Here is a 115343-nt window from a genome sequence, read left to right on the forward strand (position 1 = left end):
CCTACGAAAAAACGTTGCCCGAGAAATGCTTCCACAAACCTGCCAACTGATGATATTGTCATTTTAGCCATGTCAGCCTCCTGCTAGTTTCACTTTTACTGGTATACTACCAGATTAAACAGGGGAGTGCTGACATGGTATTTCTTGTTGGGGGGCTAGCTCTCCCACTTTTTTAGGTTAAAGCTAGTGGCTGTTTCATCTGTAAGAGCTGCCTTTTACTTTCTTTATATTCGTCGCTTTCAGGCTTGTGTTTTTCTTGGCTTGCTGTTTTTAGTGCATATTTTCAAATATATAGTTTAATATTAACTGTTGATTTATTTATATGCGAAGCTGTGTGTATAGAATTGATGTGTTTTGCTGTTGTGCCAGCGGAACATGTTGGCTCCGAAATAGTTTTCTATCCGAACATGATGAAGTGCCCGGGCATGAGCATGTGGTGCGTGTCAGTGCTGTGGATCCATGGTGTACAGCGGTAGATGATTTCTACCCATGAGTGGGAACAGTTCCTTGATATATGAGGGGGCTATTATATTTCAGTCTCTGAAGGATATGTTTATCCTTGTAATCAGGTGCGGTATATATAGTTTGTCTGGCTACTAATTAGATGTCACATGCGTCACATAATTATGCTGTAGATAGACAAAGGGATAACTTTGGATTTGCTGAAACCCTGCGGTTTCAAGGGCAGCGGAAACGGCATTGGAAGGGAAAATATACCCCGGCATGTTGATCAGTACCTCTCTCAGTCTGAGTAGAGCGCAGTGCAGGGACTGAACAAGCGCGGACTGCTAAATGGCCAGTCCCAGCACAAGTAAACACAACCAAACACAAAATATTTACCCAAGTTCATTTGATATTGAATCTCAGCATCAGTTATGCTAAGACTACGATCCACCGTTTAAAACGGTTTTAAAATAACTTTTATCCTGAACTTTTTTAGATGGATTGGGTATTTGTAATGAATTTGATTCAATTTGAGAAATCTCCCGAAGCAAAGAATAAAAGCACCATGCACAATGTGGACGAGGATTTTATCCAGTTTACGCCGCTGCATTCCGGCATTACTCTGGTTACGATGGATTGCATGCTGGAAAATCCGGTATCCATAAGTTTCATCCCTCCACCCGAAACCATCGGCATCGGATTCAGCCTGTCGGGAAGTATGAACTCAAGCCCTGAAGGATGGGGTTCGAATATTTCCTTTGATTCGGGGCTGAGCCATTTCAGCTATTTTCCTTCTGCAGACGAACTTGATGAAACATTTTCAGAAGGCAGGCTTCGTAGGGTCTGCCTCATGATGCCTATGGATTTATTGCAGAAATACATGGCACATTACACAAAAAATCTATCCCCAAGTCTGGAAATACGACACACTGAGCCAACACACCTGACTTCGCCGATCACCCCCGGAATGAGGGCTGTAATCTCCCAGATTTTCGAATGCCCACATCAAGGGATAAGCCATGACTTTTTTATTGAAAGCAAAGTGATGGAATTGCTTGCCTACAAATTTAAGCAGTTGGGGTTGCACACCCGTAAGGACCGCATTTCGCTTTCCTCTAAGGATGTTGATGGGGTTGTCCATGCGGCAAGTCTCTTAACTGAAAATCTGGATACTCCTAAAGGTCTTGATCAAATTGCCCGCGCAGTGGGTATGTGCCGCTCGAAATTACATGAAACATTTCGAGAAATGTATGGCATGACCCCTTTTGAGTACCAACGTGATTACCGCCTCGATATTGCAAAGCAACACCTACTTGATAGCTCCATGAACATTACGGAAATCGCTTTTGCCGTGGGCTATTCCAGTTCCGGTCATTTCACCAAGGCATTTAAGAAACGTTATGGAGAGCTTCCGGGAAAATACCGTAGGCAATAATGTTCCTGAAATTTTTTTGGACGATTGTGCAAAAAAAATAGAAAAAAGTGCCAGCCACATTTCTCCAATCTTTCTAGAACCCTTCTCATGTTGGCCGCTCCGCAAGAATTATTTTCAAGAACTTGCGAAATACTCTTCGGCCGTCATGAGGAGGATTTATGCAACACAACGAGTATATAAAGTTGCCCGGAAGACTGAAGGGGGGCCTTCCTTTCGTGATCATGGCCCTGCTGCTGCTCTCGTCTCCGGCAATCGCACAGGATCAGCACAAAAATGCCACGGCAGACAAGGGCCAGCAGGATATGCTGCTTGCCCCGGTTACGGTCACCGCCAATAAGCAGAAAGAAGAGGTCCAAAAGATCCCCGTGGCCGTGACTGTGTTCAATGAGATGAGCATTGAGGACAAGAAATTGGACAGCCTTAGCGACCTCAGTGATTACGTGCCGAACCTGATGCTTTTCAGCGATGGCCCTCCGGGCGTCAATACTCCGAGTATGCGAGGAATTCATGCTGACGCCGAAAGCCAGTCAGTTTCTACGGGTCTTTTTGTTGATGGAATTCCGGTATCATCAACTCTTGGGTATTCCAATGGACTTTTGGATATCGAACGGGTCGAAGTTTTGCGTGGGCCTCAAGGAACGCTATACGGCAAAAATACCGAAGTTGGTGCCATCAATATCATTACACGTCTCCCGGGTAATGAATATCGCGGCAAAATCACGACGGATGTCGGTCTCAACAGTAAATCAGCCGCATTCAATTTAAGTGGTCCCATTATGCAGGATCAACTGTTTTTCGGTTTTGCAGGCGAGCTTTCTCAGAATGACGGATTTATCGAGCATACTGCGTCGGGCAATCCGGTGGACGAAGAGAAGTACCTGTACGGAAAGGGACAATTACGTTGGTTACCTAATGAAGATCTGGAGCTACGACTGATTGCTTCCCATACCCAGTACGACAACGGTGCTTTCAGGATGGGCCCTAACCCCGATTGGTGGAGCGAAATGCTTCAATCCATTCCCGGAGACCGCGAGGTTTCTTCTGACCACGAGGGTAAAGGTAAATCCTCGGAATCCAGTCAGGCTTTGAAAATATCTTACGACATCAATGATTATCTGTCTCTCACATCCACCACTACTCACAGATATTTCAACGATAACAGAAACGTAGATATCGACATGACTTCCGCCGACCTGCTTTGGAGAGATTTCGATAACGACTACCGGACCATTACTGAAGAATTACGGTTGAATTATGCCAACGAAGGATGGAAATGGCTCACCGGACTCTATGTTGACAGGGATACCATTGACATCCGGGAAACAGCAAGTGGCGGCCCACGCACTCAGGATGTTGAAAAACACTCATATGCTGCTTTCGGGCAACTTACTGTGCCTGTCACTTCAAAGTTAAGTGCTATTGGTGGATTGCGTTACGAGGTCCAAAAAACCGACTTTAAAGATAAAGTCACCAGCGAAGATATGGATGGCTCCTGGGATAACTTCGCCCCTAAGCTTTCTTTGGAGTACCAGTTCCAGCCCAAGCTTATGGGATATGCTTCTGTTGCCAAAGGCTTCCGTTCCGGGGGGATCAATTACAACTATGTTGATGCTGACAAAGCCAAATATGATTCCGAGGAACTGTGGTCCTATGAAATAGGAGCCAAATCCAAGTGGCTGGATGACAGACTTCTGCTGAACGGTGCCGCCTACTACATGGATATCCAGAACATGCAGGTTTATGAAGGCTACCCGCCCATGCGTCTCGACATATCCAACTCGGCAAAGGGTATCGGCTACGGATTGGAACTAGAAGCGCAGGCCCTTATTACCAAGGCTTTGAGCGTGGATGCCAGTTTCGGTTACTCTAATGTTGAATTCGATGATTTCACGGAAGACGGCGTGAGTTATGATGGCAAGAAAAGTCCCTTTGCACCGGAGTACACCTTCAATATCGGAGCACAATACCGCATGGAAAACGGTTTTTTCTCCAGAATGGATGTTGTCGGTTACGGAAAAATGTATCTGGACAAGGCTAACCGGTACTCTAGGGACGCTTACCAGCTCGTGAACGGCAAGATCGGATATGAGGGCGAGAATCTGGATGCATACCTTTATTGCAAAAACATCTTTGACACCAGATACGACACCACAGGTTATTACGGTGGGATGTATACTCTTTACAGCGATCCGCGTGAAGTCGGCCTGAACCTGTCACTACGCTTCTAAGGGCAATAATTAAACCAATTACGGAGAAATGTATGAAATTATTAAATATCCTATTCAGTGTATTCCTGTTAGTACAACCGACCAGTGCCTTTGCGCACACACTCTGGGTCAACTGCTTCGAATCACAAGCCCATGCTCCGGGACACGCTATAGTGTCTCTGGGTTGGGGGCACGCCTTACCCCTTGATGATATACTCAATTCACCCAATGGCCGTGTCAACGTGACGGCTTTCAACCTTACCGATCCAACAGGTAAAAAGGTTGAGTTGTACAATCCGACATTAAAGGAAAGTAAGCCTTTTGTTTCTAACGCTAACTATTCAGTCTTCCCCGGCGATATAGGGGTGCAGAGGATTTCCTTTGAAAAAGAATCCGCACCCGGTGTGTATCAGCTTGGCGCGAAATCCCGCCCGGCCTTCTACACGAAATATATCGACACAAAGGGCAGGCAGCGGATGAAGCTAAAGCCAAAGGACGAGCTCAAGGACATAAAAAAGGTGCTGATGTCGGTCAAATATGAGGCCTTCGCAAAGTCCTTTTTCACTGTCGGCAATTGGAAAACACCCGCACCGATCGGACATGGACTGGAAATCATACCGAAGACCGATCTCAGTAATATCCGGGTAGGCGACATGGTGGAAGTTGAAGTACTCTATCACGGTACCCCTTTAAATAATTCCCCCAAAAGTCCCGAGTTCATCACTGCTTCCAGCAGCACCTTCGGTCAGGACGATGGTTTTGCTCTGTTTTCAGCGATTCAGAAAGGTAAAGCGCAATTCCGGGTTCAAAGCCTGGGTCAATGGCGCGTTGTTGTGAAACACAAGGAAAACATCACAAAAGACGGTCCGCTCAAGGAGCTCATGGGTAAAGCCGAACAGGCCTACAATGCGGCGACCATGACTTTTTCCGTTAAATGATGATGCAGGATCTGTCAAAAATTAACATCAAAGTCTATTGATAGAAAGTTCATTATGGGTCATTTTTAATTCTTCTAAGAGTAGTAATCGAGGATGTTCGTGCATACTTAAGGGGGTGCCTGTACCTTTTCGGGTCAAGCACAGTTTCTGATATAAAATTCAGAGCTGAGCTTGTATGTCTTGACTTATATTGATAAAGACTTTCATACTCAAAATCATTTAACCCAAATTATGAGTTTTCCATGCTTAAATCAATAACGCTTGGGGCTCTTCTGATGATCGCGCTGGCTGCTAACGACTCCGGCGCGACATCACAGCCCACTTATGAAAAAGCAGTAAAAGCGCTGAAAACAGAAGCTGCTGCATCTGAAAAATATCAAAAATGGGATGACATCAAGAGAGACCTTGCCGCTGAAATCACCAACATGAAGATGCTTGATGATTGGATGAGTTTCCAGACCGCAAAGTATCAACGCTATGTAAAAAGGCAGCAGAGAACCATTGCGGAATTGAAACGCCGCAAAGCTGAAGCGCAAAAGATTCGCATGGAACTTGAGCCATTTTTAGAAACAATTGTCGATAAACTGGAAGAGCAGATCAAAGCTGATCTTCCTTTTCTTAATAAAGAAAGGACACAACGTATCGCTTTTCTGCGGGACTCCCTTGATGATTACCATTTGGAGCTCAGCGAAAAACTGCGCCGGGTCTTTGAAGCCTTGCAGGTTGAGACAGAATATGGACGTAATGTGGAAACCATTTCAGAGCAAATTGATCTGAACGGAATTCCGACTACGGTTTCCGTTTTTCGGCTTGGAAGGACGGCACTCTATTACCAGACCGAGGACGGTAGATCTTCCGGCTACTGGGATCGCCACGGCAGAACATGGGTGCCTGTGAAGACCGAATTTTCCAGAGACATCCAGAAAGCAAAAGATATGGCCTCGCGTAAGCGGGCAGTGGAACTTATCTCACTGCCTATTGCTCAGCCGGCCGACAAAATATGACAGGGAAAATCCAATGAAAAAAACTATCTTTGCACTGTTTGCCGTCCTGATTCTGGCCACTTCGGTTCAGGCTGTAAATACAAATACCGTGTCCCGGGTTGTTGCGGGCAATTTGAGCACGGTGAAACAGGAAGCCAGACAGACTGAGCTAACCATCGCTGAACAACAAAAAGAAATACAACAAGAATCTGCCACGCTGAAAAAATCCATTGCCGGAAAGAAGAAAGAATTTCAGACACTGAAAGCACAATATGAAGCTCTGCTGGCTGAAGAAAAGAAATTGAAGGATGAGTTGGCGGAGCAGGCTCATGAACTGAAAACCATTGATGGCGCAATCCGTACTTCTGCCAAACAGGCCGGTGATTATTTCAACGAAAGTCTGACCACCCCGGATCACCCTGAACGTCTGCCTGTGCTTGAGGCTATCCTTAAGCCGAACATATTTCCGGGAATGGAGAGTATCAAGCAACTCTTGAATCTCTATCTCGATGAAATGTATACAGGCGGGGAAATCGTCCATAAGAATTCGGAATTCATCGCAAAAGACGGACAGGCCAGAAACGGAGAAACCATCCGCATCGGTACATTTACCACTGTTTTCAGAACCCCTGACGGTGAACTTGGCTTTCTGCGCCCTGATTCCGGGGGGGGCGGACTGACCGCTGTTGCTGGAAAACCGGGCTGGATGCTCTCTCGCACCATTAATGATTTTTTTGATGGTAAGAGTAATCTTTTTCCTGTGGATATCTCCAACGGAGCCGCCCTGCAACGCCTTGCCCAGACTCAGAAAAGTTTTACGGAATGGCTGGCCGCAGGGGGGATACTGGTCTGGCCTATTCTCCTTGTGGGATTGATTGCCGCGCTGATCATTATTGAACGCTTCATTTCATTGAGTCGTATCCGGGCCAATTCCGGCAAAAACATGGGCCGGATTATAGAACTTGTTTCCGGTGGGAAATGGTCGGAATGCCGGGAATTCTGCCTACAGAAATCTAGTTTTCCTACCTGTCGAGTTATCAACCACACATTGAAATATGCAGGAACGAGCAAGGAAATTCTCGAAAACGCGTTTCAGGAAGGGCTGCTCAAAGAGCTTCCTCTGCTTGAACGGTTTCTGCCGACTCTGAATGTTCTGGCCGCAGTGGCCCCGCTGTTAGGTCTGCTTGGAACGGTTACAGGTATGATCAACACTTTTCAGATTATCACCATATACGGAACCGGTGATCCGCGGATGATGTCCGGCGGTATATCTGAAGCTTTGGTCACAACCCAGTTGGGACTGGCTGTAGCTGTGCCGATCATGCTCCTGCATCACATTCTTGACCGCAGGGTGGATAAAATTGTGGGCGACATGGAAGAAAAAGGTGCCAGTATAGCTGTGGCTCTGATGAAAAAAGAACCCGCGACGGAAAAGGGTACGGTGTACGGAGATGCTGCATAATCTTCTGGAAAAATGGTTCTTCCACATTCAAAACGGCGGGGAAATTATTATCCCGATTTTCCTGCTGTCTATTATCATGTGGACATTGATTTTCATTAAAATCAGTTTTTTCCTGCGGGTAAAAAAGAGTGAAAACACAGCCAAATACGTTGGATGGCAACGGGAGATTCATAGCCAATACCAGCAACAGCGCAGCAGCAATGCGGAACTGAACAAGAAAACTCTGGATTCAATCCAATCTGCCCAGCAGGCCAAATCCATGCGGTATATACGCACCATCATGGTTCTTGCGGCCCTCGCTCCGCTGCTGGGGCTGCTTGGCACTGTTACAGGCATGATCTCGACATTTGATGTCATCGCCATCTCCGGTACCGGTAATGCCAGAGCACTTGCTTCCGGAATTTCCGAGGCCTTGATCACCACCCAGAGCGGGCTGATTGCAGCCGTACCCGGAATGCTTTTCGGGTCAATTCTTTACAGCAGAGCCAACAAGCTCAGCAAACGGATTGAAATTTTCTGCATCGGACTGCAACACGGAACAACTTCAGAGGAATAGCCGGATGGTAAATATACGCCAAAGAAGAAAATTACGTAGCGGCACATCTGAAATAAACATGACGCCGCTGATTGATATGGTCTTTATTCTTTTAATCTTTTTCATCGTAACCACCAGCTTTGTCCGCGAGGCCGGAGTGGAGGTGGAACGCCCCTCCGCCCAGTCCGCCGAGACTAAGGCAAAAGCGAGCGTGATTCTCGGGCTGACCGCTCAAGGGAGGGTCTTTGTTGAAGGCCGATCACTGGATATCCGCTCTGTGCGGGCCTACATGGAAAAGTTTCTCGCAGAAACACCCGAAGGTTCCGCCGTTGTTGTTGCAGATAAGTCCAGCCATACCGGAACACTGGTTCAGGTGCTGGATCAATGCCGTCTGGCCGGGGTGAAAAACGTCAGCGTTGCTGCGAGGAAACCGCAATGAGCCCCCGCACTGCCGGTGAATATTCTCTTTGTATGCTTCTCGCTCTATTCATGGCTGGAGGGGTAAGTTTGGCCATGGTCTGTCTAACTGAGATTGAGAGACCTGTAGCATCTCCGCTCATTGAGGGAGCCATCCGTCTGGCTGCCCCTGAACCGGATCAGGTCATTGAAGAGAAAAGGAAAAAACCACAGGATGAGCCGCCCCCCCCGAAAGATTTGGATTTGAAATTTACCGCAAATCCCACCCCTAAGCAGCAGGCTCCGGTCATGCAGATGAGGATTCCCGCATTTGATGCGGACATTCATCCGTCCCTCACCGGTGGCATCTCCATCCCGACAGCCTCTCTGGGCGGCATGGGCTTCAATATTAACGAAGTTGATGATGTTCCACAGGTGTTGCGCAGTATCCCTCCTGAGTATCCATTCGCTGCAAGGCGTTCAAGAACCGAAGGGGAAGTTTTGATTAGGCTGCTGGTTAGAAAGGACGGCAAGCCGGACAATCTTTCGGTACATTCCTCCTCGCCGGTGGGAATTTTTGATTCTGCCGCCTTAAGTGCAGCCAGAAGATGGCGTTTCAAGCCCGGACGTTATGCCGGGAATGACGTGGACACATGGGTCCTGATTCCATTTAACTTCGAGATGACACAATGATGCACTCAACCCGTATCATCCCTCTAGCGGGATTTCTCTGCGCCTGCTTGATTCTGCTTTGCGCGACTCTTGCCGGAGCGGATAACTTTCCGCCGCAGGCCAGACACGCTTTGATTAAGGCCCAGTCAGATTTGAAAGAAGAGAATATTCAAGGGGCTGAGAGTACCCTCAGTGAATATATCCGGACTACAAAAGAAAAAGTCCCGGCTGAAGTATTCATTATGCTGGGGGCTGCCAGACACGATTCTGGAAACAAAAAAGGTGCCTTAACCGCTTTTCTTGAGGGCTATAAACTATATCCCGGCAACAAATCGCTCTGCCATAACAGCGCGGTGCTTCTTTATGAACAGAGTAAATACGAGCAGGCGGCACGGATGTTTGAAAAAACATACGGACTGGCAAAGCCCAAGAATCCGCAAATGCTCTATCATGCCGGAGCTGCATATTATGAAGGGGAAAAGTATAAACAATCCGCTAGAATTCTGTCCCGGCTTTTAGCTGAAACAAAGAATCCCCAAAAAGACTGGATCAAGCTGGCTGTCCATTCCTATTTGCAGGCAGGGCAGCAGAAAAAGGCCCTCAGCTATCTGAGAGCTTTGCTGAAAAAATATCCGGAAAACCCAGAATACTGGAAGATGCTGGCAAAAGTGGAAATGGACCGTAAAAGATATATTGCTGCTGCTGCCGCTCTGGAAATGGGCTACACATTCACCTCTCCCACAAAGCAGGAATACAAACAACTTGCACAATTATATAAGTACATTAACGCTCCGCTCAAGGCTGCGGACATTCTGAATAAATTGTACGGGAAGAATCCAAAAAACAAACAGATTCAAGAGCTTGTTTCGTTATACAGCTGCGCCGGAAAATCGCAGGAAGCTTTAAAGTTAGTTGATCAGGTCCTGAAAAAAAATACGCAGCAGGAATATTCTCTGCAATTGTTAATGACAAAGGGCAAACTACTTTATCAGTTACGCGAATTCAACGCCGCAAGAAGAACCTTTTCACTTTGTCTGAAACAAAAGACGAATGCAGCTGAAGCACGCTTATACAGAGGACTTTGCTTTTGGGAACTGAAACAATGGCATCTTTCCAGAAAAGATTTTCAGAAACTGACCCACATAAAACAATACAAAGTCAGAGCCAAAAGGGCACTGGCTGCACTGGACGATCTCCAAGAGGCCAAAACGGAAGCATCAGAAGGATGAGTTTATGAAAAAAGTTCATCCGGTTAAAGCGTATTTGGCTTCATAAATACCCATGATTCTGAGTTTGAAAAAATCCAGATCCCGGTTCAGTCGGCCTGCTTTTCATGGTTTTGATCTTATTTTTAGTGCCTTCCATTGGTACAGATGAGATGGGGTGTTGGTGCCAAGCCAGCATTCCAAAGCTGTGCGTTACTATGGTCTTTGCTATGGTCATAATTGGAGCAAGGCCGGAGGCTTCTACGCGAACGATCCAGCGCACGCATATTTAATCGATTGCGATATACTTCAGTTTCGACAGAACTGGTGTGCTGAAACATCATTTTCGGCATTGCAAACGAGACACATCTACAATGATCCAGACAGGTTTTAATTCTAAAAAAAGGGTCAGCAAAAAATGCTGACCCTTTACTTTTATATCCTGAAATACTTCAAATCTACAAAGCTTCAAATTCCAGATTTTCAATATATTGGTGGTAGTTGTCTATGCCGACAAAATAGCTTGGATCTTCCAGAATGTTGACCACACAGATCTTTTCAGCACGTTTGATCAGGCTGACGCAATCCTGACTGAGGTGGACCAGATAAACCTTTTTTCCGGCCCGTTCGTACGTGGAGGCGATCTTGTTGACCGTTTCGATTGCGGACTGGTCCATGATTCTGGACTCCTTGAAATCAATGATCACTTTGTCCGGGTCACCCTGCACATCAAATTTGCTCAGGAAGAGAGTTGTGGAGGCAAAGAATAACGGGCCGTAAATTTGGTAGTGCTTGATTCCCTGCTCATCGACTATTTTGCGGGCGCGGATTCTCAGGGCGTTTTCCCATGCGAAGATCAATGCAGAGATGATCACGCCGCAGATAACCGCGATGGCGAGATCATATTTTACGGTCAGCACTGTCACCAGCACAATCACAATGACGTCCCATTTGGGAACCTTATTTATAATGTTGAAGGTGCTCCATGCAAATGTCTTGATGACCACGATGAACATGACCCCGACCAGAGCGGCAATGGGCACCTGTTCAATGTATTGCGAAGTGAACATGATAAAAAAGAGCAGTGCGCCAGCCGCAACTATTCCGGAAAGCCTTCCTCGTCCGCCGGAGGAAATGTTGATGATACTCTGGCCGATCATGGCACAGCCGCCCATGCCTCCGAACAAGCCGTTAATAAAGTTGGCTATTCCCTGGGCGAGGCATTCGCGGTTTCCGCTTCCGCGGGTTTCGGTCAATTCATCAACTAATGATAAGGTCATCAGGGATTCGATCAGGCCGATGGCAGCCAGAATCAAAGCGTACGGTGTGATGAAGATCAGTGTATCCCATGTCAGCGGCACTTGGGGAACGGCAAAGGAAGGCAGTCCGCCTTTAATGCCTGTTCCGCCGTTAGACTGGATGAATGAAAGCACGGTTTGTGTATCAATCTGCATGGCGGCGACAAGGATGGAAACTGAAATGATTGCGATGAGTGCGCCCGGTGCCTTGCTGTAAAGTTTGGGAACGACGGTGAGTATCACCATGGTTAAGGCAACTAGTCCGGCCATGATCCAGAGCGGTTGGCCCTGCATCCATGTTCCTTCTGATTTGAACATGTTCAGCTGGGAAAGAAAAATAACAATGGCCAGACCGTTGACGAATCCCATCATGACCGATCTGGGGACCATGCGGATGAATTTCCCAAGGCGGAAGAAACCGGCCAGTAGCTGAAAAATACCGACTAATAACAGTGTGACAAAGAGATATTGGAGACCTGCATGGGAATCGGGGCCGCCCAGTGCATTACCTTCCATGACGAGGCTTACCATTACAACAGCCATAGCCCCGGTTGCACCGGAGATCATACCGGGTCTGCCGCCTATAACTGAAGTGATAAGGCACATGAGAAACGCGCCGTACAGGCCGACCATGGGCGGAACGCCTGCGACAAAAGAAAAGGCTACTGCTTCAGGGACAAGAGCCAAGGCTACGGTAAGTCCGGAAAAGATATCAGCTCTGACACTGCCCTTGGAGGGGGGAACTATTGAGTGGTTCGAATTCACAAAAAATCCTTTTAAAACGGGTTGTAATTATCAAAAAACAAAAAAGTAGAGACCGCAGGAGGGCCCTACTGCAAATATAAAGTAAAAGCTGACTCGTGATTCAGCTTGCTGTGTGAAGTTTATATTCTTGGTGAGATATGGTGAGCGAAAATGGACACCAATACGGTGTGTATTTATTTTTCTAAAGCTGATTCTTATTTATGATAATTGGAGTTGAGTCAACACTTATTGTGGGTGGGGGATAAAATTTTGCCTTTAATTATATTTCTTATGTATTTTTTTTATCGACTGCTGTATGATTTTGACTATCAGTAAACTTGTTGGAGGAGTCAGTATGAAAAAAAAACTTAAATTTAATGTTTTATGGTTAGTTTCTGCACTTGTTTTGGCTTTGCAGGGGTGTGCCACTCATATGCACAATCCGGCCAATATGGAGCTTGCAGGCAACAGTGCTAAAGCAATGGATGAAATAATCAAAGAAACAAATATAGGTGTTGCCGCACAAAAGGCTAATCAAAAAGCATTACTGGAGAGCGAAATTGCGGCAATGGACAACTATATTCGTTTGGATATTGAAGCGGAAATTGAAGATGTTGTCGCATCAAAAGGTGCGTTTAAGTCAAAAGTAATAAAAGTAGTTACTGAACGGCTTGATGAAATCGGGGTGGTTGGAATTGAATCGGGTAAAATGGATATAGCAGACCTCGAAGGTATTGAAAATAAATTATCTAAAATTGAAGTTGTGGCAAGTGTTTACCGTAGATTTCAGGGGAAATTAAAAACAGCACAGCAGGATTTGAAAAAGACCGAGTACGATGCAAAGCTGGGTAGTTGCTCTTTGGAATCTGTGTTTGAGCCACTAGATGAAGACAAGGTTACAGTAATTTTGAATAAAATTACTGATCCAAAGGAAAGGCAAGACAAAGACGACACAATAAGATCATATTATAAAGTACTAACAGATTTGTGTCATGATTTCAGAGAGAAATCGAAGTCTGGGCTATTTAAAGCTGGAAAGATGATTGAAATTCAGAATGAGATTCATTGGGGAGAGGATAAGCTGGCAGGCGCAAAAGTTGAAGCCGAAGAGATAGCCAAAAAGTTTACAGAAAGTCAGAAGATGTTAAAAAAAGCTCTGAAAAGTAAAAATGAGAAATTGAATGCGGAAATCGCAAATAAAATGAAGGAAGCCCGAGAGCTTGTGAGTGTTTCCAGCGATATAGCGAAAGTCATCGGCGATTTAGCCCTTGTGGAGAATGCACTGGACACCCTCGATATTGTTCTGGCTCATGTTGAGACATTATACAATCCGATGAAAAAGGAAGGCCAGACAGGAGAAGAGGCCAAGCAGGAGCCTGAAGTCACTGATCCTGAAAAGGTTCGAATGGCCTACTACGGAATGATTCTCGTTCAATTTGCGGATCTGGCCAAGGAGTTGCACAAGCTTGACGAGCTACGTAACAGACCGCCCATGACAGCGCTTATTATGGTTCGCAATGAACTTGCTGCCCGCCGTGATGTTCTAAAAGCTAGGCTCAAATTTCAACAAAATATAATTGCGCTTCTTAAGGGTAAAAAAGATTCGTTGAGTAGTGAATTAAAACAATATCTTTGGGTGATAGCTTACTACGTAGAAGCCCATAAGACATATGCTGAGTACACGAAATTAATTAAAAAAGCTGAAGACAACATCAAAGTGTCCGCATTCGAGACATTGAGCTACTCCGATCTGGTCAGGAAGAAAGTTGATGTATCAAAAAAGAACGAAGTATATGATGAGGCTTCAAGATTACTGATGCAGTCCAGAAAAGCAATACAGTTGGCTTTTGTCCGTTATTTATATGGTCTCTATCTGGCTGGAACATCATCTTTCCATCATGAATACAAAGCAATATCTCTTGATTATGCTGCCAGTCTTGATGAAGCCAATGCTCGTATTGCCCAGTGGATAGCAATGTTGGGACCGTTGATTGACCAGCAGAAAGAGTATCATTCCGGTGGAATAAAGTCTGAAGAAATTACAGAGCTTGCAATGCAGGCACTTATTGCTGGCGGCGTAATCGGCATTGCAGTTAAATAGGGGGATATATGAGTAAAATTTACTTTGTCATAATGTGTTTAACAATTTTCATCGTTAGCGGATGCGCAGCCAACAAGACCGTGTGTGATAGTGCCCAGTTTTCAGCTGCACAACTGGTTGTTTTTCAGGGGGAATTGAATAAATATTACAATTCAATCAATGCAAACAACAAGGAGCGTATCGCTAATGTCGTCGGTTCTCTGAAAGAAGATAAGCTTTTCAAAGAAAAGTTATCTGAACTTTCCGAGATCGATCTTGCGGGATATTCTGCCATGAAAGACGAAAAGAAAGAGCTATGGGAGCGGCTTAATCTTTATATTCAAAAGGGGCAGCTACAGGAGGCAGTTACTACAGAAGATGTGTTTCCTGTAGGCAAAACCGTTGAAAAACTGGTTGTGCCGTCAGCACAGTTTAAAACAATCCAGAAGAATCTGGCAAGGCTGTCTGAAGATGGTTCAGGCAGTGATCGCGCGAAGTTCCGTCGTCAGGAAGTTAAGTTTTTTATCGCTTATGGAACTGAAGTCTTTGAAAAGTTTAAGCAGAAGAAAGAAGCGTTGGAAGGAACGGAATAACTCTTTAATTATGTAAACTTTTTACGGAGGCAGGCATGTCTGATGAAAAAGATTGGACCTCGCTTAACATGAAAGAGCAAACTGATTACGACTTAATGTATTACGAGGTTCTTGATATCATAGATGATGGGCTTTATGATTTGGAGTATGATAAATCTGATTGCCATGATCTGCATGAACGGATGAAATATGACAAAGCCATCTTGAGACTGAAAAAGAAACGTAGACTGGTTGTGGCTAAGCGAGTGAAGCGGGAGTTGTATTCGATCAATCCCCCGGATGGGACAAAGCTTCAAGAGGCAGAGCAAATCCATTTGAAAATGGAAATGGCTATCAATGAAGATAGGTCCATCAAAAGTATTGTTGGAATTGCCACAATGGCATTGAAGTTGTTTAACAGCGTACAGGCACTGCCTGCATAGTCTGTATAATTTATAAACTGTTTTTTGTTTATCTTTTACACGATTTTGAGGCCCTAGGCATTTTTGCAATGCCAAGGGCCTTTGGGTTTTATCCAGCAGCAACAAATGTCTAAATGTTTATAAAATGCAATAAATTAGAAAAATATATATGGAAATGCGCGATATGAAGGAGGTATATTTCGTAAATTGTAAAACATGAGTAATTCTCAGTTGACCCGCCCTCTCATCTGGACTATCAATTCACCCCCAAGGGCTATCAGCTCCCGTCATCCTGTCCCGAACATACCTTTCCCCCGTTGAATACGTTGAAACGTCTGTGCCGCAGTGTGCTTCTGTCCGGTAGGACAGGCTGAAAAGTTAATTTCTAATTCCCTAGCCCTTACTTCTATTGGAGGAACTGCCTGTCCGGGTGGTTCTGGTTACTTTATTTTTATTCATGCTGGTTCCACGTAGCTGTTGTTGAACCGGATTTTTTAAGGAGTTACAGCAAGATGCAGAAAAGAGAAACATGGGGCTCCCGTACCGGCTTTATTATGGCCGCAGTGGGGTCCGCAATCGGACTGGGAAACATCTGGCGTTTTCCGTACATGGTTTATGAAAACGGCGGTGGCGCATTCCTTATTCCTTATTTTGTGGCCATGCTTGCCGCAGGTATGCCTTTCATGATTCTTGAATTCGGTCTGGGCCAGAAATTTAAGGGTTCCGCTCCCAAGGTTTTTTCCTCCATTTCCAAGAAATGGGAATGGCTCGGCTGGTGGCAGGTTATGGTTTCCTTCATTATTACCACTTATTACGTGGTTGTAGTGGCTTGGTCCATTAACTATTTTCTACTCGCCTTCACACAAGGCTGGGGCGCTTCTCCCAAAGAGTTCTTTTTCGGTGAATTCCTCGGCCTGACCGATTCCCCCATGGACATGGGCGGAGTGCAGACCTCAATCTTCGCCGCAACAGCCGCAGCATGGTTGATGACTTTTGTGGCCGTGTTCACCGGAGTTAAAAGCGGTATTGAACGGGTCAGCAAAATTTTTATGCCCCTGCTTTTCCTGCTTGTATTTATATTTATCGGCAGGGGGCTGATGCTTCCCGGTGCTGTTGACGGTCTTCAGTGGCTGTTTAAGCCTGATTTCAACGCCCTCTTGGACGGTAAGGTTTGGGCTGATGCGTTCGGTCAGATTTTTTACAGTCTGTCCATCGGTTTTGCGATCATGATTTCCTATTCCAGTTATCTTTCCAAGGATTCCGACATCAATAATAATGCCTGCATGACCGTGTTCATTAACTGCGGCTTCAGCATTATTTCCGGGGTCATGATCTTTAGTGTGCTGGGTTACATGGCTCACCAGCAGGGTGTTCCTGTTAGTGATGTTGCCGGTTCCGGTGTGGGGCTTGCCTTCATAACCTTGCCCACTGCGGTCAACCTGATGCCTGCTCCAGCGTTCTTCGGAACATTGTTCTTTCTGGCGCTTACTGTTGCGGGCCTGTCTTCCATGATTTCCCTTGCTGAAGTAGTGGTTTCCGCACTTATCGATAAGATAAATATGTCCCGCAAAGTGGCGGCTTCTGTTTTTTGCGCATTAGGATTTCTGGTCAGCATCGCCTTTACCACTGGTAGTGGTTTGCTTTTGCTTGATATTGTGGACCACTTTATCAACAACTTCGGTATCTTGATCGGTGGATTCATCGAGATCATTTTTGTGGCTTGGTTCTGCAAACTCGATGACCTGCGCAATCATGTTAACCTGACTTCCGAAATTAAGGTCGGTGCGCTTTGGCTGAACAGCCTGCGCTTTGTGGTTCCCGCAATGCTCGGCTTCATGCTGGTGTCAAACTTCGTGGGCGATCTGTCCAAGAACTACGGCGGTTATTCCACTTCCGCGACTGTTGCATTCGGCTGGGCACCGCTTGTGCTCTGCCTCGTGTTCGGTCTTGCCTGCGCCCGCAGTGCCGGTGGATTTGTAAACGTTACCGGAATTAACAGAAACTTCCTGAAAAGGAGCTAGGTATGGAATTCTCAGCAATTATCATGATGCTCTTCGGACTCGGCATTACTTGGGGCGGGGCTTGTGTCTGCTTCCGTATTGCTTTCAATAAAAAGTAAGTTTAAAGATCCATATAATTGATTGAAGCCCTTCCGTGCTCTGCGCGGGAGGGCTTTTTTGATACAAAAATAGCCCAGCCCCGCTAAACCGGGGCTGGGCTTTACTAATGCACACCTTTGCCATGGTCCCAAACGATATTGTTTGGGTAAGAATCCATTAACTCTGTTTTTACTTTCAGCTTAAGAATTCGTTTGCCGCCAGAGTTAAGCGGCGTCTTTCCGGCAGCACAGCTCTGTCTAGCCATGGAGCTGACCGGAAATTTTTGGTTTCCGTGTAAATACTTTTGCCTTGATAAGTACCTCCGTTCCCCGTTGCCACGCATAGGATACATGGTTCCGGGCGGTCTCTTGGGTCATGTCCGGCAGAAATTTCTAGGCGAATCTTCTGCCGTCGGGCAATGTCCATTTTCATGAACTTCCATGGACTCTCGTGGTTCTTGGAGCGTGTTTCCATAATGCGGTTTGGAAATGCGCAGTAAGTCCGGAGAGTTGTTTCCTAAGTAAAACTTTTAGTTTCCGGCAGTTGTGTCCGGAAACGGTGCACACTGTCTTTGAGGGAATGCGCATTTAACAAGCTTTAATCAGAAATTTATGTTGAAATTATGTGTCCTTGTAGACTCTGGGGACTCTGGCCATGAGGGTGGAAACAATTTCGTAATTGATGGTTCCAAGCTCGCAGGCCATTCTTTCTGCTGAAAGTACTGCATTCTCTTGCCGCCCGATGATGACTACTTCGTCCCCAGCCTGCACATCCTTTATTTTACCAACGTCTATGACGCTCTGATCCATGCAGACCCGGCCCACTATCTGAGCTTGTTTACCGTGAACCAGCACCTTTCCGGCGGATGATAGCTGCCGTCTGTATCCGTCGGCATAACCGAGAGGGATTGTTGCCAATTTTGTTGCGAAGGGAGTTGTATACGTATGACCATAGCTGATTTTGAATCCTGCGGGAACTTCTTTGACCTGTGCGATGCGGGCCTTGAGCTGCATAGCCGGTTTCAGGTCGGCATTGATCTGGTGGACTCCGCTTGAGGGGTAAAGGCCGTAAAGCATTATGCCGGGGCGGACCATATCCAAATATGATTCCGGGAGATCGATAATAGCCGCACTGTTGGCAGCATGTTTGAGGGGGATATGGATTCCTTTTTGTTCAATATCTACAAGGATATTTTTGAACTGTCTCAGTTGGCTGAGTGCACTTGATTTGTCCGCTTCATCGCTGGCTGCGAAGTGGGTGAAAATTCCTTCTGTTTCCAGATGGGGGAGCTGGTGGATTACAGCTACTGATTCCGGAAGCATGCCGTTCATGGTCTCGTGTACAAGACCCAGGCGGCCCATACCGGTATCAATTTTAATGTGTATCTTTATTTTTCCGCAGGTCCGGGCCTGTTCATTGAGCCGCAGTCCGTAGTCAGTTGAAAATACGGCTTGGGTTATGTTGTACCTGCGCAGTTCTTTTGTTGCTTCCGGGGGAGTGTATCCGAGGATCAGGATCGGTTCTTCAATGCCATGATTGCGAAGTGTTATGGCTTCATCAAGTCTTGCCACTGCGAAGTAGTCTGTTCCGGCGGTGCTTAGGCATCTAGCCACATTTACAAGTCCGTGCCCGTATGCATCAGCTTTTACAACGGTCATTATTTTAGACTGCTGTTTCACAAGCCGTTGAACTTCCATGAAGTTGTGCCTGATGGATTTCAGGTCAATTTCAGCCCAGACCGGGGCGAAAGAGGTTGGATTCTTCATAGCTTACCTCGCTGCTTCTGTATGTCACTCATTTGTACAGATCAAATTTGGAATTGAAGAGGCTTATTTTGGCACCCTTCCGGACGGTGGTATTCGCCCGGAAGAGGTGCTGTGTGGGGTCCGTATGTTTTTTGCTTCTACTTAAACTACTTTTTAGTTTCAGTAGCAGCGGAGGGATCTAATTTTGGGGATTTTGCATCCTGTCTTTCGAAGTACTTCTTGGTTTCAGATACAACAACCGGAGTAAGCAGCAGGAGGCCTATAAGGTTGGGGATTGCCATGAGACCGTTGAAGGTATCGGAAAGGTTCCATACGAAGCTGAGCTTGGCGATGGCACCGACACCTACGAAGCATATGAATACGAGGCGGTAGGGCAGTACAGCCTTTACACCGAACAGGTATTCTATGGACTTTTCACCGTAGTAGCACCAGCCGAGGATGGTGGAGTAGGCGAAAAGGATCAGGCCGATGGTGACAACATGTTCGCCGCCGTTGAAACCTGCTCCGAAAGCGACTGTGGTCAGTTCCGCGCCGGTGGCACCGCTGGACCAAGTTCCGGTGAGGATTAGCACGAGGCCGGTCATGGTACAGACTATGATGGTATCGATGAAGGTCTGGGTCATGGAGACCAGAGCCTGAGTTACGGGCTGTTTGGTCTGAGCTGCGGCTGCAGCAATAGGAGCACTACCGAGACCTGATTCGTTGGAGAATACACCGCGGGCAACACCCATGCGGACAGCCAGCATGATGGTGGAACCTGCGAATCCGCCGACTGCGGCAGTGGGATTGAAAGCCTGTTCTACGATGAAAGCAAGGGCTGCGGGAACTTCAGCGATGTTGATCAGAATGATGTAAGCTGCGCCAGCCATGTAGAATACGATCATGACAGGGACGAGCAGTCCGGTAACTTTACCGATCTTTTTGATACCGCCGAGGATAACGGCAGCGGTCAGGATTGTCAGCAGGCCGCCGGTAATGTAGGGCGAAACGCCGTAGGTTGCTTCAACAGCGTCAGCAACTGAGTTGGACTGAACCATATTACCGATTCCGAAGGCGGCGATGGAAGCGAAGATTGCAAAGAGGGTTCCCAGCCAAGGCATTTTGAGGCCCTTGGATATGTAGTACATGGGACCACCGCTCATTTCGCCGTTTTCGTCTACTTCTCTGTATTTAACAGCCAGAACAGCTTCCGCGTACTTGGTCGCCATTCCTACGAGGCCGGTCATCCACATCCAGAACAGTGCTCCGGGGCCACCTACTGCGATAGCGGTTGCAACACCGGCGATGTTACCGGTACCGACTGTTGCGGAAAGGGCAGTCATCAGGGCCTGAAAGTGGGTGATGTCGCCGGGTTCGTCAGTATCTTCTTTGCGTTTAATAAGGGCAAGGTAAAGGGCGTACCACAGTTTTCTGAACTGTAGACCGCGCAGGGAAAAAGTCAGCCATACTCCGGTTCCTACGAGCAGGACCAGCATGGGCGGTCCCCAGGCAAAGGCTCCTACTTTCCCAACTATTCCGTCCAGCAAAGTCATAATTTCCATGTCATCCCCTTGTAAGTTTTACAGGTTACTCCCAGACTGCCGAGAAAGCTCCATCTGCGGTGTAAAGGTTGCCGGCGAGCAGGCCGCAATCTTTTTCCTGTGGGGTGTCTTGAAAATCACTGAAGCTGGCGTAGATGCAGCTACGCCCCGCTTCAGTGATTTCAAGCAATTATTTCTAACTCCTTCTCAACAGTCTTCCTGATGTGACTTAATAATCTGAATTGTCAGCAGATTTTAATATTTTAGTTGTCGTAAAGAACGCCTTCAACGGGTGTGAACTCAAGGTTAAAAGCATCAGCTACGCCTTTGTAGGTTACCTTGCCGCCGACCATGTTCAGACCGGTCTTGATTGCGTGGCTATCCTGTGCTGCTTTTTTCCAGCCCTTGTTGGCGATCTGGAGAGCGTAGGGCAGGGTGGCGTTGGTCAGGGCCATGGTGGAAGTCATGGGCACTGCACCGGGCATGTTGGCAACGCAGTAGTGGATAACGCCTTCAACATCATAAACGGGATCACCGTGGGTGGTGGGCTTGGAGGTTTCAAAGCAACCGCCCTGGTCAATGGCAACGTCAACGATTACGGAACCGTCTTTCATGGTTTTAAGCATTTCGCGGGTAACCAGTTTGGGGGCTTTAGCGCCAGCAACCAGAACTGCACCAACAACAACGTCAGCTTCCTGAACCAGCTCACGCAACAGAGCGGGGCTGCTCATCATGGGGAAGCAGTTCTTAGGCATGATTTCAGAGAGGTAACGCAGTCTTTCGAGGTTCATGTCGAGAATAGTTACTTTGGCGCCCAGACCGCAAGCCATCTGTGCTGCGTTGGTACCAACAACACCACCGCCGATAACAACAACGTTTGCGGGAGTAACACCGGTTACGCCGCCCATGAGCATGCCGCGTCCACCGTAATAGCGTTCGAGGTACTTGGCACCCTGCTGGATGGACATGCGGCCTGCAACTTCACTCATGGGTGTCAGCAGGGGCAGGTCACCTTTGGGGCCTTCAACTGTTTCATAGGCGATGGCGATGGATTTGTTTTTAACGAATGCGCGGGTCAGAGGCTCGTCAGGAGCAAAGTGGAAATAGGTGAAAACTATCTGGTCTTCACGGACCATGTCGTATTCAGAAGCTTGCGGTTCTTTAACGTGCATGACCATTTCACATTCCGCATAGATTTCAGCGGGGGTGCCAATCATCTTGGCACCGGCTGCAATGTAATCTTCATCGCTGAAGCCGCTGCCTACCCCGGCGGTTTTTTCTACCCACAGCTCGTGACCGTTTGCGATCATGACTTCAACACCTGCGGGTGTCATGGAAACTCTGTTCTCTTCAGATTTGATTTCTTTCAAGATACCAACTTTCATTTCCAACTCTCCTGATTTGTTTGTTTATGCCCTGCAATCACGACAGGGCATCTTGTTGAAAAATAAAGAGTCTGAACTCTCGGTTGGTTTTCCCTATGGCAATCTGTGTGCCAAAAAAGGCTGAGTCAGTTGCATTGAGCATTGAAGCAAAGTTAAAAATCCATGAAACCGGAAGTTTAAGAGAACAATATAAATATTGTGCGAATATTCACAAAATAACTCGACTTTAAGATTGAATTTTGAAGACGGGGTGTTGGTCCGATATGTTACCGGTTGGTGTGTGTTTTACCTTATAAAGTTCTTAAATTAAGGGAGTTTTTATTGTTGGTAGTAAAAGTTGCCATGAATGATGTTTTTCATGAAATCAGGATTGATCGGTTCAGACTCAAGGAATAATAAGTGGTAACTAAAGATTCCACAGAAAATCCCCGCGCTCGTTGGTGAGAGTCGCGGGGACGGTATAAGATTCTTTCTGAGTCGTGCGTTAATGTTGAAAAGGCTGATCGTTTGCTTGGGTTGAATTAATTGAGGGACGCTCCAGACTGCCAGGGAAGGATTTTGTTCTCACTGCGCAGCTTATGCTTTTCAATCTTTTTGAGCAGGGCAGTGTGTGATATACTTAATTTTTTAGCCGCCTTGCGTATGCTTGGAGTAGAGTTTAAGGCTTCAATAAGTATTCTTGTTTCATATTTGCCGATCATTTCTTTAAGAGAAATTCCTGTGTCCACAGTGGTGGGGATTGCTTTACACTGTTGCCCGCAATTGGATTGCTTGGAATTAAGGTAGATGGAGTCAGCAGAAATTTCATTGGAGTCGCTGAAGATGGAAGCCCGTTCAATTACATTTTGAAGTTCGCGAACATTGCCCGGCCAGCTGTAGGTGATCAGTTTTTTCAGTCCGGAAGTGTCGATGGTCTGTTCTTTCTTTTCCAACTTGCGGTTGAAACGGTTCAAGAATTTCCCGGCCATGAGTGTTATGTCTGTCTGTCTTTCCCGTAACGGGGGGATCTGGATGGTCAACACGTTGATTCGATAAAAAAGGTCTTCCCGGAAGTCCCCGGCGGCAACCATGTCGTTCAGGTTTTTATTGGTGGCGGTGATGACTCTGGCATTGACTGGAATTTCTTCGACCCCGCCGATGCGGCGTACACATCCTTCCTGCAACACTCGCAGGATTTTGGCCTGCGGTCCGGGGGGCATGTCGCCTATTTCGTCAAGGAAGATAGTTCCGTTATGGGCGGCTTCAAAAAGTCCGGGTTTGCCTTTCTTTTTTGCTCCGGTAAAGGCTCCGTCAACATATCCGAAAAGTTCGCTTTCAATTAGTTGTTCCGGCAAGGCCGCACAGTTGATGGGAATGAATGGACCGGGTCTGCCGCTTTCAAAATGAATGGCCCGGGCGAAAAGTTCCTTGCCTGTGCCGCTTTCCCCTGTGATGGAGACAATGGTGTCCAGTTCGGCAATGCGCTTGGCAAAGGTAATCAGGTTTTTAATAGCCGGGCTTTCACCAATGAAGTCGTCAAATTTGAAATCGATGGGGGTCATCACCGCATCAACCATGGCTTTTACTTCCTGTAAATCTTTCATGAGCAGGACCGCTCCTACGAATTTTCCCTGCGAATTATGGATAGGTTTGGCTGAGCCGTAGAAATCCACCCGCCCGGTGCTGGTCATAGCGGTTTTTCTTCTGTTAACCGGGATTCGTTTCTGCATGCATTCTATAAGCAGGTTGTCTTTTGGCGTAATTTCGCCAACATAAGTGTTGACTAGACTTTCGTATGGCGTGTTGAGAATGCGGCAGGCCACGCTGTTGGCTGTATTGATCATGCCTTTGGAATTGACGGAAACAATGCCCTCGCTCATGCCGTCAAAAAGGGTGCGAAACCATTTCTCCCTTTTTTCCTGCGGCAGCCGTTTTAGTTCGGTCTGACTGTCAATGGCGGGTAGGGTTGAAAAGAGATTCAGCATTTCTTCGGTCTCAAGGGAATGTCCTCCTTCGATCTCTACAGAAATCTGAGCAAACCCATCTTTTTGCTCAACTTCCATACTGACGATGTTCAGCTTGTGCTCCAGCATAAATTTTGTGATGTCGAAGACAATCCCGATGCGGTCCTTAAACAGAAGTTTATACTTTTTGTTTTCAACCATATGGCTTCCCTCTCTTTGGAAGTGAATGTATCTTTTTAGAAGTGGAAAGAAAAGGGGCGTGTGGTAACTTTTTGAACCGCAATGTCCTAAGTGCTTTTTATGATGCAAAATATCTATGTAATATTTTGTTTCCGGTGTTATGTTTCATTTCCATGTGCAGTCGTAATGGGTTTAGAAATGAAAGTTTGCGAGAAAACAAGCCTTCCTTGTTCATTGCCCCTAGTGATGCTACTTTGCTATTGTATTGCAAACCTTTATTTTATGAGGGGATAGTGAAATTGATTCTTCATCTTTTAGGCAAGGTGACTTCGTGTCGTTTACATATATTTTGCGTCCTTTTTTTTCTTTTGGGGTTTGTTCTTCCCGCCTATAGCGCAATTTCTGCGGATGTCCCGACTGAGACCGCAGAACAAGATATATCCTTACTTACCTTAAAGTTTACCCCGGAAGAAGAGGCTTTTGTCCGCAGCGGAGTGAGGCTTCGGATCAGTGAAGTAAATTGGGAGCCTTTGTCTATAGTTGGTGAGGATGGGCAGTTCAAAGGGATTATTGCCGATTATATGAGTATGGTCTCTGCACTTTCCGGTTTAAAGTTCGAGTTCGTTCCCAGTTCTTCATGGGCTGATGTGCTTCAGAGGTACACAAAAGGGGAATTGGACATTATCCCGGCCTTGAGTCGTGAGGAGATGGTCGGAAAAGATGTCCTTTTTTCAGATGTGTATGCCTCATTTCCATTGGTCATAGTTACCCGGGACAAGTACAGAACTATTCGTGATTTGTCGCAGTTGAATGGCAAAAGGGTGGCTGCCGGACATTCGTATACCAGTTATCACTATATAGAAGATAATTTTCCTAAGATTGAGCTGATTGGGACTTCCGATGTGAAGAACGGGCTGTTGCTTTTGACTAAAGGACAGGTCGACGCCTTTGTGGGCCACCTTGCTGTTGTGGTCGATAATATGAACAGGCTCGGAATGGAAAATCTTAAAATTGCAGGCACAACTAAGTATGATTTTGAACACCGTATAGGTGTGTCTCCGGATTATCCTCAGGCTCTTTCAATAATCAATAAAGCCCTAGCTGCCATCAGCGAAGATTCTCATCGTGAAATCCGAAAGAAATGGTTTGACGTGCGTTATGAACAAGACGCTGATTATAATGAAATTATATTGCTTTTCGTGTTTCTTGTCATGGCGCTTGCCACTATTATATTTTGGAATCGCAAGCTGTTCAGACTGAATGAATCTCTGAACAAGGAAGTTGCTCAGCGACGTCGCATGGAAGAGGTTCATAATATCCTATACGAGATAGCTCTGTCAGTGAGCCGGGTTTCTGGCATTGATGAATTTTATTCCATTGTGCAGGGACAGGTTAACAAGCTGATGCATGCCCGCAATTTTTACATTGCTGCCTATGACAGGGAAACTGAGATAATAAGTTTTCCATATTTTTCTGATGAAACAGAATCCGCACCGGCACCCAGGAAATTGGGGATCGGATTGACTGACTATGTTGTCAGGACTGGCGAGCCCCTGTTCGGAGATTTGGCTACCCGTATGCAACTTCGTGGAGAGGGCGAGTATGGACTTCTCGGATCTGAGTGTAAAATCTGGCTTGGCGTTCCCTTGAAGCTTCAAGGGGATGTTGTCGGGGTTATGGCCGTTCAGACCTACAGTGACAAAGAACCTCTTGATGAAAGGGATTTTGAAGTACTGCTTTTTCTTTCCACTTATGTGGGATTTGCTCTTGAACGTATCTATCTTCTGGAGCAGAGGCGGGAACAGAACAAGGCCTTGAAGGAAAGGGAAATCAAGTATAGGGCCGTTTTTGATAATGCCAGTGACGCCATTTTGCTGATGGATCTTAATTATAATTTTATAAGCGCTAACCCTGAAGCTGTAGCCATGTTTCGTTGCGGGTCCGAGGAAGAGTTGCTTTCACATCGCCCGGAGAGTCTTCTTTCTCCTAACCAGCTTGACGGGGAGCCGTCCGATATTCTGCTGGCTGAATGGGTCAGGACTACTGTTGATGCCGGGGGGCGTGACTTTGACATTGTTTGTCGACGGCTGGACGGGGAGGAGTTTTTTGCAAGTGTCCGTGCTCGAAAGATGGTTATAAGCGGCGATTCACTGATTCAGGCTACCTTGAGTGATGTTACTGAAAAACGTCGTACCAAGGAAGAAATTGAACGGTCGGTCTCGCTTTTGACCGCAACGATTGAATCCTCTGCGGACGGGATTCTTGCGGTGGACGGTTACGGACAGGTAGTGGCCTGGAATACTCGGTTTTCTACTATGTGGAATATTTCAGAGCATGTTCTTCGGTCGGGTGTGGTTTCGGATGTATTCGGATATATTGCTGATCAGATGAAGAAGGACAGTGCCGTTAGCGGATTGTGGGATTATTCCCTTGAATCCGAGTCCGGGCAGGTTGAGGAACTTATACTCAAGGACGGCAGGATCATTGAAAAATATTCCAATCCCCAGCGCATAGGTTCTGATGTTGTCGGCAGGGTTTGGAGTTTTCGTGATGTGACCCGCAAGCGATTGAGTGAAAAGGAATTGCAGGATTCCTATCAGCGTTTGAATGATATTGTTGAATTTTTACCTGACCCGACCATCGTTATTGACAGTGACGGGGTTGTGCTGGCCTGGAATAAAGCGGTTGAAGAGGTTAGCGGGGTCAGCAAGAAAGACATGATCGGCAGGGGAGATTATGAATATGCACTGCCTTTTTACGGTGAACGCAGGCCGATCCTTATCGATTTTGCCCTTAGAGATGACCTTGAGCCTTTGACCGACAGGTATGAGTCTTTGGAGCGTCATTCCGAGATGCTTTACGGAGAGGTTTATACTCCTAGGGCTTTCAAGGGATTGGGTGCATATTTTTGGGGGGTTGCCGGGCCGTTGCGTGATCATTCCGGGAAGATTGTCGGTGCTGTTGAGTGTATGCGTAATGTAACAGAGCGCAGGCGGGTGGAGAATGAGCTTAACCGGGCAAGGCTCGCTGCGGAGGCTGCTACTCATGCCAAGTCCGAGTTCCTCGCCAATATGAGTCATGAAATCCGTACGCCCATGAACAGTATTATCGGATTCGGTCATTTGATGCAGGGGGCCGATCTTGATCCAGCTCAACGCGAAAATCTGGATAAGATGATGTCCTCGGCTGACTCCTTACTCTCCATTATAGGCGATATTCTCGACTTTTCAAAGATTGAGGCCGGTAAATTTGTACTTGAAGATGTTGAATTCAAGTTGGATCATGTGCTTGAAAAAATATGCAACATGGTCGCGGTCAAAGCGGAACTCAAAGGGATTGACTTTGTCCTTTCCGTTGAACCGGAGGTTCCTTTTACGTTGCGCGGTGACCCGTTGCGTCTGGAGCAGGTGCTGACAAATCTTGTTAACAATGCGGTTAAGTTTACCGAGAAAGGAGAGGTCAACCTGATTGTCTCCTGTGAAGAAAATTGCACAGCTGAAGCCCGGATCAAATTTATTGTCCGGGACAGCGGCATCGGCTTGAGCAGCGAGGAAGTTTCCTTGCTTTTTAATTCTTTCACTCAGGCGGATGCGTCAACTACCCGTAAATATGGCGGAACCGGATTGGGGCTGGCTATTGCCCGTTCGCTTGTAGAATTGATGGGCGGAACTGTCAGTGTGGAGAGCCTGCCCGGAGTAGGAAGCTCTTTCTATTTTACCGTGCAGTTGTCTGCCGCGGATAAAGGTAGCGAAAGGGTTTTGCCTGCCGGGAAAGAGGGGCTTAAGGCACTTGTAATTGAGAGTAATGGACTGGCCCGGGAGTTTCTACGCTCTATACTGGAAAGATCAGGCTTTAGTGTTGCTGTGGATAGTTCTGCCTCAGCTGCCCTTGAAAGGCTTGCAGAGCATGCGGGTAGGGAAGGAATCGGATTGATCCTCCTGTCCGGGAAACTGCTGGATATGCCCGTTCTTGATACTGTGGATCGCATTAGAGGGATTCCTGAGTTGGGAGATGTCCCGGTTATGTTGATGATTCCTGTCAATGTGGATGAATCTTTTCGCAGGGAAGCCGCTCTTATGGGGGTTGACGGTTTTGTGTCTCGTCCGGTCTCCCGCGTATCATTGCATGCAGCTTTGTTTGGAGAGTTCAATGAAGGTGAGCGGACAGTCCTCCCAGTCGACGAAGCGTCGGTTGGTTTTGAACTTGATTTTGCAGAGAAGAAGCCGAAAATTTTACTTGTTGAAGACAATGAACTCAACCAGCAGGTTGCGCGGAGAATACTTGAAGGCATGGGGCTTGACGTTGACGTGGCTGGAAATGGGCGCAAAGCCCTGAATGCTTTGGAAGTGGAGGCATACAATCTTGTTCTCATGGATATTCAGATGCCGGAAATGGACGGACTTACTGCTGCTAAGATAATTCGTTCTGACGAACGCTACGCCAACCTGCCTATTCTGGCTATGACCGCCCATGCGATGCCGGAGGACAAGGAGAAAAGTTTTGAAGCCGGTATGAATGAGCATTTGACCAAGCCCATAGACCCGGATGAATTGAAGAGGGCTTTGTGTAGGTACCTTGACGCCGAAGAAACAACCTATGTGCCGAATTTATGTGTTGCCGTGGGCATGGAAGACAGCCTTCCTGATCTACCCGGAATAGACTGCGCAAAAGGATTGCGAAATATCGGAGGCAGGCGGGACAGCTACTTAAAAGTGTTGCAGGGGTTCAGGGAGCGTTATTCCGGTTTTTCCGAGGAATTGGCACATATACTTGCCGAATCCGGTAAGGAACAGGCCTTGCTGAGTATTCATTCCCTGAAAGGTGTCGCCGGGAACATCGGAGCTGCAAGACTTTATGAACTTTGCCGTATTCTGGAAGGTGACCTCCGTGATGAGAATTTCGGCGGTTACGAAGATGACTTTAAGCTTTTTGTTACTGAGCTTGAACTAGTGGCTTGCGGGTTGGAAAATGTTAATATTATCAGTGGAGATGATTCCCGTGAGTATGTGTATGATGAAGAAAAAAGTTTTAATCTGATTAACAAGCTGTATATAATGCTTGGTGAAGGCGATGCCGAGTCCGGTGATGTTCTTGACGAATTGCGTGGTCATTTTTATCTGGAACGTTTTGAAGATCGACTTGCTGAGCTTACACGTTATATTGATAATTTTGATTTTGATGACGGGCGGGCCATGCTTGAACGTATTGCGGATGAATTGAATATTACTTTGGATGAAGGGTAAGAGTAATGGAAGAGAGATCTAAAATTCTTATTGTTGATGATGAGCGTCTGAATCTCAATGTCCTTTCGGATCTGCTGCGGCAGGATTATAAAGTTGTGCTTGCTAAAAATGGAAATCAGGCTCTTGACCGGGTTAATTCGGATAATCCTCCGGATCTGGTTCTGTTGGATGTACTTATGCCTGAATTGGACGGATACGAAGTCCTGCGTAAGATCAAGTCTTCTGATGAAACCAAGGGGATTCCGGTCATATTCATCACTGCTCTTGATTCCGAACATGACGAGGCCAGAGGCCTTGAAATGGGGGCTGTTGACTATATCCGCAAGCCTTTTCATCCGACCATAGTCAAGGCAAGGGTCAAGAATCACCTGACCATTGCAAGGCAGCGCAAGCTTCTGGAAGGGCTTGCCAATCTGGATGGTCTTACCGAGATGCCCAACCGCAGGAGTTTTGAGCTTGCCCTTGACCGGGAGTGGCGACGGTGCAGCCGTTCCGGGGATAAAATGTCGTTAGCCATGCTTGATGTGGACTGTTTTAAGCAATACAACGACAATTACGGTCATACTGCCGGGGACGAGGTTCTGAAAAAGGTAGCCGATGTATTGCAAGCCGAGGTCCAGCGTCCTGCGGATATTGCGGCCCGTTACGGAGGAGAGGAGTTTGTGCTTCTGTTGCCTGAAACGGATTCTGACGGCGGCAGGTACATTGCGGAAAAGATCAGGGTCCTGATTTCAGAGCTGGACATCAAACACGAGCATTCTTCAGTTAGCAATGTGCTGACTGTTAGTCTGGGAGGGGTGACTGTGGTGCCGTCTTCTTTTTCAAAAGCGCAGGATTTAACTGTGGGTGCCGATTCCATGCTTTACGAAGCCAAGCGCAGAGGTCGGAATATGGTTATCTGGACTGATCTGACCTGATTTATTTTCCTTCCGGAAACCATATTTCATACGAAGTTCCTTCTCCGGGATTACTGCTACATTCAATTGTACCGTTCAGTGCTCTGGTAACAAGGTTGTAGACCAGATGCATGCCCAGTCCGGTATTTCCCGAACTTCTGGCTGTGGTGTAAAACGGCTCAAATACTTTCTGAACCTGTTCCGTTCCCATGCCGATACCATTATCGGCAAAGATCAGCTTTACCCCTTTACCGCTACGCTCGGCAGTGATGGAGATTTGCCCTGTCTCCATGTCCGGGAAGGCGTGGGTCAGAGAGTTGGTTATAATATTCGTTATGACCTGCATGAGTGAACCCGGCGAAATATTGACTTCCATTCCCTTGGGACAATCCACTGTCAATTCGTGTTTATATTCCTTGAATTTAGGTTTTAATGACAGCAGAATTCCTTGAATGTATTCGTGCAAGTTGACTTGCCTGATGTCGTCGGAAGCCTGATCCACTGCCAGCTGTTTGAAGTTACTGATCAGTGTTGCCGAACGTTTCAGGTTTTTCATTATGTTGTCGAGGGCTTCGCTGCCTGTGTTCAGAAACTTTTCAAGATCCGACTTTTTCATTGTGCCGGATTCAAAATTATTTTGAAGGTTTTCAGTCAGTTCTATTATGAAAGAAGCACTGGTTACGCTGATTCCAAGTGGAGTGTTGATTTCATGGGCAACCCCGGCAACCAGTTCCCCTAAAGAAGCCATTTTTTCCGTTTCAACCAGTTTGTCCTGAGTCTGGCGTAGTTCGTCCATGGATTTCAGCAGGGCGGTGTTGGCATTCTCTAGTTCTGTGGTTCTCATGGTAACCCTTTCCACCAGTTCTTTGTTCAGGGATTTTAGCTCCTGCTCGACTTCCTTAATGCGGGAGATATTCGAGGAGATGGTCAGAATGGCCGGGGTGTTGTTCTCGGCAGTAGTATAGGGCACACGGGTTGTTTCGATCCAGTGGGTTATGCGTTTTTCATCCCGGTAGCTTTCTTCAGTGAGCAATTTTTCATTCCTTTCAATGACCATGCGGTCATCTTCCAGAATGCGGGTTACTTCCACCGGATCTGAAATGATTTCAGGAAGGAATTTTCCGGTAATATTTCCAGCTGGAATGCCCATTTTTTCAGCTTTGATGCTGTTGACCAGCAGGAATTTTCCGTCAAGGTCATTGGCAAAAATCTCTTGTGGCAGCAGGTCGATGATCTGGCGCAACCTTGCTTCGCTTTCCTGGGCTTTTTGAGTCGCTTTTCTGCTTTCGGTGACATCAAGTCCCTGTAAGAGAATAAAGTCGGCCTCCTCTGCGGGGTCCATGCGGACTGGAGAAAAGGTCCAGATGAAATATTTTTTTTCTTCGCCGTCAGGGTGAACCGGTAATTCCAGAACCGGGGTGAATCCCTCTTTTACCGCCTGATGTAAAGCATGGCTTACTGTTTCATGAAAATCACTGGCGAAGAAAGAGTCCAATGATTTGTTCTGGGCCTGATTGTTTTCAAATCTGGCAAGATTGGCTGCCGCCGGGTTCATATCCAGAATGGTTCCGACTGTGTTGCAGTTTATGATGGGAGCTTTTGCAGATGAAAACAGTTTGGAAATGTATGCACTGTTTTCATCAAGCTTTGAAACCATATTTTCCAGCATCAGACCTAACTGATTGAATTCTTTGACCTGACCTTGAGTGAAATTTGTTTCTCGTTCTCCTGATGCTACGTTTAAGGAGTAATTGGTCAGCATTTTCAGGGCTTTAAGTATCCTTTTTTGCAGGCCCCAGGCGGTGAAGATGGCCAAAACTGTTGCCAGTGAGAGAAGTATTCCCAAATTTAGCATGTAGTTCTTTTTCAAGGACTGGAAGGACGGATTTGTTCTTGAAAAACTGAACAGCAGGGGACTGTCCACCTGTTGCGGAAGCAGCTGGATGGTAGAGTATATGACTTCCTCATCAATTTTAAATTCCCCCGGCGTGATGCCCAGAGTCCAATCGATAAGTTTCTTCATTTCGGTTTTGGACGGATTGGAGGTGCTGATGATGAGTCTATGCCTGCTGACAAGAGCTGCATTGATCGCGGTGGAAACTTTTTTAAGCCGGTCAATGAAAGATACATTAGAGTTCAGGTCTATTCCGCCGTATAGAATACCGGAAACTTCTCCGGTGTGTTCATTGAAAACCGGAACTGCGCAAACCAGCATGGTCCGGATGCTGTTCAATGACCTGAAGGAAAGATAGCCCCAGGCCGGGGATGAACTCATGGTGTTTTTAAATTTGTTGCGCAACTGCACGATGGGCAATTCAATTACCCCGGCTTCAACCCAGTTACGGCCGTCCCGGTATATGGTCAGGACATCCAGCAGGTAGCCCTGCCGTGAATTCATGAATTCGTATAGATTCTGGTCAAGGGTTTCACTGTCCCCAGTAACTATTGCGCCCCTGAAATCGGCATTCATAGTCATTTCGATGAGGTCATCCTTGATATCTTCAAGGGTGTTGTTCAAGGAAAGGGAGACAATGCTCTCGGTTTTTTCAATATCAATGGTGAGTTCGGTTTCAAGGGTGGTTTTGGACAGGTAGAAAGACCATGAAAATATAAAAATTCCCATGACAACCACCAGAGCCAGCATCGGTGTCAGCAGTTGTATTGTCAGTCCGGGGGCTTTTTGGGAAAAAAGCTTCATTGACGATTCCTTTTAGTTTCCGGAGTAACGGAAGCTCTCTTGTTGCAACTGTTGCAGCCGTTTTGGACTTACTCTTTTATCCAGTATTTCAAACCTGCCGGAAAATACAAGGGGGATTTGAGATTTTTTTTCAAGCATATCAAGAACGATAGCATCAGCCATAGCGACCCCGCTGTCATCGTTGATGCGCATCACCGTGACTTCCATCTCTCCTTTTTTAATTGCTTCTATTTCCGGTGACCCTCCGCCCCAGCCGTTAACCATGATCCGGTCCAGCATTCCTTTTTCCCGCAACCCTTCAATGGCTCCGAGGGCTATGTCGGTGGAGCAGGCATATATGAATTTAATGTCTGGGTGGTGTTCAGCAATCCTTATTGCTGCCAGTCGGGCTTTCTCTTTGTCGATTCCAGTGCGGAATACTGCAACTAATTTCAGGGAGGTGTAGTTGTCCATGTGTGAAATGAAAGTTTCCCCCCTTTCTTTGTTCAGATACCCGGGGTCCGGGAGGAATATTGCATACTTGCCGTGTCCTCCGGTTTTGCGGGCAAAGTATTTTGCGAGCATTTGCGATCCTTGCGCATGGTCGAATCCTACATACATGAACGGCTGTTTACCTTCCCAGATTTTAAGCGGGGTGGTGATGTTCTGGAGTATTACTTTCGGCTTTCCGGTGATGAGGATCGATTCGATCATCCGTTGATGGCGTGAGGCATCAAGGGTAAAAACCAGATAATCAGGATTAGTTTCCAGGGCTTTTTGGAAAGCTGCGGACTGTTTGGCCAATGTGTCGGTCGGTTTGATGAAAAATTTATGAATGCGGGGGTGGACGCCGTATTGCTTGAGCCTGTTTTCGAAAGATCTACAGCTTCTGCGCCAGTAGTCGGATATCTGTTTTCCCGGACATACAACAGCTATTTCAGGGCTGAATTGTTGGTCCAGCCGTTTAACATAATTATTTTTAACAAGTTTATTAAAATTTTTTTCTAGAAATTTTTCACCGGGATGTAATTTGATATATTCGTCGAGGGTATAGTATTTCCCGGCTTCGACCGGGATGGTGGGAAGCAGAATGAAAAAGAGTGTTATGACGGTGAGGAATCGTTTGAGACTCATTACTGTCTCCATATTTCAGTGTTATTTGGAAAATATGGAAGTAGTATATCAGAATGGCTGGCAAATGTAACTCCGGGAACTCGGTTCCCGGAGATCCTTATCAGGCAGAGGGATTAGGTGGCTGCGGCTTGCGGTGTGCGCTGTCTGAGCAGACTCACTCCGGCATAGACCAACGGGGTGTCCAGAAAGGCAATGCAGACTTTGGCGACCCATTGACCGATTATGATGTCGGTAACGGGCATGACCCCGTAGAAAGCTATGGTAACAAAGATGGTTGAATCAATGAGCTGGGATACAATGGTCGAAAGGTTGTTACGTAGCCAAAGATGGTTTCCTTTGGTTATTCTGCGCAGCAGGTGAAAGAGCCAGACATCATTGGTCTGGCTGACCAGATAGGCGATGAGGGAGGCCAGAACAATGCGCGGGGTGTTGCCGAGCACACTGGCAAAACCTTCCTGTCCGTGCCAGAAGGGCGCGGGTGTCCAGTGCAGTGCGGCCCATGACAGGACGATGGCGGTGAGCAGGGCGAAGAATCCGCAATGGATGACTTCGTTTGCCCGTTCCTTTCCCCAGATTTCGCTGATGATATCTGAGACAATAAAAGTGACGGAGTAAGCGAGAACTCCGGCGGGAGCGTAAAACCCGAAGATGTTGATGATCTTGGTTGATACAACTGCGGCCATGACCAGCGAGCCGATGAAAAGGCTCGTGAGAAGAGTGAACGCTTTGCGTTCAAATGTAGAAGAGAGCATTGGATTCCCTTGTGTTGGATGTTCTTGTTTTGAAACGGATACCGCCCGACACGAGCAAAAGGGAGAAAGTCCCGCGCCTCGACTGTTCCGTTTCGGGGCAAATGTTCAGGGTGCAGGGGTGCCAGCATTTGGGTGAAAAGTCAAAATAGAAATATGGTCCCATGAAGGTTTTCTTTTAGCGGGCAAGCTGCTAACAGCCGGGACTCGATTAAGGCACTTTTCAGATTAGACTGTTTATCTATGGAGAAGATCACTGTGAAAACAACAAAAAGTCAGGACAAGACCGAAGCTCTTGTCTCCCTCGGTCAGGCCGGTGCTACAAAGTACAATTATGATACTCCGGGTCCTGAAATTCTTGAGACTTTCCCGAATAATTTTCCGGGCAGGCCTTACATCATCAGCATTGAATTCCCGGAGTATACTTCCCTTTGTCCGGTAACCGGGCAGCCGGATTTCGCCACTATTATAGTGGAATACATCCCCGATGAACTCTGTGTGGAATCCAAGAGTTTCAAACTTTACATGGGGGCCTACCGCAACCACCAGTCCTTCATGGAAACTATCACCAACAATATTCTCGACCATTTCGTGGGTCGCCTTTCTCCACTATGGATGAGGGTCAAAGGGATTTTCTCTCCTCGTGGCGGTACCGGGCTGCACGTTTTTGCTGAGCATTATAATAAAGAGAGTGCTCAGTATGAAGAGGTTCGGGAAACTGTCCGTGAATGGAAAATGGAATCCGGTAGACATTCGGCCTAGTTTTCTTTAGGTGCAATATTGAATGATTATCCGCTTTGTCAGTTCTTCTTGGTGATTTATTTAGCTGCGACGGCTTGACAAGTTTGGAGTAATTTTTATATTTTGCCAAATAGGAAAATATGGAGAAATAAGCATGACAGCGAATATCGAGACCAAATCGAAAGTGTTTAAGGCATTGGGCCATCCCAGCAGGCTTGCCATTGTGGAAGCTCTTTGTGAAGGCGAGCTTTGCGTCTGTGATATTGTCCCTATTGTGGGGCGGGATATTTCCACCGTGTCCAAGCATCTTTCTTTACTTAAGGATGCCGGGGTGCTCAAAGACAGTAAGCGCGGTACTAACGTGTATTATAGTCTGGCCATGGATTGTGTCCCGGGGTTTCTGAGCTGTCTTGAAAATTTCTTCGCTTTAAAATTTGAGGAACAGGCCAGAGCCTACGCCGCAAATTCCATAAAGAAAATGTAAACAGGGAACAGCTGCGGTTTTGTTGCGGCTGTTCTTTTTTAAACCTAAGCTTTCGTATTTGGCAAAATATAAACGTAGGAGAAGAGAGAGTGGAAGAACTAAATATTAAACCTTGTGCCTGTTCATCTGAACCCAAAAAATTGGAACCTCTGGGCATGAGTCCCGAATCGGAAGCCTCTGTAGAAGAGCCTAAATCCGCCACTCTGCCCATAAAAGGCAATGCTCTGTGGGCGGTAATGGCCGGGGGGCTGCTGCTTTGGTACGCGCTTTATTCACAGCTGCTGCCTTTTTCCAAATATGCGGCTTTTGATCTTTTCGGCCTTACTCCGGGCAGTCATCTTGGGGAGGCTATACAGTTTTTCATCTACGATACACCCAAGGTCTTGATGCTGCTGGTGCTGGTGGTCTTCGGTATCGGTATTATCCGTTCCTATGTGACAGTTGAGTGGACCCGCAAGGTTCTGGCCGGGAAGCGAGAATCTGTGGGTAATGTTCTGGCTGCCCTGCTCGGCGTGGTTACCCCGTTTTGTTCCTGTTCCGCAGTACCGCTTTTCATCGGTTTTGTGGCCGGGGGAGTTCCGCTGGGCGTTACCTTTTCCTTTCTTATTTCAGCCCCCATGGTTAATGAAGTGGCATTGGTGCTGCTTTACGGACTCATGGGCTGGAAGGTCGCGACTCTGTATTTCATTACCGGAATTTCCATTGCCGTTGTGGCCGGATGGGTTATCGGGCGGCTCGGCATGGAGAAGCATGTGGAAGGCTGGGTCAAGCTGGCCAGCGCAGATAACAATGGTCCGCAGTCCGGCATGAGTGTTGAGGACCGGGTGGCTTTCGGCATTGATTCGGTTAAGGATATTGTGGGCAAGGTCTGGTTTTATGTTGTGCTCGGTATTGCTGCCGGTGCAGCAATCCATGGATATGTTCCTGAAGATATGATGGCTTCCATTATGGGTAAGGGTGTCTGGTGGGCGGTTCCCGTTTCAGTGTTGCTGGGTATTCCCATGTACACCAATGCCGCCGGGGTTATTCCCATCGTTGATGCATTGCTTGGCAAAGGGGCTGCCCTTGGAACCGTGCTGGCCTTTATGATGAGTGTAATCGCTCTGTCTTTTCCTGAAATCGTCATCCTGCGCAAGGTGCTCAAGCCCAAGTTGATTGCAGTTTTTGTCAGTGTTGTTGCCTGTGGTATCCTTGTTGTGGGCTATCTGTTCAATATGATTATTTAATTTTGTTAAAGGTAGCGTTTGTTCAACCGCATTTTCCACAGGGGGAATGCGGTTGTTTGCGTTTTAGCCTTTTTTCTCAGGCTGGAGTTGTGTTATTGTTAGGCTGGAACAATTTTTTCTGGAGGTGCTGCACAATGACTGAAGAATATGAAACTGGTTTTATGGTTGTTAGTTGTTCCGGTGGGTCCGGTTCCGGTCAGGCTGCCAACAGCCTTGCTGTGGAGTTGAACAGGAGCGGGTTTGCCAAGATGGTCTGTCTTGCCGGGATTGGGGCCGGTTTGGATGAATGTGTGGAAGAAGTGGGCAAAGTCCGGGATCTCATTGTTATTGACGGTTGTGAAAAGGGGTGTTCGCAGATCATGTTAAGTAAAATGGGGATTGAGCCCGTGCACGCTTTTTGTTTGACCAAAATGGGCGTTCAATGCCCTGTCTCGGAAGTTGACCCTGTAATGTTGGAAGAGTTGCGTAAAAAAATAAAATCGTTGTTCGGTCAGCAAAGGGCTAATTCCAAGTATGCTGTATGCGGATGTGATACATGCGTCAGAGAATAAGAGTGAGTCTTTACAAAATAATAATGGTTCGAAATTGAGTGTGTGCTAGTTATAGTGTTAGGCTCAGGCTTAAAATTTTTGCATAGTAATAGTCGGGGAGTTGTGTGAGTAGAGTTCTTATATTGGAGCCAAGTAAGGCTACGGCTAAGTTTATTCAGGTTACTCTATTGAAGTCTGGATTTGAGTGTGACCTTGCCTGCACTCACGAGAGTGCAAAGAATTTGATTTCCGTAAACGATTACTTTGTCGGGTTGAGCAGTATGGTGCTTGATGACGCTGAGTATGGTATGGGCATTGATTTATTGCTTGAAAACCGGATCCCTGCCATTGCGGTCACTGCATCGTTGGACGAACAGGCACTGAGTGCTTTGGCTAAAAAGAGTATTGTGGATTATGTGCTCAAAAAATCTGATCAGTCAGCCTATATTGCCCGTATTGTAAACCGGGTTTACAAGAATCAGGGGATAAAGGTTCTGGTGGTTGATGATTCAGCTTCAGTGCGTGACTGGATCGCAAGAATTCTCAAGCGGCAGGGGTTGACAGTTCTTCAGGCTGAAGACGGGAGCGCCGCAACAAAGGTTTTTTATACTAACAGCGACATTAGGCTGGTTTTGACTGACTACAACATGCCGGAAATGGACGGGCTTGAGCTTACTGCGCATCTGCGCTCCATTCGGTCTATGGATGAACTCAGTATCATAGTCCTTTCTTCTGATACTAAATCCCGCACTGCCCCGCTTTTCCTGAAACAGGGAGCCAATGATTTTATCCAGAAAAGTGCTTCTGTTGAGGAAATACTCTGCCGGGTAAATTCCAACTTAGAATTTCTTGAGCTGATTGAAGCTTCCCGCGATCGGGCCAACAAAGATTTTTTGACCGGGCTGTGGAACAGGAGATATTTCTTTGAATATGGTGAGCCTTTGTATGAACAGGCCGTTCTTGGAGCGCGTGAGTTTTGTGTGGGCATGCTCGATATTGATCATTTTAAAAAGATAAATGATACTTACGGGCATGATGCCGGAGATGAGGTCTTAAAGAAATTTTCTGCATTGCTGGCTGAATATGTGGGTGATGCGGGACTGGTTTCCAGATTCGGCGGAGAAGAATTCACTGTTGTTCTTGACGGGGTTCCGGCTGACGAATTGGTTGATTTTCTGGAAGAGTTCAGAATGTTGGTGGAGGGATTTTCAGTGGAATTCAAAGAGCAGATTATCACTTTGACCGTCTCTATCGGGGCCACTGCCGACATGGATGATTCGCTGACCGCAATGGTCAGCCGGGCGGATGATAAGCTTTATGAGGCCAAACGGTCCGGTAGGAATAAAGTCCTGTGTGACTAGCAACAGAATATTTGTTCAATTTTTGTATAATCCGGTACGTTTTTCGTGTCGGATTTTTTGTTTGAACGGTTTTAAAATTGGCTTTGAATACCTTTTTTTATGCGCTATACTTATTATAGTGTAAGTTGACGCCGTGACAGTTCAAGCAAAGGGGGTGACTATGTTGTCAAAGAAGGATTTCTTTAAGACTGGCGAAATCGTAAACCTTGCCGAAGAGGCTGTGTATGAAGAGTTGCAGGTCCTCATCAGCAGGGAGGAGATTGAATTCTGCCAATGCGATAAATGCTTGTTTGATATTGCTTGTGTGGTTTTGAATAGTATTCCGAGCCTGTATTCATCCAGTATCGTGGACCGGACTTACCCCAGCCCTGAATTCAAGGCTGAATATGATAATTTAAAGATACTGGCCGCTGCTGAGATTCCGCAGGCCATTGAGCAGATCAGGGACAGGTTGCATCACTAATCCTTTTAGTGTGATACATAATAATTTACTTTGTTTTGAAATGGTAATCGGTTAGTGTCTCATAGTTTTAAAAATAAATGGGATTGGGAATGGATTACTGTTTCTAGGGTAATCTCTTTCTTCGAAATATTACTCAGGGGGAATTTGTGAAGTCATTATCTCGTGCGGTTGCTCCAAAAAAAGCATCCGCAATTTTTCTTTTTGTCCTGTTGTCCGCGTCTGTTGTTCTGGGCGGATGTTTTGGTGATGAAAAAGAAGAGCAGGGGGCTGCCAAGGCCATACCTGTAAAAGTTCTCAAGGTTGCTGAGCATCAGTTCCCTGTGATGGGCGAGTATGTGGCCCAGGTTGAGGCTTTGAAGACTGTAGAGATTAAGGCCCGTGTTCAAGGGCATATTAAAGAGCGGTTGTTTACTGAAGGGCAGAAGGTAGAAGATGGTCAGCCCCTTTTTGTAATTGACCCCCGTCCTTATAGAGAAGCCCTGAAAAAGGCAGAAGCCGAGCTGGCCAGTACCAGAGCTAGTCTTGCCAAGGCCAGCAAGGATTACAAGAGATTCAAGGCCCTCTTTGATCAGGGCGCAGTGAGCCGTGAGGAATTTGATTCCAAGATTACCGATAAGCAGGTGCTTGAGGCTAATGTAAGCAACGCCAAAGCTCAGGTGGAGCAGGCCAATCTGGATATGGGTTTTACCCAGATTAAGTCTCCCATGAATGGTATTATCGGGCGAACTCAGGTTGAACCGGGAACTCTGGTTGCCGCTGAAGCAACTGTGCTGGCAACTGTTTCCGCTGTAGATCCTGTTTATGTAAATTTCAGCATCCCTGAAAAAGAATATCTTGTCGCCATCCGTGAAATAGAAGCCAACAGAAAGTCCGGGAGGCCTGACAAGGAGTCAAATCTTCAGATAATTCTGGCAGATGGCGGTTACTATGATCATAACGGTACTTTTAACATGGCTGACCGCGCCGTGGACTCTTCTACAGGGACTCTGGGGATCAGAGCCGAGTTTCCTAATCCGGAAAGGATTCTGCGTGACGGCCAGTATGCCAAGGTTGTGGTTTGTCTGAAAGAGTATCCCAATGCGCTGGTTGTACCCACACGGGCGTTGCTCGATATTCAGGGACGTAAATCCCTGCTGACCGTTGTTAACGGAACCGTAGAAGAAAAGTCGATAACCATTGATTACACCGATGACCGCAACACCGTGGTCAAAACCGGAATCGATTCCGGGACTCTGGTTATTGCTGACGGTGTGAATAAGATTCGTCCCGGAACTGCGGTTAGCCCCCAGATTGTTCAAGACAAGCTCGAAGCTAGGCAAGAGTAACTCCATATTAATGTAGCAAATCTCCCTGCGCTTGCGGGGAGATAATTTTTTTGCAGGAAGAAGCCATGGTCAATTTCTTTATCGACAGACCCATTTTCTCGTCCGTTATCTCCATCATTATCACTCTGGTGGGCTTGCTGAGTATTTTTACCCTGCCCATTGCCCAATATCCGGAAATTGCACCACCTACGGTGCAGATTGCGGCTCAGTATACCGGTGCCAGCGCGGATGTTGTGGAACAGACTGTTGCGGCTCCCATTGAGGAGCAGGTCAACGGCGCGCAGGATATGCTTTACATGAACTCCATCAGTTCCAACGACGGACGAATGGTGCTCAACGTCACCTTTGATCTGGGACGTGATCTGGAATTGGCAACTGTCGATGTGCAGAACAGGGTCAGCCTTGCCACCCCCCAGCTGCCAGCGGAAGTAACTAAATCCGGGGTAAGTGTTAAGAAGCAGTCTTCCAGCATGATCTGCGTGATTAGTTTGATTTCTCCCAATGGGACATATGATTCCCTTTTTCTCAACAACTACGCCAAGATCAACCTGTTTGATGCTATTTCCCGTATTCCCGGTGTGGGTAGTGTTTCCCTTTTTGGTGATCAGGATTACGGCATGCGTCTCTGGCTGGACCCGGATAAAATGGCCAGATTGGCGATCACTGCCGACGATATTATTGCTGCCGTGCAGGAACAGAACCTACAGGCTCCGGCTGGGCAGGTGGGACAGCCTCCAGCTGCTTCAGGACAGCAGTTTCAGTTGACTGTGCGGGTTAAAGGACGTCTTAGCGAACCTGAAGAGTTTGGAAATATCATAATCAAGGCTCATCCGGACGGCAGTACTGTCCATGTTCGTGATGTGGCCCGTGTTGAAATGGGGTCTAAATCCTATTCCGCATTCGGTAGACAGGACGAAATCGAGTCCGCAATGTTGCTGGTTTACCAGCTTCCCGGCGCAAACGCTCTGGATATTGTAGAGCACGTGCGTTCTACCATGAAGGATCTTTCACAGAATTTCCCCACCGGAATGAAATACGACATTCCTTACGATACCACCCTGTTCGTTACCGCATCCATTGATGAGGTTATGGATACTCTTTACGAGGCCATGGCTCTCGTATTTATTGTGGTCTTCATCTTTTTGCAGAATCTGCGAGCCACTATCGTACCTATGATTGCGGTTCCGGTTTCTTTGGTTGGTACTTTTGCCTTCTTTCAGGTACTGGGATTCTCCATCAACACCCTGACCCTGTTCGGCATGGTCTTGGCTATCGGTATTGTTGTTGATGATGCCATTGTTGTGGTCGAGGCGGTGCAATCAAAAATTGACGAGGAGGGGCTGGACGCCAAGACGGCCACCAAGGAGGCCATGAAAGAGGTTTCTGGGCCTATTGTGGCAACCACTGCGGTTCTTATTGCCGTGTTCGTTCCTGTAGCCTTTATGGGCGGAATTTCCGGGCAGCTTTACAAGCAGTTCGCGTTGACCCTTGCGGTCTCCGTTGCCATTTCGTCTGTTAACGCGCTTACTTTTTCTCCGGCCATGTCTGCTCTGCTTTTGCGACCGCAAAAAGAAATGCGCGGGCCGTTGGGCTGGTTTTTTAAGCAGTTTAATAAATATTTTGGTAAAATTACTTCCGGGTATACGTCCGGAGTGCGGATAATTCTGCGTAAGTCGATTGTTGCGTTGGGAATTTTCGGAGTTCTCATGTTCGGAACCTATTCCCTGTTTCAGACGGTGCCCACCGGATTCGTGCCTAACGAGGATCAGGGCTATTTCATGATCAACGTACAGCTGCCTGAAGGTGCTTCCCTTGAACGTTCGGATGCAGTTGTGAAGCAGGTTGAGGAAATCCTGAAAAATGAAGCCGGTGTGAAAACCTATTTTGCTCTGGGCGGGTTCAACCTGATTACCGGGGCCTATTCATCCTATACTTCGACCTTGTTTGCTACCCTTGATCCATGGGATGAACGTACTGATCCGCAGCTGCATGTGAATGCCATTCTTGGTAAGGTGCAGCAGAAAGTTATGGGTATTCAGGAAGCAATGGTTCTTTGCTTTAACCCGCCGCCCATTAACGGCATCGGTTCCACCGGCGGTTTGCAGTTCGAATTGCAGGACCGCTCCGGGGGAACAGTGGAGGAGCTGGCTCAGGCTGCGCAGAACTATATGGATGAGTTACGCAAGCATCCGGAATTGACAGGTATCTTTTCTACTTTCAGTGCCAATGTTCCGCAGATTTTTGTTGATGTTGATCGTGACAAGGTCCGCAAGCTGGGGATTCCTCTTAATGAAGTTTTCACCGCTATGCAGACTTTTCTCGGCGGATACTACATCAATGACTTCAACAAGTATGGCAGGACCTTCCGGGTCATGGCTCAGGCTGACTCCCAGTTCAGAACCAGTCCCAGTGATGTTTCCAAGTTTTATGTGCGCGGCGATACCGGGAAGATGATTCCTCTTTCCACTCTTCTTAACCAGAAGAAGATTTTCGGTCCGGAATATATTCAGCGTTACAATTTATTCCGGGCTATTGAGATAACCGCTGCCAATGCTCCGGGATACAGTACCGGACAGGCCATGGCGATTATGGAAAAGATTGCCCGTGATACTTTGCCGAGGGGTTATGGTTTTGATTGGACCAACATTGCCTATCAGGAAAAGAAATCCGGTGGTGAGGTCGTAGTTATATTTGCGTTGGCGGTCATGATGGTATTTCTCGTGCTTGCCGCGCAGTATGAAAGCTGGATTATTCCGCTGGCGATTGTTTTTGCGGTTCCGCTGGGTGTGTTCGGGGCTATCTCCGGTCAGTTCCTGCGTGGGCTGGATAACAATGTTTATGCCCAGATTGGTTTGATCATGCTAATCGGACTTGCAGCTAAGAACGCGATTCTCATCGTGGAGTTTGCCAAGGCCAAGTATGAGCAGGGTGCTTCGTTGGTGGATGCTGCCGTGCATGCTGCGCAGGTTCGTTTCCGGCCTATTCTGATGACTTCATTTGCATTTATCCTTGGCGTTGTGCCGCTGGTAATTGCGCAGGGAGCGGGATCGGCCAGCCGTCATGCTCTCGGTACTTCGGTGTTTGCAGGGATGATCGCAGCTACCATCCTTGGTGTACTCTTTGTGCCGCTGTTCTATGTGACGTTGGTCAAAGTGCAGAATAGGAAGAAAGCAGCCGAGAAGTCTGAATCTCCTGATGAATAGCTGTTAATTTAAGTTCAAAAAAAGACCCCGCCGGAATATTCTGGCGGGGTCTTTTTTTTGGGTAGCGAGTTCTATTCCCGGTTGGTGCAGTTTCGATACAGGAAGTAATGTGTCCAGATTGCGCAAGTTATGCCGATAAAACAGCCGAAGATAACATCTGCGGGATAATGTTTACCCACCACAACCCGGCTTAATCCCACCAGCAGTGCCAGAATAAACGGAAGGTATTTTTTGCGTGGTAAAAGCAGGGCCACGGCAGTGCTCAGCGAAAAAATACGCAAGGTGTGCCCTGAAGGGAAAGAGTTCTGCAAATACTTTCCGGAAAACCAGGTGAATCCATAAGATCCGTCCTCAAAGAAAAGGGGTGGACGGCAGCGACCGAAGAACCATTTAAGTTCATCGCCGATAAGCATGGCGGTCATGGTTGAAAAGGCCACCAGCAGCAAAGCCCGCGATCTGTTTTGGAGACCGTTCAGCATTGCATCTATACTACCGCAGATCAGGGCCAGAAAGGAGATTGTCTGAATGACATGTTTGGAGGCCAGTTTGCTGATAAGCTTGCCGACGGTTACTGTAAAAGTTCCTTTTAGGGTATGGGCGGCTTTGGCAATGGGCAGGTCAAGGTGTTGGTAAAAAAGAATGATCAGCAGAAGGGCCGCAAATGCTCCTGCGGTGGTGTACAGAGACAACCGTTTGGGATTGTCGTCCATAGTGTCTCCTTTTTTATTATTGCAGTTCTCGGGGGCATGGATCTACCGCTAGCGGTTTTGCTGAAGTGGAGAGGGGCAGCTCTATATAAAAATTGGTTCCGTCGTCTTGTGACGAATCAAACCAGACTTTTCCTTGGAGGTAGTTTTCAGTGAACATTTTTACGCTGTATGTTCCAAGACCTCTACCTTTTCCTTTGGTGGAAAATGATTTTCTAAAAATCTGATGGGCAACTGTCATGGGAATGGTTCCGTTATTGGAAACCGTGAACAAACCAGCATTGTCATCGTTACTGGCCTTAATCACAACTTTTCCATTTTCCGGTGAGGCTTCAATTGCGTTTTTAACTAGATTTTCAATTATGCGGTAGAGGATTCGTTTGTCTGTATGCAGGCAGAACTCTTCAATTTCAGAGTTAATCGAAATGTTTTTGTCTTTTACCAGTTGGCTGCTGGAGTAGAATGTACTGATAGATTCGAGAATCTGTTTTATGGCAACCGGTTCGTTGTGGATTTCGAGTTGTTTGGTTTCAGCGGAAATGAAGAGCCTATGGGCATCAATTTCATTTGCCATAAATCTGGCCCGATCTACAATCATCCCAGCCAGTTCACGGTGTTCTATTTTTACGGCGTCATCCTTGATAAGAGTTCCTGCATTGACGATGCCGTTTACTGCATTGAGCAGGTCGTGAAGGAACACCCGTTCCATCATTTCTTTGTGTTTACTGTCGGAAATATCCGTCAGATGAATTATGAAATATTGCTCGTCCCGGATTTTTATAGGAGAGGCATTGACTTTGAATGTATATGCTTTGACCTTACCCTCAATGCTGCCCAGCAGCATACACTCTTCTTCAGCCTTGTCTCCGGTCATGGCGGTCTGGAAGGCTCGCAAAGCTCCGCACTGGCCACAGGGGACAGAGGTTCCGCGCCAGTTCTTTCGTGAGTTGCAGCAGCTGAGCAGCTCTCCTGGGCGGCGTCCAAGAATCATATTCTTGCGTTTTTCACCTACAGCAGTCGCAAGGGTCTCATTATAGAGGACAATTTTTCTTTCATTGTTCAGGATAAATGATGGATTAGGCACGGAATTGATAAGTTCCGCAGCAAAGTCTTTCCTTATTCTTTCGTGCTGGTCCAGAATTTCAAGACTACAGGGATTGTAGCTCTCCATAGGAGAATCCAAGTTGTATACTTCGTCGTTCATCAAATCCCTCACAGGTCATTACTTGTTTAATGACCTTTATAAAAAAGCAGTGAATTGCCGTTCCCTTCCATGTAAAGCATGCCGTCTCTTTCCTGCATGGAATCAACTTTTTCTAGAGCTTGCATAAATTTGAATTCCTGCAAATTTATGTTTTTGGAGCAGGATTTGCGGGTCATGGCCAGCGGACCGGTCTTGAAAATTCCGTTTACGTATGAATAGTTACCGCGAAAGCTGTTACAGCCGCCGGAGCCGTATATTTTACCATTGCTGTCCAGACGCATCCAGATATGGGCGAAGCCTCCTAGGGACTTCCCGTCAATATCCTCCGCAATCCACTTTGTCTCGGTGGGATTTTCATAAACAGGATAGTAAGTCTGCTTAGGCGCGCAGCCAGCAGCAAAAAGGATAATGCAGGCTGTTAAAGCTGGCAGGAAAGTCTTTTTCAGGTTTGTAATTTTCATAAAAAGGTTCCTCCATCCAAGTATTGTACTTGTATCTAACTCTTTTTGATAGAAAAAATTTGAGAAAATTGCCGGAATATTTATTTAAAGTCCACAAAGCATGTAGCCGAGAATAAGGCCGCACTTGTCTGCGCAGGAAGGGTAGAATTGTTTATGCTTTTTTGTGCGGGAGCGGTTCTCCTTGCCATAATAGAATTCAGCAATGGACAGCGGGGTATAACCGTTTTTTGCAGCAAAATTGAGCAGCTTCGGTGCGCAGCAATCTCCGGTTCCGGTGGGGATGCCCTTGTTTCCGTATATGATTTCCGGCATGGGGCGGGTTTTGCCGCGAAAGTTGTGAACTGCGTAAATAGCGTGGATTTCGCGCATCAAATTTTGTGATAGTTTCTTGCGCTGGGCGGAAAGGGTGTCATGGTCAGCTGTTTTGGGAGTCAGTTTTTCCATTTCCCGGCCGATTCTCTTAATTTCTTTTTCTGTGGATTCGGTCAGCTTCTGGAATTCGTGAGGGTTGATGATCGGGCTTACCCAGCCGGGTATTTCCCAGTTACCGTTGTACTGCCCGGAGAAAGCCTTGGCTGAGTATTCTTGTCCCGCGTGGTCCAGATAGGTCATGATCCCGAACATTTGACCGCGTGCTTTGCCGAAAAGGTAGTCGGTGCTGAAATCCGGCTCGGCATGTTCCAGCGGCAGGTCAAAGTCCGCACGTTTGGTTGCGTCCAGTGTTGCCATCAGTTCAAGGCATAGATGGATGGCCTTTCCCGCACTGAGGGTGTGGGTGGCTTTGCATCGGGTACAGTAGCCTGAGCAGGAGATGTTGTTTGTGAATATTTCCGTGCCGTTCATATGAATGTCCGCTCGAGATTATAAAAAAGGGGATGCGCCTTGGCACATCCCCTTTTGATTGCATTAGTACAGAACCAGTGGCCCTGATTATTGGCTGACGGAAAAATACTGTTCTATTGGGAGACTGGCCCGTTAAAGACGACAGAAACGATGCCGTATTCGATTCTGCCACGGGGAGCGTTGACAATTACCTCGTCTCCTTCCTCTTTACCGAGCAGGGCTCTGCCCACCGGGGATTCAACGGAGATGATGCCTTTTTTGAAATCACTCTCGTCCGGTCCCATGATGGTGTAGGTCTTTTCGTCACCGGTATCAATGTCTTCAAGCTCAACGGTTGCGCCGAATGTTACTTTTGGGCCACCGAGAGTTTTCATGTCTACGACATTGAACTGGGGGATGCGGGATTCAATGTAATTGATCTTCGCTTCAAGCATTCCCTGTCTTTCACGGGCTGCGTGGTAGCCGCCGTTTTCTTTCAGGTCACCTTCTTCGCGGGCTTCCGCAATAGCTTTGATTACCTCGGGACGTTCTTTTTTAAGAGTTGCCAGCTCTTTCTTGATCTTCGCAAAGCCTTCTTGTGAAATGGGTATACTGCTCATTCCATAAACCTCAAATAATTCCGTCGTTGTCAATAAAAATGCAGCCACTGCCGAAAAACCTTTTTGCGGAAGTGAAGCTGCGTTGGGTACATGGTTCGGAGCAACTTTTCAGTTGCTGAAAGTTCTGGGTAGAACATCCTTTGGAGTAGGTCAAGTCGCTTTTGGTATAAGATAGCTGGTTTGACTTTTTTTTTAATGTTAAGAGTATGTTGTCACTTAGAATAATGTTTTTGTAATTTTCATTTAATGCTGCTGTAAGGTTTCATAAATTATAATTGTAACAATAATAAATTGGTTTTATTGAAATTTTTTTTATGAAGAAATGGCCTTTTTAAAATATATTTTTACGGATAAGTTGGTCATCCGTGTAGATAATTTTGCATATTTTGTTTGAGAGGGTGTTGCGGTGGCTGAAGACGTAAAATTTATTCAGAAGAAGGATGTTAAGCCGGGGATGTATGTTCAGCGGTATGGAGCCGGGACTTTTAATGATCCTCTGGTTGAGGTGGGGAAGTTTATCGAGTCTCATGGTGATATCTCCAAATATCTTCCTGATGAGACTGAGAAGGTTGAGATCCTGACCGGAAAAGTTCTTCCAAATATGGATTATGCCTGCGATAAAGGGGCACTCTCCGCTGAGGATGCTGCCCGCAATATGGCTGATGCTTTGCCTGAAGCGCGCCGGGTTCATGAAGAAGCTCTGAATTATGCCCACAAGTTTATAGACGATGTGCGCAGGGGAAAGACTGTTGAAGTTGAAGAGGCAGTCCCTATTGTCGGTGAGGTTATCGATAGTCTGACTGCTAATGAACCGGCAGCTCTGACTCTGGCTTTTTTGAAGCGATATGACGAATACACTTATACTCACAGCATCAATGTAAATCTATATTCATTGTTGCTGGGCAAGGCTCTCGGATTGAGTCGCAATGAATTGGAGTCGCTGGGTGTTGCCGCTTTATTTCACGATGTGGGCAAGGGGCGCATTCCCAACAAGGTCCTCAATAAACCCGGAAAGCTTACTGATTCTGAATATGAAGTCATGAAGAGTCATCCTCAGGAAGGGCTTGAAGTTTTGAGAGATGTTAAGGGACTTGATCAGGCTGTCCTGCGTGGAGTGGTCGAGCACCATGAGCGTTATGATGGAAACGGTTATCCGAGTAAAATTAAAGGCGAGGATATTCACCCCTTCGGGCGGATTATAGCCATAAGTGATGTTTATGATGCCTTGACTAGTGTTAGGGTTTACAAGAAAGCCATAACTCCGGCCAAGACCTTAAGTCAGATGTATAAATGGAAGGGGACTGATTTTGATCCCGCCTACCTGAATCGTTTTATCCGGGTTATGGGAATTTATCCTCCGGGAACAATGGTCCAGCTTGATGATCTGCGTTTTGCCATTGTGCTGGAAACTAATGAGACTAAGCCCCGGCAGCCCAAGGTTAAGGTTTTGTTTAACGATAAAATGCAGCCGGTTCTTTCCGAATGCATCGATCTTGCCTCTTATGAGAACGAGGGTCGTAAAGTAAAGGTTATGCGTCAGCCTGACCCCAAGTCGCTGGGGGGTGATATGCAACAGCTCTCCCGTTTTTTAGTCTAAAATACGGTTTTATGTCTCTTTGAAGGCCGGGGTCAGAAGTTAATGACCCTGGCCTTTTTTCGTTTTTTTAGGGTGTTAGCTTAGTTCTAGTGTTAAGGTGAACTAAGGTTCAACTTTTCTTCTTGACTAAAGATGAACTTGTACTCATTTTTTAAAAAAAGGAGAAAGTTATTATGTCAAATGTAGTGAAAAGTAATGATAGTATACATGTCTGCCCATGGTGGGTTGCCTATACTTTTGATAACTGGTTGCGCAGGCTGGTTGATCCGGCTGAGAAGGCTCTTGGCAGGTGGGTGCGTCCGGGAATGCGCGTGCTGGATTTCGGCTGCGGTTTGGGGCATTATTCCATCGGCGCGGCAAAATTGGTGGGTGATGGCGGCGAAGTTGTTGCCGTTGACTTGCAGGAAAAGATGCTTGAAATCGCCCTTAAGCGGGCAGGCAAGGCCGGAGTTGCCGGGATTATTTCTTCGCATCAGTGCTCGGCTGAGAACATTGGTTATCCCGGTAAGGTGGATTTTGTTATTGCCGGGAACGTGATTCACGAAACACCGGATCAGCGCGTGGTATTGCGGGAAGTTTATAATTTGCTTGTGCCGGGCGGAGGGTTTTTCTTTACTGAACCGCGCAATCATGTCAGGGCTGATATTTTTGAACGGGAATTGAAAACAGCTCAGGATATCGGTTTTCTCGTGGAACAATTGCCTGTATCGTTTATGGCTAGGCGGGCATATTTGCGGAAACCGGATAATCATTAAGTGTATAAAGGACTAAAATGATACGTAAGCATGGAAACTTCGAACCTGTGCAGGACAGGGCGGATGTTACCAGAAATGATATTTTGGAAGCGGCCTTGGAGGTTTTTTCCGAAAAGGGATACTCCGGGGCCAATACCAAAAACATTGCCGCCGCAGCCGGGGTAGCAACCGGGTCAGTCTACCGCTACTTCAAGAATAAAAAGGTGATTTTCATTGAGGTCATCAACATGCTTCAGGGACGGATGAGTTTTGATATTTTTGATAAAGCCCAATTCATGCTTGATGAGGGCAGTTCCATTCGAGAGGGGTTGCGGATGTTGGGAGTTTATTCTGTGGAATCTCACCGCAGCAACCGTATGTTTTTCCGCGAAGTCATGGCCCTTGAAGCCACGGATGAAGATATTTCGGCCATAGGTAGAGAACGGGACCGGAGAATTCGCAAGAAACTGCTGGGATTTTTGAGTTCACAGAAGGAACATCTTAAGGTTGATGATCTTGAAGCTGCTGCCGAATTGGTTCATTGGGTAGTGGAAGAGGTCTCGCATCAGGCGGTTGTATTTGATTCTGATGTTGGTGAAGACCGTCTCGTCTACCAGATGGTCCTGATGCTTGAGGCGTATCTTCTCGGCCCTCAGTCCTGATTTTTATTAAATAACAAATTCCATGTCTGAGAAGAGTTTGTCATCATCGTAGAGGCCCGGATATCTGGTAGATATTTCATTCATGGTTGTGAAATAAGCATCCCAGCCCAGAATCTGCGCTTCTTTTCTCTTGTTTACGAAAATTTTGAACGTGGTTCCTTTAGGGCATTTGGTCATGTTCAGCTCCAGAACCCCGGCTCCGGTTGTCTCCAGCCAAACCGAAGACCACGCCGTGCGGTCCCCTTCCGTTTTCTTGTATTTTTCAAAGTACGCTTCAAAAATTCTTTCAATGTCTTTTCGTTCCATTGGTGCTCCCTTTGGGTGTTGATTACGTTTTGAGTATAACTTGTTTGTCTGAAATTGGGCAAGAAGTATGCTGAAGGCATGTGGTTGGACATCTCCAGAAGTTGCATTTGGTTTGAGTATTCGATTTACATATATGTTGAAAATTATCTGAGTTTTTCGTGTGTTTGCCAAAAATGTAATTTTCGTAAGGTTAGCTGACTGAGAGAGAAAAAATTGTCGAGCCGTTATCTCGTACAATTGTCCACCTGCCTTGTTTGAGACTTAATAATTGCGCGATTAATAATAATGAAGGGTCTGTTTTGACGCCAGTAACCACCTTTTACCAAAAGGTGAATTATGTGTTTGCCGTAATTGCCAGTTTGGTGTGATTGTTGGTTAATTGTTCTATCTTTCAGCAATTATGCATTTATTTCAATATGTTGCTTTCTGCTTTTAGGCGAAAGTTAAAAGCTGTAAAGTTATGAGTAGGCGGATTTTTGAGCCATGTTGCATGCAGAGGAAGCACTTGCTTACATAAAAAACTTCAGTTTCGTATTTTTGTTTGCCAAAATTGTTTTTTTCTGACATTCTTGGATCTCTGAATCGCTCTAATCTTCAAAAAATGATCTTTATATCCTATTTCGATTCAATTTCAGATTCCTGGAAAAAAACGACCGTGCCAATTTTGAGAGGTGGAAAAGCTCAAAATGTAATATAGTAGCGGGCACGCATTATTTAATTCGAAAGATATCCAGATTAGAGCCGCACTGGCTGATACATTTTTCATTAAAAACAAGTCAGTTGCCTGCTGGAAATCTCCCAGAGTTTCGGAACCGTCCGTTTCCCTGGCAGTCTGCCGGGCCACTGCACCTGTTGAACCTTATAATCATGGAGTGAGCTGACAATATGTGCCGTTTATTTGCGCTTACAAGTCGCGATCCTATTTCACCCATGCTGGCCATCAATGCCCTCAATACAATGAAAGAAGGTCATGACGGCTCCGGCGTGGGTCTCTGTCTCAGAGGACTGGGCGGTCGTTTTGAGGAAGAGTTACAGGGCTGTCCCATCCTTTCCGGTATTTTTACCGAAGCAGGCCTGCGCAGACTGGAACAGTATACCATGGACCACGGTTTTAAGTCCCAGTACAGCATTCTTTACACCCCCGAGACCGAGCCACCGGAAGGCACTCCCGTTCGCGGAACATATGCGGCTATCGCATACAAGGTTCCCAGAGGCTGGAAGGAACTTACTGCCGCGCAGCAGGGGCAGAAACTGGTTGAAATGCGTCTTGAACTTCGCAAGATGGGTGAAGAAGACGGCGATATCATGGTTTTCTCTTTCTGGCCCGATACTATCATTGTAAAAGAAGTCGGTGATCCCCTTGAGATCGGTGAATGGCTTCAGCTCGGTGCCAACCGTAACCTCTACGCCCGTCACATTCTGGCGCAGGGCAGGCAGAACACCAACTACGCCATCAACCTTTACGCCTGCCACCCCTTCTTTATTGAAGGCGTCGCCTCCATGACCAACGGCGAGAACACCGCATTTATCCCCATTATGGAATATATGCAGTCCAGAAATGTAACCGGATACTCCGGCTATCAGTCCGACTCCGAGGTTTTTACTCATATCGCCCATTACACCACCAAACGTCTGGGGCTGGATATCCGTGCCTACAAGCACGTCATCACTCCGCTCATGGATCATGAGATGGCTGATCACCCGGACCGTGAGTTTCTGGCGACCCTCAAGCGTTCCTGCCGCAAGATGATCATCGACGGACCCAACTGTATTATCGGAACTCTTGATGACGGTTCCATGTTCATGGTTCAGGATCGCAAAAAACTTCGTCCCGGTATTGTGGGCGGCAAAGACGGCATCTATGCCTTCTCTTCCGAAGTTTGCGGCATTGATGCCGTCATTCCCGATCGTGACAAGTCCAAGGACTTCCAGCCCATGCACCTCGATACAGTAATCGTCGGACCCGACTGCAAGGAGATAGAAACATGCTCACAGAAAGACCAATTACCCCGTCAACTTTAGGCGTTAGAGACCTGAACTGGCAGATCGAGTGGGACAAGGATCTCTGTACCCAGTGCGGTCGCTGCACCTCTGTCTGTCCGGTCAACGCCATTGAACTCGGTGTTCACCGCAAGCGCGAGATTAAGACTCCCGCCGGCCTGATGAAGAAAGCCGAGAATGAATATTCCATTTTTTACGGCATCCGCCAGAAGACCGACCCGGCCTACGCTTGTATCGGCTGTTCCATGTGCAACATGGTCTGTCCCAACAACGCCATCGGTCCCAAGCGCGAAGAAGGTTCCACCACTCAGAAATTCCACAACGACCGCGGCGGCAATCCCCGTACTCGTGGTGGACGCCGCAATTCCGGCGAATCTCTGCTGGACCAGATCAAATTCATGCGTATCTCCATGCTCACCGACCCCGCACTTGATGCCGGTCGTCATGAGTTCCGTTTGAACACCCTGCTTGGTCGAGTGCAGTCCCCTGAAGAAAGTTTGAAAACTTATCAGGAACAGGGCTGGAAACCTCCGGTTCGCGAAATCTACCCGCTGGTTATCGGCGGCATGTCCTTCGGGGCCATGTCTCCCAACATGTGGGAAGGTCTCCAGATGGGTGTGGCTTACCTGAACGAAGAACTGAATATGCCCGTGCGTATCTCCACCGGTGAGGGTGGCTGTCCTCCCAGACTGCTCCGTTCACGCTTTCTTAAATACGTTATTCTCCAGATCGCGTCCGGTTATTTCGGCTGGGATGAAATCATCCACGCCATTCCGGAAATGAAGGTCGACCCCTGCGCCATCGAGATCAAGTACGGTCAGGGTGCAAAGCCCGGTGATGGCGGCCTGCTCATGTGGTACAAGGTTAACAAACTCATCGCCGCAATTCGCGGTGTGCCCGAGGGTGTCAGCCTGCCCAGTCCCCCGACTCACCAGACCCAGTATTCCATTGAGGAATCTGTAGCCAAGATGATCCAGTCCATGAGTATGGCCTGGGGATTCAGGGTCCCGGTCTATCCTAAGATTTCCGCATCCTCCACATCGCTGGCGGTTCTCAACAACCTGACCCGTAACCCTTACGCCGCAGGTCTGGCCATTGACGGTGAAGACGGCGGAACCGGGGCGGCATATAACGTCTCCATGAACCACATGGGACATCCCATCGCCAGTAACCTGCGCGATTGTTACAACGCTCTGGTTGTTACCGGTAAGCAGAACGAACTGCCCCTCATCGCAGGCGGTGGTATCGGTAAATCTGGTAACCTTGCGGCCAACGCTGCTGCATTGATCATGCTCGGCGCGAGTGCCGTTCAGGTCGGTAAGTACGTTATGCAGGCCGGAGCTGGCTGTCTCGGTTCTGAAAAGGACCGCTGCAATGTCTGTAATATCGGCGTGTGTCCCAAGGGTATTACTTCTCAGGACCCCAGACTTTACCGTCGCCTCGATCCTGAAAAGGTAGCTGAAAGGGTTGTTGACTTCTATCTGAGCTTTGACACTGAAATCAAAAAGATTATCGCCCCGCTGGGCCGCTCCACCTCATTGCCCATCGGCATGGCGGATGCGCTTGGTATCAGTGACCGTGCTGCTGCTGACAGACTCGGCATCAAGTACGTGGTTTAACAACAGCTCACGATTTACGGAGATTTAAAATGGCAACAGAAAAAATATGCATCAGCGGCCTTGAAGAAGGTGCCCGTATTGAATCCCGCATCCTTGAGGAACGGATTCAAAAAGCGGTTGCCGATGGAGCCCGCAAGCTTGAAATAGACGCCATGGGCCAGCACGGCATTGGCGGACGACTCTGGATTTCCAAGGAAGAACCCATTGATATCGACGTTATCGGAACATCCGGTCAGCGTCTTGGTTCAAAGGGCTTTCCCGGAACTGTGATCAACGTTTACGGCTCAGTTTCTGATGACGTGGGTTGGCTTAACGCAGGCGCCGAGATTATTGTTCACGGTAACGGTTCCAACGGCGCATGTAATGCCATGGCGCAGGGTAAAGTCATTGTTAACGGTGACATCGGTGCCCGCGGCATGACCATGACCAAGACCAACCCCCGTTTCGCCCCGCCTGAACTCTGGGTACTCGGCGGAGTTGGTGACTATTTCGCAGAATTCATGGCTGGCGGTACCGCGGTAGTCTGTGGCTTTGAGCCTCAGAACGCTGAAAACGTACTCGCTTTCCGTCCCTGTGTCGGAATGGTTGGCGGTCGTATTTTCGTACGCGGACCCCACGGAGAATTCTCCACTGCCGACGCTATTCTCGAGCCCATCACCGATGCGGACTGGGAATGGCTCTGCGATAATCTCAAGGAAAACCTCGCTAAAATCGGTCGTGAAGATGTTTATGATTCCCTGACCGAGCGTAAGGAATGGCAGCTTATCCGCGCCAAATCACCTTTTGAAAAGACCGGGCGCAAACGTCGCTCCATGTCTGAGTTCCGTTCTCAGGTCTGGGATGATGAGCTTGGACAGGGTGGTCTCATCGGTGACCTGACCGACCTTGACCGTTCTCCTGTGCCGCTGATCACTTCCGGTGAAATGCGCCGTTTTGTTCCGGTCTGGGAAAACCGTAAATATCAGGCTCCATGCCAGTCTTCCTGCCCCACCGGTATGCCGGTGCAGAGACGCTGGCAGCTGGTCCGTGACGGCCTTGTTGATGAAGCCGTGGACCTTGCTCTTGCATATACTCCTTTTCCAGCAACTGTCTGCGGTTACCTCTGTCCCAACCTTTGTATGGAAGGCTGTACCCGCGGTGTTAAAGATCTTCTTTCAGTGGACATCACCAAGCTGGGTCGCGAGGGCGTGAACAGTCCCGCACCTGAGCTGCCGCCCCTTTCCGGCAAGAAAGTAGCGGTTATCGGCGGTGGTCCCGCTGGTATCTCCGTTGCTTGGCAGATTCGCCGCAAGGGACATGAAGCAGTTGTCTACGACATGTCCGACAAACTCGGAGGCAAGATAACTTCCGCCATTCCTTCCAGCCGTATTCCCAAGGAAGTGCTGGATTCCGAGCTGGAGCGTGTTGCTAAGGTCATCCCCCATGTGCACATGCAGAAGAAGCTGACTGCTGACGATTTTGCCGAACTGCGCCAGAACAGCGATGCAGTTGTGCTCGCCATTGGTGCCCAGAAGCCGCGTATCATTCCCATTCCCGGACATGAGCGCATTACCCCGGCTCTTGATTTCCTCAAGTCTGCCATGAAGGGTAAAGCTGAAGTGGGCGAAAAAGTGGTCATTATCGGTGCCGGTAATGTTGGTTGTGACGTAGCTACCGAATGTTCACGTCTCGGTGCCAAGGACATCCTGCTCATCGATATCCAGAAGCCCGCCGCTTTCGGTAAAGAGCGTGATGAAGCAGAAGAGGTCGGAGCTAAGTTCCGTTACCCCTGCTTCACTCAGGAAGTTACCGAGGAAGGCGTGGTACTCAAGTCCGGCGAAGTTCTTCCGGCTGATACTGTGATCATGTCCATCGGTGATACACCGGATATCGAGTTCCTGCCCGATACCATCGCTCTTGATCGCGGTCATATCGTGGTTAATGAAGATTACCAGACCACCGAACCCGGTGTTTACGCCATCGGTGATGCTGTACGTCCCGGCCTGTTGACCCACGCCATTGGTCATGGTCGCGAGACTGCCGAGACCCTTGATGAAATCTTCACCGGAAAGCGTCCTCACGCTGAACCGAAAGACGTCATCGATTACAAACGCATGACTCTCGAATACTTCGATCCCCGCCTGACTGAATTCAAGGATGTTCAGGAATGTGCTCAGGAATGTTCTTCCTGCGGTTCCTGCCGTGATTGCGGTCTTTGTGAAACAGTCTGTCCGCAGGCTGCTATCTCCCGCAAGGGCCTCGAAGGCAAGGATTTCGAAATGGCTTGCGATCCTGATAAATGCATTGGTTGCGGTTTCTGCGCCAATGTCTGCCCCTGCGGTATCTGGAATCTCGTAGAGAACAGCCCCATGGGTTAATATAAAGTCTTAAAGAATGGAGAGCCGGGCGGTCCGGTGATCCTGTATGGATTCTAAGATGGATACGGCCACCGGAGTTACTCCGGTGGCCGTATTTGTATTTGGAGATAACGGCGTGCTGCTTATCTTTTGAGAGAACTATAAGATATTCTTGATGATTGCCGTGTGGCTTTTGCCTTTATTTTACTCACTGAAATAATCCGAAATGTGTTGATGTATTATTTTTCTAACTGTAGTGCTTGATCGGTCAATCACTAACTGAAAGGAGAAATAATATGAAGCAACTGCTTGGTATTTCGGTTTTTTTGGATGTTTTGTTTTCTCTCATAACCATGAGTCGAAGGAATTAAATATCCGTAACTGTATTCTCTAATGTTACAGTTGTGTTACGGAACAGATTGATAATGGTTTATGATTTCAATGCGTCTTAATCTTTCTTAGTAAAACTATAGGGTCAGGTGGATATTTTTATGAGGAAATTGTCTTTAGTTTTTGCATGTATGGGGCTGCTGTTATTTCCTGCTCTTGGAATTGCTGCATTAGCAGTTGACGATGACAGGAAGATCAAAAATGGGTGGGAGAATGTCTCTCCAGATGTTGCTTCCAAGATCATGGAGCAAGTCAAAGCGGAAGTGTGTAGTTTTAAGCCTGCTGCTGAGGGAGTCATTTCTTCCTCAACATTGGACGGATCAATTAAGCTGAAAGCTGATGCCACGGCGACACATTTTAAAAGCGGTAATAATTGGTTTGCCCTGACTCTTGATTCTTACGGCCGCAATGAGGCAATGCTCAATGTTGCCGAACCTGAGATACGTTCTGAAGGTACGAAGCTAAATCTTGTACGCGAGAAACTTACAGAGTGGTACATAAACCATGGCGGCTACTTAGAGCACGGCCTTGTGTTGAATGAAAAACCAACAGGTAAGGGGAATCTTAATTTCTCATTTTCCACTTCCGGTAATCTTGTCCCTGAGCAAAATGGAAAAGACATTCTTTTTGTTGGTGATAACAACATGGACTATACAGGCATCAAGGCTTGGGATGCCACAGGCCGGGATCTTGTCTGCTCCATGTCTGTTCAGCAGGGTAACCTCGTCTGGTCGGTGGATGATAGTAAAGCAAAGTATCCTGTTACCGTTGATCCTGTTCTTTCTCTGGTAAAGAAGTTCACAGGGAAGGCGCAGGATTATTGTTATTTCGGTGGTACTCTTTCCCTTTCCGGCGACTTGGCTATTGTTGGGGCTAATAGTGAGGAGGATGCTGCTGGCAACCCTGTAGGAGCGGTCTATATTTTTTCGAAGAATGAGCCTAGCGAGAATGAGTGGGGTCTGATAAAGAAGCTCGCTGCGCCGAATGGAGGGGCTTTTGGCTCTAGTGTTTTTCTTTCCGGAGATCTGGCTGTTGTTGGGGCTTATTTTGAAGATTCTATGACCGGGGCAGTCTATATTTTTTCGAAGAATGAACCTAGCGAGAATGAGTGGGGTCTTGTGAAGAAGATCACTGGGCCGGGGGGAGCTGAGGGTCGGTTTGGCGGTAAAGTTTCCCTTTCCGGAAACCTACTTCTTGTGGGGGCTACTGCTGAGAATACCCATGCAGGAGCGGCCTATATTTTTTCGAAGGATGAGCCTAGCGAGAATGAGTGGGGTCTTGTGAAGAAACTCACTGGAAAGGTCCAGAATTATTGTTATTTCGGCAATGCTCTTTCTCTTTCCGGCGACCTTGCTATTGTGGGGGCATGTAGTGAGGAGGATGCTGATGGCAACTCTGTAGGAGCTGCCTATATTTTTTCGAAGGATGAGCCTAACGAGAATGAATGGGGCCTTGTGAAAAAGCTCCCTGGGCCGAATGGGTTTTCATTTGGTAAGAGCATTTCTCTTTCGGGCGATTTGGCCATTGTGGGGACCACTTCTAGGTCGGCTTATATTTATTCTAAGGACAATCCTCGCAAAGATGAGTGGGGTCTCGTGAAGAAGCTCACTCGGCCAGAGTTCACTGAGTGGCGTGATGATGCCTTTGGTTGTAATGTTTTTCTTTCCGGAGATCTGGCTATTGTCGGTGCTCCTAGAGAGGATGGCCGGAGAGGAGCGGTCTATATTTTTTCAAAGGATGAGAGTGATGTAAATCAGTGGGGTTTAGTGAATAAGCTAATTGGTCCGGAGGTGGGAGAATGGGAGTTTGGCAATAGCTTTTTTCTTTCCGGGGATCTACTTCTTGTAGGTGCTATGTATGAAAATAAGGTGGGAGCGGCTTATCTTTATTCCACTACGTCCCAAACTGGCGAAAAAATAGTGGTCCCTGTTGTAGATCAGCCTTCCGGTTCTGTTGTGACTGTAAATACTAATGATAAGCAGGTAAAAACCAAAGACGAGATTCAGAAGACCTATCAGGGTGTTACAATGGATTCCATGCTTGGAGCCAATGTTTATGAATTTACCGCCACTGTAACCGACAACAAGCTCGGCTACTTCGCCTTCAATAGTTCCAGCCTTGGCGAACGTAAGGCCGGGGATGTAATCCTTTACAAACTTTACACTGACAAGCCGAGCAAGACCTTTACCTACAGTTCGGACAAGATTCCCTCCGAAGAAGGGTATTTCTGGATTACTGATGAAACTAACAGCGGGCAATACATAGATCCCAAGATGGTTCTAGAGGGAGCCCGGACCTACACCGTTAACTATTCCATCCGGGATAACGGAGACTACGATCTTGATCCAGCTCCGGGGGCTATCAGCGATCCGGTTGTGCCCGGAACATCTTCCGGTGGTTCAGATTCAGGGTGTGTCATGAACCCGCAGGCCGACTTCTCCATGGAGCTGGCCGGATTGTTCGTGATCGCGTTGATTGGATTGTGCTTGCGTAGAAGATGCAGATAAGATTCTGAAGAAATAAATTATTAAAGTCCGCATATCGATCAAGATATGCGGACTTTGCTTTTATGTAGTCTTGCCGAACTATATGCGAAGCTTATTGAAAAAGTTTGGGATTCTTAAACCCTTTTCAAAGGGTTTAAGCCCGCCGGGAGGCTCCCCGGAGGGCCGCCGGAGGCATCTTTAAAACAACGGCTCAATTTCAAATTCCATGACTTCTTTGGTTTTCGGATGTTCAAAACATAAGTACCCGGCATGCAGCTTGAGTTGGCCCGGTGCTGTGCCTGATCCGTAAAGCCTGTCGCCTACTATGGGGCAGCCCAGACCCTGCGGATGCGCCGAATGTACTCTTAATTGATGGGTGCGTCCGGTATGCGGGGTGAATTCTACGCGGGTCATTCCGTTTTCAATTCCCAGCTTGCGCCAATGGGTGATGCCCAGCTTGCCATGGATTGGGTCGTAGACCTGATAGGGGCGGTTGTAGGGATCAAGGCGGAAAGCCATTTCAATGACCCCGCTATCTTCCTTTACTATGCCATCCAGCAGGGCGATATAGCGTTTTTTCACCAGTCTTTTCTGAAACTGCTCCACCAGTTCCCGCACCGCCCGTGCAGTGAGTCCCAACACCAGCAAGCCGGATGTATCCATATCCAGCCGGTGTACTGTGGGAAATTTGCGGCACTCGGGGAACATTTGCTGGACCCGGGTGACAACACAATCCTGATTCTCAGGTCCGCGTCCGGGTACGGAGAGCAGTCCACTGGGTTTGTTGACTACAACTATTTTTCTATCCGCATAGACAATATCGAGAAGTTCTGAGTTGCTCATGGCTCTTAATCTGTTTTTTAGAGTAAAAAATCAACTATCAATTTTTATGATAGCACCTATTTGTAAGGTTTAAGAATGATGATTGTTTTAAGTGATGTCCAAATTTTATGTTTCAGTACTGTAACGCTAAATTTGGGCGAATTTTAGATGTATTTTTCTGGTTTTCATAAAAAACACCAATAAATTACACATTTATTTGGGTTAGAGGTCAAAATAACTCTTAACTATACCATCTAGGTATGAAATTAAGGCTATTGAACCCGGATTCAGTGCTGTTTGAATACTAATTCGGGGTAGTACGAAAATAAAAATGTTATGCATATGTCAAAAAAATGGTTGTGAAAAAAATATCTATAAGCAATATGAGGGGTTAAGGGGTGTTTTGTACAAAATTTCACAATATCTTTATTTTTTTGATTGCATAATCAAACTGGCGGGTCTATTACTTGATCAACGGATCAACAACAGGTCCTCTTAGAAAAAATGACCGGACAAAAGTTCGGACGTTTTCAGGAAGGATAAAATATAATTTTCATAAATAAGGTTTCAAATCTTTAACTTCCACCTCAAGGGTGGGACGGGTAATAAGAGATGAAAAAAATGAGCGTACTTTTTCTTTTACTTCTGGTCATCGTGGCAGCGGCAGCAACTTCTGAAACTCTGGATTTCAAATCCAAGAACGTAACCACCGTTGCTGAAGCTCGTGTGTCTGGTGCTGACACCAAAGCTGTTGTAAAAGGACACATCGTCAGAAAGATCAATGACAATAAATATGTATTTCAGGACAAGACCGGTGAAATCATCATCGACCTCAGCCCGAAAGCGGGATCCCTCCCCGTTGACGCAAATGCTGAGATTGAGATTGAAGGCAGGGTCGAGCAGGACCTCGTCTTCGCCGGAATCGAAGCCCAGAAAATATCCGTTATCAACTAAACGGACCTCACAGGAATAATTATTCCGAACCAGAAAGGTCGCTAATTCGACTCCCTTGAATCTGAATTGTCAGCAGTTTTCAAAGCCGCGTCCGAGGACGCGGCCTTTCTGTTTTTAAGGCCCCGGAACCAAAATTAAACTTGGTTCCGGGGCCTTTGATATGCTTACGCAAGATTAGTTCTATTCGTTGAGAGCATGTAGATGTAGACGGCTGCATAATATTTGCCGCGTATCTACCCGGTAGAATGATTGCAGGGTACCAACTAGGCTGGAGAGGAACGGTTTTCCTAACTGAAATACGGGTTGCAGAATTCGTTAATGGTGCTGATAATTTTGTCTTTGGATATGGGCTTGGTCAGGAATGAGTCGCATCCGGCTTTAAGTATCTTTTCCTTGGCTTCGGTCAGAGCATGGGCGGTAAGCGCAATAATTACGCTCGGCTTCTTTTCTGCCCGAATCTCCCAATTCCGAATTCGCTTGGTACACTCATAACCGTCCATAATGGGCATTTCAATATCCATGAAAATTAGGTCAAAGCTCTGTGCGCTGGCCTCTCCGAATCCTTCTTCTCCGTTATGGGCTATTCTAAGGTTGTGGGGCAGGTCTTTGAAAAAAAGTTGGATCAGCAGGCAGTTGGCCTTATTGTCTTCGATCAGAAGGATATCCAGAGGACGCATTTTTCCTGAAGGTTGAGTTGGAATGGGGTGAAGCTCCGTTTTCTTGCTCAAGATATTCTTAGCTGCATTTTCAAGAGAATACATATCAAGAGGAGCCAGCAGAACACTGCCGTGGAACTCTTTAATATTGTCTTGCCCCACGGTGGAGATCATAATAATTTTTTTCTCGTCGATCTCCATATCCCTTAATTGATCCAAGGTCTGTTGACGTTTCCAGCCGTGGATTCCACCCCGGACAATAACTATATCGTATGGAGTGTTCGATTTCAGGCTGTTTTCAATGTAGCTGCGGCCTTCCTCCATGCTCTGGGCTTTGCTGATTCTTTTGGTCCTTGTACTTATCCGTATGGCAAGCGCCTGCCGCGAATAGTCCTGATCGTTGATGATCAGAATGGATTTGCCGCGCAGGGGGGAGCTTTCAATGGAAATTCGCGGGTCTTTTTCAAAAGGCATTTCCATATGGATAGTGGTGCCGAACCCTTTGCGGCTTTCGAGCCATATTTTCCCGCCCATGGCTTCACATAGGGATTTGCATATGGAAAGTCCCAGTCCGGTTCCGCCGTATTTGCGGGTGGTGGAAGAGTCTGCCTGAGTGAAGCGGTCGAAAATTGAGTCCAGTTTGTCATCTTCAATGCCGATTCCACTGTCTCTGACCGCTAAGTGAATCATCAAGGAGCGGGAACCGTCGGTCATATGGGTTTGGGGAAGAGAAGCTTCTACAACAACGTAGCCTCGTTCCGTAAACTTGATGGCATTGCCGATGAGATTGACGAAGATCTGCTGCAAGCGTGAAGGGTCGCCCATAAGTTGTTCGGGCACATCACGTTTGATGTTGTATGCCAACTCCAGACCTTTTCCATGTCCGGCATGACCTGTGACTTTGAAGGCTTTGCCGATGATCCGGTCAAGGTTGAAATTTTTTTTCTCAAAGGCTATTTCCCCAGCTTCGATTTTGCTCAAATCGAGAATCTCATTGATCAGGTGGAGCAGGGATTCTCCGGATTCCTGTAATATTTCCACAAATCTTTTCTGTCCGTCATCCAGCTGTGAATCAGTAAGAACTTCAGCCATGCCTAGAATTGCGTTCATAGGGGTGCGTATCTCATGGCTCATGGCAGCCAGAAACTGAGATTTGGCGCGGGTTCCTTTGGCAGCTTCTACGGCCATGGCTTCCGATTTGGCAATGGCTTTGACTAATTTGTGGTTTGCGCTTTCCAGTTCATGGGTTCGCTCCTGTACATTAACCTCAAGGTTTTTATAGAGGTTTTCCAGATTGCGGCTCATGTGGTTGAAATTTAAGGCAAGAATCCCGATTTCATCCATGCGGGAACCTACGTTCACAGTAACGAATTTGCGGCGGGCAATTTTTCTGGTGTTGTTAGCCAGAATGCGCAGCGGGGAGATCAGGATGCGCTGGAAAAATGCATCCAACGCGATAATGGTGCAGAGCATGCACGCGCTGAACAAGATGGTCAGGCTGATCGTGTTTTCGCGGATTTCACTTCTGACCTGATCCAGCTTCATACCAATTTCAACCCTTCCGATATTTTCATTTCCGTTGATGATCGGTCTGGAGACAATCAGTACATCGGTTCCGTAGGAAGGTTTGTTTTTAAAGGTATGGGATTTGGATACAATATTACCTGATTGCAGAATGGGGTTACCTTCGCGATTGAATATTTCGCAGAAGGCCACTTGTGGAGACTGTTCAATGGATAAGGCAAGATCTTCCACCAGAAAAAAGCTGAATCTGGGCAGGTACTCTGCGCAAGAGCGGGCAGCCAGTGAAGCAATGCGGTTGCCGTGTTCATAGAGGCTGTCTTCAAGCTGTCTTTTCTGGGAGTCTACAATATAGTAGCCCAGTATGAAAAAGAACAGCATCAAGATCAGGCCTGTGCCTATGGATATTTTAAATCTTAAGCTGTCTTTCATTCCAGTATATTAATCATGTTTCTTATTTTTTGCGTGTGATCAGGGGTGTTTTATTTGGAATTTTCCCTGAACTGAACTTTGATTTCACCGTTGATTATTTTATTTCTGATTTCATCTACTTTTTTTAGCACAGCAGCGGGGATTTTGTCGCGGGTGTATTTCATTTCACTCAAGGCAACTCCGTTTTGCTTTAAACCGTAACTGGTTGGACCTGCTTTGAATTTGCCTTGCATGACGGATTTTAGTTCGTTGTAGGCCGCCACATCCAGCTTCTTGATCATGCTGGTCAGCACAAATCCTTTGGCTAGTGAATCCTGATCCGAATCAACCCCGATGGCATATTTGCCGCTGCGTCGTGCTGCTTCGATCACTCCGTTTCCGGTTAGTCCGGCTACGGTGAATATTATGTCCGCCCCTTCTTTGTATTGGCCCATAGCCATGTTGTACCCTTTGGCCGGGGCATTGAAACCTGAAAAATCTCCTAGCGGGCTTACATAGTCTATTTCAAGCTTAATTTCCGGAACAGCATATTTTGCTCCGTCAACATAGCCCTGCTCGAACTGGCGAACCTGTGGAACCGGGGTGCCGCCTATGAATCCGATTATTCCGGTTTTGCTGGTCAGTGCCGCTAATGCACCGGCCAGAAAAGATCCTTCTCCCTGTGCAAAGAAGACCGAGGAAATGTTATTCATCCCGTCCAACGGAACTTCGCTGAGAATAAATTTTTTGTTTGGGAATTTAGGGGCGTTTCTTTTGACCATTTCCGCATGCTGAGCACCCACAAGGATGATAATATCTGACTGACGGATAAGTTTAGTAAAGGATTCTTCTGTTGATTCGCCGTCTTCTTCTGGTTCCAGGATGATTAGTTTGAAATTGAATTCCTGCTGGGCTTTGCGGATTCCGCCGTAGGACATGTCGTTATATGATAGATCGCCCAACCCAGAGGCTCCGGTAACAAATCCTACAACTGGTTGGTCCGCCCAAGCTGTACCAAATGCAAAAATTAAGAATAAAAATGCGGCAAAGATTCTTTTCATAACTACCCCGGATTAATGACATCTGTGCTGGTCGACAAGGTTTGTGCTTACAAGAAAGTTTGTATTGTCTCAAATATGGCCTATGCAGCGTAACTTACAATAAAAGTTTAATTTATAAAAGGTTATTTAGGCAAACTGTGAGTTAATTTTCTGCAAAAAAAATCCCGGTAAAGCGAATGCCTTACCGGGATTGAGGGAGTTCTCAGTAGGAAGTCAGTTTTTATATTTTAGAAATGCTTTGCGTGGGAAATTGGCCAGCAATTTAACATTGATTTTGCCGCCGCTTTGGGCCAGACCCACGCCTGCGAAAATTATTGCAGAGGCTATAAGCTGGGTAAAATTCAAGGTTTCGTCCAGCAGGAGCCATCCGAAGAAGGCGGCAATTGCCGGAACAAGATTGATAAAAGCTGAGGCCTTGCCTGCGGGAAGACGGCTCATGCCTACGTTGTATAGTCCGAAGGCTCCGAGGGTAACAAAGGCTCCAAGGTATCCGGCCACCATAAGAACATGCAGAGGGTCGGAACCAAGGCCGTCCCGGAGGAGCAGGTACAATCCGGGCAGGAAGAAAATACAACCGGCACTGTTTTGTACTGCGGTTAAGGTCCATGGGCCGTAGTGAGCTGAAAGACGTTTTACCAGCAGCATGTATCCGGCGGCACAGCCCATGGCGAGCAGTTCCAGCATATTGCCCAGAGCCGGGTTGGAGCCGTTGCCCGAAGGGCTGCCGCTTAAGCTCAGGACAGCCACTCCGAACATGGAGAGGCCTAGCCCTATCCATCCGGCGGGTGTTGTTTTTTCTTTGAAAAAGAATCCGGCTCCAGCTGAGACCATCAACGGCAGGGAGGCGGAAATGAGTCCGGCCTGCGTGGCAGTGGTGTAGGTCAGGGCATAGGATTCGGAAAGGAAATAGAGGCAGGGCATGAACAGGGCCATCAGGGCCAGTGCAAACTTATCCTTTCCGTTTTTGACAGGTCCGGCCAGCCGGGAGGTAAAAGGGGTAAGCACAAGGGTGGCTATACCTGTGCGCATCCACATAACTGCCCATGGGTTCATGCTGCCCACGAGATGTTTCATGGCTGCAAACGAACTGCCCCAGAGCAGCACTGCGCTCAGTATGGCGAGTACGGGGATTATATCTTTACGGGATTCAAAGCTGGTCATAATTTTCTCCTTGAGATTGTAAGTAACTGCTCAGATCTTAAGGGTCTTGGAGAATATTGCTTTTTGTCAAATTGGCGTAAATTTTTGGCAAAGTGGTGTTTTTTTCATATAAATGTTTATATTTATATGAAGAAGAGGAGGTTCCTGATGGCATTAGTAAAATGGAAAGATGAATACAGTCTCGGGAACGAGTTGGTCGACGAACAGCATAAGTCGCTTTTTGCCATGCTTAATGATTTAGCAGAGGCAGGACCGGGGGATAAAGAAAGTGCAGCTTATACCTGCCTGAGCCGGATGCTAAAATACGCGCAGGAGCATTTTCGTGATGAAGAAAAATTAATGCGCGATAATGGTTACCCCAGCCTCTCGGATCACATCAAAGAGCATGAGAGGTTTGTCAGCCAGGTCAGGGATTATACGGAAGCAGTCTATAATACCTATGTGCCCTTTCAAGATATGTTGGAATATCTGAATAATTGGCTGGTTGAGCATATTCTCGGCTGTGACCAGAAATATATGGATTACATCAACAGCAATTAAATACAGGTATATTGTGAAGGAGTAGCCCCGGTGTAGCGGCGGAAGGTGTTGCTGAAGTGGCTCTGATCTGAGAATCCGCTTTGCAGGGCGGTTTCGGCAAAGGGCATGCCGGAACGGAGCAGCTTTTTGGCGTGTTCAATGCGCAGTTGCAGGTGATAACTGTGCGGCGGAAGTCCGGTGGCTTTTCGAAATACCCGCAGCAGATGGTAGCGGGAAAGTCCGGTGGCCTGCGAAAGTTCATCAAGGGAGACCTTTTCTGAAAGGTTTTCGTTGAGATATTCGCGGGCTTTTTTTACTGCAATGGGTTCCTCTGTGTGCGGGACTCGGGATTGTGTTTCGCAGTGGCGGGTTAAAAGTGCTGCCGCCGCGCGGGCAAGGGCGGTATCTAGGGCCAGTCTGCTTTTTATAGTCGATGCGGCATAATTTAGTTCTGTCAGGGTTCCGGTGGTAAGTTTATCTTCGGTTACCACTGATCTGAATTCCGGAAATTTATCGGTTTCGTTCAAGTCCCGCAGGGCCTTTTCAAATAATGTATTGTCAAAGCTGAATACCCGGTAGGTGATGCGGGTCTCGGAATCCGTGATTACCCCGGAATGGACAAGGCCGGGGTTAAATAGGGCGATTTCGCCGCCGCGCACAAAAGAATTGCCCGATCCGGGCTGACGGCAATAGCAGCCGCCCGCCTCCATAACTCCAACGGAATGAAAACCGTGGGTATGGTTCGGGAAGGAATGGTTGGAATTAATGACTTCCTGAATTTCAAGGCCCTCGATTGCTTCGGGGCGCAGGTATCTGATTGTACCTTTATTCATAGGTCTCACTGTTTGAGTGCAAGAGTTGCATAAACATTTGTAGAAAACAAGCTAATACACATGCGGCTGACGGTCTTGTAAAATATTGCTCTTCGATACAACTTGATTATTTTTTTAAAACGGTTTCAGCTAAAAATATGCCATGGTTATCTTACGTGCAAAATTTGATTTTAAAAGGCTGGTAAATGGGAAAACATGTTTTTACTGAAAGAGTGATCGAGGTCATCAGGGCAATCCCTGAAGGAAAGGTCTGCTCTTATGGCAAAGTAGCAGCTCTGGCTGGGAATTCCCGGGCGGCGCGGCAGGTTGTGCGTATTCTGCACACCTGTTCGCAAAAGGAAGGATTGCCGTGGCATCGGGTGGTCAACCGTGAGGGGCTGATCTCCCTCAAACCCGGTCAGGGTTATGAAAGGCAGCGCGAGTTGCTGGAACGCGAGGGCATTGATTTCGGTCTTGATAAACGGATTGATTTTGAAATTTACCTTTGGATGCCAGATTACATAATTAATCTTCATGAATGAGAAACACGGGAGAAGCTTATGAGTAATATTTCCATTCCAACCCTGAAGATGAATGACGGGAGGAGTATTCCCGCACTGGGATTCGGTACATACAAGCTGAACGGTTCCGCCGGGGTGGAGACCATGGTCAATGCCATCAGGACCGGATACTCTCTGCTGGATTCCGCTTTTAAGTATGAGAATGAAGGAGCGGTGGGTGAGTCCATTCGCCGCAGCGGTGTGGATCGCGAGAAGTTGCTGGTAACCTCAAAGGTTCCCGGTTTGCGCCATCGCTACAACGAAGCCCTTTATTCCGTGGAAGAGTCACTCTATCGGGCTGGGCTTGATTATTACGATTTCTACCTTATCCACTGGCCCAATCCCAGTCAGGATCTTTATGTGGAGGCTTGGCAGGCTCTGATCGAAGCCCGGAAAAGAGGTTTGGTTCGCTCCATCGGGTGCAGCAATTTTCTGCCAGAGCACATGCAACGGTTAATTGATGAAACCGGGGTGGTTCCGGCAGTAAACCAGATTGAACTGCATCCCTATTTTACGCAGCAGGAACAGCGCGCTTGGCACGATGAACATGGGATTATCACCCAGTCGTGGAGTCCGTTGGGCCGGGACAATTCGGCCATGCAGGAACCGGGCATCAAAACCATTGCCGACAGTCACGGAAAAAGCGTGGCGCAGGTCATCTTACGTTGGCATGTGCAATTGGGGGCGGTCCCCATTCCCAAGGCTACATCCCCGGCGCGGCAGCTGGAGAATCTCAGTATTTTTGATTTTGAATTGACTGCCGAGGAGATGGCAGTCATCAGTGCGCTGGACAGGGCGGACGGCAGGCGCAAGGATCAGCATCCCGCTTATTACGAGGAATATTAGCTGAGCTGATACGCTGGAGATCCCCCCTGAACTCCCTGATCAGATTATATAAAAATCGCCCGGAACAATTCTGTCCCGGGCGGTTTGCTTGAGAGTTGTCTTTCTTTGTTTATTCCGCTTTCAGATCTTCCACAATTTTCTGCATTTCCGAGACTTGCTCGGCAAGAGACTCCAGTGCGAGGGAGAACTCACGGGCACTGTTAGTTGTTTCTGAAGTAATGCGGCTTATTTCCTCGATTGAACCGTTGATCTCTTCGGAAGTGGCTGATTGTTCTTCGGCGGCGGTGGCGATACTTTGAATCTGAACCGCGCTTTCTTCTGCCCCGGTTACGATTTCCTGTAACATAGTACCGGAGCTTTCCGAGAATTGGTTTGCTTCTTCAATGTGCTTGTAAACCGTTTCCATAGAGCGAATATTCTCTCCGGCTACGCGCTGGATTGCGCCGATGGAACCGGAAACTTCCCCGGTGGCGGTCATGGTCTTTTCCGCCAGCTTGCGTACTTCGTCCGCAACAACCGCGAATCCGCGTCCGGCTTCACCCGCACGGGCCGCTTCAATGGCAGCATTCAGGGCCAGCAGGTTGGTTTGGTCGGCAATATCGGTAATTACCCCGACAATGGCTTCGGTTCCTTTGGCCTGCTTGTCCAGTTCTTCCATATTACCTTTGAGATTGTTCACCTCGGATACGGTCTGGTCTAGTGCGTTTTTAGATTTGTCTACGACCGCGGCCCCATCTTTGGCTTTATCTTGAGACTCAGTGCTTTCTTCAGCAGCGTCTGCTGCGTTGCGGGCGATTTCCAGCACGGTGGCATTCATTTCTTCCATGGCAGTAGCAGTGGAAGTGATACGGTCGCTCTGGATTTCAGCACCACCCAGCAATTCATTGGACTGCACGGACATCTGTTCGGAAGCGGATACAACCTTTTCAAGGACCATCTCTACCCGGTCCGCAGCGTGGTGCAACCCTTCGCTTCTGGCCATATCTGCTTTTGAACGGGCTTTTTCCGCTTCAGCTGTTGCTTCGCGGGCTTTGGCTGATTCTTCCTCGGCCTTGTGAGTCTCGCCTTCCGCCTTAAGTATGGTTTTCTTTAGTTCACCGACCATGGCCCGCAGGGACTCAGCCATGCGTCCGATTTCATCTTTCTGGTTGATGTCGAGGCTAGCATCAAGATTGCCTTCAGCAACTTTGCCGGTGTAGGCTGCGGTTTTGATGATTGGTTTACTGATCAGTCCTGCGAGCATGAAAAGGACTGTCAGCAAAATGATGATGGATATCCCGCTGATGATCAGGCTGTTCTGGGCAATGGTATCGGCCTGTGCTTCCACTTTGTCCATGGGAATAACCAGTGCGATTGACCATGGGTAGGATGTTTTACCGACCTTGATAGGCGCGTAGGTGATGTATTGCATTTCTCCGGTTTCTGACTCAGCGACGTAAGAGTATGCCCTGCCATTTTCAATGGCATTTAATATTTCGCGCCTGTTCTTGCCTTCGATTACATTGCTGAGATTCTTGGTCTGTAGTTCAGACTCCGGGTGGGCTACAATGTTGCCTTTGTTGGTTACAAGGTATGCGTATCCAGTATCAAAGGGCCTGATTTCAAGGATGGTTTCCTGAAGGTCGTTCAAATAAAAGTCTACACCGACGACCCCTATGTTGCGTCCATTTTTTTTGACCGGAATCCCGGTGGAGGAGACCCAGTAGGTCTTGCCTTGCACCGTCCACGGATAAGGTTCAGTGATTGTTTCCACATTGCCGGACATGGGGTTTTTGAACCAGCCCACATTGGAGACGTCCTTATTGCCTACAAAAAGATCTGCAATACGGCCTCCGTCGCGATGGTACCAGTTGCGGTATGCACCTTTATATTTGTCCATATATTCTTGTTCCCGGTCATCATAAACATCCGGGGGAAAGGCACACCATGAACCTGCGAGACCGGGGTGGCGTTCAAGGACTCCTACCAGTACAGAATCGAGATATTCGCGGTCCGGGATAACGTTGTAGTTGGCACCTTCTTCAAACATGATGCCCAGTGTTCTGGTAACGGTTAGAGCTCTGCCCATGGTTTCAGAAATTTCATTGCCGTATCCTCTGGCTACATGGTCGGCATCTTTGCTGGCTTGTTTGACGGCCATTTCTTTGGCCTGCTTGGTCATTACCCACGTACTGGTGCCTAGGATCATGGCCACAAGACAGAAGGTTGGTATAATAATTTTAGTTTTGAGGCTCCAGTTTTTGAAATTCATAAATATCTCCTTTTTTTGCGACATGAACGGCGCGCCTAGGACAACTTTGTCGTATTTTGTTTAGTTATTGTAGCAAGTTAGTAGATTTTTGCAGGGGTTGTTTCGGCAATATTTAAGGAAAAGTAAAGGGGGGAGTCTGGAAAATTGTAAAAAATATTTAATTTTGGAAATCAGAGAAGAGCTAAAAAGAAGGGCCGCATCGGATGATGCGGCCCTTTAGTCTGTTTAAGTAATCTTATTTTATTCGTCCTTAAGATCTTCCACAATGTTTTGCATTTCCGAGACCTGTTCGGCAAGGGACTCAAGAGCTAGTGCGAATTCACGTGCTCCGTTGGCTGTTTCAGCGGTGATACGGCTGATTTCTTCAACAGAGTTGTTGATCTCTTCGGATGTGGCGGATTGCTCTTCGGCAGCGGTGGCGATGCTTTGAATCTGGATCGCGCTTTCTTCGGCTCCACCTACGATTTCTTTCAAAACCCCGCCTGAGCTTTCTGAGAAATCATTGGCTTCTTCGATGTGCCTGTAAACTGTTTCCATAGAGCGGATATTCTCGCCCGCTACTCGCTGGATAGCACCGATTGAATTGGATACCTCGCCGGTAGCGGTCATGGTTTTTTCCGCCAACTTGCGTACTTCGTCCGCAACAACCGCGAATCCGCGTCCGGCTTCACCCGCACGGGCCGCTTCAATGGCAGCATTCAGGGCCAGCAGGTTGGTCTGGTCGGCAATATCGGTAATTACGCCGATTATGGCCTCTGTTCCCTTGGCTTGTTTGTCCAGTTCTTCCATATTTCCTTTGAGGTTGTTTACCTCGGAAACAGTCTGCCCTAATGCGGTTTTGGATTTATCTACAACCGAAGCACCGTCCTTTGCTTTGTCTTGTGCTTCCGTGCTTGCTTCGGCAGCATCACTGGCGTTGCGGGCTATTTCCAGTACGGTGGCGTTCATTTCTTCCATGGCTGTTGCGGTGGAAGCTATGCGGTCACTCTGGATTTCCGAGCCTTGCAGCATTTCATTGGATTGTACTGACATCTGTTCGGATGCGGAAACTACCCGTTCAAGAACCTGCTCGACTCGGTCTGCAGCGAGGTGCAGTCCTTCACTTCTGGCCATGTCTGCTTTGGCGCGGGCCTTTTCTGCCTCGGCTGTTGCCTCGCGGGCCTTTGCGGACTCTTCTTCCGCCTTGCGGGTTTCATCTTCGGCTTTAAGGATGGTCTTTTTGAGCTCTCCGACCATGTCCCGCAAAGAATCGGCCATGCGCCCGATTTCATCTTGCTGGTTGATATCCAGAGGGGCATCCAAATCGCCTTCGGCAACTTGGGTAGTGTAGTCGGCAGTTTTAAGAATTGGTTTGCTGATTACTCCGGCCAGAATGAAGAGAATTCCCAACAGGATGAGAATTGCAACCACGCTGACGATGAGGCTGTTCTGGGCAATGGCGTTAGCCTGTGCTTCAACCTTATCCATGGGGATGACCAGCGCAATAGACCACGGGAAGGAGGTTTTACCTACTTTGATGGGGGCATAGGTTATGTATTCCATGTTGCCGGCGGCAGATTCTGCTACGTAAGAATATGTCCTGCCGTTAGTAATGGCGTTTTTAACGTTGTTTTTATGTTTGCTGTCTACCCGTTCAAGAATGTTCTTGGTTTGCAGTTCGGAATCGGGATGAGCAACAATGGTTCCCTTGTTGGTTACAAGGTATGCGTATCCGGTTTCGAAAGGTTTGATTTGAAGGACTGTCTCCAGCAGATCATTAAGGTAGAAATCGACTCCGACGATACCTATGTTTCTACCTTTCTTTTTTACAGGATAGCCGGTGGAGCAAAGCCAGAATGTTTTGCCGTCCACTTCCCAGGGGTAGGGTTCAGAGAGGGTTTCTACATTGCCGGACATAGGTTTCTCAAACCATGCCTGACCTGAAAGGTTTTCATCCCCTGCAAATGATGAGGCAATGGAACCGCCATCCCGGTAATACCAGTTGCGGTAAGCACCTTTATATTTGTCCATATATTCTTGTTCCCGGTCATCGTAACTGCTTTTGCCGGGAAAGGTGCACCATGCCCCGGACAGTCCGGGGTGTTTTTTGAGGGTATGGATGAGTACTGAGTCCAGATACTCGCGGTCAGGGATAACTTTGTAGTTGGCCCCTTCTTCAAACATGGCGGCCAGCGTTCTGGTAACGGTCAGGGCTTTTCCGAGAGTTTCGGAAATTTCATTACCGTAACCTTTGGCTTCAGTATCTGCAGCTTTACTTGCCTGCTCAACAGCAAGGTTTCTGGCCTGATCGGTCATGATCCACGTACTGCTGGCAAGAATTAAAGCCACAACGCAGAAAGTGGGGATGATAATTTTATTTTTCAGGCTCCAGTCTCTGAAATTCATATGGAAGTCCTCCCGTGCTGATGATGACAGAATAATAATCGAAAACGACATAGAATTGTTATAAGCTGAAGTGCGGCAACTTATGCGAATTATCTATTGGATTATATAACAATAAATTTGATGGATATGTAAAGGAAAAGCAACATATTGGACTGAATATGCGTTCAGGGGGACAAAAAAGGCTGCATCAAATGATACAGCCTTTGTAGAAAAGTCGGGGGATATGAAACAGTATACTTAAGACCGTTGATCAGCCTTTTTTTACAATTGATGTCTTGAGCATCATTGCGCCGAATCCGGGGATTTTGCAGGAAATGTCGTGAACGCCGTCTTCGGGTTCAACCAGTCTGATGTTTTTGACCTTGGTTCCCTTTTTGATGGATGAAGACGCGCCTTTTACTTTCAAGTTCTGAGTGACGATGACAGTGTCGCCGTCAACAAGGATATTGCCGTTTGCGTCTTTGTAGACTTTTTCCGCAACATCTTCAGGCTGAAATTCATGACTGCATTCCGGACAGATAAGGGAAGTGCCGTCGGAGTATACGTATTCAGAATTACATTGCGGGCAATTAGGTAAATTTTCCATTATGTTTTATCTCGTTTTTTATTCCCTATAAGCAGGGTGTTTTATTGGGTGCTGGCATGCAGCCAGCGTTATGATTAATCGTTTCAGGGGATGAGTAGCCATTATCTGTTTATTTTTCAAGTTGCGGAAAACAGAAAAAGCCACCAATCTTACGATTGATGGCTTTTCCGAGAAAAGTGGCGGAGCCGACCGGACTCGAACCGGCGGCCTCCGGCGTGACAGGCCGGCGTTATAACCAGCTTAACTACGGCTCCGCTATATATTAAACGTGTTAAGCAACGTTTAAATATCTGAGGTGGTAGGCGGAACAGGGCTCGAACCTGTGACCCTCGGCTTGTAAGGCCGATGCTCTCCCAACTGAGCTATCCGCCCTCAGTGAGAGAACAGTACTAAAGAGACTCGCCTCAGTTGTCAACAGATTTTTTAAAAAAGTTGTAAAAAATTACTCCTTCACCCATTCAATTGCTTCTTCTTTCTGTTCTGGGTTGTAGTGGCGGACTTTAATGGAGGGGAAGAGCTTGTCCCCAATTTTGATCAGCGGTTCATGCCACTTGCTTTCCGAGACTACTGCCTTTTTTGAGAACCGTTTCAGATTGGGCAGGGCGAACTTGAGGTCTTCCACTAAGGCGTTGAAGGAAATACCGCCCATTTCCACTACTTCCACATAGACGGCGATCCGCTCTTCGCTTTCCATCTTTATTTCGCAGACGGAGATCATCCTTTGCATGTCTTCTTCGTGGATTTTGCCATTAATTTTAAGTCCCAGAACTTTGGGTGCAATCTCTATGATTTCAATCATGAATCACTCCGTGATGTATTCCTGGTTTTCAGGAAGTAAGATGGAGAAAGTAGTGCCTGTTTCCGGTGTGGATTCAAACCAGACTTTCCCCTTGAGATACTTTTCAATCAGCAGTTTCATGCTGTATGTCCCCAGTCCTCTTCCTTCTCCTTTGGTGGAAAAGGAGCGTTTGAAAATTTGTCTCTGACTTTTATCCGGGATGAAAAGAGTATTATGACCCCAGAATCGGACGTTTCCTTCTTTTCTTTGGCAGCCTATGGTTATAGTTTCACCCGGCTCGGAAGCTTCAAGGGCATTTTTAACCATATTTCCCAGAGATCTGACCAGAATTGTTGAGTCTGTATTAAAGTAAAAGTCGTCAAAATCTTCAGATATGGATATCTGGCGGTCAACGCATAGCGGATGACTGCTGTACATACCCCATACTTTCCGCAACGTCCCCTTGCTTGAGGTGGGCTTTAGTGAAATTTTTAGGTTTCCTTCTTCGGCTCTGTTAACATCCCTTTGTGCTTGAATTTCTTCCGTCATCTGGGAGATGGTGTTGTCCATTTTAAGGCATTGTTGGTGGATGTATTGTGATGTGGAGCTTCGGCAAAGCATTTGCGAGGCGTAGCGCAGTCCGGTCGCGAGATTCAGGATGTCATGAAAAAATAAATGCTCAAGATTTTTCTTCCGTTTTTCGTGGCTGATATCCAACACTGTGAAGATGATAAGGTCGTTGTCTTCGTATTTAAAAGGAGAGGTATAGACCTGAAGATCAAGTGCCTCATTGTGGTCTAGAGTATGCCTTAAAAAACGGCATTCCTCGGTGTGCGCAGTCCCTTCAAGGGATTTTATTATAGAGACAGCAGCCCCACAGTCCCGGCAGAATCTGCTTGTTCCGCAACCGCCTTCGTGGGTATGGGCGTGAATACAGCCCAAGGCTTCACCCGGGCGCAGGCCAATTATCTCGTGTGAATTGTTCTTTTTTGCGATGGATTGAAATACGGAATTGCAAAATACAGTTTGGCGGCATGAATTGATCATCAGCAGCGGGATCGGCAGTGCATGGAAGGCTGCTACCATAGGGTTTTCTTGTATCTTTTCTGACAGTTCACGGATCTCCGGCAATGGAGCTCTTTCGGCTGGGGCAAAGTCTGTAGACATGGTCATGCGTAACCTCTAGCTGTCATGGGATTTGGTTTTATATAAGAAATATCCTATTTTTGAGGTTATGCAAACCATTGCCATTTAATTTGTTGACTACTGGATGTTCAGAGTATGGGCGATGCGGTTGTAAGGAGTTGCATTTTATTTCAATGAGCATAAAAATTTGAGAAATGTTTGTATTAAATTTTCAGCGGAGAATATTAAATGAGTGCTAAGGCTGATAGGTTCAGCAAAAAAATGTGCGATATCCTGAATTACGGTGCCCTTAATCTGGCCATGGGAATCGGTTATGAGTCAGGGCTTTTCGAGGCTTTGTCACGTATGGGTAGTCCTGCCTGCTGTGCGGATATTGCCACTGAAGCCGGGGTCAGTGAGCGTTATTTGCGTGAGTGGCTGGGAGTCATGGTTTGCGGGGAAATTGTTGAGGTCCGAACTGATGAGCAAGGGCAGGAGCTTTTTGAATTACCCGGGGAGTATGCTTCTTTTCTTTGTCTTGCCGGGGGGAATTCCAACTTAGGTGTTTACGCGCAGGAGATTCCCTTACTTACTGATTGTGCAAGGGAAGGCGTGCTTGAGGGGATGCAGAGCGGGGCGGGGATACCTTACGAGCGTTACCCCAAATTTTATTCATTCATGGAGCAGCTGGCCGATGCCAAGCATCGCGATGTGTTGGTGCAGACCTTTTTGCCGTCAGTCATGAACGGTGAGATGGTCTGCCGTTTGAAAAATGGAATTTCAGTATGCGACATAGGTTGTGCCGAAGGTGTGGCTCTTGAGGTCATGGCGCAGGCTTTCCCGAAGTCGCAATTCACCGGAACGGATATTTCTGAGGAATCCCTGAATAATGCCCGCAAGAGGGTGGCAGAATTAGGATTGAACAATATTTCTTTCCAGCTTCAGGATGCTGCCGGGGATGAGGTTGAGCCGCAGCAGTATGATTACATAACCGCCTTTGATTCTATCCATGATCAGACTCGTCCTTTTGAGGCTCTGCGAAACATACACAAGATGCTAAGGGGCGGAGGAGTCTTTTCAATGATCGATATCAAGGCCGGTTCATCTGTTGCTGGAAACATGGATCATCCTATGGGAGCGTTTCTATATACGGTAAGCCTGATGCATTGCATGCCTGTGGGGTTGATGAACGGAGGGGCCGGACTGGGCATGATGTGGGGCCGTGAAAAGGCGGTTTCCATGTGCCGTGATGCCGGATTCAGTAGGGTCGAAGTGAACGATATCCCGGAAGATGGTTTTAATAGCCACTACCTCTGCTTCAAATAGCAATAAATAGGTCATTTGAGCCTGCTTTGATTCATTGACACTGGATTTGATGTCATATACTCCCTATCTTGAAGTTGAAAGTCATTATTAATTAACTTTCACTTACTACTTTATCAAGATGGGCATCAGGTCGAGAGCTCCTGCTTTGCAGAGCAGGGCCAGCCCGGGAGAATTTAAATGAATCAAATGATCAGTACGCGCATGTTTTTTCATGAGGAAGACGTGCGTGTGGTGCATTGTATTCCCGGACGTATACGTCTGCGTAGCGGGCTGTTCAGGGAACGGGATTTGAACCCGGATTATATTGAGGCCCACGTGGCTTCTTCGCCGGGTATAATAAGGGTGCGGCTCAATGCCGGGGCCGGATGTCTGATTGTACGCCATGCAGGGGTGGATGGTATTTATGATCAGATTATCCATGTGCTGAACACTCTTCCTGCTGAGGCCTTTGTTGCGGACAATAGTCGGGTCGAGCCTATTTCTCGCAGTGCCGTGGGCAGACATCTGCTGGTCGCCCTTGTCACTCCGGTGTTCCCGCCACTGATAAAGATGCATGTGGCTATGATTGTGGGGCTTCCGGTCATCTGGGACGGGATCAAAAATTTATTTTCACACGGTATCAGTGCCAAATCTCTTGATGCGTTCAGTATGGGGCTGTGTTTTGCCCTGAAAAATTATACCGCCATATCGGTAATCGGTTTCATGCGCATTTTCGGGGATTACCTAAAACAGCAAAATGACCGCCGCTCCAATGAATTGCTCATAAGTTTGTTGCGTAACAGAAAGAAAGAGGTCTGGGTTGAGCGGTCCGGCGTTGAGGTGGAAGTTCCCTTTGACGCTGTGTGTATTGGAGATATTGCGGTCTTCGGTCCCGGAGAACTCGTTGCGGTTGACGGGAAAGTTGTCGGCGGTTCTGCGGTGGTCAACAAAAGCATGGTCACCGGGGAATCTATTCCGCTCTGTCTGGAAGAGGGAAGTTCTGCTGTTTCCGGTTCAGTTGTTGAGAGTGGGCGTATCCGGGTCCGGGCGGAGAAGGTTGGTTCGGAAACTTCTATGTCACGGGTGAATCATTTCCTTGAGCGAACCATTCAAGATAAATCCCTGCCTGAGCTTAAGGGAGATCAACTGGCCGACAAACTGGTCCCGGTGACTCTTGGGTTAAGTGGTGCAACTTACGCCCTGACCGGGGATCTTTCGCGTACCGCTTCCATGGCATCCATAGATTACGTTTGTTCGGTGAAATTCCCGGCTTGTTTTTCCGTAAAGAGCAGCATTTATGCTGCCGGACGTGCAGGCATGCTGTTGGCCGGAGGGCGGCCTCTTGATGCTCTCGCAAAAGTCGACACCGTTGTTTTCGATAAAACCGGGACCCTGACCAGAAACCGGATGCAGGTTACCGATATTCTTTCGTTTGGTGATTGGAGCGGTGATGAAGTACTTGGCCTTGCTGCTCGCATTGAACAGCACTACGAACATCCGCTGGCTAAGGCGGTTGTGGAAGAGGCCTGCCGCGGCAACCTTGAACTGACTCCGGTCAGTGATGTTGAGTTCGTTGTTTCCCGCGGAGTGATTGCCATGGCCGATGGGCGGGAGTCGCTGGTGGGAAGCAGGAGCTTTGTTCTTGAGAATGAACTGGATTGTTCCATGGCTGAGCAAAGTGCTGATTCCCTGCGGGCAGAGGGAAAAATTGTCTTGTACGTGGCTCAGGGTGGGAAAGTTCGAGGGCTTATTGGTATGCGGGATTGTCTGAGACCTGAAGCCGGGCAGGTGGTCGCTGAGCTTAAAACTATGGGTATAAAGAAGGTGGTGGTTCTCACAGGTGATCACCGCAAGACAGCCCGTAAGTTCAATACTCGCCTTGAAGGAATTGATGAATTGCATTGGGAACTTACCCCGGAAGACAAGGCCCGCATTGTGCAGGATTTGAAAAAGCAAGGCCGGTCCGTGGCTGTGGTCGGGGATGGAGTAAATGACGCCCCGGCTCTTGTTGAAGCTGATCTGGGAATTTGCATGGCCCATGGCGGAGAGTTGGCTCGTCTGAGCGCACAGGGCGTGATTCTGAATAATGATTTGCGTTCGCTATGCGTGGCGCGACGCATTGCTCTGCGGCAGCACAAAATTATTGATCATTGCTACCGTCAGGGCGCGGTTGTAAATACCTGTCTGCTGGCCCTTGCCTCAGCAGGGGTGCTTGCGCCGCTGGCAGCAACAGTGTTGCATAATTTGAATACTTTCGGCTTGATGGGCTATTCGGTTATCAGCGCGGGAAGGTTTGAGGGTGGCGAGATGTAATTTTCGTTCATACAAATAAGGAAAGGGTGCCGGACTTAAGTCGGCACCCTTTTTTTTATTGGTTGATCTGCTTGATCAGTTCCACTGCTTCAAGCGGGGGGCGGGATTCAACCCGTTTATATTCGCGTCCGTCAGCAGTGCGCGAAACCAGATTTTCATCCACCAGCCAACGCCGGAGCATGGCATGATCGCAAAATGAGTGTGCCAGAATCAACTGTTCGTCAATTTCAAGCTCCGTCATAGGTTGACGTGCTGGCAACCGGGACCAGAGAACCCATAGGCAGAGAACGCGCTGATTGTATTTCTTGGGCCAGCGGCTCAGTTGCCCGTTCAGGTCAAAGTAGCGGGTTGCCTTCTGCACCCGTTTCAGGTCGATTGTGACAGGTTCTTCTTTTCGGGGTGTTTCCTGCTCGGCTTTGAGGTGCTGGAAGTTTTTGTAACCTCCGGCTTTTGCCAGCAGATTAAGCATCTCCACATGGCTGGGTATGCGCTCTGCATTTTCCAGCTGGCTGCGCAGTTTGCGCGACAATGCGGACACATCATTGATGATGAGGGGAAGTTGAGTTCGAGACATGTCTTATCCTTACTTTCGTGCCTATCGCATGAAAAAGGGATTGTCAGTGGCCGTTCTTCCGACTCGGCACGGGATAAGTGTCGAATGGAATAAATGAGTGGCAGGTTTAGCTCCCCTAGCGGGGCAACGGCGCCTTGGTGAACTGCCGACCGGATGTAAAAGTACAGTAGAGAGGCGGCAGAGGCAATATAAATATGTGTGGTCTTTAAGAGGCTGGACATAGTTTTTTGGGTAATGCATTTTAATGTTTCGGTGTATGGAGATTAAATTTTTACAGGTAGTAAATGATGATCAAGACCGACAATGTTCAGCTTGTTAATGAGTATCTTTCCAGAGTTAATCGTGTAGTTGATTTTGTGGAATCCGATATAAGCGCGGAATTTTCTTTGGAAGGACTGGCGGAGGTCGCCGGATTTTCAAAATACCATTTCAATCGAATTTTTCATGCCCTCACCGGGGAAAGTCTCTTTGCTTTTATTCAGCGGGTCAGAGTAGAGAAGGCTGCGGCATTGTTGCTGAATAATCAATCCACACCAATCATTAATATTGCTTTGGATTGCGGCTTTTCCAGCTCGGCGGCCTTTTCAAGGTGTTTCAAAAAACATTTAGGAATGTCCGCTTCCAGATGGCGGCAATCTGATGACTGCCGTACGGACGTCAGCCCTGCGCGTTTTAGCAGTTCTGATATTATGCAGATTGAACCGGAGTCCGTAGATGTAAGAGGCATTCCAGGGCGAACGCTTGCCTATGTTCGGCATACCGGAATTTATAAGGGAGACGAGGAATTGTTTGCTCACCTGTTCGAGAAATTATTTCAATGGGCTGTGCCGCGTGATCTGGCAGTGCCCCATGAAACGGATAGTTTTGTCCTTTATCATGACAGTATAGATATAACTGCTGGCGACTTGCTCAGGATCAGCGGCTGCATAGAAGTCCCGCAGGAAACGGTTGTCAGCGGGGAAATAGGTAAGTTGGCATTTAAGGGAGGGCGTCACGTTTGCGCCCGTTTTCGGCTTGATTCCACTGAGTATGCCGAGGCATGGCGTTGGGTCTTTTCTCGTTTTTTTCCTTCAAGCGGCTTTCAGCCTGCCGATGGATTGAGCTTTGAGTTTTATCCGGCGCAGAGTCAGGATGGAGAAAAGACTCTTGTGGAGATATGTGTCCCGGTGAAACCTCTGTAGAGCAATTTGGGTTAACTCCTTAGCAACAGGTGAAAAGAGTTATCTGCTTCTTCCGGTTAGAACCGTAGAAATTGGTTCAACCACAACAGAAGGAGATTATTATGAAAACTTTTTCCATGTCACCCATAGGCCAAGTGCAGGTTAAAGAGGGCGAAGCCAGTATTCACGTTTTTGAAGAGTTCCGTTCGGGCTTGGAAAAAATGGATCGATTCAGCCATTTCATTGCCCTATGGTGGGCCTCTGAGCAGGATTCCCCTGACCGGCGTGCTGTTTTGCAGACCCCGCTGCCTTATGCGGATAACCTTAGTGCCGGTGTTTTTGCCTGCCGTTCAGAGTTTCGCCCCAACCCGATTGGTGTAACGGTTTGCCAATGTCTTGATCTGGATATTGAAAAAGGCATCATCCGGGTTCCGTACATTGATGCTTTTGACGGCACTCCGCTTTTGGATCTGAAGCCATACTTTCCCGTATGCGAAAGGGTCAAAGAGACTCGTGTACCCGAGTGGGTGGAGGGATGGCCTGAGTGGTACGAGGATGCTTACAAGCTTGCAGAGATGTTTTCAGATAGTGAGTAGGGTGAGCGACTCACATAGCCGCTGGAATATCGTGATAAGCATTTAAACTGTTATCAAAAAATGATTCTCAAAAAGGAGAAGCCATCAATCCTATGATTGATGGCTTCTCCGCGAAAAATGACGGATCCGACGAGACTCGAACTCACAGAATGCCATGTGTTTTACCTTTCTTGGGATTCAATCTTTTGTATGCTTCTCAGTTCTCTTGCGTAATTTTCTATATCTGGAAATAAAATTGAACGACGAATACCAAGTATGTTTAATTCTGTTTTGATTTTGTCAATGTGCTCTGCTGGAATAATTATTTTTTTTAAAAAAGGACTTTGTTCATATTCATCCAAGGGAGTGCTCATGTCATGAAGAGTGAAACATGACATTTGATTGAGCATCCTAAAGTCATTCTGGCTGGCAATTACTGCAACTGGTCTAAATGAAGAGGTTCTATTCTCTGGGAGTTTGAAGGCATTATGGCATCTTTCTTTTAGTTCCGGACTTAGCGTACTTAAGTTCGGCAGTGTTCCAAATTCGTGTAAGGAAGAATTTAACAATCCGGGATTCAGCATGCTAATGGATGCGCCTTCTTCTCCTTTGTTGCCAGCTGTTGCGAAGTAAGCAGCGACTAAAGGGGATTCAGACCAATCAAGGAGTCGCGTTGGTAAGCCATAATGCTGCATCAATACCAGCCAATCTCCATATTCTGTTTTTGCTGGACAATTATCTTTAAATATTTGTGCCTTCAGCATGAATCGTTGAATCATTTGTGATTCAAGAAGCGGGGTGTAGTTTCGATATATATAAGGTTGCAAGGACCATGATGCTTTACGTTGTCCTCGAAACCAGAGCATATCATAGCCAGATAGTTTGATGTATTCAATTAGATCAGAAATGCATGTGATTGTTTTGTTTTGATGGGCCATATTTAAATCCTATTTTAACGCAACATACAACCGTTCCTGAAACCCGACAAGAATATTTCTGATCCAGATGTTATTTTGATTTTTGTCCGGGGAATTATTCCGGGACAAAAACAGAAAAAGCCACCAATCTTACGATTGATGGCTTCTCCGCGAAAAGTGGCGGAGCCGAAGGGACTCGAACCCTCGGCCTCCGGCGTGACAGGCCGGCGTTATAACCAGCTTAACTACGGCTCCGCATACATAATCAAGGCGTTAAGCGGCGCTTGATTGCGTTGTGTGAAGAAGTTTCTATGTAAAACTGCATTTGCTCGCAATTATAAAGATAAAAAATAATTATAATTACCTACTCTCGCTTCAACCTGTCGTTAAACATCATGGATAACAATGGTTTGTAACGCGAAAAATAGCTTGTTTTTTATGCTTTGGACAGCTTTACAACAACGTTGGCCATGCCCACTTTTTTCAGCATCTGGTACCTTGTTTCCGGGGTGCTGATTTTTTCAATAGCTTTTTCAACGGCAAGGTAAGGAACCATTGAAGTTGTAAACCTGGTGTGCCCGAAAAAGGGTGCTACCTTGAATCCGACCTTAGATCCCAGCTCGGAGATGCTGGAGTATGTGGGCAGTCCGATGTGTTCGGGAATGTGTTGGCGGATGTTGTGAAGGTGCGGTGCGCGAACGTAAAATGTTCCGCCGTTTTCCAGCATTTCATAGACTGCCTTGAGGTGGGATTCCTGCAAATCGTAAGGCAGGTGCTCATACATATCAAATGAGTAAATAATATCGAACTTTTCATTCAGCGGTTTGGTTGCATCAAGGGGGATGCTGCGGACTCCGGCATTGTGTCTGTCAGATAGTTCCTTAGTCTGGATGATGTTGGTTTCTGACAGGTCTGTAGCAGTCACTTCCTTCCCTTTCAAAGCGAAAAAAACGGCTGAAGATCCAAAACCGCAGCCTACTTCGAGGGTTTTGGTTTTTCCATTTTTTAAAATGGCATTGAAAAGGGATCTGACTTTGTTAGGGTATTTGCCCTTGAGATAGTTCGCAATATGTTTTTCTTCGTTATTCATATCCAGCATGATGAGACCTCTGATTTGTAGCTTTTATTTAAGTAATCTAAAAATAGCATGATGAATCAATCAAGCCCTATGCAATTAAATTGTAGTCTTGTTAATGATAACAGAAGAGGTTGTCGGGGCGACCTCCCTTCGTTATTTCTGTTGGTAGGACTATTGGCTTGAATTGGATTTTTTCATTGCAGATTGCTCCTATACAGCAAATAGTTAACTTAATCTACAATCACAATGTTGCTGGTATGGTTTAAAAGTATATTGGCCGATGGATTAAAAACTAAGGCTTATCCCTACCCCTACTTCGCGTCCTTTTTCTTCTGTGGGCAGCCCATGATTGTTTTCCATTATTTGGTCGTCTCTGCCGGAAATAACTCCCGCACTGATTCCATCGGAAACTTCGATGTCGTCATACGGTTTTGCCAGCTCATCAATTCTGCTTTCAATGATAGAAGTGTGTGTGGCGGAGTTATGCTTGATGTCCAAATCATTGCTCTGTTTGATCTCAGTAGCTTGGGATTGAGTCGTTGCCACTGACAGGAACATGATCGTTGCTAATATTTTTAATTTATAGTGCATGAGGTTACCTTTCCTATAATTTTGTTATGGAATTATTTAAGCATTATTCCTGAGAATACAATAGAGATAGTCTGTTTTTGCTGGGTAGATATATTATATTTGCTGATCTAAGCTCTTTTAAATTTTAAGTATGAGGCAGAATGTGTCTGCTTACTTGGCTTGATGCTTGTGAAAGTGTATTGAGTTGAGAAAATAAAGAGTGATGAGGTCGTCGACGAATTTACCGTAGCTCGAAGGGTTTATGCTGTTTTTTATGACGAAATCAGGAGAAAATTTGGCATTATGAAAGATAAATTCAGTGTATGTATTGTGGGCCCATTTGACGCAGGCGTTGCTGCCCTGAAACAGTTGGGGCATGCTGTCCTCTATGTTGCGCATACCGAAGAACTGTTTTGCAATTTGCCGGATATTCTTGAAAAGAACGACTTTACCCCGGATCTGGTATTGCAGGTCGAATGTCTCGGTAGGCGGACATTAATTCAAGGCTTGGATGGTCTTGACTGTCCAACGGTTTTCTGGGCCACGGATCCCCATCTGAATTTGCATTGGCACAATGCTTATGCCCGGTTGTTCGATCAGACTTTATCCACTCAGCAATCCATGGTTCCATCGTTCAAGGCAGAAGGGCTTTCCGATGTCCGATGGCTCCCCAGATTTGCATTTAATATGGTTTCGCCACCTGTTGCCGACCGGAAGAATGATATTTCTTTTGTGGGAAGGCTGAGTGATCAGCGTCCGGGGCGCAAGTGGATGGTCGATTTTATCAGAAGCAGGGTGGGGGAACGGCCTTTCCCGGTTGAGCAATCTTTGAGCCATAGTGACATGCTAGCACTGTATCAGGATACGAAAATCATACCCAATGAATCCATTCTGGGAGAGGTCAATTTTCGTCTTTTTGAGGGGACCTCATGCGGCTGTCTGTTGCTCACTCAGGAGCTGGGTGACGAACAGGCTTCGTTGTTTGAGCCGGGGCGTGAAATCGATACATACGCAGATGTTTTGGAGTTGGAAGAAAAAATAAAGTTGTATTTGGGTAATGATAGATTGATTCAAACCATGGGGCAGGCCGCACATAAGCGGGTTCAGTCTGAGCATCTGCCCATTCATCGAATTGAACGGATTCTGCAATACGCAAAAGATGCAGTCCGCAGACGGGCTACAGGGGAAGAGTCTGATAAATGGCTCGCGATTACAGTTGCTTCCATGTGGGAGTCCGGCATGCTTGATTTGCAGGTTCGTGATGTGTTGTCGCGCCTTGCTTCCCTTGAGCAGGATGACCATGTGGTGGTCGCCACGCTTCGTGTGCAAGCTGTGGCCGGTGCGAATTCGGTGATGGAAGATAATCTAGTGAACTTAATAGGCGGAGAATTGTATGAAGATTCTTTTTGCTTGAATTTTACTGGTTCTACTGCGGCTCTACGTCTTGGTAATTGGGATGTGGCCAAGGCGTTCTGGTATCAGCATTTGGAAACAGTAAATAGCACCAAGCTGCCGCCTAAATCACCGAAAGATCTTCTTATCCTTTGGGCCAAGGAACTCAAGCGCAACAATCGTTTTTTTTGGGGAGGATTTCCGTTTAATTCCAAAAGGCATCTGCCGCATACGGCAACAGATTGTCTTCATTCTCTTTATGAGACAGAACCGGAAGATGTTGAAATTTTGCGCCTTATTGATGTTATGCTGCGTTCTCGCAAGGAGTTGGATCAGGTTCGGGGCGGCTTTCTTTCCCCTCTTGCTGCGCACGAATCTAAAGATTGGCGGCTTTCATTTGAGCTGGCTATGACAAATTTACATAGCTATCGGCTTGATGAAGGTATGCAAAAGCTTGTTTTAACGAGAGAGTTGGCCCGCGAGCACGGGCAGGAGAAAGCGTTTAGCATGGCATTGAGGGGGCGTGATGAATCGGGGCTGATTTCTAAACGCTTGATGGAATGTTAGAAACAGAAAAAGCCACCAATCTTACGATTGATGGCTTCTCCTGAAAAGTGGCGGAGCGGCTATGACTCCTGTTCTTTTTTATACTCGGCTGTTACGCCGTCCATGTTAATTCTTTCAATCTCCGTTATACCTGCAAGAACCTGTCCTCTACTGTCAAAATCAGCTTTTATATCGGGGCGTTTGTCGAAGTAGTCCATGGCAAAGTGGATGTGTTCAGCAATATGTTTGTCGTCATATAATTCAATATCCATCTTATTAATTTTACATGATGGATGCACATCAAAGCTGAAGCATGCAACTTTGTCGAAATGTTCAGTTACAAAGTCAAGTGTTCTGACTAGGTCCTCTTTTGTAGAAGTCGGCAGACCTATAATTATTTCTGTGCGGAGGAAAGTGTCAGGCTTTACTTCTTTTATTTTTTTGAGAAGAGGACTCATTTCTTTCGAGTACGGATCTCTTCCCAGTTTTTCCAGAACTTTTCCGTTCAATGTCTGGAGCGGTATTTTAATGTCGACAATTTTAGGATGTAGCAATGTTTCGCCATACAGTCTTACCCATTTGGGAGCAAAGTCACCTATATGTAGGACAGCATCACCAAGTAGGGGGGTGATGGTATTTATCATGTCTGTGTAGGTTTGTTTCGGATTGAGATCAAGTCCCCATGAGCCGCCGTTGTTTCCTTCAAGTACAAAGGTTTTTACTCCTTGCGCCACTCCTTCGCTTGTTTGCTTACACAAAACTTCCAGTGGCTGGCTTTTTTCAGCCCCTATTGAAAGCTGATGGGGGCAATAGGCACATCCTTCAGTGCATCCTTCCTGAATGAGCAAAAATCTGCGGGTCGGGTCGAAACTTACATAATCCTGTTTGCGGAATATGCCAGGAATCATGATTTTATTGAAGGGTGTATTTATTGGAGGGATTATGTTCTCAATACGTTCCGGGTAGCGGGCAGGGACAAACAAATCTAATCTGGGTGTGTTCTTTTTAAAAAATGTCCTGTCAATTATTGGTAGGCAACCGAATACGACCACAGTGTTTTCAAGCTTTGCAATATCCTGCATTTTGGCAGCGTAGACTGAGAAGTCAGGAAGGAATGCTCCGCAGGCGCCTATCAGTACGAAGTCGGCTTTGTGGGCTTCCTCTGTCTCCACCCCTCCATTTTGCAGAATATATTGCCTTAACTGGTTTAAGCGCAGAAGGTAGGAAATACATAAGCCGTTTTGCCAGATGTAAAAAGAGAAGTTGTTCTGGGGCATCAGGATTATCCCTTAAGGTGTGAAGTTTATTCTTTTATACAGTAGGAAAGCATTGCGCTGATATCGAGTCTTTGCATACGCAGGTTGCCGATTCCAAGTTGTTCCATTGCTGCAATTGTCTCGCCCGGATAATCTTTATGGTTGATCTCATCAAAAACAAGAACCCCGCCTTTGGGTATTCTCTCCCAAGCAAGCTTAAGTACTTCTTTGGTTGGTTTATACAAATCGACATCCATGTAGAGTAATCCGATCACAAGACTGGGGTTCTGTTCGAGGTATTCTGCAAAGGTTTTACAGAGATCGCCTTTAACCAGCTCAACCTTGGGGATATGCCCCAAGGTTCTGTTCTTATCGTACAATGAGATGGCTTCCTTTAGAGTTTCATAACCTCCAAAATTAAGTCCACCTTCCAGCATATGTTTTGCAGAGCTTGATTTGTCTTCGTTTGCAATGGAGGTAAATCCTTCGAATGTGTCGAAGCCGATTATTTTTCTAGTGTAGTGGTATGGTTCAAAAATAGAGCAGAGATGAGCAAAGGTCATCAGTCCGCTTCCGGCAGCAACTCCGCATTCAACGATAGATCCTGGGATGTTTTTGACCAGCTTGTAAATTTCGTATTTCTCAATAAAAGTGGTAATGTTTTGGCGAGTTGCAAATACAGGGAAATTCTGTACTTTTTTCATTGTGCTCGGCTCTGGTGACTCAATAAAATTTGAAAGCTGGTCATAGAACTTTAACTGTTCATCGGTATTTCTGCTTTTCTCGATGTTTTTTTTGAAATCGTCCATGATAGGGCTCCCTGCTGTTTTTTAAATTATATTAAAAGATTACTAGATATTATTTACAAAAGCAATAATTATAGGCTTTGTCTCTACCCTAAAGAAGGGGGGAGGTGAAGAATGCTGATTAATAGAAAGGCACCAAAGCACAAAACAGAAAAAGCCACCAATCTTACGATTGATGGCTTCTCCTGAAAAGTGGCGGAGCCGAAGGGACTCGAACCCTCGGCCTCCGGCGTGACAGGCCGGCGTTATAACCAGCTTAACTACGGCTCCGCATATATATTAAACGTGTTAAGCAACGTTTAAATCTCTGAGGTGGTAGGCGGAACAGGGCTCGAACCTGTGACCCTCGGCTTGTAAGGCCGATGCTCTCCCAACTGAGCTATCCGCCCACGTCAGTGTGGTTTTACGTAAGCCCCTTGAATGTCTGTCTCCATTCGGTGTTGCTCACTGCCACGAGGAGGGATACTGCCGATGTCGGCCTGTTTTGTCAAACGATTTTCTTGATATATTTAAAATAAATTCTAGTCACCTGAAATAGTTGCGTTTTTATGTGCGATTTCTGCGAACTTTTCCATGCTCTCAATGGGGTTTTCAGTCTGGAAAATGTTTCGGCCTATGCAACAACCCTTGCAGCCTGATTTTAGACCCTCTGCGGTGTTGTTTAGAGCACCTTCCAGATTCTGCCCCAGCGGCCCTCCGGTGACCAGTACCGGAATCGGGCTGGCTGCTACTGCCTTCATGAAAGTATCCCCGTTGTTGGGGTAGGGCACGGCTACGATGTCCGGTCCCAGTTCCGCGCCGATGCGGATACAGTGGGCCACAAGGCTGGAGTCGTGCTCGTTGACGATCTGGTTGCCTCTTGCAAGGACAGTCGCTAGTACCGGGATACCGAATTGGTGCGCTTCATCGGTTATTTCGCCAAGATCCACCAGCATGCGGTCTTCCAGTTCATTACCGATATTCACATGCATGGAAACCGCATCCGCACCGAGACGCAAGGCTTCAGAGATGGAACAGATGATGTTTTTATTGTAGGAAGGAGAGCCGTGTCTTGTTCCGGCATTAAGCTGGATGATCAGATTTACATCGGTGGGTACTAAGTGTCCGTAATGTCTGGCCAGCCCTTTGTTGAGGATTACTCCCTGAACACCGGAGGCAGGCAGGGATTCGAGTATGGACTGGATGGAACCAAGTCCTTCGATCATGCCTTCATTGGCTCCGTGGTCGAGGGCCAGTATCAGCGCGTTTCCACTTTCCTTGTCAAAAAGCCTTTGCAGGCGGCGGTTTGTTCCGTTCATTATGTTCTTGATCCTTATATTATTTGTCTGTCCAGACGTACCGGGGGCCTTTTTTTCCGGTAAATCCGAGTAGCATGTCTTTATAGTAAAGCCCTACCGGGCCTTTGCCTTTAGCCGGGGCGGAGAGGCTTTGTCCGGCCAGCAGATTGGTTATGTCTTGCGCTTTTTCAATTACCAGTGCCGAACTGTCCGGCTTTTCAGGTAGCAGGCAGCGTCCGAACGGGTCGGGCTTGAACTTGTCCCTGTTCAGTTTTCCGATGTGGAATCCCTGCCAGCGCAATTCTTTGGGTAGGATTTCAAGGGCATGCTTGTTCAGAAACATGGCCTTGCCTTTGAATTCGTATATCTCGCCATCCGGCAGAGCGGAAAGATCCACTGAGCCGGGAAATTCTGTCTTCTTAATATTAATTTTTTTGCCCGGAGGATTGCAGGTCTCCGGGATTTGCGGTTCTTCATTGCCCGGCTTACGTAGTCCACAGAGGTAGAACCCCTGTCCACCGCCGGAACCGTCCACACGCAGTACTCCGTCCATATTAGGCAGGAGCGGGGCGGCAATGGTGAATCCTTCGGGGCGGGGCAGGTCAAAAAGTTTAAAACCCAGTTCCTCGGTTGCAAAACGGGTCTGCTCCTCGTTTTCCTGCACGTTGGTGGTGCAGGTGGAGTAGACCAGCCGTCCGCCGGGGGCCAGCAGTTCATGAGCCTTGCTCAGCAGCTTGCGTTGCAGGTTAACCAGCGGGATTGTTTTCTCACCCTTCCATACTTCCATGGCCTTGGGGTTCTTATTTAGGGTTCCCCAGCCGCTGCATGGCGGGTCGAGCTGGATGGTTTTCCAGCTTGAGGGCGGTAGGGGCAGTTTTTGTGATTCATAATGAACAGTGGCGGTGTTAACGGCCTGAGTTTTGCGCAGGTTCTGACGCAGCAGGGCCAGACGGTCACTGGAAGGTTCGCTGGCTAAAACGAATCCTTCACGTCCTACTAAACGGGCCAGCAGCCCGGTTTTGCTTCCGGGAGCAGCGCACATATCAAGCACAACGTCCCCTTCTGCCGGGTTAAGCATGAGCGGTGGCAGCATGGATGAGCGGTCCTGTATGTAGATTCGTCCGAATCTTGCGGCTACTGATTCGCCCAGCGGAAAAGGTTCCTTTTCCAGAATGCGGGCCATGGAATAGAATGGTTCCGGCCTGAATTCAAAACCTTGCGCGCGAAGCAGTTCTTCCACTGTTTCCACATTTTTCGGGGAGCAGACCAGTCTGAATGTTCTTAAATCTGTAGTCATATGTAGTATGTTGCGGTCGGGAGAGTTTGCAGTTGAGAGGTATAAAGGGAGTAGGAAGCCGCAAAAAAAGTAAAATTATGTAAAATTTTGGCCTGATATAACTTAAGAAAGACAGACCGAAATATAAAAAGTCTCAAAAACCCTTGTAAACAGGAGCCAGAGAGATAAAACAGCAAGGCCCGTTTGACAAGGGAATCATTTGCCTGTTCGCTTCTTTGACTTTGCGTCCCACTGCATTAGCTGCTACAAGCCTTTTACCCGTTTTTAATAAATAGGCAGAACCGGCTGCCGCCAGTTTTCTTTGCCGGTAGGATCCTTTCGTTGGATAAAATTTTGTAATTACAACATATATTGACTGTAAATTTAGTCTGGAGGATTAACAATGTTGTTTCGACGTTTGATGATTTTTTTCATTGTCGCCGTTACCATGCTGGCTGCTAGTGTAGCCTTTGCAAAAGATGCCCGCACATACGCGGTTTACCCTTTTGAAATCAATGGACCGTCCCAATACAAGTATCTGAGCCGCGGTGTCCAGACCATGTTGATTTCCCGTTTGAACTGGACCGGGCATTTTGAGCCTATGGCCGGTTCTTCCGATCTGAAAGAAGCTGATGCACCCAAGAATAAAGTTGATGAAGTAACGAAAGTTCAAACTCTTGATGTTGACTATATTGCGCTTGGTTCTGTGACGATTGCAGGCAAGAAGGCTTCTGTGGATGTGTGCATGATCAATGCGGAAGGACATTCCTGGACTAAAAGCGCCCAGACTACAATTTCCGAGCTGATTCCCGCAATTGATGGCATCGCCAAAGAAATCAAGGGTGAACTCTTCAAGAAACCGGGCAGCAAAAAAGATAGCGAAGAAGAAGCTAAGCGTGAGGAAGCCCGTCCTGACAGTCCCGTGAACCCTGAGTTTGTTACTGCGGCCGGTGCTGGGAAGATTCTTGAAAGTAAGATCAACCCTCAGTTCAGGTATCAGGGCGGAACCGAAACTCCGGGTCGCTGGCGTAGCCAGACCATGAAATTTGTTAACCGTGGCGGATTCGTTCAGGACGTGACCGGCGACGGTAAAAAAGATCTGGTCGTTCTGGGTGAAACAGATGTGAAGGTTATGAGCATTAATGGCCAGCATCTGAAGGAGGTTGCTACTTACAATTACGGTAAGCGTGCTTCCGGGCTGCGGATCAGCGGTATTGATCTGAACAGGGATGGTGTCTACGAGGTTGTTCTGTGCACCGAAATGGGCAGGAAGCCTTATTCCTACATAATTTCATTTGAAGGAAAAACTCCCAAAGTCCTGCTTGACCGCAACAAGAACTTTCTTTCTGTGATCAGAACTCCCCCGAACTTTACCGAAGCTCTTGTGGGCCAGCGTTTTGACCCGCACAGGACTTTCTATTCCAAGGATCTTGTTGAATACTCTTATTCCAATGGTGACCTGATCCCAATTCGAAAACTGAAAGTTCCCAGTTATACTAATGTTTTTAATTTGAGCTATTTACCGATCAAAGGTGATGATTACAAAATAATCATGCTCAACAAGTATGGCCGGGTTAATCTTTTCGATAAGAGCCTTGAACCTATCTACGAGAGTACCAACACTTACAACTCCGCAGCTGTCGCTATTGATACGGTTTCAAAATCCAGAGGGTTCAACGAGGAGAATAAGAAAGAGCGCATGGAGCATAATTATTACATCCCCATGCCCATTTCGGTTGTTTCCATATCCGATCCGAGCAAAAAGGAAGTCCTGCTGAACAAGGACCTTTCTGTGGCTGGACAGGTTTTTTCCAACTACAAGAATTTCTCTCAGGGTGAAATTCATGCTGAATTCTGGGACGGCGTAGGCCTGAACTTGGCTTGGAAGACCCGCCGTATCAAAGGAACTGTGACCAGCTACGGCGTTGCCGATATCGATAATGACGGGGCAGACGAACTCTACTGCATTCTGAATACTTATCCCGGATCGTTGGGGGTTAAGTTCCGCAAAACTCTGGTTATGGCCTACGAACTCAATATGGGCCAATAAGTCTGTTTTACCGGGCCTCCCGCTTCTTTGCGGGAGGCCTTTTTTATGATATATCTGCCATTCTTTCAGGCGGAGCTGCCTTGCCCTGCTTCGCCGCCCAATCAAAAAAGTAAGTCCTTACAATGGAGGAAGTGTGATGAGAACCGGAAAAAATGCCGGGATGCTTGCTGTGTTCATGTTGTGTGCGGTCCTTTTAAGTTCTGTTTCTGTTGTTTCTGCGGCAGAAGTCAGCCTTAGTTATGCAAACTTTCCGCCTGCTAAAACTTTTCCCTGTGTACAGATGGAACGCTGGAAACAGGAAGTTGAAAAAAGGACCGGCGGCAAGGTTCAGGTCCAGACCTACCCCGGATCAACCCTGCTGGGTGCAAAGAATACCTTGCGCGGTGTAATGCAGGGGCAGGCCGATATCGGTTGTGTGAGCCTTGCTTATCATCCGGGCGTATTCCCGCTCAGTTCTGTATTTGAGCTTCCGCTTGGATTTACCACTTCAACATCCGCCAGTCTTGCCCTCTGGGATCTTTATATAAAATACCAGCCCAAGGAATTTAGAAAGTTCAAAGTGCTGACCATGTTTGCTTCCGCACCTTCCAATATTATGACCAAGGTGCCTGTTCGCACTCTTTCCGATCTTAAAGGTTTGGAAATGCGTGCTTCCGGAATTCTGTCCAAAATTCTTGAATCGCTTGGTGCTACCCCGGTTTCCATGCCCATGTCCGCAACTCCCGAAGCTTTGCAGAAGGGTGTGGTAAAAGGTCTTTTTTCCTCTTTTGAGGTGCTTAAGGACTTGAATTTTGCGGAGATTTGCCGTTATGAAACCGAAACCAATACAGCGGTTTATCCTTTTGCCATCATTATGAACAAGAATTCATGGAATTCCCTGCCCGAAGACGTCAAGAAAGTTCTTAATGATCTTGGACGGGAACAGGCTGAATGGACCGGAAAGTACATGGATGAGCATGTGAAGAATTCACTTGCATGGGCTAAAGACAAGTATTCCATTGAGATGATCAAGTTGTCTGACGCTGACATGCAGGCCATCAAGGATAAGACCCTGCCGTTGATTGATGACTGGAAGAAGAAAGCTGCTGCCAAAGGAATAGACGGTGCTGCCGTACTTTCCGATATCGAAGCTTCCCGCGTTAAATATGAAAAATAATTAGTGAGTTCCCCGTCAATATTGGCGGGGAACTTTTAATAAATATTATGATTGATTATCTTGAAAAAATAGCCATCTGGATTTGCCGTGCTCTGGCGGTAATTGCCGGAACTGCTTTGACGCTGATGATTTTGCTGGCCTGCGCGAACATGGTTTCGCGTGCGGTCTGGGTTCCGGTTAAGGGGACCTTTGAGCTGATGGGATTTCTCGGCGCGGTGACTGCCGGATTTTCTTTGGGATTTTCACAGCTGTACCGCAGTCATATTGCGGTGGGGCTTTTGTTTCGCCATTTTCCCGGTCCGGTCCAGGTAGTGCTGGATGCATTGTCCAGTGCGGTCTCCTGTGTGTTCTTCTTTTTCTGTGCCAATGAAACCTTTAAATGGGGCATGTTCCTTTATGACCTTGAAGAGGTTTCCGAGACACTGGGAATTCATTTTTATCCTTTTGTGTTTGCTGTGGCTTTTGGGTGTCTGGCCATGGCTTTTGTAATCATGCTTGATATCCTTCGTATCCTGCGCGGTAAGGAACCGCTTAAACCCGCTTAATATTATGGAACCGATTACTATAGGAATTGTGGGCATTCTCAGCCTGCTGCTGGTTATTCTTGTGCTGCGCGTACCCGTGGGCTTTGCCATGGGCATTATCGGGTTTATCGGCTTTGCCAAGGTTTTGAATCTCAAGGCCGCTTACGGAATGCTGGGAACGGAAATCTGGAATGTTTTTTCCTCTTACGGGCTGACAGTTATCCCTCTGTTCATTCTCATGGGCCAGATTTGTTTTTATTCCGGGGTCAACGAGCGGCTCTACAAATCCGCTTATGCATGGATGGGGCACATTCGGGGCGGAATCGCCATGGCAACGGTCATGGCTTGTGCCGGATTTGCGGCTATCTGCGGTTCCAACACCGCCACCGCCGCCACCATGTCCACTGTGGCTTTGCCGGAAATGAAGAAATTCAAGTATAATCCCATTCTTTCCACCGGCTCGGTGGCTGCCGGGGCCACCCTCGGCGTGGTTATCCCTCCCAGTGTGGTGCTGATCATCATCGGCCTTCAGACCGGGGAATCCATCAGCAGATTGTTTATGGGCGGGGTAATTCCAGGAATCCTGCTTTGTGCGCTTTTTCTGTTTACCGTCTACATGATGTGTGTGGCCAACCCTGACTGGGGTCCGGCAGGTCCTGAAGTTTCCTTTAAGGAAAAGTTGGCTTCACTGCCCGGTTCCATTGAGATGATCATTCTTTTTGTACTGGTTATGGGCGGTCTTTTTGCCGGCTGGTTTACGCCCACAGAGGCCGGGGCAGCAGGGGCGGCTTTTGCTCTTCTAATCAGTATTGTCTCTCGCGAGATGACCTTTAAGCGATTTACTGCCGCTGTCAGCGATACTCTCAAGGTTTCCTGCATGATCATGACAGTAATGCTTGGGGCTGTGATTTTCGGTCGTTTTCTGGCTGTGACCCGTATTCCCTTTGAAGCTGCCAATTTTATTGCAGCCCTGCCCATTCCGCCCACGGTGATCATTTTGCTCATTTGTGTGATCTACGTCATCGGCGGTATGGTCATGGATGCATTGGCTCTGTTGCTGATTACTATCCCTATCTTTTTTCCCATTGTCAGTGCCATGGGGTACGATCCGGTCTGGTTCGGTGTTTTGATTACCATTGTGACTACTCTGGGGGCTATCACCCCGCCAGTGGGAGTGACGACCTTTATTGTCGCTTCCATGGCCGAGGATGTGTCTATTGATCGGGTTTTTCTGGGTGTGAGTTATTTTCTGATTGCTTACGTTGCACTGGTCGCTTTAATGCTTCTGTGTCCGGCTACGGTTACTTTTTTACCAAGTTTACTTTAAATGGCAGCAGAATTTGTAAAAGTTACTAAGCAAGAATCCGGTCAGAAGCTGGTCCGTTTCCTTGAGAGAAGAGTGGGTAGTGACGTGCCACGCTCAGCTATCATGCGTTGGATTCGCAAAGGTAATGTGCGGGTGGATAAAGGCCGCTGCAAACCTTTTGATCTGGTCAAAGAAGGGCAGATCGTGCGTATCCCGCCATATAAGGCTGATGAAACGCAGCAGAAAAAACTTCCCGCACTTCCCCTTATCTATGAGGATGAAAATTATCTGGCAGTGTGCAAACCTGCGGGGCTGCCGACTCAGGGCGGAACTGGGCATGATGATTCTGTTGCCGACCGCCTTCTTTCCATGTTTGCGGATGCTCCTTACAAACCTGCCCCTGCCCATCGGTTGGACCGTGATACTTCCGGCGTGATTCTGGCCGGGAAATCCCATCAGGGGCAGAAGAATCTGTCTGATTTTTTCGCAGAACACGGTGAAGGCGGGAAATATTACCTCGCACAGGTGGAAGGTAGCTGGGACCAAGAAGGCTGGACTGAGTTGCGTGACAAAATGGAAAAGCGTGGCCCCAAAGGTCGGGAGAAAGTTGAGGTTGGATCGGGTAAAGAGGCCGTCAGTTCTGTTTGTCCTGTAAAAACAGGTGAAAAAACATCGTTGCTTATCGTAAGGCTGCATACAGGGCGGACTCATCAGATCCGGGTGCAGCTTTCCTCACGCGGCTTTCCTATTGTGGGGGATACTAAATACGGTGGCAAGCAAGGTAAAATGAAACTCCATTGTTTGCGCATTGAAACTCCGTGGTTTGTTGCCGCCTGTCCTTCAGACTGGGATAATCAGCCTGATATTTCTGAGTATTTTTTCGAAGTTTAAGATTAAAATTATCAAGATATTTTACTTGTAGATTGAGACAGTTGAACTAGATTCGACTGTCTTTTTTTGTGTCTTCTGTCGATCTATTCTTCATGATGAAAAATAAAAAGTTATTGACAAACGATAATTCATTGCCGTAAGTCGTGAATCATAAAACGGGTGATAATATTTTTAGTTAGGAGTTTTTCATGGATAAAATTAGAAAGATGAGCATCTTTTTGAAATATGTTTTTTGGTTGCTGTTGATTTCTATCCCGGTGTTCGAAGTGGCGGGGTGGTTGTTTTTTGATGGATATGATTCGTGGCTTGTTCCTGAAGTTATGTTCGACTTTGAGGATGAGGTCTTTCCGGTGGTGATGACTCAGACCACCAGAATTCTGGGAGTGGTAGTGACCTTGCCTCAAGTGTTGCTTGATATGTTCTGTATGTGGCAGATGGTTAAGCTTTTCTCACTATATGAAGCCGGTAATATCTTTACTGCCGAGAATTCAGCCTGCTACAGGCGTGCGGCTTGGGCTTTTTTAATCTGTGAAGTGATAAATCCTTTTGTTCAGGCCGGGACTAGTTACGTGATCAGTATGAATAATGAAGTGGGAGAGCGGTTTGTGACTGTTGGTATAGATGATGCCAACATCGGAACTATAATTGTTGCCTGCGTGATTCTGGCAATTTCGTGGGTCATGGATGAAGGACGCAAGCTTCAGGACGAAGCGGAACTTACTATTTAAGGGGTTGATATGGCGATACTTATTAACCTCGATGTAATGCTGGCAAAGCGGAAGGTTGCATCAAAAGATCTGGCTGAGGCTGTAGGGATTACTCCGCAGAATCTGTCCGTGCTTAAGACCGGGAAGGCTAAGGCCATCAGGTTCAGCACCCTTGATGCTATTTGTAAATTCTTGGAGTGCCAGCCTGGTGATATTCTTGAGTTTCGGGACGAAGAGGGAACTGTAAATATTTAAGGACTCCCCTTATTCGGGCCGGGTTATGGTTGGCCCGGCTTGCGGCAGAACCGGCCTCCCCCGGTTCTGTCTTTTTTTCCCGTATTTCGGGAAGGAAGAGATATGACTGATCATATTGAAAAGAGAGAAATTGATGTGGCTTCCCTTACAGAGAATAAAAAAGGGCGATGGAAAAAATGGTTTTTCTTGTTGGGTTTGCTGTTAATTGCAGGGGGAGTGTTTACTGCTTTTCTTGATGGCAGCGAGGATGCGGTCGAATATAAGACTGCTGTTGCGCGGGTTGGGAATTTTACAGTTGATGTTGCGGCCAGCGGAACTTTGCAGCCGCGTAACAAGGTTATCGTGGGCTGTGAAATTTCAGGTACCATTAATAAAATTTACAAAGATTACAACGATAAAGTGGTAAAGGGAGAACTGCTGGCCCGCATGAGTACTGACGAGTTGCAGGCTCGCGTGAATCAGCTTCGTGCGGCTCTTGAATCTTCTCGCGCGAATGTCCGTAAATCTGAAGTCGATTTGAAAGATAAGAAAAACGAATGCGTGCGCATGGGCAAGCTGCGTAATAAAAATGCGGTCTCGCAGAAAAAATTTGATAGTGCTGTGACCGCCCGCGATATGGCTGACGCTCATCTGGCAGAAGCGAAAGCCATGGTTCGCCGTGCGGAAGCCAACCTGAATGAAGCAGCAGCAAACCTCAAAAAAGCTTCCATCACTTCGCCCATTGACGGCCTTGTGCTTACCCGCCACGTGGAGGCCGGGCAGGCTGTCTCTTCGGGGATGAACACCCCGCAGCTTTATACCTTGGCCACCAGCCTTAAGGATATGCGCCTTGAGCTTAATATCGATGAAGCCGACGTAGGTAAGATCAGATCCGGGCAAACAGCCGTATTCACGGTTGATGCCTATGCCGGGAAAAAATTCCCTGCCAAGCTTATCAAACTGCGTTATGCCCCGCAGAGGGTACAGGGCGTAGTTACTTACGTGGGAATTTTTTCCGTGAACAACAAGGATTTGCTCCTGCGTCCGGGTATGACCGCAGCCGCAAAAATAGAAATTGAAAAGGTCCGGGATAAATTGTTGCTTCCTAACGGGGCCTTGCGTTTTTCTCCGGCGGATGCCGTTCCTGAGAATTCCAGAAACACTCCTTCCTCAAAGAATGCAAATATCTGGGTTCTCAGGGACGGTGTTCCGCAAAAAGTGGCTGTGCGTAAGGGCAGCAGCAATGGTCGGTTTACCGCGATTGTAGAAGGCCACCTTTCAGCCGGTGACGAGGTTGTTCTTTCCCGTGTCGAGAAAGTCGCCGAGAACAGCATGGCATTCACATTTGAATAGGCGGGCAGGGTAATGATTGAACTGAAGAATATTAGCCGTGTTTACAATACCGGAGGGGCCGAGGTTCGCGCTCTGGACGGCATTGATATGACCATTGAAAATGGCGAATTTGTGGCGGTCATGGGCAGTTCCGGTTCCGGTAAGTCCACAACAATGAATATCCTCGGCTGTCTGGATGCCCCCTCTTCCGGCAGTTATCTCTTTGAAGGTCTTGATGTTACCTCGCTGGACAGAAGTCAGAAGGCCCGGTTGCGTCGCAGATATCTCGGTTTTGTCTTTCAGGGCTTTAATCTGCTCAGCCGTACAACTGCCCTTGAGAATGTGGAGTTGCCCCTTGTATACCGCGGTCTTGCAAAGAATGAACGGCGCAAGATGGCTTACGCCGCTCTGGATAAAGTAGGCCTTGCTGACCGGGCCATGCATACCACCACGGAGATGTCCGGCGGTCAGCAGCAACGAGTGGCCATTGCCCGGGCCATTGTCTGTAATCCTTTCCTGCTTCTTGCTGACGAACCTACTGGTAACCTTGATTCCGCACGCAGTACCGAGATCATGCAATTATTGACTTCCTTACAGGCCGAGCACGGCATCACTGTGGTCATGGTTACCCATGAACCGGAGATGGCCCTTTGGGCATCCCGCACTATAGAATTCAGGGACGGCAAGATAATCAAGGAAGGTCACTGATGTTTTTGCAAGCTGTTCTGCTCTCTTTCCGGACCCTGCTGCGTAACAAACTCCGTTCCTGCCTGACAGTACTCGGTATTGTAATCGGCGTGGGGTCGGTTATTGCCGTTGTGGTTATCGGGCAGGGGGCCAGCCGGAAACTTACCGATGAAATTTCCAGCCTCGGCAGCAAGATGATCATGATTTATCCTGACGAGGAAAACGGGGTCGGATTCGCCGGGGAAACATCGAACCTTATTCCATTCAAGAATTCCGATGTGGAGGCCATTAAGCGGGAGTTTCCAGACTGCGGGGGAGTTGCTCCTGTTGCTGAATCCGGGGCGGTGGCGGTGTTCGGGAGTAATAATTGCCGGACGTCAGTAACCGGGACTGAAAGCAGCTATTTCGCCATCAGGAACTGGAAGCTAAAGTTCGGTAGGCTTTTCAGCTCAAGTGAAGAAAGGGTCGGTAAATCCGTATGTATCATTGGTGAAAAGGTCAGCAAAAATCTTTTTAAAGGAATGGACCCTATCGGTTCCTCCATCCGTATTGACCGTTTTGCCTATCAGGTCATCGGTGTGCTTAAATCCAAGGGCGGTTCCATGGTCGGCAAGGAGCAGGATGATGTTATCCTTGTGCCGCTCAAGGTTTTGCAGCGTAGAATTTCAGGAACCAAGGATGTGGACCTGATTCTGGTTGGTTGCGGGCCCGGTCAGGATTCCACCACCCTCAAGCGGCAGCTTAAGCAGGTCATGATTGAACGGCGTCCGGTTCCCCCCGGACACGGGAATAATTTTGCCATTGAGGATATGAAGGAAATTATCAAGACGGTTGAGAAACAGACCGGGACCTTCACCACTTTTATTAGTGCCATTGCTGCCATCAGTTTGCTGGTGGGCGGAATCGGAATCATGAATATTATGCTTGTCTCCGTAACTGAAAGAACCCGTGAAATCGGCATCCGTATGGCAGTGGGCGCACAGGAAAACGATATATTGATTCAGTTTCTTGTGGAAGCTGTCGTGCTTTCGCTTTTTGGTGGGGTGCTGGGCATTTCTCTCGGTTTGGTTATCCCTATGTTTGTCACCAGCTACATGAAGATTCCATTTGTAATTGATATGCGCATTATCTTGATAAGTTTTGTCTTCTCCGGGCTGGTCGGTATTGTGTTCGGCTATTTTCCCGCCCGCCGCGCCGCGCGTATGAATCCTATTGATGCTTTGCGGCATGAGTGATTTTTCGTTTTTGATTCAAGCCTGTTTATTGTTGTCTTGTATAAATTTAATAGGCTTGTTTTTTGACGTGGTTGGAATGTATTTTTGCAAGACAGAAACTGGGTAACGCGTTATGTTTAACTTCGAGTAGTAAGTTGCTTATAGCTATATGGAGTTAAAATGCCTCAGATGATCCCCAAGGAATTTGCAAATATTAGGGAGTTACTAATCTCCAATGGTATAAAAACTTTATTTCAGCCTATTGTTGCGATCGATAGGAAGGATGTTGTTGGGTTTGAAGCTTTTTCTCGTGTTAGGTTACCGGATAAAGGCGGTAGTGACGCAACCTTGGTTGATTTGTTCGGCACAAATTTAAAACCTGCTGAATTGTATGAAATTGATAAGGCTTGTTGTCGGCAGACGTTGCGTAGATTCAAAAAGTTTTTGCAGCAAAGGAAATCACTTTGTGTGTTTATGAATCTTGAAATGAGGGTGATAAGTAATTCCTGTTGTGACAGGCATTTTATCTCTGAGGTTGTCGAGGAGGTTGATGTTCCGGCTCATAATATTGTTATTGAAATTTCTGCTGAGTGTCTTTCAGACCCAAAAGGATTACCGTTTGTGGAATTTTGCCGCGGTAAAGGTTTTCAGATTTCAATTGATAAAGTTGAGCACAGTTCAAGGCTTCTGGCTATTCTTCTTGAGAGCAGACCGGACTATATTAAATTGCAACGCTCTGTATGGAGTAATCCCGCTGATTCCACCTACAATATAGGAAGCCTTGAATATATTGTAAAAAACTGTGCTAATATTGAATGCACTCCAATTGCTTTGGGTGTTGAGGATGAAGACGAGGCTTTATACCTATTGCAGGCTAATATGTTCTGTCATCAGGGGTATTACTATACGAAAGATGAAAACTGTACTGGGAGTGAATGCAATTCTGTAGGTGGTTTTCTTGAATCTGTGAACCGGATTAATCAAAAATTCATAATGTTGCAATCAGAACGGATCAGGGACCGCAAAGAACATTTTTTCAATATAAGGGCGCAAATCAAGAGTCTTACAAGTTTATTTGCTGATGTGAATGCGGATCGTTTTGAGCCGACCATGCGCCAGATACTTGGCCGGTATGATGAAGTTTTATCGGTATTTATTATTGATGAGAATGGTATACAGCTCACCCCGAGGCTGGCCCGGGATATGTTAAAGGATGATCCCAAACAGTGTTGGGCTGCGAGATCCAAGGGAAGTGATCATTCCATGCGTGATTATTTCATGCATATTCTATTGGGGTATGAAAATTTTGTAACTCCACCGCACCCTTCTCCATTCAGTGAATCGGATACTGTTTTGGTTTCATTCAGATTTTTTAGTGGATTCAGTCATTGGTACATGCTCTGCGTTGAATATCCGGCAAAATAAAAATCCCCGCAACCGTGAAGGCTGCGGGGATTTCTATAGTTCGAACTAAGCTTTGAATTACTTCTTGGCTTTTTTCTTGGGCAGCTTGATTTTGCCGGTCTGTTCCATCATGTCGCGTTCTGCTGACGGGGCGCGGTGTACAGGTTTCATGTACAGGCTCTGTGTCGGGCAGGCGTCAACGCAGATGGAGCAGTAGACACATGCGAAAGGATCGCAGATCCATGTTCCGGTGCCGCTTTCTTTGTCTTTGGTGACGGTAATGCACTGTGAAGGGCATTTAATCTGGCATTTTTTGCAGAAAATGCACTCGTCAATGTTATTGAACAGTTCACCTCTGTAGCGTTCAAAAGGCTCACGTTTCTCGATGGGGTACATACGAGTGGAGCTTTTTGAAAGGAGGTTCTTCAGTACAGTGGGAGTCATGTTAAGCATGTCTCGGCCTCCTAGCGTTCCGTGCAGCTGATGCACGGGTCGATTGACAGAATGATAACCGGAACATCAGCCAGTTCGCAGTTCGGAAGCATCGCCAGAAGAGGCGGTACGTTAGCGAACGTGGGTGTTCTGATGCGGACCCTGTCAAGGAACTTCTTGCCGCTACCTTTAATGTAGTAGAGGCATTCACCGCGGGGCTGTTCCACGCGGGTTATGATTTCGCCTTCGGGATTACCTTTGCAGGGAGCTGCAAGATCGCCCTGAGGCATGCCTGCAAGGGCCTGTCTTACGAGGTCGACGGACTGTAGTGTTTCCCGGAAGCGAACTGTGGAGCGAGCCCAACAGTCGCCAGCGGTTTCTACAATCGGTTCGAAGTCGATTTTGTCGAATGCGGAGTACTTAAGCAAACGCATGTCGGAAGCAACGCCGCTACCGCGCAGGGTCGGGCCTGCTGCGCCGAGTTCGTAGGCCTGTTCCTTGGTCAGGACACCTACGCCTTTGGTACGGTGGCAGACAGTGTAGTCATCCATGATGGTGTTCTGGATTTCTTTGATTTCCTTTTCGGCTGTGTCGAGTTCGGAAAGAATCCAGGAGCACATTTCAGGAGTCAGATCCTGACGGACACCGCCAACAATGTTGACAGAGGTGATAACACGGCTGCCGGTGGTGGCTTCGTTGATGTCCATGATGCGTTCACGGATACGCCAGAACTGCATGAACAGGGCTTCGAAGCCGAATGCATCGGCAAAGAGTCCCAGCCAGAGCAGGTGGCTGTGCATGCGGTGAAGTTCACTCCATGCGGTGCGGAGGTATTCGGCTCTTCTGGGAACCTCGATTCCCATGATCTCCTCAATGCCCTGACAGTAGCACATTGAGTGGATATTGGAGCAGATACCGCAGACGCGTTCTACGACCTGGATCATCTGGTGATAATCGCGGATCTCAGCGAGTTTTTCCAACCCTCTGTGAACGTAGCCGAGTGCGGGAATGGCCTCCAGTACGATCTCGTCTTCCACGACAAGCTTCACATGCAGCGGCTCCGGGAGAACCGGATGCTGCGGACCGAAAGGTATGATGGTACGTGCCATAATTTACCCTATAGTTGTTTTCGTCTTGGGTTCATCCGGGAAGACGAGTTATTTTTTTATTTTCATCGCCTTCGTGTTGTTACACATGGGGACGATGGTTATTTCATCATCAAGATACAGCTTGCGTCCAAAATCGAGTACCAGACCGTCGAATTTAATATCGAACTGGTCCTGTAATTCGTTTTCGATGAGCAGAGCTGCGAAGTACACGCCGCTGATAGAGGGCACGGGCTTGTCCATGTTCACGGTCAGGCGCAGGTTGGTGAGTACTTCATTTTTATCAAAGTGGTAGATGATGTCCGCTTGGCCTTCACCGATGTTGGTGCAGGAGAAGGTGACCATGCGCTGTCCGTCACTCTTCATCTTGGATACTTCGCCTACCAGGCTTTCCAGAGTTATATCTATCTGATTTTCAATCACGATCTTATCCCTCGTAATGTTTAGCCTTTGAGACCTTCAAACTTGGCAAGGGCTGTGACCACGCCGTCGATGATGGCTTCGGGTTTCGCAGGGCAACCGGGGACATAAACATCAACCGGGATTACCTTGTCGATCCCGCCAAGAACGTTGTAGCACTCGCGGAAAATACCGCCGGACAGACCGCAGGCACCGATAGCGATAACACCTTTGGGATCAGGCATCTGATCGTAGATGTTACGCAGTACCTTTGCGTTTCTGGGGTTGACGGTTCCGGTTACCAGAAGGACGTCGGCATGTTTTGGGTTACCCACGTTGACAACACCGAAACGTTCAACGTCATACAGCGGTGTCAGGCATGCCAGAACTTCGATATCGCAGCCGTTGCAGCTTCCGCAGTCAAAATGCATGATCCACGGAGACTTGGCGCGTGAATTTTCAATGAATTTCTTGAACATAAGCTTAACCTGCGTACAGCCAGATGAGGTTGACGAAAGACATGGCCAGACCGATGCTCCAAACGTATTTAAGCATCCAGCGCCAGGTCATGCGCGCCATTGTGTTATCAATGATCAGCTCTGCAAAGTAGGTGGAGGCGATCAAGAGTACGCAACCTACCAGGCTGGTGTGCCAGAAGAGTGCACAAATACCGAGGATGAAAATGGTCTCGTACCAGTGGCCGATTTCAATAATGCCAAGGTAGGGACCGGAGAACTCGGTAAGCATGCCTTTGACCAGCTCCTGGTGCCCGTGATGGGAAGTGGAGAAGTCAAAGGGTGATTTTCTTAGCTTGATGGTCAGAGCATAACCAAGGACAACAAACATAAGCGGCAGTTGGACCAGCAGCGGCTGTTCGTAGGCCAGAATCTCATCGATCCTGAAGCTTCCGGTAACCATGAAGATGGATGCGAAAACGAGGATCAGCAGAGGTTCGTAAGTCAGGACCTGAATCAGTTCGCGCTGTGAACCGACCTGGCTGTAAGGGGACGGAGTAGAAAGACCGCCCATTACCAGGAAGACAGCACCGATAGCCTGAACAAAGAAGATCAGGAGCAGGTCGCTTCCGGCAAAGAGAAGACCGACAGACAGGGCAGCTGCAATGAGGTAAACCCATGAGCAGAATACCTGCCAGAAGTTGCTGACGACTTTGTCTTTACCGAACAGTTTGGCAACATCATAAAAGGGCTGCAAGATCGGAGGACCAAAGCGGGATTGCAGACGGGCAGTAACCCGTCTGTCAAGTCCGGCAATAAGGCCGCCCAGAACAGGCGCAATAACGATGCCGAGTATTATGAGAATGATTGTTTGCATTACAGAGCCCCTCCCAGCATAAGAACGATGAGAGCAAGAGCAACGAAGTTGACCCAGAGGGTGAGTTTTCCTTCACCGAAGAACTCTTTCATGTAGTAGTTACTTGCCTTGAGTTCTACCGGGCCGTTCATGGGTCCGATAAAGGACTGAACACCGGCTTCAGGAACGTTGGCACCACACATGTAAGTCTGGGAAGTCTTATCGCTTGCAGACTTCTTGGTCTCAATCCATGAGTAGATGAACGCGGCGGCAAGGATGATAAAGATGGGGTATACAGCAAAAACACCCATGGGTGATGTGAATACGCCAGCAGTAATTTCAAAGGACTTGCCGACCATAGGCTCGATGAGCTTGGTGTAGATCACAGGCGAGAAGAAAGACAGCACCACTGCGATACCGGCAAGAGCGGTAAGGGTGAGTCTTGTCAGTACGGACTGGGATTCTGCGGGAACTTTGTCACGCAGGGGAGCGGTGAGCAGGATACCTGCCCATCTGGCCCAGAATACCAAAGAAAGCGCACTACCGAGTGCAAGCATGGTGATGACGAACATGTCACCGGATGCGGATTCAATGGCCATCCACTTACCGAGCAGAACGCCGAAGGGAGGCAGCAGCATGGTCATGACGCCCACTATGGTGATAACCGCAGTGCGGGGCATCTTGAGGTACAGGCCGTGCATATCTTCGATGTCGCGACTGCCGATACCATGCTCAATTGTGCCGACGCACAGAAAGAGCAGAGCCTTGGAGGCTGCGTGGAAGATGATCAGGATGATTGCTGCGGTGATGGCCCAACTGGTATTAAGACCGGCACAACAGATGATCAATCCAAGGTTACTGATAGTTGAATAGGCAAGGATCTTTTTACCGTTGCTCTGGCTGATCGCAATGGCAGCACAGGCAAGGAAGGTAAAGGCGCCACAGAGTGCTATACCCTGACTGAGGAAGGTTCCTGCGTAAGCGGGAGCAAGTCTCAGTACGATGTATACACCGGCCTTAACCATAGTGGAGGAGTGAAGCAGTGCGGAGACCGGAGTCGGCGCAACCATCGCTCCAAGCAGCCAGCTCTGGAACGGAACCTGAGCAGCTTTGGTGAACCCGGCGAGACAGAGCAGACCCAGAGGAGCAAGCATAAGGCCGCCCATGGGACCGGCCTGAATGATGACCTGAAGGTCAAGGGAACCGGTTTCAGCGTAGGCCCAGATCATACCGAAGACGAAAGCAACACCGCCGAGTGCGTTAAGCATCAGGGCGCGGGTAGCGTTCTTGACCGCAATCTGGGTCTGGTCATGCCCGATGAGCATGAAAGAGCAGAAGGTGGTCACTTCGAAGAAGAAGTAGAGCCAGAGAATGTTGTTGGAAAGGACCAGCCCGTTCATTGCTCCGAGGAACAGAACGAGAAAGAAGAAGAATTGCGGCTGGCGTGATTTTACCAAGTGCAGATGTTCCTCATGCTCCTTCATGTACGGAATCGCAAAGAAACAGATAAGCGATCCGATGACGGAGATGACGGCAACCATGATCAGGGAAAGACTGTCCGCAAAGATAGCAGGAGTCTCAACCGCATGGTCGACGAAGAACATTTCAAACACAGCAAGCGGGATGATCTGTAAGATCACGAAGATCTTGATCATCTGGTTTTTGAGTTTGAAAGCGTAATAGAGCATTACGAAAAGCAGGGCAAAATCCGCCAGGGTTATTATGGAATCCCAGCTGATTCCAACAATTGTACCTGGAGAATAGGTAAAAGTCCCTTGTCCGAGAAGAGCAAGGGAGACCGCGGCAAGAACTACTCCTGTGCAGAGAACGATCAGAGATCTGATCGCGCTGACACGCAAAAAGTAGCAGCCGACAGCAGCCACCAAGGGCAACAAGATGGCCAGAACTAACATCATGGGCAACATACGGACCTCACTGTAACGCGATGTTGTACCAGATTTTAAAAAAAACGCCTCAGCCGTGTTATCTTTTTAGGTTTTGTGTAACTCTTGAAAATGTTTCACAATAATCACCTAAACTGTACAAATTAGTCTTCAAAATTTGAAGAAAAGTCAACAGCTAATTGAGATGAGATGGGTTTATCTACCTATAGAAATTGCTGATAATTGGAAAATATTTTGTGAAAAAATGAACCAGCTCTACCGCTGGTAGTGGTTAAATCTATTGTTAATGCCGATTTTTCGGGATAGAAACTATTTTATGAGTAAATGGGGAATTAAGAGTAATCAAATTTTTCGGCGGGTATTTTTTTGCTGTCTGGTAATTTTGATTTCCGGGTGCGGCAAGAAGACAATCGGAGTGCCCGGGGCAGGCAGTGGTGGGCCGGTTTTGCACTCTTCTTTAAAATATTCTGTGGTGAAAAGTGCACGGACTCAGGTCGGCAAGCCGTACAAATGGGGAGGGGCGTCTCCCAATGAAGGGTTTGATTGTTCCGGTCTGGTCTGGTGGGTCTTTCAGCGGCACGGAATACGTGTCCCGCGGGTTTCGTGGCAGCAGAAAAATGCGGGGAGAGCTATACGTAGAAGTGATATTCAGGCCGGGGATATAGTTCTTTTTAGAATTCCGGGGCAGGGCAAGAGTCTGCATACCGGGATATATTCCGGGAACGGTTATTCCTTTATTCATAGCCCTAAGAGCGGGCATACGGTGCGCGAAGAGTCCATGGAGAAGAATTATTGGCGCAAATATTATATCGGGGCGCGCCGGGTTATAAAATAAAAAACGGGAAGTCGCTGAGTGCGACTCCCCGTTTCTACTTAAATGTCTATTGATATCTATTGTACAGTGGAGCAGGTCGGAGGCTGAATGTGAGCTCCGCTGCCTGCGTTGCCCAATCTTTCCACGTAATTCTTTACTTCATCCTGCTCTCTCCAGCCGGAGTAAAGCTCTTTCCAGTCAGTGAAAGTCATTACTTCGGATTCGAGGTAGGATTCGTGACCTTTGATCCAAAGATTGAAAAGGTACATTTCCATTTTGAAAGCTTTGGAATCGAAAACCTTGGGTACTATTTTATCGTTGTACTTGGTACCGTCAAAGCGTGAACCAATGTAGGAGCAGACGGTGTTCATGGATTTCTGCTGGTCAATTTCCTCATTGTTCATGAGGTCGAGCAATCCTTTCAGGCCGGGATATTCTTTTTCGACTTGGTTGGATACCTCGTCAGGAACTTTGACCATTAGTTTTTTGCCTTCTTCAAAGATGAAGTAGAATCTTGTCCAATGGTCGAACATGAATACTTCGGTTATATCTTCAACGGCTCTATCAAATGCTTTGTTTGTCTTAGCTTTCTTCATGGTTTTCTCCTCGCAGGCTTTTTGCCGGGGAGAAATACTCCGCTCCGGCAGGGAACGTTTTATATGTTCATGATGCGGCCTGTAGTCAAGGGTTAAAATCGAGCGTCATTAAATTTGCCTTTAGTTTTAGTGTGTTAGATTGTGAAAAAAATATTTTGTTAAAGAATGTGTGACACTCGGCGATTTGTGCCAGCTTAAGTTCTTTACAATTGATCCCTTTTTAGGGTAGTGACTCCTTCTTTGCAGCATAAAATCGTGCAGCAAGTACGAAAAAAATATTCAGGAGGTCCTCCAGATGGGTAGGCACAAAAAGATCGAAAGAAAGAAAGAACTTAAGCGTAAACGTCACCGCAGAGCTAAAAGAATCAAAGCTCGCATCGCAGAAGCAAAGGCTGCCGCAGCTAGCTAAGTTATTTTACTGATCTGTTTCAGTTCCCGCACGGGCCTTGCCCGGCAATAAGCGGGACTGATCCGGTTCAGCCCCTCATATTCAGGGACAGGTCCGCCAACTTCTATTTTGAGGTATGGCGTGCCTTTTTTATTGGAGGGTATTATGCCGATTTATGAATACCAATGTCATGAATGTCAGCAGATATTTGAAGAATGGCAGACAAGCTTTGAAGATAAGGAACTGGAGTGTCCGGTCTGCGGTGGTTTAGCCACCAAGGTTCTGTCCAATTCCAGCTTTGTACTCAAAGGCGGAGGCTGGTATTCTTCAGGGTACTGTAAAACCGACTCGGCGGCCGGGAAAACCGGTAGCTCAAGTCCGGCAGGAAGCGGTACCAGTGCATCCACCTCATCGGATTCTTCCGCAAAGAGTTCCGACAGCGCATCAAGTTAGCTGATAAAAGGCCAGACGGCCCGGTGTATTCCGGGCCGTCTGTTTTTTTGCGCGGCGAATCCATCCGATAAAATATCCCTGTGTCTTGTCCCGGTCTGCCATTTATAATATGGTTGGCCCTGATCGTCTTGAACATTACCTCATTTTCTCAACAACTAACCGGAATTGGTAAAATGATTGAAAGATATACCCGTCCCGCAATGGGTGAACTGTGGACTCTGGAGAACCGCTTCAGAGTGTGGCTTGAAGTTGAAGTCGCTGTCTGCGAAGCATGGCATAAACTTGGTCGTATTCCTGCTGAAGACATGGAGATTATCCGTGAAAAAGCAGATTTCGAATTGGACCGCATCCTTGAAATCGAGGAAAAGACCAAGCATGACGTCATCGCTTTCCTGACCGCAGTGGAAGAGAAAGTCGGTCCTTCTTCCCGCTTCATCCACCTTGGCTGCACATCTTCAGATATTGTCGATACCGCTAACGGCGTAATGCTCAGCCGTGCCGGGAAGATGATTCTGGCCGACCTTGATGAATTTCTCGAAGCCCTTAAAGAAATGGCTCACGCTAACATGGGTCGCATGTGCATGGGGCGTACCCACGGTATTCATGCCGAGCCTACCAGCTTTGGCCTGAAAATGGCCGGTTTCTACGCCGAGTTCTCCCGCCATCGTGAGCGTATCGCCGATGCTCTGAAGAGTGTCAGCGTGGGTAAAATCTCCGGTGCAGTTGGAACTTATGCCCTGCTGGATCCCGAAGTGGAACGCATTTCCTGCGAATTGCTCGGAATCGGTGTGGACCCCATCTCTACCCAGATTGTGCAGCGTGACCGCCACGCGGACTTTTTCACCGCACTGGGCATGCTCGGCGGCGGTATTGAGCGTCTCGGCGTTGAACTGAGACACCTCCAGCGTACTGAGGTTCTGGAAGTTGAAGAAGGCTTCAGCAAAGGTCAGAAAGGTTCTTCCGCCATGCCTCATAAAAAGAACCCCATTTCTGCTGAAAACCTTTGTGGTCTTTCCCGACTACTGCGTACCAACGGGCTTGTTGCCATGGAAAACATGCCTCTTTGGCATGAGCGTGACATCAGCCACTCCTCCGTGGAAAGGGTCATCATGCCTGACTCCACCATCCTCGCCGACTACATTCTCGCCCGCATGACCGGAGTCATCAAAAGGCTGAAGATCAACGGCGATAACATGGATCGCAATCTCATGGCTTCCTACGGCCTTTTCTACTCTCAGAGAGTTCTCATCGCGCTGGTGGAAACCGGGCTTGAGCGTCAGAAGGCTTACGAAATGGTTCAGAAAGTGGCTATGCATTGCTGGGAAAATAAGGTTTCCTTTCCGGATGAAGTCCGTAAAGATGAAACTATTAATTCCCACCTTGATAGCGGAGCTCTGGATGAAGCTTTTGATATGGACTATTACACCCGCTATGAAGAGATGATTTTCAAAAGAGTGTTCGGTGAATAGTTTGAAAAGTTGTGCTTTGAACTGATTTTTAGTCCCGGTGCAGTTGTTTCAGCTGTGCCGGGTCTTCTTTTTTGCAGTACTTATACATTCATGTTAGGGTCTTAAAAAGCTGCTTTTTAATAGTGAAAAAGTGTTGTAAGGAAGCTGATTGGAAAGACAGTTTATGCGACTTTGAGATTGTGTAAGTTGTTGATTAATGAATCAAATGTTTGATGTATATCCTTAATTCTTTTTAATGAATTTTATATCGTCATTTTGTCGTGCAGGGCGATGGAGTATCGGGTTCGGAATGATGCATTTAATGAGAATTTTTACGGCAGTCTTTTTTCTGCTGTCAGGCTTTTCTTCCCTTTGTTTTGCCGAAGGGTGGGAACCTGTAATTGATCCGACTTCGCTGGTCCCTGAATATGTTGTTGCTGTGGATAAGAATTCCCAGAAACTGCATCTGCTGATTCATAGAAGTCCTTTGCACGCTGAGGCAAGTTTTACCTGTGCTACCGGACAGGTTGCAGGGGATAAGATTGTCGAAGGTGATCTTAAGACCCCGGAAGGCGTTTATTTTACCACTGGAAAAAGAACCGGCTTGAAAAATTTTACCCTTTACGGGGAGATGGCTTTCCCATTGGATTTTCCTAATCCGGTGGATCGCATTAAAGGCAAGACCGGGTACGGAATTTGGATTCATGGCCGGGGCAAGGATCTTGTGCCCATGGATACTCAGGGCTGCGTTGCATTGGTCAATCCTGATATGGATTATCTTGATAAAAAGATAAAACCCGGAACACCGGTAGTTATCGGGGAAAAGGTCAGTTGGAACAATGCAGCTGACGGTCAGTCTGACGAATCCGCAGAGCTGGAAAAGCTGGTCCGTAAATGGGCTGCTGATTGGGAAGCCCGTGATGACGGTTTTTTTGCGGCTTATTCTCCGAAGTTGTTTGCAAAGTCCGAGAGACGTTCATTCAAGGCTTTTGAAAACAGGAAGAAAAGAATTTTTTCCCGCGCCGGGTGGATCGATATAGAACTGTATAACCTGCATGCCCTGAGCGGTCCTGATTATTGGGTCACTTGGTTTGACCAGTATTACCGTTCCGGTAAACTTTCCTCTTCTTCGTCCAAAAGGCTTTACTGGCAGAAAGAGGATGGAAAGTGGAAGATTGTAGGTCGTGAATACGGTCCCTCGATTCGTTCCCTTAAAGATAAGTACCTCGCCACCAAGCGCGAAGGGGTGGAAGTTTTCCTTAGCGAATGGAAAGAAAGCTGGCTTTCCGGGGATATGGATAAATATATTTCCCTGTATGATTCCCGGGCAAGACAAGGACGCCGAAGGGGAGCTGATTCCATCAAGAAAAATAAGCTTTCTATCTGGGAAGAGCGCAAGCCTTCATCTGTTGAATTCGACAAGGTTTCCCTGCGGGAACATCCACAAGGACTGCTCGTCTCTTTCAAACAGGAATATTCGGATTCTTCCGGTTACAGCGACAAAGGATTAAAAAAACTGGTCATCCGCCCGGAAAAGAACAGCTGGCGGATTGTTGACGAACAATGGAGAAAGCTCTGATGGGCAATACCAAGTACAATGTTCTTTTCATGCGGGACGACGACACTGTCAAACGCTATCGCCTCAGCCCTTTTTGGTTGAAGGTGCTTTTCTGGATTGTATTCATGCTCGCTGTTTGCGCTGGTGCCGGAGCGTGGTCCGGATATACATTCTGGAATGAGAATGTATATCTCAAGCAGGAAAAGATCGAATTGCAAAAGACGCTTAATGATGCTTCTGTCCAACTGGAGCGTTTGGAGAACGTCAATAAGATCCTTGATTCCTATGATCCCAATGAGTTGCAATCCCTGCTGGCTGCTGTCCCGGTGGAGGAAAAGAAGATTGAATCTACTCCGGTAGTGGATTTGAATAGGTTGCTTTTTTACAAGAATTTGATGCGGGCCGGGGTGGAGAATGTTAAAGTTCGCAAGTCCGGCAGTAGTCTGGCTCTGAGCTTCGACCTGAACAATTTACAGACCTCTTCCGCTTTGAGCGGGCTGGCCAAGGTCGAGTTGATTGAGAATAACGGCAAAGGCGTAAAGATCAAAGCTAACCGCAATGATTTGTCTTTCCATATTCAGCGTTTTAAGGTTGTCAGAACTCGGTTCGGTTTGCCTGCCGGAGCATCACTGAAAGATGTTTACGGTGTCAGATTGATGATCACTACTAAAGAGGGTGAGTTGATTTTCAGTGAAGTATATCCTTTGTCGCGCGTTCTTAATTAGTTTTTTTACTCTGTGTCTGGCCTTTCCGGCTACGGCTCAGCAGGTAAGGAACTATACCTTTTTCGAAGGTACACAGTACCCGCTCCGGGTTACCTGGGTTTTCGGTGATGAACCGGGACCGGTTATCATGGTGCAGGGCGGCATTCAGGGGGATGAGCTTTCCGGATTTTTTACTGCCCAGCTTTTGACCCGCTGTAAGGTGCGCAAAGGAAGTCTGATTATTGTTCCGCGGGCTAATGAGCCTTCAATTTTACGACGTACCCGGCAGATAAATGTCGATTTGAATCGCCGTTTCGATAAGGAATACAATAGTTTTTACGAAGACCGTCTTGCCCGGGCGATCCGTTTTCTCATTGGCGGTGCCGAAGGTTTTATCCATCTTCACGAGGGCAGTGGATTCTATAATTCCAAATACGTGAACAGCTTGCGCAATCCCAAGCGTTACGGGCAGTCTCTGATTATTGATGCTGCTGTTTACAAAGACATCCAGCTTGCTGAGATGTGTGAACGCACTATCAAGAAGCTTAATACCGACATTCGCAATAAGTCCTATTGGTTCACCCTGTTCAATACCAAGACTTTTGCCAAGGCCACCCAGTATCCTGAAATGTTGAAATCCTTGACCTGCTATGCTTTGCATGAGCGGGGCATCCCGGCCATGGCTGTGGAGGTTAGTAAGGATATTAAAGATCTCGGCTGGAAAGTTCGCCAGCAGCTGCGGGCCACGGTTTATCTGTTACGGGAATTCGGCCTTGAGCTGGAAGTCCCTGAATTTTCATTTCCAAAATCCCATAGAGGTCAGGGTTTTGAAGTTCTGATCAACGGCAAGCCTTTGCGCGGCAAGTCTATTGATCTGGTCCGTGGTGCGCCTGTTTCCACATCAGGTAAGGCTGTAATTGATTCCGGGCTTGAACCTGCTGTGGCCGTTTTTGCCAGTGACCGTCCTAA

General features: G+C 47.3%; 98 protein-coding genes and 5 tRNA genes (1 of these 103 running past the window's edge). 57 read left to right on the plus strand and 46 right to left on the minus strand.

What is annotated here, in order from left to right; all coding sequences use genetic code 11:
• Positions 1-940: 940 nt before the first annotated feature.
• From D0S45_07420 to D0S45_07460, 9 genes are all read left to right on the plus strand, one after another.
• A complete protein-coding gene (locus D0S45_07420; GenBank protein ID TIH16988.1) occupies positions 941-1879 on the plus strand; it encodes an AraC family transcriptional regulator in 939 nt (312 codons plus the stop codon).
• Positions 1880-2037: 158 nt separating this feature from the next.
• Positions 2038-4107 (plus strand): TonB-dependent receptor, encoded by a 2070-nt coding sequence (locus D0S45_07425; GenBank protein ID TIH16989.1) that lies wholly within the window; start codon positions 2038-2040, stop codon positions 4105-4107.
• A gap of 32 nt (positions 4108-4139) precedes the next feature.
• Positions 4140-5024, plus strand: coding sequence for a DUF4198 domain-containing protein (locus D0S45_07430; GenBank protein ID TIH16990.1), 885 nt, complete (start codon positions 4140-4142; stop codon positions 5022-5024).
• A gap of 242 nt (positions 5025-5266) precedes the next feature.
• Complete coding sequence (locus D0S45_07435) at positions 5267-6028, plus strand: DUF3450 domain-containing protein (protein TIH16991.1); 762 nt, start codon at positions 5267-5269, stop codon at positions 6026-6028.
• A 13-nt stretch (positions 6029-6041) separates the two neighbouring features.
• Positions 6042-7469: a flagellar motor protein MotA gene (locus tag D0S45_07440; protein TIH16992.1), complete on the plus strand. Its 1428-nt coding sequence runs from the start codon at positions 6042-6044 to the stop codon at positions 7467-7469.
• On the plus strand, positions 7459-8025 hold the full coding sequence (locus D0S45_07445; GenBank protein TIH16993.1) for a MotA/TolQ/ExbB proton channel family protein: 567 nt from the start codon (positions 7459-7461) through the stop codon (positions 8023-8025). The genes D0S45_07440 and D0S45_07445 overlap by 11 nt, the downstream gene beginning before the upstream one ends.
• A 4-nt stretch (positions 8026-8029) precedes the next feature.
• A complete protein-coding gene (locus D0S45_07450; protein TIH17179.1) occupies positions 8030-8443 on the plus strand; it encodes a biopolymer transporter ExbD in 414 nt (137 codons plus the stop codon).
• A complete protein-coding gene (locus tag D0S45_07455) occupies positions 8389-9093 on the plus strand; it encodes an energy transducer TonB (GenBank protein ID TIH16994.1) in 705 nt (234 codons plus the stop codon). Before D0S45_07450 ends, D0S45_07455 begins: the two co-directional genes overlap by 55 nt.
• Positions 9090-10301, plus strand: coding sequence for a tetratricopeptide repeat protein (locus D0S45_07460; GenBank protein ID TIH16995.1), 1212 nt, complete (start codon positions 9090-9092; stop codon positions 10299-10301). Before D0S45_07455 ends, D0S45_07460 begins: the two co-directional genes overlap by 4 nt.
• A 40-nt stretch (positions 10302-10341) precedes the next feature.
• Here D0S45_07460 and D0S45_07465 read toward each other — a convergent pair whose 3' ends face one another.
• Positions 10342-10515, minus strand: a complete 174-nt coding sequence (locus tag D0S45_07465) for a hypothetical protein (GenBank protein TIH16996.1) — start codon at positions 10513-10515, stop codon at positions 10342-10344.
• A gap of 220 nt (positions 10516-10735) precedes the next feature.
• A complete protein-coding gene (locus tag D0S45_07470) occupies positions 10736-12340 on the minus strand; it encodes a SulP family inorganic anion transporter (protein ID TIH16997.1) in 1605 nt (534 codons plus the stop codon).
• A 334-nt stretch (positions 12341-12674) separates the two neighbouring features.
• Between D0S45_07470 and D0S45_07475 the strand changes: the two genes are divergently transcribed.
• The 5 genes from D0S45_07475 (at position 12675) to D0S45_07495 (ending at position 17512) form a co-directional block, all read left to right on the plus strand.
• Complete coding sequence (locus D0S45_07475; protein ID TIH16998.1) at positions 12675-14420, plus strand: hypothetical protein; 1746 nt, start codon at positions 12675-12677, stop codon at positions 14418-14420.
• 8 nt (positions 14421-14428) lie between these two features.
• Positions 14429-14992 (plus strand): hypothetical protein, encoded by a 564-nt coding sequence (locus tag D0S45_07480; GenBank protein TIH16999.1) that lies wholly within the window; start codon positions 14429-14431, stop codon positions 14990-14992.
• A gap of 35 nt (positions 14993-15027) precedes the next feature.
• Positions 15028-15414, plus strand: coding sequence for a hypothetical protein (locus D0S45_07485; protein ID TIH17000.1), 387 nt, complete (start codon positions 15028-15030; stop codon positions 15412-15414).
• A 491-nt stretch (positions 15415-15905) separates the two neighbouring features.
• Positions 15906-17414 carry a sodium-dependent transporter gene (locus D0S45_07490; protein TIH17001.1) on the plus strand — a complete coding sequence of 503 codons (1509 nt, stop codon included), beginning with the start codon at positions 15906-15908 and terminating at the stop codon, positions 17412-17414.
• 2 nt (positions 17415-17416) lie between these two features.
• Positions 17417-17512 carry a MetS family NSS transporter small subunit gene (locus D0S45_07495; GenBank protein ID TIH17002.1) on the plus strand — a complete coding sequence of 32 codons (96 nt, stop codon included), beginning with the start codon at positions 17417-17419 and terminating at the stop codon, positions 17510-17512.
• Between the two features lie 104 nt (positions 17513-17616).
• On the opposite strand, the gene D0S45_07500 is transcribed toward D0S45_07495, so the two are convergent.
• The 5 genes from D0S45_07500 to D0S45_07520 form a co-directional block, all read right to left on the minus strand.
• The gene (locus D0S45_07500) at positions 17617-17835 is read right to left on the minus strand and encodes a hypothetical protein (protein ID TIH17003.1); all 219 of its coding nucleotides are present in this window, start codon (positions 17833-17835) and stop codon (positions 17617-17619) included.
• Positions 17836-18112: 277 nt separating this feature from the next.
• Positions 18113-19258 (minus strand): alanine racemase, encoded by a 1146-nt coding sequence (gene alr, locus D0S45_07505; protein ID TIH17004.1) that lies wholly within the window; start codon positions 19256-19258, stop codon positions 18113-18115.
• A 146-nt stretch (positions 19259-19404) separates the two neighbouring features.
• A complete protein-coding gene (locus tag D0S45_07510) occupies positions 19405-20799 on the minus strand; it encodes a sodium:alanine symporter family protein (GenBank protein TIH17005.1) in 1395 nt (464 codons plus the stop codon).
• A 242-nt stretch (positions 20800-21041) separates the two neighbouring features.
• Complete coding sequence (ald, locus tag D0S45_07515) at positions 21042-22163, minus strand: alanine dehydrogenase (protein ID TIH17006.1); 1122 nt, start codon at positions 22161-22163, stop codon at positions 21042-21044.
• A gap of 521 nt (positions 22164-22684) precedes the next feature.
• Positions 22685-24307, minus strand: a complete 1623-nt coding sequence (locus D0S45_07520; GenBank protein ID TIH17007.1) for an AAA family ATPase — start codon at positions 24305-24307, stop codon at positions 22685-22687.
• A gap of 152 nt (positions 24308-24459) precedes the next feature.
• Between D0S45_07520 and D0S45_07525 the strand changes: the two genes are divergently transcribed.
• Both D0S45_07525 and D0S45_07530 read left to right on the plus strand, forming a co-directional pair.
• On the plus strand, positions 24460-29529 hold the full coding sequence (locus tag D0S45_07525) for a response regulator (protein ID TIH17008.1): 5070 nt from the start codon (positions 24460-24462) through the stop codon (positions 29527-29529).
• A 5-nt stretch (positions 29530-29534) separates the two neighbouring features.
• Complete coding sequence (locus D0S45_07530) at positions 29535-30446, plus strand: diguanylate cyclase (protein ID TIH17009.1); 912 nt, start codon at positions 29535-29537, stop codon at positions 30444-30446.
• Between the two features lies 1 nt (position 30447).
• Here the strand turns inward: D0S45_07530 and D0S45_07535 are convergent, their stop codons facing one another.
• From D0S45_07535 to D0S45_07545, 3 genes are all read right to left on the minus strand, one after another.
• Positions 30448-33123, minus strand: a complete 2676-nt coding sequence (locus D0S45_07535) for a PAS domain S-box protein (GenBank protein ID TIH17010.1) — start codon at positions 33121-33123, stop codon at positions 30448-30450.
• A gap of 12 nt (positions 33124-33135) precedes the next feature.
• Complete coding sequence (locus tag D0S45_07540; GenBank protein TIH17011.1) at positions 33136-34236, minus strand: sugar ABC transporter substrate-binding protein; 1101 nt, start codon at positions 34234-34236, stop codon at positions 33136-33138.
• Between the two features lie 113 nt (positions 34237-34349).
• Positions 34350-34988 (minus strand): VUT family protein, encoded by a 639-nt coding sequence (locus D0S45_07545; GenBank protein ID TIH17012.1) that lies wholly within the window; start codon positions 34986-34988, stop codon positions 34350-34352.
• A 255-nt stretch (positions 34989-35243) separates the two neighbouring features.
• Between D0S45_07545 and queF the strand changes: the two genes are divergently transcribed.
• The 8 genes from queF to D0S45_07585 all read left to right on the plus strand — a co-directional run bounded on the left by queF (position 35244) and on the right by D0S45_07585 (position 44318).
• The gene (queF, locus tag D0S45_07550; protein TIH17013.1) at positions 35244-35747 is read left to right on the plus strand and encodes an NADPH-dependent 7-cyano-7-deazaguanine reductase QueF; all 504 of its coding nucleotides are present in this window, start codon (positions 35244-35246) and stop codon (positions 35745-35747) included.
• A gap of 133 nt (positions 35748-35880) precedes the next feature.
• The gene (locus D0S45_07555; protein TIH17014.1) at positions 35881-36210 is read left to right on the plus strand and encodes an ArsR family transcriptional regulator; all 330 of its coding nucleotides are present in this window, start codon (positions 35881-35883) and stop codon (positions 36208-36210) included.
• A gap of 89 nt (positions 36211-36299) precedes the next feature.
• Positions 36300-37436, plus strand: a complete 1137-nt coding sequence (locus D0S45_07560; protein ID TIH17015.1) for a permease — start codon at positions 36300-36302, stop codon at positions 37434-37436.
• Between the two features lie 134 nt (positions 37437-37570).
• Positions 37571-37987: a hypothetical protein gene (locus D0S45_07565; GenBank protein TIH17016.1), complete on the plus strand. Its 417-nt coding sequence runs from the start codon at positions 37571-37573 to the stop codon at positions 37985-37987.
• Between the two features lie 104 nt (positions 37988-38091).
• Entirely contained in the window at positions 38092-39327 is a 1236-nt protein-coding gene (locus D0S45_07570) for a diguanylate cyclase (protein ID TIH17017.1), read from the plus strand.
• Positions 39328-39487: 160 nt separating this feature from the next.
• A complete protein-coding gene (locus tag D0S45_07575; GenBank protein TIH17018.1) occupies positions 39488-39790 on the plus strand; it encodes a hypothetical protein in 303 nt (100 codons plus the stop codon).
• A 146-nt stretch (positions 39791-39936) separates the two neighbouring features.
• Entirely contained in the window at positions 39937-41115 is a 1179-nt protein-coding gene (locus tag D0S45_07580; GenBank protein ID TIH17019.1) for an efflux RND transporter periplasmic adaptor subunit, read from the plus strand.
• A gap of 65 nt (positions 41116-41180) precedes the next feature.
• Entirely contained in the window at positions 41181-44318 is a 3138-nt protein-coding gene (locus D0S45_07585) for a multidrug efflux RND transporter permease subunit (GenBank protein ID TIH17020.1), read from the plus strand.
• A 71-nt stretch (positions 44319-44389) separates the two neighbouring features.
• Here D0S45_07585 and D0S45_07590 read toward each other — a convergent pair whose 3' ends face one another.
• The 5 genes from D0S45_07590 to greA form a co-directional block, all read right to left on the minus strand.
• Positions 44390-45028 carry a phosphatase PAP2 family protein gene (locus tag D0S45_07590; protein TIH17021.1) on the minus strand — a complete coding sequence of 213 codons (639 nt, stop codon included), beginning with the start codon at positions 45026-45028 and terminating at the stop codon, positions 44390-44392.
• Between the two features lie 16 nt (positions 45029-45044).
• A complete protein-coding gene (locus D0S45_07595; protein ID TIH17022.1) occupies positions 45045-46229 on the minus strand; it encodes a sensor histidine kinase in 1185 nt (394 codons plus the stop codon).
• Positions 46230-46255: 26 nt separating this feature from the next.
• Positions 46256-46690, minus strand: a complete 435-nt coding sequence (locus D0S45_07600; GenBank protein ID TIH17023.1) for an META domain-containing protein — start codon at positions 46688-46690, stop codon at positions 46256-46258.
• A gap of 84 nt (positions 46691-46774) precedes the next feature.
• On the minus strand, positions 46775-47533 hold the full coding sequence (locus D0S45_07605) for a hypothetical protein (GenBank protein ID TIH17024.1): 759 nt from the start codon (positions 47531-47533) through the stop codon (positions 46775-46777).
• Positions 47534-47646: 113 nt separating this feature from the next.
• Entirely contained in the window at positions 47647-48132 is a 486-nt protein-coding gene (gene greA, locus D0S45_07610; GenBank protein ID TIH17025.1) for a transcription elongation factor GreA, read from the minus strand.
• Between the two features lie 406 nt (positions 48133-48538).
• On the opposite strand from greA, the gene D0S45_07615 reads away from it, so the two are divergent.
• The 3 genes from D0S45_07615 (at position 48539) to D0S45_07625 (ending at position 51125) form a co-directional block, all read left to right on the plus strand.
• Positions 48539-49729 (plus strand): HD-GYP domain-containing protein, encoded by a 1191-nt coding sequence (locus D0S45_07615; GenBank protein ID TIH17026.1) that lies wholly within the window; start codon positions 48539-48541, stop codon positions 49727-49729.
• A gap of 173 nt (positions 49730-49902) precedes the next feature.
• Positions 49903-50484 (plus strand): class I SAM-dependent methyltransferase, encoded by a 582-nt coding sequence (locus D0S45_07620; protein TIH17027.1) that lies wholly within the window; start codon positions 49903-49905, stop codon positions 50482-50484.
• A 17-nt stretch (positions 50485-50501) separates the two neighbouring features.
• Positions 50502-51125 (plus strand): TetR/AcrR family transcriptional regulator, encoded by a 624-nt coding sequence (locus D0S45_07625; GenBank protein ID TIH17028.1) that lies wholly within the window; start codon positions 50502-50504, stop codon positions 51123-51125.
• 6 nt (positions 51126-51131) lie between these two features.
• Here D0S45_07625 and D0S45_07630 read toward each other — a convergent pair whose 3' ends face one another.
• Positions 51132-51431, minus strand: a complete 300-nt coding sequence (locus tag D0S45_07630; GenBank protein ID TIH17029.1) for a hypothetical protein — start codon at positions 51429-51431, stop codon at positions 51132-51134.
• An 885-nt stretch (positions 51432-52316) separates the two neighbouring features.
• Here D0S45_07630 and D0S45_07635 point away from each other — a divergent pair.
• The 4 genes from D0S45_07635 to D0S45_07650 all read left to right on the plus strand — a co-directional run bounded on the left by D0S45_07635 (position 52317) and on the right by D0S45_07650 (position 60284).
• Complete coding sequence (locus tag D0S45_07635; GenBank protein TIH17030.1) at positions 52317-53453, plus strand: glutamate synthase; 1137 nt, start codon at positions 52317-52319, stop codon at positions 53451-53453.
• Positions 53417-55051 carry a 4Fe-4S dicluster domain-containing protein gene (locus D0S45_07640; protein ID TIH17031.1) on the plus strand — a complete coding sequence of 545 codons (1635 nt, stop codon included), beginning with the start codon at positions 53417-53419 and terminating at the stop codon, positions 55049-55051. Before D0S45_07635 ends, D0S45_07640 begins: the two co-directional genes overlap by 37 nt.
• Before the next feature lie 29 nt (positions 55052-55080).
• The gene (locus D0S45_07645) at positions 55081-57408 is read left to right on the plus strand and encodes a pyridine nucleotide-disulfide oxidoreductase (GenBank protein TIH17032.1); all 2328 of its coding nucleotides are present in this window, start codon (positions 55081-55083) and stop codon (positions 57406-57408) included.
• Between the two features lie 470 nt (positions 57409-57878).
• Entirely contained in the window at positions 57879-60284 is a 2406-nt protein-coding gene (locus D0S45_07650) for a hypothetical protein (GenBank protein TIH17033.1), read from the plus strand.
• A 177-nt stretch (positions 60285-60461) separates the two neighbouring features.
• Here the strand turns inward: D0S45_07650 and D0S45_07655 are convergent, their stop codons facing one another.
• Entirely contained in the window at positions 60462-61106 is a 645-nt protein-coding gene (locus D0S45_07655) for an RluA family pseudouridine synthase (protein TIH17034.1), read from the minus strand.
• A 600-nt stretch (positions 61107-61706) separates the two neighbouring features.
• Here D0S45_07655 and D0S45_07660 point away from each other — a divergent pair.
• Positions 61707-62039 carry a NirD/YgiW/YdeI family stress tolerance protein gene (locus tag D0S45_07660; protein ID TIH17180.1) on the plus strand — a complete coding sequence of 111 codons (333 nt, stop codon included), beginning with the start codon at positions 61707-61709 and terminating at the stop codon, positions 62037-62039.
• Between the two features lie 287 nt (positions 62040-62326).
• Here D0S45_07660 and D0S45_07665 read toward each other — a convergent pair whose 3' ends face one another.
• The 3 genes from D0S45_07665 to D0S45_07675 form a co-directional block, all read right to left on the minus strand.
• A complete protein-coding gene (locus D0S45_07665) occupies positions 62327-64648 on the minus strand; it encodes a response regulator (protein TIH17035.1) in 2322 nt (773 codons plus the stop codon).
• A gap of 50 nt (positions 64649-64698) precedes the next feature.
• On the minus strand, positions 64699-65688 hold the full coding sequence (locus D0S45_07670; GenBank protein ID TIH17036.1) for a BMP family ABC transporter substrate-binding protein: 990 nt from the start codon (positions 65686-65688) through the stop codon (positions 64699-64701).
• Between the two features lie 213 nt (positions 65689-65901).
• Positions 65902-66849: a DMT family transporter gene (locus D0S45_07675; protein ID TIH17037.1), complete on the minus strand. Its 948-nt coding sequence runs from the start codon at positions 66847-66849 to the stop codon at positions 65902-65904.
• On the opposite strand from D0S45_07675, the gene D0S45_07680 reads away from it, so the two are divergent.
• Positions 66754-67389 carry a hypothetical protein gene (locus tag D0S45_07680; protein ID TIH17181.1) on the plus strand — a complete coding sequence of 212 codons (636 nt, stop codon included), beginning with the start codon at positions 66754-66756 and terminating at the stop codon, positions 67387-67389. The two genes, D0S45_07675 and D0S45_07680, sit on opposite strands and share 96 nt — an antisense overlap.
• On the opposite strand, the gene D0S45_07685 is transcribed toward D0S45_07680, so the two are convergent.
• On the minus strand, positions 67386-68201 hold the full coding sequence (locus D0S45_07685; GenBank protein TIH17038.1) for an AraC family transcriptional regulator: 816 nt from the start codon (positions 68199-68201) through the stop codon (positions 67386-67388). The two genes, D0S45_07680 and D0S45_07685, sit on opposite strands and share 4 nt — an antisense overlap.
• 185 nt (positions 68202-68386) lie before the next feature.
• Between D0S45_07685 and D0S45_07690 the strand changes: the two genes are divergently transcribed.
• Together D0S45_07690 and D0S45_07695 are read left to right on the plus strand one after the other, a co-directional pair.
• Positions 68387-68722, plus strand: coding sequence for an MGMT family protein (locus D0S45_07690; GenBank protein TIH17039.1), 336 nt, complete (start codon positions 68387-68389; stop codon positions 68720-68722).
• A gap of 18 nt (positions 68723-68740) precedes the next feature.
• On the plus strand, positions 68741-69586 hold the full coding sequence (locus D0S45_07695) for an aldo/keto reductase (protein TIH17040.1): 846 nt from the start codon (positions 68741-68743) through the stop codon (positions 69584-69586).
• Between the two features lie 109 nt (positions 69587-69695).
• On the opposite strand, the gene D0S45_07700 is transcribed toward D0S45_07695, so the two are convergent.
• From D0S45_07700 to D0S45_07730, 7 genes are all read right to left on the minus strand, one after another.
• Positions 69696-71837, minus strand: a complete 2142-nt coding sequence (locus D0S45_07700) for a HAMP domain-containing protein (GenBank protein TIH17041.1) — start codon at positions 71835-71837, stop codon at positions 69696-69698.
• A 240-nt stretch (positions 71838-72077) separates the two neighbouring features.
• Positions 72078-74222, minus strand: coding sequence for a methyl-accepting chemotaxis protein (locus D0S45_07705; GenBank protein ID TIH17042.1), 2145 nt, complete (start codon positions 74220-74222; stop codon positions 72078-72080).
• A gap of 250 nt (positions 74223-74472) precedes the next feature.
• Positions 74473-74808: an alkylphosphonate utilization protein gene (locus tag D0S45_07710; GenBank protein TIH17043.1), complete on the minus strand. Its 336-nt coding sequence runs from the start codon at positions 74806-74808 to the stop codon at positions 74473-74475.
• 177 nt (positions 74809-74985) lie between these two features.
• A tRNA-Asp gene (locus tag D0S45_07715) sits at positions 74986-75062 on the minus strand.
• Between the two features lie 42 nt (positions 75063-75104).
• Positions 75105-75180 (minus strand) — tRNA-Val (locus D0S45_07720).
• 70 nt (positions 75181-75250) lie between these two features.
• Positions 75251-75607 (minus strand): STAS/SEC14 domain-containing protein, encoded by a 357-nt coding sequence (locus tag D0S45_07725; protein TIH17044.1) that lies wholly within the window; start codon positions 75605-75607, stop codon positions 75251-75253.
• A 3-nt stretch (positions 75608-75610) separates the two neighbouring features.
• On the minus strand, positions 75611-76759 hold the full coding sequence (locus tag D0S45_07730; GenBank protein TIH17045.1) for a sensor histidine kinase: 1149 nt from the start codon (positions 76757-76759) through the stop codon (positions 75611-75613).
• 201 nt (positions 76760-76960) lie between these two features.
• Between D0S45_07730 and D0S45_07735 the strand changes: the two genes are divergently transcribed.
• On the plus strand, positions 76961-78037 hold the full coding sequence (locus tag D0S45_07735; protein TIH17046.1) for a class I SAM-dependent methyltransferase: 1077 nt from the start codon (positions 76961-76963) through the stop codon (positions 78035-78037).
• Positions 78038-78214: 177 nt separating this feature from the next.
• Positions 78215-80329, plus strand: a complete 2115-nt coding sequence (locus D0S45_07740; GenBank protein ID TIH17047.1) for a heavy metal translocating P-type ATPase — start codon at positions 78215-78217, stop codon at positions 80327-80329.
• A gap of 55 nt (positions 80330-80384) precedes the next feature.
• On the opposite strand, the gene D0S45_07745 is transcribed toward D0S45_07740, so the two are convergent.
• A complete protein-coding gene (locus D0S45_07745) occupies positions 80385-80903 on the minus strand; it encodes a DUF2087 domain-containing protein (GenBank protein TIH17048.1) in 519 nt (172 codons plus the stop codon).
• 284 nt (positions 80904-81187) lie between these two features.
• On the opposite strand from D0S45_07745, the gene D0S45_07750 reads away from it, so the two are divergent.
• Positions 81188-82084 (plus strand): AraC family transcriptional regulator, encoded by an 897-nt coding sequence (locus D0S45_07750; GenBank protein TIH17049.1) that lies wholly within the window; start codon positions 81188-81190, stop codon positions 82082-82084.
• A 101-nt stretch (positions 82085-82185) separates the two neighbouring features.
• Positions 82186-82659 carry a hypothetical protein gene (locus D0S45_07755; protein ID TIH17050.1) on the plus strand — a complete coding sequence of 158 codons (474 nt, stop codon included), beginning with the start codon at positions 82186-82188 and terminating at the stop codon, positions 82657-82659.
• A gap of 161 nt (positions 82660-82820) precedes the next feature.
• Here the strand turns inward: D0S45_07755 and D0S45_07760 are convergent, their stop codons facing one another.
• The 4 genes from D0S45_07760 to D0S45_07775 all read right to left on the minus strand — a co-directional run bounded on the left by D0S45_07760 (position 82821) and on the right by D0S45_07775 (position 85224).
• Positions 82821-83576: an FRG domain-containing protein gene (locus D0S45_07760; protein ID TIH17051.1), complete on the minus strand. Its 756-nt coding sequence runs from the start codon at positions 83574-83576 to the stop codon at positions 82821-82823.
• 157 nt (positions 83577-83733) lie between these two features.
• A tRNA-Asp gene (locus D0S45_07765) sits at positions 83734-83810 on the minus strand.
• A 181-nt stretch (positions 83811-83991) separates the two neighbouring features.
• Positions 83992-84654 (minus strand): class I SAM-dependent methyltransferase, encoded by a 663-nt coding sequence (locus tag D0S45_07770; protein ID TIH17052.1) that lies wholly within the window; start codon positions 84652-84654, stop codon positions 83992-83994.
• 264 nt (positions 84655-84918) lie between these two features.
• Positions 84919-85224 (minus strand): hypothetical protein, encoded by a 306-nt coding sequence (locus D0S45_07775; protein TIH17053.1) that lies wholly within the window; start codon positions 85222-85224, stop codon positions 84919-84921.
• Between the two features lie 282 nt (positions 85225-85506).
• Between D0S45_07775 and D0S45_07780 the strand changes: the two genes are divergently transcribed.
• A complete protein-coding gene (locus tag D0S45_07780) occupies positions 85507-87162 on the plus strand; it encodes a glycosyltransferase family 1 protein (GenBank protein TIH17054.1) in 1656 nt (551 codons plus the stop codon).
• Positions 87163-87221: 59 nt separating this feature from the next.
• Here the strand turns inward: D0S45_07780 and D0S45_07785 are convergent, their stop codons facing one another.
• The 6 genes from D0S45_07785 to D0S45_07810 form a co-directional block, all read right to left on the minus strand.
• Positions 87222-88418 (minus strand): hypothetical protein, encoded by a 1197-nt coding sequence (locus D0S45_07785; GenBank protein TIH17055.1) that lies wholly within the window; start codon positions 88416-88418, stop codon positions 87222-87224.
• 26 nt (positions 88419-88444) lie between these two features.
• Positions 88445-89206, minus strand: coding sequence for a class I SAM-dependent methyltransferase (locus D0S45_07790; GenBank protein TIH17056.1), 762 nt, complete (start codon positions 89204-89206; stop codon positions 88445-88447).
• 190 nt (positions 89207-89396) lie between these two features.
• Positions 89397-89473: transfer RNA gene (locus tag D0S45_07795), tRNA-Asp, on the minus strand.
• Positions 89474-89516: 43 nt separating this feature from the next.
• Positions 89517-89592: transfer RNA gene (locus tag D0S45_07800), tRNA-Val, on the minus strand.
• Positions 89593-89724: 132 nt separating this feature from the next.
• A complete protein-coding gene (locus D0S45_07805) occupies positions 89725-90501 on the minus strand; it encodes a fructose-bisphosphate aldolase (protein TIH17057.1) in 777 nt (258 codons plus the stop codon).
• Positions 90502-90520: 19 nt separating this feature from the next.
• Positions 90521-91777, minus strand: coding sequence for an RsmB/NOP family class I SAM-dependent RNA methyltransferase (locus D0S45_07810; protein ID TIH17058.1), 1257 nt, complete (start codon positions 91775-91777; stop codon positions 90521-90523).
• 382 nt (positions 91778-92159) lie between these two features.
• On the opposite strand from D0S45_07810, the gene D0S45_07815 reads away from it, so the two are divergent.
• From D0S45_07815 to D0S45_07865, 11 genes are all read left to right on the plus strand, one after another.
• On the plus strand, positions 92160-93806 hold the full coding sequence (locus D0S45_07815) for a VCBS repeat-containing protein (protein ID TIH17059.1): 1647 nt from the start codon (positions 92160-92162) through the stop codon (positions 93804-93806).
• A 136-nt stretch (positions 93807-93942) separates the two neighbouring features.
• Positions 93943-94962, plus strand: a complete 1020-nt coding sequence (locus D0S45_07820) for a C4-dicarboxylate ABC transporter substrate-binding protein (protein ID TIH17060.1) — start codon at positions 93943-93945, stop codon at positions 94960-94962.
• Between the two features lie 47 nt (positions 94963-95009).
• A complete protein-coding gene (locus D0S45_07825) occupies positions 95010-95507 on the plus strand; it encodes a TRAP transporter small permease (protein ID TIH17061.1) in 498 nt (165 codons plus the stop codon).
• A 4-nt stretch (positions 95508-95511) separates the two neighbouring features.
• On the plus strand, positions 95512-96813 hold the full coding sequence (locus D0S45_07830) for a TRAP transporter large permease (protein ID TIH17062.1): 1302 nt from the start codon (positions 95512-95514) through the stop codon (positions 96811-96813).
• Complete coding sequence (locus D0S45_07835) at positions 96814-97683, plus strand: RluA family pseudouridine synthase (GenBank protein ID TIH17063.1); 870 nt, start codon at positions 96814-96816, stop codon at positions 97681-97683.
• A gap of 188 nt (positions 97684-97871) precedes the next feature.
• Complete coding sequence (locus D0S45_07840; GenBank protein TIH17064.1) at positions 97872-98411, plus strand: DUF2975 domain-containing protein; 540 nt, start codon at positions 97872-97874, stop codon at positions 98409-98411.
• Positions 98412-98420: 9 nt separating this feature from the next.
• Positions 98421-98645 carry a transcriptional regulator gene (locus tag D0S45_07845; protein ID TIH17065.1) on the plus strand — a complete coding sequence of 75 codons (225 nt, stop codon included), beginning with the start codon at positions 98421-98423 and terminating at the stop codon, positions 98643-98645.
• A 102-nt stretch (positions 98646-98747) separates the two neighbouring features.
• Positions 98748-99977 (plus strand): efflux RND transporter periplasmic adaptor subunit, encoded by a 1230-nt coding sequence (locus tag D0S45_07850; protein ID TIH17066.1) that lies wholly within the window; start codon positions 98748-98750, stop codon positions 99975-99977.
• Positions 99978-99989: 12 nt separating this feature from the next.
• On the plus strand, positions 99990-100664 hold the full coding sequence (locus D0S45_07855; GenBank protein TIH17067.1) for an ABC transporter ATP-binding protein: 675 nt from the start codon (positions 99990-99992) through the stop codon (positions 100662-100664).
• Positions 100664-101878: an FtsX-like permease family protein gene (locus D0S45_07860; protein ID TIH17068.1), complete on the plus strand. Its 1215-nt coding sequence runs from the start codon at positions 100664-100666 to the stop codon at positions 101876-101878. The genes D0S45_07855 and D0S45_07860 overlap by 1 nt, the downstream gene beginning before the upstream one ends.
• A 159-nt stretch (positions 101879-102037) precedes the next feature.
• Positions 102038-103282: an EAL domain-containing protein gene (locus D0S45_07865; protein ID TIH17069.1), complete on the plus strand. Its 1245-nt coding sequence runs from the start codon at positions 102038-102040 to the stop codon at positions 103280-103282.
• A 57-nt stretch (positions 103283-103339) separates the two neighbouring features.
• On the opposite strand, the gene D0S45_07870 is transcribed toward D0S45_07865, so the two are convergent.
• The 6 genes from D0S45_07870 to D0S45_07895 are packed head-to-tail and all read right to left on the minus strand — an operon-like array spanning position 103340 to position 108434.
• Entirely contained in the window at positions 103340-103714 is a 375-nt protein-coding gene (locus D0S45_07870) for a 4Fe-4S dicluster domain-containing protein (protein TIH17070.1), read from the minus strand.
• Between the two features lie 11 nt (positions 103715-103725).
• Entirely contained in the window at positions 103726-104802 is a 1077-nt protein-coding gene (locus tag D0S45_07875; GenBank protein ID TIH17071.1) for an NADH-quinone oxidoreductase subunit D, read from the minus strand.
• Positions 104803-104850: 48 nt separating this feature from the next.
• The gene (locus D0S45_07880; GenBank protein TIH17072.1) at positions 104851-105222 is read right to left on the minus strand and encodes an NADH-quinone oxidoreductase subunit C; all 372 of its coding nucleotides are present in this window, start codon (positions 105220-105222) and stop codon (positions 104851-104853) included.
• A gap of 20 nt (positions 105223-105242) precedes the next feature.
• Positions 105243-105677: an NADH-quinone oxidoreductase subunit B gene (locus D0S45_07885; GenBank protein ID TIH17073.1), complete on the minus strand. Its 435-nt coding sequence runs from the start codon at positions 105675-105677 to the stop codon at positions 105243-105245.
• Positions 105678-105681: 4 nt separating this feature from the next.
• Positions 105682-106530, minus strand: a complete 849-nt coding sequence (locus tag D0S45_07890) for an NADH-quinone oxidoreductase subunit H (protein ID TIH17074.1) — start codon at positions 106528-106530, stop codon at positions 105682-105684.
• A complete protein-coding gene (locus D0S45_07895) occupies positions 106530-108434 on the minus strand; it encodes an NADH-quinone oxidoreductase subunit L (GenBank protein TIH17075.1) in 1905 nt (634 codons plus the stop codon). Before D0S45_07895 ends, D0S45_07890 begins: the two co-directional genes overlap by 1 nt.
• Positions 108435-108699: 265 nt before the next feature.
• Between D0S45_07895 and D0S45_07900 the strand changes: the two genes are divergently transcribed.
• A complete protein-coding gene (locus D0S45_07900) occupies positions 108700-109248 on the plus strand; it encodes a peptidoglycan endopeptidase (GenBank protein ID TIH17076.1) in 549 nt (182 codons plus the stop codon).
• A 56-nt stretch (positions 109249-109304) separates the two neighbouring features.
• Here D0S45_07900 and D0S45_07905 read toward each other — a convergent pair whose 3' ends face one another.
• Positions 109305-109823, minus strand: coding sequence for a hypothetical protein (locus D0S45_07905; protein TIH17077.1), 519 nt, complete (start codon positions 109821-109823; stop codon positions 109305-109307).
• Positions 109824-110376: 553 nt separating this feature from the next.
• Here D0S45_07905 and D0S45_07910 point away from each other — a divergent pair.
• From D0S45_07910 to D0S45_07930, 5 genes are all read left to right on the plus strand, one after another.
• A complete protein-coding gene (locus D0S45_07910; protein TIH17078.1) occupies positions 110377-110664 on the plus strand; it encodes a zinc ribbon domain-containing protein in 288 nt (95 codons plus the stop codon).
• A 173-nt stretch (positions 110665-110837) separates the two neighbouring features.
• On the plus strand, positions 110838-112133 hold the full coding sequence (locus D0S45_07915) for an adenylosuccinate lyase (protein TIH17079.1): 1296 nt from the start codon (positions 110838-110840) through the stop codon (positions 112131-112133).
• Positions 112134-112368: 235 nt separating this feature from the next.
• Entirely contained in the window at positions 112369-113691 is a 1323-nt protein-coding gene (locus D0S45_07920; GenBank protein TIH17080.1) for a hypothetical protein, read from the plus strand.
• Complete coding sequence (locus tag D0S45_07925; protein TIH17081.1) at positions 113691-114395, plus strand: hypothetical protein; 705 nt, start codon at positions 113691-113693, stop codon at positions 114393-114395. Before D0S45_07920 ends, D0S45_07925 begins: the two co-directional genes overlap by 1 nt.
• A protein-coding gene (locus D0S45_07930) for a succinylglutamate desuccinylase (GenBank protein ID TIH17082.1) crosses the window boundary here: on the plus strand, positions 114361-115343 show its 5' portion. The gene runs 754 nt beyond the window's last position; 983 of the gene's 1737 nt are visible here — the first part of the coding sequence; its start codon is at positions 114361-114363; its stop codon lies off the right edge, out of view. Before D0S45_07925 ends, D0S45_07930 begins: the two co-directional genes overlap by 35 nt.

This window comes from Marinifilum sp. JC120 (assembly GCA_004923195.1).
In the GTDB taxonomy this organism is placed as follows: Bacteria; Desulfobacterota; Desulfovibrionia; order Desulfovibrionales; family Desulfovibrionaceae; genus Maridesulfovibrio.

What these genes read in the sequence shown, in the direction of transcription:
- D0S45_07425 (TIH16989.1), top strand. Translation starts at nt 2,038, where the DNA reads ATGCAACACAACGAGTATATAAAGTTGCCCGGAAGACTGAAGGGGGGC.
- D0S45_07900 (TIH17076.1), top strand. Translation starts at nt 108,700, where the DNA reads ATGCCGATTTTTCGGGATAGAAACTATTTTATGAGTAAATGGGGAATT.
- D0S45_07895 (TIH17075.1), bottom strand. Translation starts at nt 108,434, where the DNA reads ATGTTGCCCATGATGTTAGTTCTGGCCATCTTGTTGCCCTTGGTGGCT.
- D0S45_07770 (TIH17052.1), bottom strand. Translation starts at nt 84,654, where the DNA reads ATGCTGGATATGAATAACGAAGAAAAACATATTGCGAACTATCTCAAG.
- D0S45_07465 (TIH16996.1), bottom strand. Translation starts at nt 10,515, where the DNA reads ATGACCATAGCAAAGACCATAGTAACGCACAGCTTTGGAATGCTGGCT.
- alr (TIH17004.1), bottom strand. Translation starts at nt 19,258, where the DNA reads ATGAAGAATCCAACCTCTTTCGCCCCGGTCTGGGCTGAAATTGACCTG.
- D0S45_07705 (TIH17042.1), bottom strand. Translation starts at nt 74,222, where the DNA reads ATGAATTTCAGAGACTGGAGCCTGAAAAATAAAATTATCATCCCCACT.
- D0S45_07455 (TIH16994.1), top strand. Translation starts at nt 8,389, where the DNA reads ATGCCGTCTGGCCGGGGTGAAAAACGTCAGCGTTGCTGCGAGGAAACC.
- D0S45_07820 (TIH17060.1), top strand. Translation starts at nt 93,943, where the DNA reads ATGAGAACCGGAAAAAATGCCGGGATGCTTGCTGTGTTCATGTTGTGT.
- D0S45_07525 (TIH17008.1), top strand. Translation starts at nt 24,460, where the DNA reads ATGTGCAGTCGTAATGGGTTTAGAAATGAAAGTTTGCGAGAAAACAAG.
- D0S45_07775 (TIH17053.1), bottom strand. Translation starts at nt 85,224, where the DNA reads ATGCACTATAAATTAAAAATATTAGCAACGATCATGTTCCTGTCAGTG.
- D0S45_07590 (TIH17021.1), bottom strand. Translation starts at nt 45,028, where the DNA reads ATGGACGACAATCCCAAACGGTTGTCTCTGTACACCACCGCAGGAGCA.
- D0S45_07740 (TIH17047.1), top strand. Translation starts at nt 78,215, where the DNA reads ATGAATCAAATGATCAGTACGCGCATGTTTTTTCATGAGGAAGACGTG.
- D0S45_07445 (TIH16993.1), top strand. Translation starts at nt 7,459, where the DNA reads ATGCTGCATAATCTTCTGGAAAAATGGTTCTTCCACATTCAAAACGGC.
- D0S45_07865 (TIH17069.1), top strand. Translation starts at nt 102,038, where the DNA reads ATGCCTCAGATGATCCCCAAGGAATTTGCAAATATTAGGGAGTTACTA.
- D0S45_07755 (TIH17050.1), top strand. Translation starts at nt 82,186, where the DNA reads ATGAAAACTTTTTCCATGTCACCCATAGGCCAAGTGCAGGTTAAAGAG.
- D0S45_07530 (TIH17009.1), top strand. Translation starts at nt 29,535, where the DNA reads ATGGAAGAGAGATCTAAAATTCTTATTGTTGATGATGAGCGTCTGAAT.
- D0S45_07735 (TIH17046.1), top strand. Translation starts at nt 76,961, where the DNA reads ATGAGTGCTAAGGCTGATAGGTTCAGCAAAAAAATGTGCGATATCCTG.
- D0S45_07600 (TIH17023.1), bottom strand. Translation starts at nt 46,690, where the DNA reads ATGAAAATTACAAACCTGAAAAAGACTTTCCTGCCAGCTTTAACAGCC.
- D0S45_07915 (TIH17079.1), top strand. Translation starts at nt 110,838, where the DNA reads ATGATTGAAAGATATACCCGTCCCGCAATGGGTGAACTGTGGACTCTG.
- D0S45_07910 (TIH17078.1), top strand. Translation starts at nt 110,377, where the DNA reads ATGCCGATTTATGAATACCAATGTCATGAATGTCAGCAGATATTTGAA.
- D0S45_07805 (TIH17057.1), bottom strand. Translation starts at nt 90,501, where the DNA reads ATGAACGGAACAAACCGCCGCCTGCAAAGGCTTTTTGACAAGGAAAGT.
- D0S45_07785 (TIH17055.1), bottom strand. Translation starts at nt 88,418, where the DNA reads ATGCCCCAGAACAACTTCTCTTTTTACATCTGGCAAAACGGCTTATGT.
- D0S45_07730 (TIH17045.1), bottom strand. Translation starts at nt 76,759, where the DNA reads ATGACCATGTCTACAGACTTTGCCCCAGCCGAAAGAGCTCCATTGCCG.
- D0S45_07885 (TIH17073.1), bottom strand. Translation starts at nt 105,677, where the DNA reads ATGTTCAAGAAATTCATTGAAAATTCACGCGCCAAGTCTCCGTGGATC.
- D0S45_07850 (TIH17066.1), top strand. Translation starts at nt 98,748, where the DNA reads ATGACTGATCATATTGAAAAGAGAGAAATTGATGTGGCTTCCCTTACA.
- D0S45_07725 (TIH17044.1), bottom strand. Translation starts at nt 75,607, where the DNA reads ATGATTGAAATCATAGAGATTGCACCCAAAGTTCTGGGACTTAAAATT.
- D0S45_07480 (TIH16999.1), top strand. Translation starts at nt 14,429, where the DNA reads ATGAGTAAAATTTACTTTGTCATAATGTGTTTAACAATTTTCATCGTT.
- D0S45_07575 (TIH17018.1), top strand. Translation starts at nt 39,488, where the DNA reads ATGTTGTCAAAGAAGGATTTCTTTAAGACTGGCGAAATCGTAAACCTT.
- D0S45_07520 (TIH17007.1), bottom strand. Translation starts at nt 24,307, where the DNA reads ATGGTTGAAAACAAAAAGTATAAACTTCTGTTTAAGGACCGCATCGGG.
- D0S45_07675 (TIH17037.1), bottom strand. Translation starts at nt 66,849, where the DNA reads ATGACCAGCTTTGAATCCCGTAAAGATATAATCCCCGTACTCGCCATA.
- D0S45_07545 (TIH17012.1), bottom strand. Translation starts at nt 34,988, where the DNA reads ATGCTCTCTTCTACATTTGAACGCAAAGCGTTCACTCTTCTCACGAGC.
- D0S45_07625 (TIH17028.1), top strand. Translation starts at nt 50,502, where the DNA reads ATGATACGTAAGCATGGAAACTTCGAACCTGTGCAGGACAGGGCGGAT.
- D0S45_07435 (TIH16991.1), top strand. Translation starts at nt 5,267, where the DNA reads ATGCTTAAATCAATAACGCTTGGGGCTCTTCTGATGATCGCGCTGGCT.
- D0S45_07500 (TIH17003.1), bottom strand. Translation starts at nt 17,835, where the DNA reads ATGCGTGGCAACGGGGAACGGAGGTACTTATCAAGGCAAAAGTATTTA.
- D0S45_07825 (TIH17061.1), top strand. Translation starts at nt 95,010, where the DNA reads ATGATTGATTATCTTGAAAAAATAGCCATCTGGATTTGCCGTGCTCTG.
- D0S45_07830 (TIH17062.1), top strand. Translation starts at nt 95,512, where the DNA reads ATGGAACCGATTACTATAGGAATTGTGGGCATTCTCAGCCTGCTGCTG.
- D0S45_07700 (TIH17041.1), bottom strand. Translation starts at nt 71,837, where the DNA reads ATGAATTTCAAAAACTGGAGCCTCAAAACTAAAATTATTATACCAACC.
- D0S45_07835 (TIH17063.1), top strand. Translation starts at nt 96,814, where the DNA reads ATGGCAGCAGAATTTGTAAAAGTTACTAAGCAAGAATCCGGTCAGAAG.
- greA (TIH17025.1), bottom strand. Translation starts at nt 48,132, where the DNA reads ATGAGCAGTATACCCATTTCACAAGAAGGCTTTGCGAAGATCAAGAAA.
- D0S45_07495 (TIH17002.1), top strand. Translation starts at nt 17,417, where the DNA reads ATGGAATTCTCAGCAATTATCATGATGCTCTTCGGACTCGGCATTACT.
- D0S45_07650 (TIH17033.1), top strand. Translation starts at nt 57,879, where the DNA reads ATGAGGAAATTGTCTTTAGTTTTTGCATGTATGGGGCTGCTGTTATTT.
- D0S45_07810 (TIH17058.1), bottom strand. Translation starts at nt 91,777, where the DNA reads ATGACTACAGATTTAAGAACATTCAGACTGGTCTGCTCCCCGAAAAAT.
- D0S45_07790 (TIH17056.1), bottom strand. Translation starts at nt 89,206, where the DNA reads ATGGACGATTTCAAAAAAAACATCGAGAAAAGCAGAAATACCGATGAA.
- D0S45_07475 (TIH16998.1), top strand. Translation starts at nt 12,675, where the DNA reads ATGAAAAAAAAACTTAAATTTAATGTTTTATGGTTAGTTTCTGCACTT.
- D0S45_07655 (TIH17034.1), bottom strand. Translation starts at nt 61,106, where the DNA reads ATGAGCAACTCAGAACTTCTCGATATTGTCTATGCGGATAGAAAAATA.
- D0S45_07925 (TIH17081.1), top strand. Translation starts at nt 113,691, where the DNA reads ATGGGCAATACCAAGTACAATGTTCTTTTCATGCGGGACGACGACACT.
- D0S45_07485 (TIH17000.1), top strand. Translation starts at nt 15,028, where the DNA reads ATGTCTGATGAAAAAGATTGGACCTCGCTTAACATGAAAGAGCAAACT.
- D0S45_07565 (TIH17016.1), top strand. Translation starts at nt 37,571, where the DNA reads ATGACTGAAGAATATGAAACTGGTTTTATGGTTGTTAGTTGTTCCGGT.
- D0S45_07905 (TIH17077.1), bottom strand. Translation starts at nt 109,823, where the DNA reads ATGAAGAAAGCTAAGACAAACAAAGCATTTGATAGAGCCGTTGAAGAT.
- D0S45_07620 (TIH17027.1), top strand. Translation starts at nt 49,903, where the DNA reads ATGTCAAATGTAGTGAAAAGTAATGATAGTATACATGTCTGCCCATGG.
- D0S45_07845 (TIH17065.1), top strand. Translation starts at nt 98,421, where the DNA reads ATGGCGATACTTATTAACCTCGATGTAATGCTGGCAAAGCGGAAGGTT.
- D0S45_07440 (TIH16992.1), top strand. Translation starts at nt 6,042, where the DNA reads ATGAAAAAAACTATCTTTGCACTGTTTGCCGTCCTGATTCTGGCCACT.
- D0S45_07670 (TIH17036.1), bottom strand. Translation starts at nt 65,688, where the DNA reads ATGAAAAGAATCTTTGCCGCATTTTTATTCTTAATTTTTGCATTTGGT.
- D0S45_07685 (TIH17038.1), bottom strand. Translation starts at nt 68,201, where the DNA reads ATGAATAAAGGTACAATCAGATACCTGCGCCCCGAAGCAATCGAGGGC.
- D0S45_07640 (TIH17031.1), top strand. Translation starts at nt 53,417, where the DNA reads ATGCTCACAGAAAGACCAATTACCCCGTCAACTTTAGGCGTTAGAGAC.
- D0S45_07630 (TIH17029.1), bottom strand. Translation starts at nt 51,431, where the DNA reads ATGGAACGAAAAGACATTGAAAGAATTTTTGAAGCGTACTTTGAAAAA.
- D0S45_07875 (TIH17071.1), bottom strand. Translation starts at nt 104,802, where the DNA reads ATGGCACGTACCATCATACCTTTCGGTCCGCAGCATCCGGTTCTCCCG.
- D0S45_07860 (TIH17068.1), top strand. Translation starts at nt 100,664, where the DNA reads ATGTTTTTGCAAGCTGTTCTGCTCTCTTTCCGGACCCTGCTGCGTAAC.
- D0S45_07420 (TIH16988.1), top strand. Translation starts at nt 941, where the DNA reads ATGGATTGGGTATTTGTAATGAATTTGATTCAATTTGAGAAATCTCCC.
- D0S45_07750 (TIH17049.1), top strand. Translation starts at nt 81,188, where the DNA reads ATGATGATCAAGACCGACAATGTTCAGCTTGTTAATGAGTATCTTTCC.
- D0S45_07540 (TIH17011.1), bottom strand. Translation starts at nt 34,236, where the DNA reads ATGAGTCTCAAACGATTCCTCACCGTCATAACACTCTTTTTCATTCTG.
- D0S45_07595 (TIH17022.1), bottom strand. Translation starts at nt 46,229, where the DNA reads ATGAACGACGAAGTATACAACTTGGATTCTCCTATGGAGAGCTACAAT.
- D0S45_07815 (TIH17059.1), top strand. Translation starts at nt 92,160, where the DNA reads ATGTTGTTTCGACGTTTGATGATTTTTTTCATTGTCGCCGTTACCATG.
- D0S45_07870 (TIH17070.1), bottom strand. Translation starts at nt 103,714, where the DNA reads ATGCTTAACATGACTCCCACTGTACTGAAGAACCTCCTTTCAAAAAGC.
- D0S45_07460 (TIH16995.1), top strand. Translation starts at nt 9,090, where the DNA reads ATGATGCACTCAACCCGTATCATCCCTCTAGCGGGATTTCTCTGCGCC.
- D0S45_07605 (TIH17024.1), bottom strand. Translation starts at nt 47,533, where the DNA reads ATGAACGGCACGGAAATATTCACAAACAACATCTCCTGCTCAGGCTAC.
- ald (TIH17006.1), bottom strand. Translation starts at nt 22,163, where the DNA reads ATGAAAGTTGGTATCTTGAAAGAAATCAAATCTGAAGAGAACAGAGTT.
- D0S45_07490 (TIH17001.1), top strand. Translation starts at nt 15,906, where the DNA reads ATGCAGAAAAGAGAAACATGGGGCTCCCGTACCGGCTTTATTATGGCC.
- D0S45_07690 (TIH17039.1), top strand. Translation starts at nt 68,387, where the DNA reads ATGGGAAAACATGTTTTTACTGAAAGAGTGATCGAGGTCATCAGGGCA.
- D0S45_07710 (TIH17043.1), bottom strand. Translation starts at nt 74,808, where the DNA reads ATGGAAAATTTACCTAATTGCCCGCAATGTAATTCTGAATACGTATAC.
- D0S45_07450 (TIH17179.1), top strand. Translation starts at nt 8,030, where the DNA reads ATGGTAAATATACGCCAAAGAAGAAAATTACGTAGCGGCACATCTGAA.
- D0S45_07660 (TIH17180.1), top strand. Translation starts at nt 61,707, where the DNA reads ATGAGCGTACTTTTTCTTTTACTTCTGGTCATCGTGGCAGCGGCAGCA.
- D0S45_07745 (TIH17048.1), bottom strand. Translation starts at nt 80,903, where the DNA reads ATGTCTCGAACTCAACTTCCCCTCATCATCAATGATGTGTCCGCATTG.
- D0S45_07855 (TIH17067.1), top strand. Translation starts at nt 99,990, where the DNA reads ATGATTGAACTGAAGAATATTAGCCGTGTTTACAATACCGGAGGGGCC.
- D0S45_07645 (TIH17032.1), top strand. Translation starts at nt 55,081, where the DNA reads ATGGCAACAGAAAAAATATGCATCAGCGGCCTTGAAGAAGGTGCCCGT.
- D0S45_07665 (TIH17035.1), bottom strand. Translation starts at nt 64,648, where the DNA reads ATGAAAGACAGCTTAAGATTTAAAATATCCATAGGCACAGGCCTGATC.
- D0S45_07780 (TIH17054.1), top strand. Translation starts at nt 85,507, where the DNA reads ATGAAAGATAAATTCAGTGTATGTATTGTGGGCCCATTTGACGCAGGC.
- D0S45_07920 (TIH17080.1), top strand. Translation starts at nt 112,369, where the DNA reads ATGAATTTTATATCGTCATTTTGTCGTGCAGGGCGATGGAGTATCGGG.
- D0S45_07840 (TIH17064.1), top strand. Translation starts at nt 97,872, where the DNA reads ATGGATAAAATTAGAAAGATGAGCATCTTTTTGAAATATGTTTTTTGG.
- D0S45_07510 (TIH17005.1), bottom strand. Translation starts at nt 20,799, where the DNA reads ATGGAAATTATGACTTTGCTGGACGGAATAGTTGGGAAAGTAGGAGCC.
- D0S45_07555 (TIH17014.1), top strand. Translation starts at nt 35,881, where the DNA reads ATGACAGCGAATATCGAGACCAAATCGAAAGTGTTTAAGGCATTGGGC.
- D0S45_07535 (TIH17010.1), bottom strand. Translation starts at nt 33,123, where the DNA reads ATGAAGCTTTTTTCCCAAAAAGCCCCCGGACTGACAATACAACTGCTG.
- D0S45_07430 (TIH16990.1), top strand. Translation starts at nt 4,140, where the DNA reads ATGAAATTATTAAATATCCTATTCAGTGTATTCCTGTTAGTACAACCG.
- D0S45_07635 (TIH17030.1), top strand. Translation starts at nt 52,317, where the DNA reads ATGTGCCGTTTATTTGCGCTTACAAGTCGCGATCCTATTTCACCCATG.
- D0S45_07890 (TIH17074.1), bottom strand. Translation starts at nt 106,530, where the DNA reads ATGCAAACAATCATTCTCATAATACTCGGCATCGTTATTGCGCCTGTT.
- D0S45_07585 (TIH17020.1), top strand. Translation starts at nt 41,181, where the DNA reads ATGGTCAATTTCTTTATCGACAGACCCATTTTCTCGTCCGTTATCTCC.
- D0S45_07760 (TIH17051.1), bottom strand. Translation starts at nt 83,576, where the DNA reads ATGGCCCATCAAAACAAAACAATCACATGCATTTCTGATCTAATTGAA.
- D0S45_07680 (TIH17181.1), top strand. Translation starts at nt 66,754, where the DNA reads ATGTTTCATGGCTGCAAACGAACTGCCCCAGAGCAGCACTGCGCTCAG.
- D0S45_07695 (TIH17040.1), top strand. Translation starts at nt 68,741, where the DNA reads ATGAGTAATATTTCCATTCCAACCCTGAAGATGAATGACGGGAGGAGT.